The 111,692-nt window shown below is 66.1% G+C and carries 111 protein-coding genes, 2 pseudogenes and 1 riboswitch (2 of these 114 cut by a window edge); of the genes and pseudogenes, 60 read left to right on the forward strand and 53 right to left on the reverse strand.

The features are described from left to right. The 3 genes in view from ACZYZ9_RS15965 to ACZYZ9_RS15975 are tightly spaced (at most 12 nt apart) and all read left to right on the forward strand, a layout consistent with a single transcriptional unit that may run on beyond the window. Window positions 1–1,061, forward strand: the 3' portion of a protein-coding gene (locus ACZYZ9_RS15965; RefSeq protein ID WP_463827497.1) for a cytochrome P450. Its footprint begins 214 nt before the window's first position; 1,061 of the gene's 1,275 nt are visible here — the last part of the coding sequence; the start codon falls outside the window, past its left edge; the stop codon is at window positions 1,059–1,061. Beyond that, on the forward strand, window positions 1,058–1,246 hold the full coding sequence (locus tag ACZYZ9_RS15970) for a ferredoxin (RefSeq protein ID WP_463827243.1): 189 nt from the start codon (window positions 1,058–1,060) through the stop codon (window positions 1,244–1,246). Before ACZYZ9_RS15965 ends, ACZYZ9_RS15970 begins: the two co-directional genes overlap by 4 nt. A 12-nt stretch (window positions 1,247–1,258) precedes the next feature. Continuing rightward, window positions 1,259–1,552 carry a DUF1330 domain-containing protein gene (locus ACZYZ9_RS15975; protein WP_463827244.1) on the forward strand — a complete coding sequence of 98 codons (294 nt, stop codon included), beginning with the start codon at window positions 1,259–1,261 and terminating at the stop codon, window positions 1,550–1,552. A 34-nt stretch (window positions 1,553–1,586) separates the two neighbouring features. Here the strand turns inward: ACZYZ9_RS15975 and ACZYZ9_RS15980 are convergent, their stop codons facing one another. The 5 genes from ACZYZ9_RS15980 to ACZYZ9_RS16000 form a co-directional block, all read right to left on the reverse strand. Next, window positions 1,587–1,778 (reverse strand): ferredoxin, encoded by a 192-nt coding sequence (locus tag ACZYZ9_RS15980; RefSeq protein ID WP_463827245.1) that lies wholly within the window; start codon window positions 1,776–1,778, stop codon window positions 1,587–1,589. After that, window positions 1,775–2,980: a cytochrome P450 gene (locus ACZYZ9_RS15985; protein WP_463827246.1), complete on the reverse strand. Its 1,206-nt coding sequence runs from the start codon at window positions 2,978–2,980 to the stop codon at window positions 1,775–1,777. Before ACZYZ9_RS15985 ends, ACZYZ9_RS15980 begins: the two co-directional genes overlap by 4 nt. A 108-nt stretch (window positions 2,981–3,088) precedes the next feature. Continuing rightward, window positions 3,089–3,904 carry an NAD(P)-dependent oxidoreductase gene (locus ACZYZ9_RS15990; RefSeq protein ID WP_463827247.1) on the reverse strand — a complete coding sequence of 272 codons (816 nt, stop codon included), beginning with the start codon at window positions 3,902–3,904 and terminating at the stop codon, window positions 3,089–3,091. After that, window positions 3,904–4,773, reverse strand: a complete 870-nt coding sequence (locus ACZYZ9_RS15995) for an alpha/beta hydrolase (RefSeq protein ID WP_463827248.1) — start codon at window positions 4,771–4,773, stop codon at window positions 3,904–3,906. Before ACZYZ9_RS15995 ends, ACZYZ9_RS15990 begins: the two co-directional genes overlap by 1 nt. After that, a complete protein-coding gene (locus ACZYZ9_RS16000) occupies window positions 4,770–6,425 on the reverse strand; it encodes a thiolase C-terminal domain-containing protein (RefSeq protein ID WP_463827249.1) in 1,656 nt (551 codons plus the stop codon). Before ACZYZ9_RS16000 ends, ACZYZ9_RS15995 begins: the two co-directional genes overlap by 4 nt. A gap of 72 nt (window positions 6,426–6,497) precedes the next feature. Between ACZYZ9_RS16000 and ACZYZ9_RS16005 the strand changes: the two genes are divergently transcribed. Together ACZYZ9_RS16005 and ACZYZ9_RS16010 are read left to right on the forward strand one after the other, a co-directional pair. After that, the gene (locus ACZYZ9_RS16005; protein WP_463827250.1) at window positions 6,498–7,274 is read left to right on the forward strand and encodes an enoyl-CoA hydratase/isomerase family protein; all 777 of its coding nucleotides are present in this window, start codon (window positions 6,498–6,500) and stop codon (window positions 7,272–7,274) included. A gap of 96 nt (window positions 7,275–7,370) precedes the next feature. Then, window positions 7,371–8,669, forward strand: a complete 1,299-nt coding sequence (locus tag ACZYZ9_RS16010) for an acyl-CoA dehydrogenase family protein (RefSeq protein ID WP_463827251.1) — start codon at window positions 7,371–7,373, stop codon at window positions 8,667–8,669. Here the strand turns inward: ACZYZ9_RS16010 and ACZYZ9_RS16015 are convergent. The 4 genes from ACZYZ9_RS16015 to ACZYZ9_RS16030 are packed head-to-tail and all read right to left on the reverse strand — an operon-like array spanning window position 8,658 to window position 11,967. Continuing rightward, window positions 8,658–9,620, reverse strand: coding sequence for a phosphotransferase family protein (locus tag ACZYZ9_RS16015; protein WP_463827252.1), 963 nt, complete (start codon window positions 9,618–9,620; stop codon window positions 8,658–8,660). The two genes, ACZYZ9_RS16010 and ACZYZ9_RS16015, sit on opposite strands and share 12 nt — an antisense overlap. Further along, on the reverse strand, window positions 9,608–10,390 hold the full coding sequence (locus ACZYZ9_RS16020) for an SDR family NAD(P)-dependent oxidoreductase (RefSeq protein WP_463827253.1): 783 nt from the start codon (window positions 10,388–10,390) through the stop codon (window positions 9,608–9,610). Before ACZYZ9_RS16020 ends, ACZYZ9_RS16015 begins: the two co-directional genes overlap by 13 nt. After that, a complete protein-coding gene (locus ACZYZ9_RS16025) occupies window positions 10,387–10,683 on the reverse strand; it encodes a ferredoxin (RefSeq protein ID WP_463827254.1) in 297 nt (98 codons plus the stop codon). Before ACZYZ9_RS16025 ends, ACZYZ9_RS16020 begins: the two co-directional genes overlap by 4 nt. 3 nt (window positions 10,684–10,686) lie before the next feature. Further along, a complete protein-coding gene (locus tag ACZYZ9_RS16030; protein ID WP_463827255.1) occupies window positions 10,687–11,967 on the reverse strand; it encodes an NADH-ubiquinone oxidoreductase-F iron-sulfur binding region domain-containing protein in 1,281 nt (426 codons plus the stop codon). Between the two features lie 37 nt (window positions 11,968–12,004). Between ACZYZ9_RS16030 and ACZYZ9_RS16035 the strand changes: the two genes are divergently transcribed. Continuing rightward, on the forward strand, window positions 12,005–12,478 hold the full coding sequence (locus tag ACZYZ9_RS16035; protein WP_463827256.1) for a hypothetical protein: 474 nt from the start codon (window positions 12,005–12,007) through the stop codon (window positions 12,476–12,478). A gap of 2 nt (window positions 12,479–12,480) precedes the next feature. Here the strand turns inward: ACZYZ9_RS16035 and ACZYZ9_RS16040 are convergent, their stop codons facing one another. The 8 genes from ACZYZ9_RS16040 to ACZYZ9_RS16075 all read right to left on the reverse strand — a co-directional run bounded on the left by ACZYZ9_RS16040 (window position 12,481) and on the right by ACZYZ9_RS16075 (window position 19,330). Then, window positions 12,481–13,350: an alpha/beta fold hydrolase gene (locus ACZYZ9_RS16040; RefSeq protein ID WP_463827498.1), complete on the reverse strand. Its 870-nt coding sequence runs from the start codon at window positions 13,348–13,350 to the stop codon at window positions 12,481–12,483. A gap of 17 nt (window positions 13,351–13,367) precedes the next feature. Continuing rightward, window positions 13,368–13,778: a Rieske (2Fe-2S) protein gene (locus tag ACZYZ9_RS16045; RefSeq protein ID WP_463827257.1), complete on the reverse strand. Its 411-nt coding sequence runs from the start codon at window positions 13,776–13,778 to the stop codon at window positions 13,368–13,370. A gap of 1 nt (window position 13,779) precedes the next feature. After that, window positions 13,780–14,925, reverse strand: a complete 1,146-nt coding sequence (locus ACZYZ9_RS16050) for an amidohydrolase family protein (RefSeq protein WP_463827258.1) — start codon at window positions 14,923–14,925, stop codon at window positions 13,780–13,782. Window positions 14,926–14,951: 26 nt separating this feature from the next. Continuing rightward, on the reverse strand, window positions 14,952–16,049 hold the full coding sequence (locus ACZYZ9_RS16055) for an amidohydrolase family protein (RefSeq protein WP_463827499.1): 1,098 nt from the start codon (window positions 16,047–16,049) through the stop codon (window positions 14,952–14,954). Between the two features lie 219 nt (window positions 16,050–16,268). Next, window positions 16,269–17,165 (reverse strand): NAD(P)-dependent oxidoreductase, encoded by an 897-nt coding sequence (locus tag ACZYZ9_RS16060; RefSeq protein WP_463827259.1) that lies wholly within the window; start codon window positions 17,163–17,165, stop codon window positions 16,269–16,271. Continuing rightward, window positions 17,162–17,542: a carboxymuconolactone decarboxylase family protein gene (locus ACZYZ9_RS16065; protein WP_463827260.1), complete on the reverse strand. Its 381-nt coding sequence runs from the start codon at window positions 17,540–17,542 to the stop codon at window positions 17,162–17,164. The genes ACZYZ9_RS16060 and ACZYZ9_RS16065 overlap by 4 nt, the downstream gene beginning before the upstream one ends. A 98-nt stretch (window positions 17,543–17,640) precedes the next feature. After that, window positions 17,641–18,042, reverse strand: coding sequence for a DUF4189 domain-containing protein (locus ACZYZ9_RS16070; RefSeq protein ID WP_463827261.1), 402 nt, complete (start codon window positions 18,040–18,042; stop codon window positions 17,641–17,643). A gap of 151 nt (window positions 18,043–18,193) precedes the next feature. Then, window positions 18,194–19,330, reverse strand: coding sequence for a phosphotransferase (locus ACZYZ9_RS16075; protein WP_463827262.1), 1,137 nt, complete (start codon window positions 19,328–19,330; stop codon window positions 18,194–18,196). Window positions 19,331–19,538: 208 nt separating this feature from the next. Between ACZYZ9_RS16075 and ACZYZ9_RS16080 the strand changes: the two genes are divergently transcribed. The 4 genes and pseudogenes from ACZYZ9_RS16080 (at window position 19,539) to ACZYZ9_RS16095 (ending at window position 22,468) form a co-directional block, all read left to right on the forward strand. Beyond that, on the forward strand, window positions 19,539–19,673 hold the full coding sequence (locus ACZYZ9_RS16080; protein ID WP_463827263.1) for a hypothetical protein: 135 nt from the start codon (window positions 19,539–19,541) through the stop codon (window positions 19,671–19,673). Then, window positions 19,670–20,532 (forward strand): annotated as a pseudogene (locus ACZYZ9_RS16085) (SDR family oxidoreductase). The gene ACZYZ9_RS16080 and the pseudogene ACZYZ9_RS16085 overlap by 4 nt, the downstream one beginning before the upstream one ends. A gap of 29 nt (window positions 20,533–20,561) precedes the next feature. Further along, window positions 20,562–21,173 (forward strand): nitroreductase family protein, encoded by a 612-nt coding sequence (locus ACZYZ9_RS16090; protein ID WP_463827500.1) that lies wholly within the window; start codon window positions 20,562–20,564, stop codon window positions 21,171–21,173. 26 nt (window positions 21,174–21,199) lie between these two features. After that, window positions 21,200–22,468 carry an amidohydrolase family protein gene (locus ACZYZ9_RS16095; RefSeq protein ID WP_463827264.1) on the forward strand — a complete coding sequence of 423 codons (1,269 nt, stop codon included), beginning with the start codon at window positions 21,200–21,202 and terminating at the stop codon, window positions 22,466–22,468. Here the strand turns inward: ACZYZ9_RS16095 and ACZYZ9_RS16100 are convergent. Genes ACZYZ9_RS16100 through ACZYZ9_RS16110 form a run of 3 tightly spaced genes read right to left on the reverse strand, consistent with a single transcriptional unit; the run spans window position 22,462 to window position 25,057 of the window. Continuing rightward, window positions 22,462–23,469 carry an NAD-dependent epimerase/dehydratase family protein gene (locus ACZYZ9_RS16100; protein ID WP_463827265.1) on the reverse strand — a complete coding sequence of 336 codons (1,008 nt, stop codon included), beginning with the start codon at window positions 23,467–23,469 and terminating at the stop codon, window positions 22,462–22,464. The two genes, ACZYZ9_RS16095 and ACZYZ9_RS16100, sit on opposite strands and share 7 nt — an antisense overlap. Next, a complete protein-coding gene (locus ACZYZ9_RS16105; RefSeq protein ID WP_463827266.1) occupies window positions 23,466–24,566 on the reverse strand; it encodes an NAD-dependent epimerase/dehydratase family protein in 1,101 nt (366 codons plus the stop codon). Before ACZYZ9_RS16105 ends, ACZYZ9_RS16100 begins: the two co-directional genes overlap by 4 nt. After that, the gene (locus ACZYZ9_RS16110; RefSeq protein WP_463827267.1) at window positions 24,563–25,057 is read right to left on the reverse strand and encodes a nuclear transport factor 2 family protein; all 495 of its coding nucleotides are present in this window, start codon (window positions 25,055–25,057) and stop codon (window positions 24,563–24,565) included. Before ACZYZ9_RS16110 ends, ACZYZ9_RS16105 begins: the two co-directional genes overlap by 4 nt. A gap of 97 nt (window positions 25,058–25,154) precedes the next feature. On the opposite strand from ACZYZ9_RS16110, the gene ACZYZ9_RS16115 reads away from it, so the two are divergent. Next, the gene (locus tag ACZYZ9_RS16115) at window positions 25,155–26,153 is read left to right on the forward strand and encodes an acyl-CoA dehydrogenase family protein (protein WP_463827268.1); all 999 of its coding nucleotides are present in this window, start codon (window positions 25,155–25,157) and stop codon (window positions 26,151–26,153) included. Further along, window positions 26,137–27,312: an acyl-CoA dehydrogenase family protein gene (locus ACZYZ9_RS16120; protein WP_463827269.1), complete on the forward strand. Its 1,176-nt coding sequence runs from the start codon at window positions 26,137–26,139 to the stop codon at window positions 27,310–27,312. Before ACZYZ9_RS16115 ends, ACZYZ9_RS16120 begins: the two co-directional genes overlap by 17 nt. A 65-nt stretch (window positions 27,313–27,377) precedes the next feature. Here ACZYZ9_RS16120 and ACZYZ9_RS16125 read toward each other — a convergent pair whose 3' ends face one another. The 3 genes from ACZYZ9_RS16125 to ACZYZ9_RS16135 are packed head-to-tail and all read right to left on the reverse strand — an operon-like array spanning window position 27,378 to window position 29,692. After that, window positions 27,378–28,745 (reverse strand): cytochrome P450, encoded by a 1,368-nt coding sequence (locus ACZYZ9_RS16125; protein WP_463827270.1) that lies wholly within the window; start codon window positions 28,743–28,745, stop codon window positions 27,378–27,380. Window positions 28,746–28,761: 16 nt separating this feature from the next. After that, a complete protein-coding gene (locus ACZYZ9_RS16130) occupies window positions 28,762–28,956 on the reverse strand; it encodes a ferredoxin (protein WP_463827271.1) in 195 nt (64 codons plus the stop codon). 34 nt (window positions 28,957–28,990) lie between these two features. Next, window positions 28,991–29,692 (reverse strand): SDR family NAD(P)-dependent oxidoreductase, encoded by a 702-nt coding sequence (locus ACZYZ9_RS16135; protein WP_463827272.1) that lies wholly within the window; start codon window positions 29,690–29,692, stop codon window positions 28,991–28,993. A gap of 394 nt (window positions 29,693–30,086) precedes the next feature. On the opposite strand from ACZYZ9_RS16135, the gene ACZYZ9_RS16140 reads away from it, so the two are divergent. The 9 genes from ACZYZ9_RS16140 to ACZYZ9_RS16180 all read left to right on the forward strand — a co-directional run bounded on the left by ACZYZ9_RS16140 (window position 30,087) and on the right by ACZYZ9_RS16180 (window position 40,950). Beyond that, window positions 30,087–31,292 carry a CaiB/BaiF CoA transferase family protein gene (locus ACZYZ9_RS16140; RefSeq protein ID WP_463827273.1) on the forward strand — a complete coding sequence of 402 codons (1,206 nt, stop codon included), beginning with the start codon at window positions 30,087–30,089 and terminating at the stop codon, window positions 31,290–31,292. Between the two features lie 282 nt (window positions 31,293–31,574). Further along, window positions 31,575–32,381 carry an MlaE family ABC transporter permease gene (locus tag ACZYZ9_RS16145; RefSeq protein WP_463827274.1) on the forward strand — a complete coding sequence of 269 codons (807 nt, stop codon included), beginning with the start codon at window positions 31,575–31,577 and terminating at the stop codon, window positions 32,379–32,381. Between the two features lie 22 nt (window positions 32,382–32,403). Continuing rightward, window positions 32,404–33,249 (forward strand): ABC transporter permease, encoded by an 846-nt coding sequence (locus ACZYZ9_RS16150; protein ID WP_463827275.1) that lies wholly within the window; start codon window positions 32,404–32,406, stop codon window positions 33,247–33,249. Between the two features lie 8 nt (window positions 33,250–33,257). Continuing rightward, entirely contained in the window at window positions 33,258–34,451 is a 1,194-nt protein-coding gene (locus ACZYZ9_RS16155; RefSeq protein ID WP_463827276.1) for an MCE family protein, read from the forward strand. Further along, window positions 34,448–35,479, forward strand: coding sequence for an MCE family protein (locus ACZYZ9_RS16160; RefSeq protein ID WP_463827277.1), 1,032 nt, complete (start codon window positions 34,448–34,450; stop codon window positions 35,477–35,479). The genes ACZYZ9_RS16155 and ACZYZ9_RS16160 overlap by 4 nt, the downstream gene beginning before the upstream one ends. Then, a complete protein-coding gene (locus tag ACZYZ9_RS16165; protein WP_463827278.1) occupies window positions 35,472–36,554 on the forward strand; it encodes an MCE family protein in 1,083 nt (360 codons plus the stop codon). The genes ACZYZ9_RS16160 and ACZYZ9_RS16165 overlap by 8 nt, the downstream gene beginning before the upstream one ends. Beyond that, the gene (locus ACZYZ9_RS16170) at window positions 36,554–37,960 is read left to right on the forward strand and encodes an MCE family protein (protein ID WP_463827279.1); all 1,407 of its coding nucleotides are present in this window, start codon (window positions 36,554–36,556) and stop codon (window positions 37,958–37,960) included. The genes ACZYZ9_RS16165 and ACZYZ9_RS16170 overlap by 1 nt, the downstream gene beginning before the upstream one ends. Further along, window positions 37,957–39,294, forward strand: a complete 1,338-nt coding sequence (locus ACZYZ9_RS16175; protein WP_463827280.1) for an MCE family protein — start codon at window positions 37,957–37,959, stop codon at window positions 39,292–39,294. Before ACZYZ9_RS16170 ends, ACZYZ9_RS16175 begins: the two co-directional genes overlap by 4 nt. Next, window positions 39,295–40,950, forward strand: coding sequence for an MCE family protein (locus ACZYZ9_RS16180; protein ID WP_463827281.1), 1,656 nt, complete (start codon window positions 39,295–39,297; stop codon window positions 40,948–40,950). It begins immediately after the preceding gene. A 12-nt stretch (window positions 40,951–40,962) separates the two neighbouring features. Here ACZYZ9_RS16180 and ACZYZ9_RS16185 read toward each other — a convergent pair whose 3' ends face one another. The 3 genes from ACZYZ9_RS16185 to ACZYZ9_RS16195 all read right to left on the reverse strand — a co-directional run bounded on the left by ACZYZ9_RS16185 (window position 40,963) and on the right by ACZYZ9_RS16195 (window position 42,821). Next, a complete protein-coding gene (locus ACZYZ9_RS16185) occupies window positions 40,963–41,487 on the reverse strand; it encodes an Rv2253/PknI dimerization domain-containing protein (protein ID WP_463827282.1) in 525 nt (174 codons plus the stop codon). 69 nt (window positions 41,488–41,556) lie between these two features. Continuing rightward, window positions 41,557–42,120: a twin-arginine translocation pathway signal gene (locus ACZYZ9_RS16190; RefSeq protein ID WP_463827283.1), complete on the reverse strand. Its 564-nt coding sequence runs from the start codon at window positions 42,118–42,120 to the stop codon at window positions 41,557–41,559. Further along, entirely contained in the window at window positions 42,117–42,821 is a 705-nt protein-coding gene (locus ACZYZ9_RS16195) for a hypothetical protein (RefSeq protein ID WP_463827284.1), read from the reverse strand. The genes ACZYZ9_RS16190 and ACZYZ9_RS16195 overlap by 4 nt, the downstream gene beginning before the upstream one ends. A 164-nt stretch (window positions 42,822–42,985) precedes the next feature. Between ACZYZ9_RS16195 and ACZYZ9_RS16200 the strand changes: the two genes are divergently transcribed. Beyond that, a complete protein-coding gene (locus ACZYZ9_RS16200) occupies window positions 42,986–43,399 on the forward strand; it encodes a hypothetical protein (RefSeq protein ID WP_463827285.1) in 414 nt (137 codons plus the stop codon). A 13-nt stretch (window positions 43,400–43,412) separates the two neighbouring features. Here ACZYZ9_RS16200 and ACZYZ9_RS16205 read toward each other — a convergent pair whose 3' ends face one another. Both ACZYZ9_RS16205 and ACZYZ9_RS16210 read right to left on the reverse strand, forming a co-directional pair. After that, window positions 43,413–43,697: a hypothetical protein gene (locus ACZYZ9_RS16205; RefSeq protein ID WP_463827286.1), complete on the reverse strand. Its 285-nt coding sequence runs from the start codon at window positions 43,695–43,697 to the stop codon at window positions 43,413–43,415. 45 nt (window positions 43,698–43,742) lie between these two features. Next, entirely contained in the window at window positions 43,743–44,321 is a 579-nt protein-coding gene (locus tag ACZYZ9_RS16210; RefSeq protein ID WP_463827287.1) for a TetR/AcrR family transcriptional regulator, read from the reverse strand. Between the two features lie 80 nt (window positions 44,322–44,401). Here ACZYZ9_RS16210 and ACZYZ9_RS16215 point away from each other — a divergent pair, with 80 nt between their 5' ends. Genes ACZYZ9_RS16215 through ACZYZ9_RS16230 form a run of 4 tightly spaced genes read left to right on the forward strand, consistent with a single transcriptional unit; the run spans window position 44,402 to window position 46,860 of the window. Then, window positions 44,402–45,178 (forward strand): hypothetical protein, encoded by a 777-nt coding sequence (locus tag ACZYZ9_RS16215; RefSeq protein ID WP_463827288.1) that lies wholly within the window; start codon window positions 44,402–44,404, stop codon window positions 45,176–45,178. Beyond that, window positions 45,175–45,999 (forward strand): hypothetical protein, encoded by an 825-nt coding sequence (locus ACZYZ9_RS16220; protein ID WP_463827289.1) that lies wholly within the window; start codon window positions 45,175–45,177, stop codon window positions 45,997–45,999. Before ACZYZ9_RS16215 ends, ACZYZ9_RS16220 begins: the two co-directional genes overlap by 4 nt. Then, window positions 45,996–46,583, forward strand: a complete 588-nt coding sequence (locus ACZYZ9_RS16225) for a cytochrome c oxidase subunit 3 family protein (RefSeq protein ID WP_463827290.1) — start codon at window positions 45,996–45,998, stop codon at window positions 46,581–46,583. The genes ACZYZ9_RS16220 and ACZYZ9_RS16225 overlap by 4 nt, the downstream gene beginning before the upstream one ends. Before the next feature lie 4 nt (window positions 46,584–46,587). Then, window positions 46,588–46,860 (forward strand): cytochrome C oxidase subunit IV family protein, encoded by a 273-nt coding sequence (locus ACZYZ9_RS16230; RefSeq protein WP_463827291.1) that lies wholly within the window; start codon window positions 46,588–46,590, stop codon window positions 46,858–46,860. Here the strand turns inward: ACZYZ9_RS16230 and ACZYZ9_RS16235 are convergent. Beyond that, window positions 46,853–48,151 carry a cytochrome P450 gene (locus ACZYZ9_RS16235; protein WP_463827292.1) on the reverse strand — a complete coding sequence of 433 codons (1,299 nt, stop codon included), beginning with the start codon at window positions 48,149–48,151 and terminating at the stop codon, window positions 46,853–46,855. The genes ACZYZ9_RS16230 and ACZYZ9_RS16235 overlap by 8 nt on opposite strands. A gap of 209 nt (window positions 48,152–48,360) precedes the next feature. On the opposite strand from ACZYZ9_RS16235, the gene ACZYZ9_RS16240 reads away from it, so the two are divergent. Beyond that, window positions 48,361–49,074, forward strand: a complete 714-nt coding sequence (locus tag ACZYZ9_RS16240) for a TetR/AcrR family transcriptional regulator (RefSeq protein ID WP_463827293.1) — start codon at window positions 48,361–48,363, stop codon at window positions 49,072–49,074. Here ACZYZ9_RS16240 and ACZYZ9_RS16245 read toward each other — a convergent pair. Both ACZYZ9_RS16245 and ACZYZ9_RS16250 read right to left on the reverse strand, forming a co-directional pair. Further along, complete coding sequence (locus ACZYZ9_RS16245; RefSeq protein ID WP_463827294.1) at window positions 48,990–49,436, reverse strand: hypothetical protein; 447 nt, start codon at window positions 49,434–49,436, stop codon at window positions 48,990–48,992. The two genes, ACZYZ9_RS16240 and ACZYZ9_RS16245, sit on opposite strands and share 85 nt — an antisense overlap. Further along, entirely contained in the window at window positions 49,433–50,197 is a 765-nt protein-coding gene (locus ACZYZ9_RS16250) for an enoyl-CoA hydratase/isomerase family protein (protein ID WP_463827295.1), read from the reverse strand. The genes ACZYZ9_RS16245 and ACZYZ9_RS16250 overlap by 4 nt, the downstream gene beginning before the upstream one ends. Window positions 50,198–50,322: 125 nt before the next feature. On the opposite strand from ACZYZ9_RS16250, the gene ACZYZ9_RS16255 reads away from it, so the two are divergent. The 7 genes from ACZYZ9_RS16255 (at window position 50,323) to ACZYZ9_RS16285 (ending at window position 56,345) form a co-directional block, all read left to right on the forward strand. Next, complete coding sequence (locus tag ACZYZ9_RS16255) at window positions 50,323–50,745, forward strand: lipoprotein LpqH (protein ID WP_463827296.1); 423 nt, start codon at window positions 50,323–50,325, stop codon at window positions 50,743–50,745. Between the two features lie 92 nt (window positions 50,746–50,837). After that, entirely contained in the window at window positions 50,838–52,028 is a 1,191-nt protein-coding gene (locus tag ACZYZ9_RS16260; protein ID WP_463827297.1) for an amidohydrolase family protein, read from the forward strand. Next, window positions 52,025–53,467, forward strand: a complete 1,443-nt coding sequence (locus tag ACZYZ9_RS16265; protein ID WP_463827298.1) for a FadD3 family acyl-CoA ligase — start codon at window positions 52,025–52,027, stop codon at window positions 53,465–53,467. The genes ACZYZ9_RS16260 and ACZYZ9_RS16265 overlap by 4 nt, the downstream gene beginning before the upstream one ends. Before the next feature lie 422 nt (window positions 53,468–53,889). Further along, window positions 53,890–54,858, forward strand: a complete 969-nt coding sequence (locus ACZYZ9_RS16270; protein WP_463827299.1) for a hypothetical protein — start codon at window positions 53,890–53,892, stop codon at window positions 54,856–54,858. After that, window positions 54,855–55,511, forward strand: coding sequence for a twin-arginine translocation pathway signal (locus ACZYZ9_RS16275; protein ID WP_463827300.1), 657 nt, complete (start codon window positions 54,855–54,857; stop codon window positions 55,509–55,511). Before ACZYZ9_RS16270 ends, ACZYZ9_RS16275 begins: the two co-directional genes overlap by 4 nt. A 7-nt stretch (window positions 55,512–55,518) precedes the next feature. Then, window positions 55,519–56,148, forward strand: coding sequence for a fatty-acid--CoA ligase (locus ACZYZ9_RS16280; RefSeq protein WP_463827301.1), 630 nt, complete (start codon window positions 55,519–55,521; stop codon window positions 56,146–56,148). A gap of 8 nt (window positions 56,149–56,156) precedes the next feature. Beyond that, window positions 56,157–56,345 carry a (2Fe-2S)-binding protein gene (locus ACZYZ9_RS16285; RefSeq protein WP_463827302.1) on the forward strand — a complete coding sequence of 63 codons (189 nt, stop codon included), beginning with the start codon at window positions 56,157–56,159 and terminating at the stop codon, window positions 56,343–56,345. Between the two features lie 6 nt (window positions 56,346–56,351). On the opposite strand, the gene ACZYZ9_RS16290 is transcribed toward ACZYZ9_RS16285, so the two are convergent. After that, complete coding sequence (locus tag ACZYZ9_RS16290; RefSeq protein ID WP_463827303.1) at window positions 56,352–58,016, reverse strand: alpha-keto acid decarboxylase family protein; 1,665 nt, start codon at window positions 58,014–58,016, stop codon at window positions 56,352–56,354. A gap of 81 nt (window positions 58,017–58,097) precedes the next feature. Between ACZYZ9_RS16290 and ACZYZ9_RS16295 the strand changes: the two genes are divergently transcribed. The 3 genes from ACZYZ9_RS16295 (at window position 58,098) to ACZYZ9_RS16305 (ending at window position 59,560) form a co-directional block, all read left to right on the forward strand. Continuing rightward, on the forward strand, window positions 58,098–58,538 hold the full coding sequence (locus ACZYZ9_RS16295) for an SRPBCC family protein (RefSeq protein WP_463827304.1): 441 nt from the start codon (window positions 58,098–58,100) through the stop codon (window positions 58,536–58,538). A 90-nt stretch (window positions 58,539–58,628) separates the two neighbouring features. After that, the gene (locus tag ACZYZ9_RS16300) at window positions 58,629–59,081 is read left to right on the forward strand and encodes an SRPBCC family protein (RefSeq protein WP_463827305.1); all 453 of its coding nucleotides are present in this window, start codon (window positions 58,629–58,631) and stop codon (window positions 59,079–59,081) included. A 44-nt stretch (window positions 59,082–59,125) separates the two neighbouring features. After that, window positions 59,126–59,560, forward strand: coding sequence for an SRPBCC family protein (locus ACZYZ9_RS16305; RefSeq protein WP_463827306.1), 435 nt, complete (start codon window positions 59,126–59,128; stop codon window positions 59,558–59,560). Here the strand turns inward: ACZYZ9_RS16305 and ACZYZ9_RS16310 are convergent. Continuing rightward, window positions 59,557–60,735, reverse strand: a complete 1,179-nt coding sequence (locus ACZYZ9_RS16310) for a pyridoxal phosphate-dependent aminotransferase (protein WP_463827307.1) — start codon at window positions 60,733–60,735, stop codon at window positions 59,557–59,559. The two genes, ACZYZ9_RS16305 and ACZYZ9_RS16310, sit on opposite strands and share 4 nt — an antisense overlap. A gap of 221 nt (window positions 60,736–60,956) precedes the next feature. Between ACZYZ9_RS16310 and ACZYZ9_RS16315 the strand changes: the two genes are divergently transcribed. Beyond that, complete coding sequence (locus tag ACZYZ9_RS16315; protein ID WP_463827308.1) at window positions 60,957–62,168, forward strand: acetyl-CoA C-acetyltransferase; 1,212 nt, start codon at window positions 60,957–60,959, stop codon at window positions 62,166–62,168. A 4-nt stretch (window positions 62,169–62,172) separates the two neighbouring features. Then, window positions 62,173–64,317 carry a 3-hydroxyacyl-CoA dehydrogenase NAD-binding domain-containing protein gene (locus tag ACZYZ9_RS16320; protein ID WP_463827309.1) on the forward strand — a complete coding sequence of 715 codons (2,145 nt, stop codon included), beginning with the start codon at window positions 62,173–62,175 and terminating at the stop codon, window positions 64,315–64,317. Window positions 64,318–64,375: 58 nt separating this feature from the next. On the opposite strand, the gene ACZYZ9_RS16325 is transcribed toward ACZYZ9_RS16320, so the two are convergent. Both ACZYZ9_RS16325 and ACZYZ9_RS16330 read right to left on the reverse strand, forming a co-directional pair. Continuing rightward, window positions 64,376–65,014, reverse strand: coding sequence for a class I SAM-dependent methyltransferase (locus tag ACZYZ9_RS16325; protein WP_463827310.1), 639 nt, complete (start codon window positions 65,012–65,014; stop codon window positions 64,376–64,378). Continuing rightward, window positions 64,978–65,844 (reverse strand): LLM class F420-dependent oxidoreductase, encoded by an 867-nt coding sequence (locus ACZYZ9_RS16330; RefSeq protein WP_463827501.1) that lies wholly within the window; start codon window positions 65,842–65,844, stop codon window positions 64,978–64,980. Before ACZYZ9_RS16330 ends, ACZYZ9_RS16325 begins: the two co-directional genes overlap by 37 nt. Window positions 65,845–65,977: 133 nt before the next feature. On the opposite strand from ACZYZ9_RS16330, the gene ACZYZ9_RS16335 reads away from it, so the two are divergent. The 3 genes from ACZYZ9_RS16335 to ACZYZ9_RS16345 all read left to right on the forward strand — a co-directional run bounded on the left by ACZYZ9_RS16335 (window position 65,978) and on the right by ACZYZ9_RS16345 (window position 68,658). After that, window positions 65,978–66,961: an LLM class F420-dependent oxidoreductase gene (locus ACZYZ9_RS16335; protein WP_463827311.1), complete on the forward strand. Its 984-nt coding sequence runs from the start codon at window positions 65,978–65,980 to the stop codon at window positions 66,959–66,961. 127 nt (window positions 66,962–67,088) lie between these two features. Then, the gene (locus tag ACZYZ9_RS16340) at window positions 67,089–67,520 is read left to right on the forward strand and encodes a Zn-ribbon domain-containing OB-fold protein (protein WP_463827312.1); all 432 of its coding nucleotides are present in this window, start codon (window positions 67,089–67,091) and stop codon (window positions 67,518–67,520) included. Further along, entirely contained in the window at window positions 67,513–68,658 is a 1,146-nt protein-coding gene (locus ACZYZ9_RS16345) for a thiolase family protein (protein WP_463827313.1), read from the forward strand. Before ACZYZ9_RS16340 ends, ACZYZ9_RS16345 begins: the two co-directional genes overlap by 8 nt. Window positions 68,659–68,727: 69 nt before the next feature. Here ACZYZ9_RS16345 and ACZYZ9_RS16350 read toward each other — a convergent pair whose 3' ends face one another. Together ACZYZ9_RS16350 and ACZYZ9_RS16355 are read right to left on the reverse strand one after the other, a co-directional pair. Continuing rightward, window positions 68,728–70,377, reverse strand: a complete 1,650-nt coding sequence (locus tag ACZYZ9_RS16350) for a DNA repair helicase XPB (protein ID WP_463827314.1) — start codon at window positions 70,375–70,377, stop codon at window positions 68,728–68,730. Between the two features lie 77 nt (window positions 70,378–70,454). Next, window positions 70,455–72,713, reverse strand: a complete 2,259-nt coding sequence (locus ACZYZ9_RS16355) for a helicase-associated domain-containing protein (RefSeq protein ID WP_463827315.1) — start codon at window positions 72,711–72,713, stop codon at window positions 70,455–70,457. A 63-nt stretch (window positions 72,714–72,776) separates the two neighbouring features. Here ACZYZ9_RS16355 and ACZYZ9_RS16360 point away from each other — a divergent pair, with 63 nt between their 5' ends. From ACZYZ9_RS16360 to ACZYZ9_RS16375, 4 genes are read left to right on the forward strand one after another with little or no spacing between them, the layout of a single operon-like run. Further along, a complete protein-coding gene (locus tag ACZYZ9_RS16360; RefSeq protein ID WP_463827316.1) occupies window positions 72,777–72,971 on the forward strand; it encodes a hypothetical protein in 195 nt (64 codons plus the stop codon). An 8-nt stretch (window positions 72,972–72,979) separates the two neighbouring features. Then, a complete protein-coding gene (moaC, locus tag ACZYZ9_RS16365; RefSeq protein WP_463827317.1) occupies window positions 72,980–73,498 on the forward strand; it encodes a cyclic pyranopterin monophosphate synthase MoaC in 519 nt (172 codons plus the stop codon). Continuing rightward, window positions 73,495–73,974 (forward strand): MogA/MoaB family molybdenum cofactor biosynthesis protein, encoded by a 480-nt coding sequence (locus ACZYZ9_RS16370; RefSeq protein WP_463827318.1) that lies wholly within the window; start codon window positions 73,495–73,497, stop codon window positions 73,972–73,974. Before moaC ends, ACZYZ9_RS16370 begins: the two co-directional genes overlap by 4 nt. Further along, a complete protein-coding gene (locus ACZYZ9_RS16375) occupies window positions 73,971–74,396 on the forward strand; it encodes a molybdenum cofactor biosynthesis protein MoaE (RefSeq protein ID WP_463827319.1) in 426 nt (141 codons plus the stop codon). The genes ACZYZ9_RS16370 and ACZYZ9_RS16375 overlap by 4 nt, the downstream gene beginning before the upstream one ends. A gap of 6 nt (window positions 74,397–74,402) precedes the next feature. Here the strand turns inward: ACZYZ9_RS16375 and ACZYZ9_RS16380 are convergent, their stop codons facing one another. The 4 genes from ACZYZ9_RS16380 to ACZYZ9_RS16395 all read right to left on the reverse strand — a co-directional run bounded on the left by ACZYZ9_RS16380 (window position 74,403) and on the right by ACZYZ9_RS16395 (window position 77,443). After that, the gene (locus ACZYZ9_RS16380; RefSeq protein WP_463827320.1) at window positions 74,403–75,275 is read right to left on the reverse strand and encodes a transglycosylase family protein; all 873 of its coding nucleotides are present in this window, start codon (window positions 75,273–75,275) and stop codon (window positions 74,403–74,405) included. A 9-nt stretch (window positions 75,276–75,284) separates the two neighbouring features. Beyond that, a riboswitch (cyclic di-AMP (ydaO/yuaA leader) is annotated at window positions 75,285–75,471 on the reverse strand. Window positions 75,472–75,709: 238 nt separating this feature from the next. Further along, on the reverse strand, window positions 75,710–75,988 hold the full coding sequence (locus ACZYZ9_RS16385; RefSeq protein ID WP_463827321.1) for a MoaD/ThiS family protein: 279 nt from the start codon (window positions 75,986–75,988) through the stop codon (window positions 75,710–75,712). After that, entirely contained in the window at window positions 75,981–77,051 is a 1,071-nt protein-coding gene (moaA, locus tag ACZYZ9_RS16390) for a GTP 3',8-cyclase MoaA (protein ID WP_463827322.1), read from the reverse strand. Before moaA ends, ACZYZ9_RS16385 begins: the two co-directional genes overlap by 8 nt. Continuing rightward, window positions 77,048–77,443 (reverse strand): YccF domain-containing protein, encoded by a 396-nt coding sequence (locus ACZYZ9_RS16395; RefSeq protein WP_463827323.1) that lies wholly within the window; start codon window positions 77,441–77,443, stop codon window positions 77,048–77,050. Before ACZYZ9_RS16395 ends, moaA begins: the two co-directional genes overlap by 4 nt. Window positions 77,444–77,623: 180 nt before the next feature. On the opposite strand from ACZYZ9_RS16395, the gene ACZYZ9_RS16400 reads away from it, so the two are divergent. From ACZYZ9_RS16400 to ACZYZ9_RS16410, 3 genes are all read left to right on the forward strand, one after another. Then, on the forward strand, window positions 77,624–78,046 hold the full coding sequence (locus tag ACZYZ9_RS16400; protein WP_463827324.1) for a cold-shock protein: 423 nt from the start codon (window positions 77,624–77,626) through the stop codon (window positions 78,044–78,046). Window positions 78,047–78,124: 78 nt separating this feature from the next. After that, a complete protein-coding gene (locus ACZYZ9_RS16405; RefSeq protein WP_463827325.1) occupies window positions 78,125–80,071 on the forward strand; it encodes an acyl-CoA dehydrogenase family protein in 1,947 nt (648 codons plus the stop codon). 9 nt (window positions 80,072–80,080) lie between these two features. Continuing rightward, complete coding sequence (locus ACZYZ9_RS16410; protein ID WP_463827326.1) at window positions 80,081–81,103, forward strand: glutathione S-transferase family protein; 1,023 nt, start codon at window positions 80,081–80,083, stop codon at window positions 81,101–81,103. Here the strand turns inward: ACZYZ9_RS16410 and ACZYZ9_RS16415 are convergent. The 3 genes from ACZYZ9_RS16415 to ACZYZ9_RS16425 are packed head-to-tail and all read right to left on the reverse strand — an operon-like array spanning window position 81,085 to window position 84,457. Further along, on the reverse strand, window positions 81,085–82,281 hold the full coding sequence (locus tag ACZYZ9_RS16415; RefSeq protein ID WP_463827327.1) for a GGDEF domain-containing protein: 1,197 nt from the start codon (window positions 82,279–82,281) through the stop codon (window positions 81,085–81,087). The two genes, ACZYZ9_RS16410 and ACZYZ9_RS16415, sit on opposite strands and share 19 nt — an antisense overlap. Window positions 82,282–82,319: 38 nt before the next feature. Further along, on the reverse strand, window positions 82,320–82,763 hold the full coding sequence (locus tag ACZYZ9_RS16420; protein ID WP_463827502.1) for a DUF2771 domain-containing protein: 444 nt from the start codon (window positions 82,761–82,763) through the stop codon (window positions 82,320–82,322). A gap of 35 nt (window positions 82,764–82,798) precedes the next feature. Further along, window positions 82,799–84,457: an MFS transporter gene (locus ACZYZ9_RS16425; RefSeq protein ID WP_463827503.1), complete on the reverse strand. Its 1,659-nt coding sequence runs from the start codon at window positions 84,455–84,457 to the stop codon at window positions 82,799–82,801. A 136-nt stretch (window positions 84,458–84,593) separates the two neighbouring features. On the opposite strand from ACZYZ9_RS16425, the pseudogene ACZYZ9_RS16430 reads away from it, so the two are divergent. Next, a pseudogene (locus ACZYZ9_RS16430) lies at window positions 84,594–85,382 on the forward strand (DUF3027 domain-containing protein); the annotation flags it as partial. A 176-nt stretch (window positions 85,383–85,558) separates the two neighbouring features. Here the strand turns inward: ACZYZ9_RS16430 and ACZYZ9_RS16435 are convergent. Further along, the gene (locus tag ACZYZ9_RS16435) at window positions 85,559–86,014 is read right to left on the reverse strand and encodes an SRPBCC family protein (protein WP_463827328.1); all 456 of its coding nucleotides are present in this window, start codon (window positions 86,012–86,014) and stop codon (window positions 85,559–85,561) included. 20 nt (window positions 86,015–86,034) lie between these two features. After that, window positions 86,035–86,304 carry a DUF2530 domain-containing protein gene (locus tag ACZYZ9_RS16440; protein ID WP_463827329.1) on the reverse strand — a complete coding sequence of 90 codons (270 nt, stop codon included), beginning with the start codon at window positions 86,302–86,304 and terminating at the stop codon, window positions 86,035–86,037. A 116-nt stretch (window positions 86,305–86,420) separates the two neighbouring features. Here ACZYZ9_RS16440 and ACZYZ9_RS16445 point away from each other — a divergent pair, with 116 nt between their 5' ends. Genes ACZYZ9_RS16445 through ACZYZ9_RS16455 form a run of 3 tightly spaced genes read left to right on the forward strand, consistent with a single transcriptional unit; the run spans window position 86,421 to window position 87,976 of the window. Further along, entirely contained in the window at window positions 86,421–86,852 is a 432-nt protein-coding gene (locus ACZYZ9_RS16445; protein ID WP_463827330.1) for an Rv0880 family HTH-type transcriptional regulator, read from the forward strand. Continuing rightward, window positions 86,849–87,685 carry a TrmH family RNA methyltransferase gene (locus ACZYZ9_RS16450; RefSeq protein WP_463827331.1) on the forward strand — a complete coding sequence of 279 codons (837 nt, stop codon included), beginning with the start codon at window positions 86,849–86,851 and terminating at the stop codon, window positions 87,683–87,685. The genes ACZYZ9_RS16445 and ACZYZ9_RS16450 overlap by 4 nt, the downstream gene beginning before the upstream one ends. 9 nt (window positions 87,686–87,694) lie before the next feature. Next, window positions 87,695–87,976, forward strand: coding sequence for a DUF2537 domain-containing protein (locus ACZYZ9_RS16455; protein WP_463827332.1), 282 nt, complete (start codon window positions 87,695–87,697; stop codon window positions 87,974–87,976). Here the strand turns inward: ACZYZ9_RS16455 and sepH are convergent. Together sepH and serC are read right to left on the reverse strand one after the other, a co-directional pair. Continuing rightward, window positions 87,973–88,758, reverse strand: a complete 786-nt coding sequence (gene sepH / locus ACZYZ9_RS16460) for a septation protein SepH (protein ID WP_463827333.1) — start codon at window positions 88,756–88,758, stop codon at window positions 87,973–87,975. The genes ACZYZ9_RS16455 and sepH overlap by 4 nt on opposite strands. Before the next feature lie 100 nt (window positions 88,759–88,858). Then, complete coding sequence (serC, locus tag ACZYZ9_RS16465; RefSeq protein WP_463827334.1) at window positions 88,859–89,983, reverse strand: phosphoserine transaminase; 1,125 nt, start codon at window positions 89,981–89,983, stop codon at window positions 88,859–88,861. A 204-nt stretch (window positions 89,984–90,187) separates the two neighbouring features. Here serC and ACZYZ9_RS16470 point away from each other — a divergent pair, with 204 nt between their 5' ends. Continuing rightward, window positions 90,188–91,222 carry an AurF N-oxygenase family protein gene (locus ACZYZ9_RS16470; RefSeq protein ID WP_463827335.1) on the forward strand — a complete coding sequence of 345 codons (1,035 nt, stop codon included), beginning with the start codon at window positions 90,188–90,190 and terminating at the stop codon, window positions 91,220–91,222. An 18-nt stretch (window positions 91,223–91,240) separates the two neighbouring features. Continuing rightward, window positions 91,241–92,938: a 4Fe-4S binding protein gene (locus ACZYZ9_RS16475; protein ID WP_463827336.1), complete on the forward strand. Its 1,698-nt coding sequence runs from the start codon at window positions 91,241–91,243 to the stop codon at window positions 92,936–92,938. On the opposite strand, the gene ACZYZ9_RS16480 is transcribed toward ACZYZ9_RS16475, so the two are convergent. Together ACZYZ9_RS16480 and ACZYZ9_RS16485 are read right to left on the reverse strand one after the other, a co-directional pair. Further along, window positions 92,935–93,390, reverse strand: a complete 456-nt coding sequence (locus ACZYZ9_RS16480; RefSeq protein WP_463827337.1) for a VOC family protein — start codon at window positions 93,388–93,390, stop codon at window positions 92,935–92,937. The genes ACZYZ9_RS16475 and ACZYZ9_RS16480 overlap by 4 nt on opposite strands. A 140-nt stretch (window positions 93,391–93,530) precedes the next feature. Then, on the reverse strand, window positions 93,531–94,652 hold the full coding sequence (locus ACZYZ9_RS16485; protein ID WP_463827338.1) for a citrate synthase 2: 1,122 nt from the start codon (window positions 94,650–94,652) through the stop codon (window positions 93,531–93,533). 105 nt (window positions 94,653–94,757) lie between these two features. On the opposite strand from ACZYZ9_RS16485, the gene pdxH reads away from it, so the two are divergent. Then, a complete protein-coding gene (pdxH, locus tag ACZYZ9_RS16490; RefSeq protein WP_463827504.1) occupies window positions 94,758–95,384 on the forward strand; it encodes a pyridoxamine 5'-phosphate oxidase in 627 nt (208 codons plus the stop codon). A 27-nt stretch (window positions 95,385–95,411) separates the two neighbouring features. Here the strand turns inward: pdxH and ACZYZ9_RS16495 are convergent, their stop codons facing one another. Continuing rightward, complete coding sequence (locus ACZYZ9_RS16495; protein WP_463827505.1) at window positions 95,412–104,387, reverse strand: BTAD domain-containing putative transcriptional regulator; 8,976 nt, start codon at window positions 104,385–104,387, stop codon at window positions 95,412–95,414. A 79-nt stretch (window positions 104,388–104,466) separates the two neighbouring features. Beyond that, on the reverse strand, window positions 104,467–105,951 hold the full coding sequence (locus ACZYZ9_RS16500) for a PE domain-containing protein (RefSeq protein WP_463827339.1): 1,485 nt from the start codon (window positions 105,949–105,951) through the stop codon (window positions 104,467–104,469). Between the two features lie 117 nt (window positions 105,952–106,068). Here ACZYZ9_RS16500 and ACZYZ9_RS16505 point away from each other — a divergent pair, with 117 nt between their 5' ends. After that, window positions 106,069–107,352 (forward strand): MFS transporter, encoded by a 1,284-nt coding sequence (locus tag ACZYZ9_RS16505; protein WP_463827340.1) that lies wholly within the window; start codon window positions 106,069–106,071, stop codon window positions 107,350–107,352. A 214-nt stretch (window positions 107,353–107,566) separates the two neighbouring features. Beyond that, window positions 107,567–108,859 (forward strand): citrate synthase, encoded by a 1,293-nt coding sequence (locus tag ACZYZ9_RS16510; RefSeq protein WP_463827341.1) that lies wholly within the window; start codon window positions 107,567–107,569, stop codon window positions 108,857–108,859. On the opposite strand, the gene ACZYZ9_RS16515 is transcribed toward ACZYZ9_RS16510, so the two are convergent. Further along, complete coding sequence (locus ACZYZ9_RS16515) at window positions 108,856–110,406, reverse strand: phytoene desaturase family protein (protein WP_463827342.1); 1,551 nt, start codon at window positions 110,404–110,406, stop codon at window positions 108,856–108,858. The two genes, ACZYZ9_RS16510 and ACZYZ9_RS16515, sit on opposite strands and share 4 nt — an antisense overlap. Window positions 110,407–110,562: 156 nt before the next feature. On the opposite strand from ACZYZ9_RS16515, the gene arfA reads away from it, so the two are divergent. Together arfA and arfB are read left to right on the forward strand one after the other, a co-directional pair. Continuing rightward, the gene (gene arfA / locus ACZYZ9_RS16520) at window positions 110,563–111,594 is read left to right on the forward strand and encodes a channel-forming protein ArfA/OmpATb (protein WP_463827343.1); all 1,032 of its coding nucleotides are present in this window, start codon (window positions 110,563–110,565) and stop codon (window positions 111,592–111,594) included. Window positions 111,595–111,606: 12 nt separating this feature from the next. Continuing rightward, window positions 111,607–111,692, forward strand: the beginning of a protein-coding gene (gene arfB, locus ACZYZ9_RS16525; protein ID WP_463827344.1) for a channel accessory protein ArfB. The gene runs 118 nt beyond the window's last position; only the first 86 of its 204 coding nucleotides appear in the window; the start codon lies at window positions 111,607–111,609; its stop codon lies off the right edge, out of view.

The raw sequence follows: 111,692 nt of genomic DNA on the forward strand, positions 1-111,692 counted from the left end.
GCTTCCCGGTCCCCATCGAAGGCGACGACATCACCGATCTGATCGTGCAGCACCGCGACAAGCTGCCGTTCAGCGATCAGCTGCCGACGCTGGATCCCCCCACGCACACCAACCACCGCTCGCTGCTGATGCGGCTGATCACCCCGAAGCGCCTCAAGGAGAACGAGGACGCGATGTGGTCGCTCGCCGACCAGGTTCTCGACGACTTCCTGGCGCCCGGCGAAGGGGACTGGATCAAGGGTTTCGCGGGGCCGTTCACCCTGCTGGTGATCGCCGACCTGCTGGGTGTGCCGATGGAGGACCGCGACAAGTTCATCAAAGGCATCCGGCAGAACTCCGGCGGCGGCATCGGCGGAACGGGCAAAGAAGCGTTGGCCCACAGCCCGCTGGAATTCCTGTACGGTCTGTTCTCCGACTACGTCCGAGACCGCCGGCAGAATCCCCGCGACGACGTATTGACCGGTCTGGCCACCGCCACCTATCCCGACGGGACGACTCCCGAGGTCGAAGACGTGGCGCGCGTCGCCAGCAACGTCTTCTCGGCCGGACAGGAGACCACCGTACGGCTGCTCGGCGCGTCCCTGCAGACGCTCGCCGAGCGCCCCGACATCCAGACACAACTGCGCAAGGACCGGAGTCTGATTCCCAACTTCATCGAGGAATCGTTGCGGCACGAGAGTCCGGTCAAAGGCGACTTCCGGCTGAATCGGGTGCCCGCCAGTGTGGGTGGAGTCGACCTGCCCGCCGGTACCACCGTGATGGTGGTGCAGGCCGCCGCGAACCGTGATCCGCGCCGGTTCGACGAGCCTGCCACCTTTGATCCGAGCCGCAAGAACGCCCGTCAGCACATCGCGTTCGGGCGGGGCATCCACAGCTGTCCCGGCGCACCGCTGGCGCGAGCCGAAACCCGGGTGGCGATCGAACGACTCCTCGATCGGACGTCGGAGGTCAGAGTCAGCGAGCGGGTGCACGGCCCGGCCGAGGACCGTCGCTACCAATATGTTCCGACTTTCATTCTGCGCGGGTTGACCGAGCTGCATCTGGAGTTCACGCCGGCATGAAAGTCTGGGTCGACGACGAGTGGTGCCGTGGTCACGGCATGTGTCTGACGCTGTGCTCGGAGGTTTTCAGCATCACCGAAGACGGTTACGCGGTGGCAATAGATTCCGACGTACCAACGGAATTCGAGGCCGCCACCAGGGAAGCCATCGAATGTTGTCCCGAACAGGCGATCAAAGAGCGCTAAGGAGATTCGCGAATGTCCAACGGCCGCAAAGGGTATGTGATCCTCACCGAGGCCATCAAGGATCCCGAAGGCATGAAGGCCTACGGCAAGGCCGCCGGTGCGGCCATGGGTGGTGTGCGGGTTCTTGCGGTGGACACCTCGCCCACCGTCCTCGAGGGTGACTGGCACGGGGACCAGACCGTGGTGCTGGAATTCGAATCGGTGGACGCCGCCCGCGCCTGGTACGAATCCGAGGCATACCAGAACGCTGCCAAGCTGCGCCAGGCTGCGGCCGACTGCAACGCGGTCATCCTCGCCGGCTTCTAACGCCCGGCCCGCGATTGCGTTCCAGCTTGGGAGTTCACTCCTCGAGCGAGATCGCCTGTCTCGGGCACTGCCGGACGGCGTCGCGGACCTGCTCTTCGATATCTGGCGTGACCTCGGTCCGGTGCACCGTCAGCATGTCGTCATCGCCGAGTTCGAATACCTCGGGGATGATGCCCATACACACGCCGTTGCTTTCGCACAGATCCCAGTCCACTTCGATTCTCATCGCAACACCCGCACCGGAACGTTCTTCCAACCTGCGACATTCTGCATCTGGACCCGGTTGCAGTTGTCCCAGTCCACCTCGTAGCGGGGCATGAAATCCAGCAGCTTGTCCAGCGCGATCGCGCTTTCCATCCGGGCCAGGGCGGCGCCCAGACAACTGTGGATGCCGTAGCCGAAGGACAGGTTCAGTGCCTCGTGTCGGTCCCGGTCGATGTTGAAGGTGTCCGGGTCGGTCCAGACGTCGGGGTCGCGATTGGCCGCACCGTTGATCAGGAACACCGGTTTCATCGCCGGGATCGTGACCCCGTGCAGCTCAACATCTTTGACCGAGCAACGGACCTGATACTGCGACGGCGCCTCGTAGCGCAACAGTTCCTCGACCGCCGCCGGGATCTTGCTGCGGTCGTCGAGCAGCTTCTGCCACTCGCCCGGGAACCGCGCGAACACCACCGGCGCGTTGCCGATCAGCTTGGTGACGGTCTCAGCACCGGCACCACCCAATAATGTTGCGAATCCCGCGATTTCGATGTCGTCCAGTTTGGTCTTCTGACCGTCTTCGCGTTCGATCTCGGCCTCGATGAGCTTGGTGAACAGGTCGTCCTGCGGCTTCACCCGGCGTTCCTGCAGGAGTCCGTAGTACAGGGTCCCGGTTTCGATGTTGGCTTGGATGCCTTTCTCGCCGGCCTCGACCTGTCCGGGCTCGCGGTGCAGGGACTCGTCGATCAGAAAACGGATCCGTTGAGCGTGCTCTTCGGGCACCCCGAGCATCGTGGTGATCACCTCGACCGGGAACGGGCCGGACAATTCCTGCACCACGTCGAAGTTGTCCGGATCTACCTTGGACAGGTACTTGTCGATCTTCGCGCCGACCATCTCACGCTGCGATTGGATGGCGCGCGGCGTGAACACCTTGTTGAGCAGGCTGCGCATGTGCCGGTGGTCCGGCGGGTCCATGAAAATGATCGACTTCTGCTCCGGCGGCTTGCCGGTACGCACCATCGACAGGTCGATGCCGAAGGCCGAGGAGTAAGTCTCGAAGTTCTTCAGCCCGGCCGCCACATCCGCATGCCGGGTCAGCGCGTAGAAGTCGTATTCCTCGCTGTAGTAGACCGGCGCTTCCTGTTGCATCCGTTTGTAGGTGTCCCAGGCGCCGTTGAAGAAGTCCTGCGAGAACGGATCGAAAACGACCGTCGATGTCGTCAATGGAGGCTCCTTGCTGCTGAGCTGCGGACTGAAACCATTACAGCTGAACGCCCGACTGTAACGTCAACGGTAGCGGCTTCCGGGCTGGTCGGGAAGGGAAATCTGGTTTCATCTCGGGGCATCCATCAGGCTCAGTGCGGCGTCGGCCGCCGCCAGTGCGGCGCCACCGGGCGCCGAGGCGCGCTCGGCGAGGTCCACCAGCAGTCGCACATCCTTCTGCAGTAGCGGGCCGGCGAGACCGGCCAGTCGCGCCACGCCGCCCGCCTTGGCAATCGAGCTGAGCGCGAAGCTGTTCCCGCTGCTGCGCGCGACGACGTCTGCCAGCCGTGCCGGGGAGACGCCGAGCGCTTCGGCCAGGGTGAGAGCGGTGGCCGCGGTCCCGACGTTGGCGGTGAACAGCAAGTTGTTGAGCAGCTTGGTGGTCTGCCCCGACCCCAGCTCGCCGAGGTGGATGACGGCGTCGGAGTAGCTTTCGAAGACCGCACGGCAGCGCTCGACGACCTCGGTTTCACCGCCGACCATGACCAGCAACCGGCCCTCGCCGGCCGCTGGTCCGCCACCGCTGACCGGCGCATCGATAATCGAGACACCCTGTGCGGCAGCTTTTTCCGCGATGGCGCGGCAGGTGTTGGGGTGCACGGTGCTGTGCACTGCGATCACCCCGCCCGACTGCAACCCGGCCAGCACGCCGAGCTCGCCGAAGGTCAGTTCCTCGACGTCGGAGTCGCCGACCACGCACAGGCAGACCAGGTCACTGGCGGCGGCGAGTTCGGCCGGCGACCCGGCCACCCGCGCCGGGGTGTCCGCGAAGGACTCGAGGGTCGCTGCCCGGCGGGCCCACAGCGTCGTCGGGAAGCCGCTGTCGACGATCCGGCGCGCCATCGGAGCGCCCTGGCTGCCCAACCCGATGAACCCGACACGCATCAGCCCACCGCCCGGTCGGCGCTGCCCGCAATGCAATGGTCGACGAATGCGAACACCTTGCGGTGGTACTGGGCGGCGGTCAGTCCCAGGCTCAGATTATGCCCTGCTTCAGCGTGCAGTTCGGCCTCGAAAGATGCCGCGGCGCTGAACATCTCAGCGATCTCGGCCAGCGCTTCCGGATCGGAGCGGTACACGTTGTCGTACTCACCCAGGCTGAACCTGACCGGCACCCGCACCGCGGGCGCCAGCGCCGGGAAGTAGCGGTGCGGCCAGTTCAGCGCCACGTCCCGCTCGTAGGGCGGAGCGACCGAAGAATTCGTGATGCCGCGCAGAATGTCTGCCGGATACAGCCGCGTCGGTTCCCACAACAGTTCACGGGTGCCTGGCGGACGTTCCTTGACCTCCGCGGCTTTCATGATCTCCTTGGCGGCGGCGTGGTAGCGCCGGCCGGTGCCGCCGAGTTCGAGGCCGAGCAGTCCGGCGCCACGGTCGTGCGCCGCCATGCGGGTCGCGAGTTCGCAGCCGCCCGAGTGACCCAGCACGAACAACCCCGCCCCGCGGGGTCGCTGACCCAGGATGCGGTCGACGGCACCGTAGGCGAGGTCGACCCGTTGCTCGGGGGTCCGCACGGCGTCCGGATATGCCGCCGAGCTGCCATGCCCCGGCCGGTCGAGCGCAATGACGGTGAATCCCTGCGCTTCTCCTAGTCGCAGTAACGACAAGTCCGGATGCCCGGGACAGTCGAAGTAGACCGCGCTGGTGCCGCCGCCGTGGATGGCCAGGATCACGGCCTTGGGACTGTCCGCTTCGGCGACGACCGCCGACATGGGTACGCCGTCGACGATCACCACCCGGGGGCGGGGACTCATCCGTCGCTCCGCAACAGGATCACACCGCTGGGGGTCAACCCGCCGCTGCTGACCACGCCGACGCGGGCGTCGGCAACCTGGCGCTCCCCGGCCTCACCGCGCAATTGGCTGACCGCCTCGTGCAGCAGCCCCATGCCGTGCGTGCGGCCGTGGGACAACTGGCCGCCGTGCGTGTTCAGCGGGATCTGGCCGTCACGGGCGATGTTCTTGCCGCCGTCCAGGAATTCGCGGGCCTCACCGATCCCGCAGAACCCCAGCGCCTCGATCCAGGACAGGCAGTTCATCGTGAAGCCGTCGTAGAGTTCGGCGACGTCGACGTCGGCCGGCCGTAACGAGGTACGCGTCCACAGGTGCGCCGACTGGCCCAGCACCTGCGGTTCGTGGGTCAGGGTGCTCTGGTCCCAGTCGATGCGCTCGATGATCTGGGTGCCGACGGCCTCCACCAGCACGGGCGGTTTGGCCAGATCGCGGGCGGCGTCGACGGCAGACACGATGACGGCGATGGCGCCGTCGCACGGCACGTCGCAGTCGTAGAGGCCGAACGGCGTGGTGATGGGCCGCGCGTTCAGGTAGTCGTCCATCGTCATCGGCGACCGGTAGACCGCGGTCGGATTGAGTTCGGCGTTGGCGCGCTGATTCAGCGCGATCCAGCCCAGGGTTTCCTTCGTGGTGCCGTACCGGTGGAAGTGCCGCTGGGCGTTGAGCGCCAGCGTGTGAGCGGCCGAGGTGGCGCCGAACGGCCACTGCCAACTGGCGGTGCGGCCGCCGGACGGGACGATCTTGCCCTGCTTCATCTGTTCGTTGAAGGTGGCTTCCCACAGCGTCCGGAAGCACAGCACGTGCCGGGCCAAGCCGCCGGCGACCGCCAGCATGGCCGCGATCACCGATCCGCCGGGTCCGAATGTCTCGATACCGCCGTTGTGCCAGGTCGGCCGAATGCCCAGGGCCGCTTCCAGATTGGTCACTCCGCCTTCGCCGAACCCGCCCAGGTTGCCGCCGCCGGGATAGGTCGACAGGCCGTCGATGTCGTCGAAGCTGAGTCCGGCGTCGGCGATGGCCGCCTCGCACGCCTGCACGGTCAGCGACAGTGCAGGCACCATCAAGCGCCGTCCGATCGGCGACATCCCGATCCCGGTGAGCGCGACCTTGTCCTCGAACTTCTCCGTCGTCAGCATCGGACGGACATACTCGCCAAAACGCTCCGGTGCGATCTCGTCGTCCGGCAGCGCGCCCGGTGCGGCATCGGGGACCGGACGGAACAGCGGCAGCCACACGTCTTCGATCTGCTCGAACACGACCTCGACTACCTGACCCAGTTCGAGTTGCTCGGGATCGGATTCGACGATGTTGGTGGTCAACCGGACCCGCGGGTCCTCGTCGATCGTGACCTGGGCCACCACGTACGGCGCCGGCATCCCCGGCAGGCTGAAGCGGTGGTTGATGGTGAAACCGGCCAGGGTCGCCCTGCCCGAGACTTTGCGTACGCCCATGTCACGGGAGCGGCAGTAGCGGCAGACCGGTGCGGGCGGATGGATCAGCGCCGCGCAGGCACGGCACTCCTGGATCCGCAACGTGTCGTCGGCGCCGGCGGTCCAGAAGAATTCGTTCTCATCAGTGATCTGGGGCAGCGGGCGTCCCGGGGCTGTTGACACGTCACCTCCGCAGGCTGAACGTACCGGTAGGCACGTTATGCGAATTCGAGAATTACGTTATCATCTCCGAGTGTGACGGAGACGCTGGTCCGGGAGACACCGCGGTCCGGCGTCACCATCCTGCGATTCAACCGTCCCGCACGGCTGAACGCGATCAACGCGGCAATGCTGGCCGAGCTCACCGAATCGCTGGGCGACCTGGCCGGCGACACCTCGGTGCACGCCGTCGTGCTCACCGGCGCGGGCCGCGGCTTCTGTTCGGGCATCGATGTGCGCGACTTCGGCACCGGCATTCCCGAACCCGACGATCCGGCCCTCGACCGGCTGAGATTTCAAGAGGCCATGGCCGCGATACCGCAGGCCATCCGTGATCTGCCGCAGCCGGTGATCGCGGCCGTCAACGGGCCCTGCGTCGGTGCCGGATTGGCCATCACATTGGCCGCGGACATCCGAATCTGTTCGACGGCAGCGTCATTCGGAAACGCGGCGATTCTGCTGGGCCTGTCGGGTGCGGAGATGGGCATGAGTTACCACCTGCCGCGGGTGGTCGGTGCCAGCGTCGCCGCGGACTGGATGCTGACCGGCCGGACGGTGTCCGCGGCCGAGGCGGATCGCCGCGGATTGGTGAGTCAACTGCTGGAGCCGCAGGCGCTAGTGGACCGCGCGGTGGAGCTGGCCGGGCATATCGCCGATCTGCCGGCTCTGGCGACCCAGCTCACCAAACGGACACTGCACGTGAACACCGACGCCGCGGGCCTGGCGCCGGCAATCGAACTGGAGAACCGCAACCAGGTGCTGACGCACGCCACCGACGAAGCCGCCGCGTTGCGTCAGAAGTGGTCGCGATGAGCGCGTCTCACAGTGACTCTGCAGCCGCGGCGCGAATTTTGCCGCCGATATTGCGCCCTGAGCGCAGACTCAACGTCGAGGGAGAGGAATCGGCAAATGGCGTGGGACTTCTCGACTGATCCGCAGTGGGCGGAGCAACTCGACTGGGTGGCGCATTTCGTCCGCTCGGAGTGTGAGCCGGTCGATCTGTTGGTCAAGGAGTCGCACGACCTCAACGACCCGGTGCGTCAGGCGCTGATTCCGCCGCTGCAGCGCATCGTCAAGGAACGCGGGCTGTGGGCCACCCACCTCGGGCCGCATCTGGGCGGACCGGGCTACGGACAGCTGAAACTGGCCCTGCTCAACGAGATCCTCGGCCGCTCCGAATGCGCGCCGATCGTATTCGGTTCCCAGGCACCCGATTCGGGCAACAGCGAGATCCTGGCCCACTACGGCACACCCGAGCTGAAGAAGCGCTATCTCGAGCCGTTGCTGGACAACCGGATCGTGTCCTGCTTCTCCATGACCGAACCGCAGGGCGGCGCGGACCCGAAGGTCTTTACCACCTCGGCCGTCCAGGACGGCGACAGCTGGATCATCAACGGGGAGAAATGGTTCTCGTCCTTCGCATCGATGGCGTCGTTCCTGATCGTGATGGCCGTGACGGACCCCGAAGCCGCTCCCTACCAACAGCACTCGATGTTCGTGGTACCGGCCGAGACGCCGGGGATCAACGTCCTGCGCGACGTGGGTCTGGGCTATCAGCCCCTCGGCGGTGGCCGGGAAGGCTATGTGCGCTACGACAACGTGCGGGTTCCTGCCGACCACATGCTCGGTCCGCGGGGCGGCGCCTTCGTGGTCGCCCAAACCAGGCTGGGCGGTGGACGCATCCACCACGCGATGCGCACGGTCGGTCTGGTGCGCCGCATCTTCGACATGCTCTGTGAGCGTGCGGTTTCCCGCTACACACAAGGGGACATGCTGGGCAACAAGCAGTTGGTGCAGGAGATGATCGCCGACTCGTGGATGGAGATCGAGGCGTTCCGGCTACTCACCCTGCAGACGGCGTGGAAGATCGACCAGCACAACGACTACAAGGCTGTCCGGGCCGATATCTCGGCGGTCAAGGCGATGATGCAGAAGGTCCTGCACGACGTGTCGGCCCGCGCGCTGCAGGTGCACGGCTCGCTCGGTACGACGCACGAGATGCCCTTCGTGCAACACCTGGTGGAGTCGTTCGTACTCGGCCTGGCCGACGGACCGACCGAGGTGCACAAGACGGTGTTGGCCCGTCTGCTACTCAAGGACTACCAGCCCGCCCCGGACCTGTTCCCGTCCGAGCACCTGCTGCGGCTGCGCGCGGCCGCCGAGCGGAAATTCGCCACCCAGTTGGCGGGTATCGCCCTAACCCAGTAGCTCCCCAGCGCGAATCAACAAGTGCGGCAGCAGCTTTGCCATTGCCGCTACGTCGGCGGCAGGCACTGGTCGTCGCCGGTTGTGTTTGACGATCAACGACCAGGTCGCCACGGACTTGAAACAGGCCAGCGCCTGGAACCAGTCGAGGCCGGGCACCGGAACTCCCAGTGCCGTTCGGTAGGTGGAGGCCAGTTCCGTCGGATTCGGTGTCATGCCCAGGTAGCGGGTGGCACGCCGATAGGTCCGCGGGTCGCTGTTGATCAGGAACCACCCGACATCGACGCGTGGATCGCCCACCGACCAGATCTCCCAGTCGATCACGGCGGTGATGTCCGCGCCGACGGCGAGCAGGTTGCCGAGCCGAAAGTCGCCGTGCACCAACGCGGGACCCAGCGGCGCGGGCACCGATTCTGCCAGCGCGTCGGCGACATCGCGCCATCCCGGCGCCAGTGCGGGTTCCACCGTCTGCAGGGCGCGACACCAGCGTTCGACTTCGGCGCCGGCGCTGCTGACCGGCTCGTCGCCCAATCCGACGGCAGAGTGGTCAACCCGGTGCAGCTGCGCCAGCATTTCGGCAGCACTCCGATAGCGTTGTGGCACAGCGCTGTCGACTGCAGCCCCCACGTCGTACAACGGCTCGACGGAACTGCCGTCGACCCACGACATCACAAACAGCGGCGGCACCAGCGGTGGGTCACCCGGATCCTCGAACAATACGTCGGGGACGGGAAGCGGGGTGGAGTGCAGCGCTTTGATGACGCGCGCCTGACGAAGCACGTCGCGATGTCGGGTGGGTGCCAGACCGGCGGGGGCGACCTTGACCACCACCGGGCGATCCGCCGTCTGCCCGACGTAGGTCAGGCTGGAGGCGCCCCCCGACAACGGGCGCAGCCCCTCGACGTCGGGCAGTCGACTGCGCACCGTATCGAGCGGATCGGTCAGCTCAGCCACCCGATTTCGCGGAGGAAGGTCTGGGTGTGCGCGATGCGGCCGGTCATCGACGCGGGGTCGCCTGTGCACAGTTCGAGCGCGGTCTGGGTGATCAGGCCAATGTCCTCGGTGTCGGCCTTGGCCAGGTCCAGGATGCCCGCACCGGGGGTGGCCACCGGCCGGGACGGCGCAGCGGCGTTGACTGCGATACCGTCGTCGTACAATTCTGCGGCAAGGCTTTTCGTGAGCCGGTTGAGCGCGGCCTTGACGGTGCCGTAGATCCCGAAGCCCGCTCCGCTGTCGAACGCGTCGAAGGGTGGGCCGGGCGGCAGGTCGCCACCGACCGAGGTCACGTTCAACACCCAGCCCCGTCGACGTTGCCGCATCGCCGGTATCGCCAGCTGCGTGAGATGAAGCGGCGCCAGCACATGCATCTCCAGCATGAGTCGCACCCGCCGCTCCGGGAATTCGTCGAGTGGCCGCAGGAAGGTGACCGCCGCGTTGTTCACCAGGATGTCCGGCGCGCCGATACGGTCCACGACTTCGCCGAATAAACGCTCGCGCTCTTCGATTTTGGACAGATCGGCCGGGACCGCAACCGCAGCGCCACCCGCAGCGGTGATCTCGGCGAGGGTTTCTCGCAGCGAGCCTTGGTATTTGGGGTCGGGATCAAGGGTCCGCGCAGTCAGCGCCACGGTGGCCCCTTCGGCGGCCAACCGCAGTGCGATCGCCTTGCCCAGGCCTCTGCTGGTCCCGGTCACCAGGGCGGTCTGCCCGGCGCACCGTGTCAACGGATGAATCCCCACTCGGCTTCGTTGGACTCGGTCTTGATGCGCGAGGCGGGGTCGTCCTCCTCGTGCAACTCCGGGTGCGGGGTACTCGGCCGGGGGTCCCCGACTTCGGTGATGGCGTGCACCGGGCAGTCCAGCAGCGCCCGCATCACCGCGTCCCGGTCCTGCTGCGGCACAGTGCCGTCGCCGATCAGGCACGCGTATCCCCAGTCATCGAGGGAGAAGTATTCGGGTGCGTGCTTGGCGCACAGACCGAATCCGTCGCAGATGGTGCGGTCCAACCGGATCTTCATCCCTCACACCCCTTCGACCAGGTAGGGACGCTCGGCGCGAAACGCACCGTGCCGGCAGTCCGGGCAGCTGCCGTCGAGGTGACGGGCGACGTCGTCGGGAAACTGGTCGAGGAGGGAGGCCGCGATGTTGCAGGCGGCGTCCAGCGTCCCGCAGGCACCGCGCGCCCGCAGCACCACCGACCACCGCCGCAACCGGTCCAGGTCCTCGGTGGCCGCCACCCCGTCGCGCAGAGCGCCTGCGGCAGCGGCCATCGCCGCCGTGCCGTTGAAACAGGAACCGCATTGGCCGGCGTTCTCGCGGTCGAAGTACGCAAGCACCGCGGCCGCGACTGCGACCGGACATTCGTCGGTGATCACCGAGATCGCACCGCAGCCCAGTCCACTGCCGATCCCGCGGATGGTCTCATGGTCCAGAGTGGCCTCCAGCACGCGGTGGTTCAACAGCCCGGCGAAGTAACCACCCATCAGCACCCCACGCAGCTGATCCGGTGAAACCCCGTGTACGGCAAGGAGTTCGGTAAAGGGCAGGCCGTGTGGAAGTTCGTAGAGGCCAGCCGGCCGACCACCCCCGGTGATGGTGGCCAGGAAGGTGCCCGGAGACTGAGCTGTGCCCTGGGAACGGAACTCCGCCGCGCCGTGGGCCTGCAGGTAGGCCAGATTGGCCAGTGTCTCGACATTGCTCACCAGGGTGGGCCGGCCGCCGACGCCGACTTCGAATGGGCGCGGTGGCTTGTCGGTCGGTTTGACGGGTCCCCCGTTGACGGCGTTGACTGCGGCGGTCTCTTCCCCGGCCACGTAACCCGGTGGCACGGACCACACCTCGACGCTGGGCGCGCTGGCATCCAATTCGCTGAGCGCCTCCTCGACGCTGCGCGCTGACTCGGCGTCGGACACATAGACGTAGGCACGCTCGGCCGCGACGATCGCCGCGGCCAGCCGCAGCCCGTCCAGCACGAGGTGCGGCCGGTTACGCAGCAGCCAACGGTCCTTGATCGAAGCCGGTTCCCCTTCTTCGCCATTCGCGATCACTATCGCGCCGCCGGCGATCACCCCGTTGGTGCGTACCGTGCGCAACTTCACCGCCAGGGGGAAGGCCGCGCCACCGCGGCCCAGCAGACCGCTGGCTTCGACCTCGGCCAGCAACTTCTCGGCGTCGCCCAGCGGACGGTAGCCGCCCCGCTCGCGATAGGCCGCCAGGTTCTCCGGGCCGGATCCGGTCAACAGACGCGGCGGGCAACCGGGCCAGACGGCGGTGACGAAGGAGGCGGTCGTCTGAGTCTCCATCAGCTAGCCTCCCACCCGGCCGGATAGGCTTGGCCGCATGCGGACTGCGGTGGTGCGCGTCAATGTCGATCCAACCGGTGTGCTCTCGCCGGCGCGGCTAGCTGAGGGCATGGCGACGCTCCTCGGTCTGGCTCGTGAACTCGGTGCCGATGTGGTGGCCAACGACCTGGCGGCCCGGCCGCCGAGTCGGCGCGAGGTCGAGGTCCTCATCGCCGGCGACGATGGCGAAGGGACCAAAAAAACCGCTATGAACTTGTGCGACAGGGCTTTCGGTGTCACACCGGTGGCGGGCGTGGTCACCTTCGTCAGCCGCGGCACCGACGACGATGCGCACGGGGTGCTGTCCGGGTTCGGGCTGCGTGGCACGGTGCTGCGTGAGCCCGGCGACGAGGGTTACGACATCGTCTATGTGACGTTGCGCGCAACAGACCTCGATCGGGTTCCGGAAAGCCGCATCCACACCGCACTCGAGGCGTCGCTCAACTGTGAGGTCCACATCCGCACCGAGTGAACTCATGTGCTGCCCAGGAATTCGAGGATGGGCGGCGCAGCCAGCACCCAGGTGTCGAACATGTTGAAATGCGTAACCCGGCCTGCCGCACGGTCTTCGGAGGCGCGCTCCCAGGCGTCCTCCGGCCACGGCGGGTCGATCAGTTTGGATCCCTTGATCAGGCAGCTGACTTCCAGCGACGTGCGCTTGGGATGATCCAGGTCGTTCTCGCCACCGCGGATGATCAGGGTGGGGACCTTGATCCGGTCGAACATTTCGTCCTCGACACCGGGAATCGTCTGCCCCGGCTTGGAGACGAAAGCATTGAGCCAGCGCAGCTGGATCTTGAGGAACTCGTCTTTGTCGAAGTCGAGGAACCGCTGTTTGTTGGCCGGGTTCTCCGCGATCCGGTCGCGCCACTCCTGAACTCTCACGACGCCGTCCATGCCGGTGCCGCGCACTGCCAGGATGCTCGGCACGATGTAGAAAGACCCCAGCACGAAGGTGCCGTACACGCCGCCGACGATGTTCCACACCACGAGCTTGGTCACCATCTCCGGATAGAGCATGGTGGTGAGCATGGAATCCCTTGCGCCGCCGGACCCCCCGGCCAGGATGCACTGCTCGAAACCCAGCCCGGTCACCAGCTTGTGCAGGGTTTCGGCGCGCATGTGCGATTCGCTCTGCCCGTAGAACTGCACATCGGAGGCGCCGCAATTCGGTCGGTCCCACAGCAGCACGCGGTAACCGCCGTCGGCCAGTGCGTCGGCCAGCGGACGCAGGCCCTCGATCTCCTTGCTGAACCGCCCCCCCGGGGTCAGCGCGATGAGATCGCCGGTGTCACCGAGGATTTCGTAGACTACGTTTCCGCCGTTGACCTCGATCGTCGACACCTGGTTCTCCCGCGTCGTCACGCCATCACCAACACGTCGTTGCCGATCACGCGGACCGGGTAAGTGCGGATACTCCATTCCGGTTTGACCGCGGTGGTACCCGTCGCGAGTTCGAAACCCCACTGGTGCCAAGGGCAGTAGATGTACTCCAGATCCCGCACCATGACTGCGTCACCGGGCGCGGTCTCGTCGACGACGGTGCGTCCCCGCGCCCGCCCCGAGCACAGCGGACCACCTTGGTGCGGACAGTAGTTCGCAATGGCGTAAAAGGTGCCGTTGACGTTGTAGACACCCACGCCGTGACGCCCGATCGGCACCAGTTTGTGGGTGCCGGGCGGGATCTCGTCGACGGTGGCCACCACGTGTTCACGGCCCTGGGCGAGGCGGGGCGGGGGCAAGGTGTGCGCCCCCCTTTCGTCCGGTGTCAATTCAGAGCACCCGGATTTGACCCTCGAGCACCGGAACGGTCTCGGGGAGGTGGTATGTCGCGATGCCGTTCTTGTACATCACCGCGTCGCGAGCCGCCTTGGGCAGGTGCTTGACCAACCAGCGTGGGTCATCGAACGTCCAATGCGGGTAGTCCGAGGAGAACAGCAGAATTTTCTCGCACTCCATCCACTCCAGTGCACGGGTCAGCTCCGTCTTGTCCTCCGGGTAGTCCAGCGGCTGAGTGGTGAATTTGATGTGTTCCTTGACGTATTCGGACGGCTTGCGCTTGATGTCCAGCCACGACTTGCGCGCTTCGTAGATGGAGTCCATCCGCCACATCAGGGGCAGGATCCAGCTGAACGCGTGCTCGACGAAGACGATCCGCAGGGTCGGGAACCGGTCGAAGACCCCGTCGAAGATCAGGCTCATCACCTGGTTGGCGGCCAGCAGCGAATAGGTGACCATGAAGTCGTGGTTGTAGCTGGGGTAGCCCACCGGCGGCGTCGGCAGCTCCTCGTAGTGGCTGCGGGACAGGTGACAGCTCACCGTGATGTCGTGCTTGGTGGCGGCGGCCCAGATCGGGTCGTATTTCGGATGGCCCCACGACGGGCGCGGCTCGGCCTTGATCAGGATCTGGGCCATGTAGGGGTGCCCGGCCCAGCGTTCGATTTCACGCACTGAGGCGTCCGGGTCTTCGATGGCGGCGCAGATGGAGCCGCGCCACCGCTGGTGCCAGTTATTGTGGCTGTCCAGCCAGTGGTTGGCCTGCCAGTCGTTCAACGCCACCGACATCGCGTGCTGCGCTTCGTGAATGCGGGCCGGATACGCGGCTGGCTCCAGGATCGCGATGTCGGAACCGGCCTCCATGATCAGCTGCCGGAACGCCAGATCCGGGTCGCTGCAGGGGAACTCGCCGTTGGTGGGGAAGGAGTCCACGCGCATCGCATAGCTGTGTGCGTAGTCCGGGGCGTCGTAGTAGATCTGCTCGCCGACGTTGCGCGTCAGGAAGTACTTGCTGCGCCAGGGCTCCGGGATGTAGGGGACCAGCTCACCCCGTTTGGGTGCCGGGTGGACATCGGAGTCGACGCATCGGACGGCTATGCGCTCGGCGGGCGGCACCCGCTGCTGCGAATGGGTCAGGGTCATCTGAATCTCCTCGGTCTCCCTGGCATCTACTGTGCGCCCACCCCGGCCGGGATGTCTATGCCGTACAGCTGTGCCGCGTTGCGCCAACACACTTTGTCGCGCTGTTCGGCGGATAGTGCCCGGGGCAGTGTGCGAATGTCGCCGCATTGCCAGTGCGGATAGCTGGAGCCGAACATCACCATGTCGTCCTTGCCGGTGAAGCCGAACCATTCACCGGCGAATTCGACGTCGCCGGGTCCGTCCAACGCGCCCTGAACGAAGAACACATGGCCGGGCAGGTAGTCGCTCGGCATCCGCGGCGCCCAGGGCGTCTGCTCCAGGTGCGGGCGGCCGAAGGTGTCCATCCGCCACATGAACGGCGTGACGAAGTCGGCGGCCCCGTCGGCGAAGACGAATTTGAGCGTCGGGTACCGCTCGAAAACGCCCTCGGCGATCATGTTCATCAGGTGGTAGAGGTAGTTCAGCGCCATGAAGCTGACGTACTGCTCGTAGGTGCGGGTGTTGCCCGACGGGGTCGGGGCGAAGCCGATGCCCGAGCCGGACTCGATGTGCACCGCGACCGGAAGGTCGGCTTCGACGGCGGCCTCCCACAGCGGCCAGAACTGTGGTTTGCCATAGACCTCGCGAGACTGCAGCGGCACACCGAGCTGCACCACCCGAGGGTGGTCGCGGTACTTCTCGACCTCGCGCAGCGCGCCGGCGACGTCGTCCGGATTGATCCGGAGGGTGCCCCGGAACCGATCGCCGTACTCGTCATGGTCCAGCCAGCGCGATACCATCATTTCGTTGTGCGCGGCGTGGAGCGCGCTGCCCAGGTGCCGGTCCGGCATGATCCCACGGCCCATCGGATGCAGGATCGCCACATCCACTCCGCGCTTGGCGAACAACTCCTCGGCGACGAATTCCGGATCCGAGCCCGGGTAGCTGCGACCCCGCTCCGGTCCCTTGGTGTCGGGCGCATACTCCCCGCCCGGTGCGCCGTACCAGTCGTTCTCGTAGTCGGGAAAGCCGCGGCTCTTGAACGGTTCGCGCAAGAAGTTGCGCAGGTCGGTGTTCGAGGGGAAGAAGATGTGGACGCTGGCGTCGATGAGCGGCGTGCGCACCCCGTCGTTGTGTTCGATCACATCAGCCACCCTCCGGCTCCGGCGGTCTGGGCGGTCGTGGCCGGGCCATCTGATAGACAACCTAACATTTTGCCTCGCTATCCCTCAACGGATTGCCGGTAAGCAGCTCGGTTACTCATCCGACCAGGTAGCAGTATCTTTTTCTAGCTTGTTGCAAGTGCAGTTCTTAGATGTGGATAATAACATTCTCCGCGTTGAATGTAACTTCTGCTGCGGTGTTCACCTCGCGTCGGCAGGTCCGACGGTGACGCCGGCCTGGGCTTCGAACGGCTTGATCACCTCGGTGAAGTCGGAGTTGGGTCCCTGATGCTGCGCGACCACCTCCCAGAGTCGTCCGACGGTGTCGGCGAGTTCGGTCGGCACCCCCAGGGCGTGGGCCTCCTCGAGGTAGAGTCGCACGTCCTTGACCATCAGTCCGGTGGCGAAGCCGTAGTCGAAGGTGCGGGGCAGGATGGCTCGCGGAAACTTGTCCCGGCTGGCACTGGTGGCCCCCGAGCCGGCGTTGAGCACCTCGAGCAGGACGGCCGGATCCAGACCTGCCTTGACGCCCATCACCGCGACCTCAGCCGTGGCGACGAGCACGTTGGCCGCCAGGATGTTGTTCGCCAGCTTCATGGTCTGCCCGGAACCGGGCCGGTCGCCCACGTAAAAGGGACGGCCGAACGTCTCCAGGATTGCGTGGACGGCGTCGTACTCGGCACGGGGGCCGGCGACCATCAAGGCCAGTGCGCCGCGTTCGGCGCCGCCGACGCCACCGCTGACCGGGCTGTCCATCGCGACGATGCCGCGCCGGGCCAGCAGTGTGTGGATCTGCCCGGCGGTCCGGCTGCCGACGGTGGACAGGTCGACGTAGCGCCGAACCCGCGAGCCGTCGATCACGCCGTCCGGCTCGGTTGCCACCGCGAGCGAGACGGCCGGCGTCGGCAGGCTGGCCAGCACGGTCTCGGCACCGTCGGCGACTGCCCGCGGTGACGACGCCGGGTGGGCGCCCAGGGCGGTGACGCGGTCCAGGGCCGCCGTGCTTTTGTCGTAGGCGATGACATGATGACCCGCTGCGATGAGCCGGCGTGCCATGGGGAAACCCATGTGCCCCAACCCGATAAAGCCGATGTTCACGCGTTGTCCAGCTCGTCGAAGATCTCGGCGGCGGCCCGGAAGCTGTCGACCGCGGCGGGCATCCCGGCGTAGACAGCGACCTGCAGGAACACCTCGCGGATCTCCTCGCGCGTGACGCCGTTGGTCAGTGCGGCCCGGATGTGGGTGCGAAGTTCGTGGGGCCGGTTGAGCACCGACGTCATGGCCAGGTTGAGCATGCTGCGGGTTTTGCGGGTCAGGCCGTCCCGACCCCATACCGCGCCCCAGCAGTATTCGGTGACGAGATCCTGCAGCGGCCCGGTGAACTCGTCGGCCCCGGCGATTGCCTGATCGACGTAGGCCTTGCCCAGTACCTCCGAGCGGATCTGCCGCCCCCGCTGATATGTTTCGCTGTCCAACGCCCGGCTCCTCTGCGACTAGGGTCAGTCAGGAGTGTAGGGCCACGGTCGATGGCTGCTCGATTCGCTTGCCGGACGGCCGAATTGGACCGGCTGGGTCAGTTACAGGCCCAGTCGACGGGCCACCCGCCGGCGAGGTTGCTCATGGCGTGCAACTCGGCAGCCCGGCGCGTATGTCCGAACCCGCCGTGGTAGCTGGCACCGTCGTGCACGACCGCACCGCAGTGGGTGAAGGTGCTGACCACGGCACACCCGGGGGCACCGCAGCGCGACAGCGCGAGTTGCTCGGCTCCCAGCTTGCTGACATGGCGGCGTGCCTTGCCGGAGGTCCCGTCGGGCGCGTAGGCGATGGCGCCATAACGGGTCAGAAGTGGCGGCAGGTTCTCGGGCATCGCGTTGTCGGATGCGCGTGCGTGAGCCGGCTGGACCAGTGAAAACAGCATTGCGGCGGCGGCTACCAGGCTTGCGAGCGCGACGCGACGCCGTTGTCGTGTCGTCATTGTGCTTTTCCTTCCTCGATTCGTGGTGAGCAGACGTCGGTTCGGCGAACGCTACCGCTCGCCGTGTGAGCACATGTTCACATGCCGGAAACATGCAACCTCTACTATACCCACTTTTGCCGCCCCCGAAGCAGGCCCGGTGCACCGGCTGCTACATCGAATCTTTCAGCGCAGCAACGGTTTCCAGGTCGTCCAGCGCGGTGACACCGCGCCGCAGTCCCGCCATGGCGATGTCCTCGACCTGCATGCCGCCCATCCCGGCGGTGATGAGGGCAGCCACATAGGCATACGACGCGCTCTGGCGGAAGCGCAGCCAGAGGTCGTCGCGGTCCAGCTCGGGCCCACCCGCAGCAGCCAAAGCGCGGCGGTAATCGTCGAGCAGTTCGCGCTGGGCGGCGATTCGATCCGTCAGCGTCAGGCTGGTGACCAGCGTGTAGGCCAACTCTCGGGACGGATGGCCGCGACGCACCGCCTGCCAGTCCAGCAGCCCGGCCGCACCGTCGCGGAAGTACACATTGCCCGGGTGCGCATCGCCGTGCATGACGGTGTGCGGAGCAGCGTCGATGATCGCCGCGACGGCACGGTAGTTGTCGGCGATGAAGCGGCCGTTCTGCACCGCAATGTTGGTGCGCTCGGCGAGCCGCTTGATCGAGGTGTGCATCAGTGGGCCGGTCAGCAGGGATGTGACGTCTCCCGACGGCGTGTAGAGCCATCCCAGCGGTCCGCGGTCGTCACCCGGCAGTCGGCCCCAGAATGTCGCGTGCAGCGTGGCCAGGAGTTCGACGAGCAGGCTCGCCTGATCGACGGACAGGGGATTCAGCGTGTCGGGGAACTCGCAGGATCCGGCCGGCAGATCCTCCAACACCAGCAGGTACCGGCCGGTCCAGGGGTCGAACGCGGTGCCGTAACACTGCGGGACGCCGGTGAGCTCCGGGGCGAGCCGGCGGTAGAAGCGCACCTCAGTGTGCCCGAGGCGGCCCAGTTCGCCCATCAACCGGGTCGCGGCGCTCTGTGCCGTCAGCTTGACGAACACCGATTCCGGGACGGCGTCCCCGGTCAGGGCCAGTCGCGCCCGCGACGATGTGCCGGCGTGACCGTCGAGCAGGCTGACCGTGCCGATGCTGGTGCCCATAACGGACGAGAGGACACCCGCGTCGATCTGATCGGCCGCCCGCGGTAGGCCGGCGCGGCGGCCGACGAGCGCATCCGCGGCGACCCGACCGACTCCGCGGCCCAGGTGGCCGACCAAGCCGGCCATCAACACCGCCTGTGGCACAGGGTTTTTCATGTCAATCCGTTCTGATGTGACCTGGGCGGGCTGCGACCGTCCCGGCATAGCGAAAATAGCCGACCGCCCGGTACTGCCACGCGAGGATCGCATCCCACAGATCCGAACGGCCGACCGCTGACTTTACAGATTTGCCCGAAACTGTCACGCTGTAGCCGCCGGGTTCCACCCTGCGGGGGATCACAGAGAAGGCGCGAAGGATGATGCGGTGACCACGTCTCAAGTGTTGTTCGACGAGGCTCCGGCGTATTACAGCGAGCACTACGACTGCGATGCGCTGAGCCGGCACGAGGACGTCGCCGCGGCGTTCACCGCGCAGGAAGGCGAGGGGGTGCATCGATGAGCGCACCCGACCGCCCGCTGGCGGGTCGTACCGCGGTCATCTCCGGCGCAAGCCGTGGCATCGGCTTGGCCATCGGCCTCGGGCTGGGCCGGCTCGGGGCCAACGTGGCGTTGCTGGCCAAGACGGCCGAACCGCACCCCAAGTTGCCGGGCACCGTTTACTCCGCGGCGTCGGAGATCGAAGCGGTCGGCGGTAAGGCGATAGCCGTGGTGGGAGATGTCCGCAGCGAAACGGATGTCCAGCACGCCGTCGACACGGCCGTCGAGACCTTCGGTGGCATCGACATCTGCGTCAACAACGCCAGCGCAATCGCCACCGAGGCCACCGAACTGCTGTCGGTGAAGAAGTTCGACCTGATGCAGGACATCAACATCCGCGGCACATTCCTGTTGACCAAGGCCGGCCTGCCCCAGCTGCGGCGGTCACCGAACCCGCACGTGCTCACCATCGCTCCGCCGCTGAACCTGAGCCCACGCTGGTTGGGTGCGCACCCGTCCTACACGTTGTCCAAGTACGGCATGACCTTGCTGTCGCTGGGCTGGGCCGCCGAATATGCCGCTGACGGAATAGCTTTCAACTGCCTGTGGCCCGAGACCTACATTGCGACCGCCGCGGTGGCCAATTCGCCCGACGCGAGTCGCAACTCGCCCGGTCACGTGACCCGGCGATCATGGCTGACGCGGCGGTCGAGATCGTGCAACGTCCGGCCAGGACCTACACCGGTGGGTGTCTGATCGATGCTGACGTGCTGCGGGCGTCGGGCAGATCCGACCTGCGCCGGTACGGTGGCGGCCCAGACCTGATCCTCGACCTGTTCCTCGACGAGCCCGCGGGCGACGCCGGCGAAGGCACGTCGTGACAGGAGCATGTGACGACATCTGGACGGTGATGTCGACCGCTCGCACCATCCGCCGGTTCACTGACCGGCCTGTCGACGATGCCACGTTGAAGCGGTGTCTGGAAGCCGCCCAGTGGGCACCCTCGGGTGCCAACGCGCAGGGCTGGCGCTTCGTCGTACTGCGCTCACCGGAGTTACGTGCAGTCGTGGCTGAGGCTGCGGCACAAGCACTTCGGGTGATCGAGCCGGTCTACGGCATGAGCCGGCCGGCCGGCGACGACCACACCCCGAAGGCTCGCACCAATCGGGCCACCTACGAGTTGCACGACCGGGCAGGCGAATTCACCTCCGTCCTGTTCACGCAGGTCCACTATCCGACGGCATCGGAACTCCTGCTCGGTGGTTCGATCTTCCCGGCCATGCAGAACTTTCTGCTGGCCGCCCGTGCCCAGGGACTCGGCGCCTGCATGACCAGCTGGGCGTCTTACGGTGGTGAGCGGTTGCTGCGCGACGCCGTCGGGGTACCCGATGACTGGATGCTGGCCGGGCACATCGTCATCGGCTGGCCGCTAGGCAGACACGGGCCGGTGCGGCGCCGGCCGTTGTCCGAAGCGGTCAACCTCGACCACTGGGACGGTCCGGCCGGCCAACTACTGGACTGACCGGTCTACATGAAGGAGACCTCCGCATGAATATCGACGACATGATTCTGGTGAGCATCGACGATCACGTCGTCGAACCACCTGACATGTTCCTGCGCCATGTGCCGGCCAAGTACAAGCCGGAGGCGCCGATCGTGGTCACCGACGACAAGGGTGTCGATCAGTGGATGTACCAGGGCAGGCCGCAGGGCGTGAGCGGACTCAATGCGGTGGTGTCCTGGCCTGCCGAAGAGTGGGGTCGCGACCCGGCGGGATTCGCCGAGATGCGGCCGGGCGTGTACGACGTGCACGAGCGGGTGCGCGACATGGATCGCAACGGAATCCTTGCCTCGATGTGCTTTCCGACCTTCACCGGCTTCTCGGCACGCCACCTCAACATGCACCGCGAGGAAGCCACCCTGGTGATGGTGTCGGCCTACAACGACTGGCACATCGACGAGTGGGCCGGGTCCTATCCGGATCGGTTCATTCCGATCGCCATTCTGCCCACCTGGAATGTCGAAGCGATGTGCGCCGAAATCCGTCGGGTGGCCGCCAAGGGTTGCCGCGCGGTCACGATGCCGGAATTGCCACACCTGGAAGGACTGCCCAGCTACCACGACGAGCAGTACTGGGGCCCGGTCTTCACGACGCTGTCCGAGGAGAACGTGGTGATGTGCCTGCACATCGGTACCGGCTTCGGGGCGATCAGCATGGCGCCCAACGCACCGATTGACAACCTCATCATCCTGGCCACCCAGATTTCGGCGATGTGCGCCCAGGACCTGCTGTGGGGACCGGCGATGCGCAACTACCCCGACTTGAAGTTCGCCTTCTCCGAAGGTGGAATCGGTTGGATCCCCTTCTATCTGGACCGCAGCGACCGCCATTACACCAATCAGAAATGGCTACGCCGCGATTTCGGTGACAAGCTGCCCAGCGACGTGTTCCGCGAGCACTCGCTGGCCTGTTACGTCACCGACAAGACGTCGCTGAAGCTGCGCCACGAGATCGGAATCGACATCATCGCCTGGGAGTGCGACTACCCGCATTCGGACTGCTTTTGGCCCGATGCCCCGGAGCAGGTGCTGGCCGAGCTCGAGGCCGCCGGTGCCGACGATGCCGACATCGACAAGATCACCTGGCAGAACTCCTGCCGGTTCTTCGGCTGGGATCCGTTCGCCCGCCGGCCGAAGGCTCAGGCCACGGTGGGTGCACTGCGTGCCGGTGCCGCCGATGTGGACGTGGCGATCCGGCCGCGGGCCGAGTGGGCGCGACGCTACGAGGAAAAACTCGCGCAGTCCGCGCTTCAGTGAGGCGAAGTGCCCGCACCTGCTGACTGTGCAACGAACCATCGCGCGGCTTCGGCGATCGAGTCTTCGACCGGCTGTGGCTGCCAACCCAACTCACGCTCGGCCTTGCTGTGGTCCAGCGGCGACATCAGCTCCGCCATCCGGGCACCGACGTAGGCGAACGGCAGGTCGCGGTTCAGCAGCCGGGCGGCCAGGTCGTTGATGCGGGAGGTGACGCGCAGGACCGGCATCGGTATCGGAATGCGCGGTGGGCGCCGACCCACCGCGCGGGCCGCGATCGCGTGCAGCTCCCTGGTGCTGATATAGCGGTCGGAGATGATGTAGCGCTCCCCGTTTCGGCCCTTGTCGGCGGCGAGAAGCATTGCGCGAGCGGCATCTTCGATGCCGACGACCTCCAGTGAGAAGCCCATGTAGAACGGGAGCTGTCCGGCGGCCACCCGGGCGATAGCCCCACCGTGCGGGGTGGGTGCCCAGTCGCGCGGTCCGTAGGTGGTCGAGATGCACATGGCGACGGCCGGCAATCCGCGCTCGCGGGCGTACTTCAAGACCAGATCCTCGGCGGCGATCCGGGATTCGATGTACGCGCCACCGTCAGTCCAGTTGTGCGGGTCCGCCTCGGTGACCAGGCGGTGATCGTTGATCGCCAGTGTCCCGGTGCTGCTGGTGAAGACGAACTTTCGCAGATCGGCGGCCACGGCGGCGTCGAGCACGTGCTGCAGGCCCTCGACATTGGTGCGGAACAACGGCGCGGTGTCACGCAGCCACATGCGCGCGTCGACCACGCAGTAATACACCACATCGCACCCGGCCATGGCCGTCCGCAGCGCGTCGTCGTCGAAGACGTCACCGTAGCAGCGTTCCACCGGGAGATCGTCGATACCCTTGGTAGAACTGGTTTTCCGCAGCATGACCCGCACATCCTCGCCGGCCTGCACGAGCTGACGGGTGACATGCGAGCCCAAAAAGCCACTGGCGCCGATGACCAGTTTCTTGGTCCCGGTCATGATGCGCCCGCCAGTGCGCCGGGTCCGTACTTGGCGCCGATCATCGTCCATGGGTCGGCGTACGGCCCGCGGTGCTCACGCCTGTCCAGCACTGCGAAAAACACGCGCAAGGCAGGGCGCACCACCGGGCCGATCAATTTCAGCAGCACTCGGCGCCGACCCATCGATTCGGCGACATAGGCCACGGTCTGCGACCAGTCGTGTTCCTGAAACTCGAGCAGCCCTTGAGATTCCGTGGTATCGAACCACCCGGTGAAGCCCCAACCACGATCGTCGTCCGGATCGCCGGGCAGGCCGGTGGATTGGCCCAGCCGGCCGATGCCGACCGCGGCCATGATGTCGTCCTGCAGCTCGCTCATCAGCTGGACGCAGCTTTCGTTGCCGGCGATCAGCAGTACCTTGCCGTCGACGGCCTCGCGTCGGTCCACGGCATTGGCGAAGGCCAGTGCGACGTCGCGAGCATCGGTGGCGTGCATGCGGTTATCGACGGGTGTGGAACGGACCAACACCAGGTAGTCACCGTCGAAGCTGGCGGCGCCGTCCGGTGAGACGATTGCCGCCAGCCGCAGGATCGTATAGGGCAGAACGCTTTCGGTGATGACGGCTTCGGCCAGAACTTTGTCTTCGCCGTACTGGTCGATCGGATTGACCGGGGTGTCGGCGGTGATCCGCTCGGGCTGCCGATTCGGGTTGCGGGAGCCGTACACCGCTGCGCTGGAGGCGAATACGAACAGCGGTGGGTCGTCCAGGGCCTGTGCGGCGGTCACCAGGTTGCGGGTGCCGCCCACGTTGACCTTGCGGGCCAGTGCGGGATTCCGGTACGAGGGCGGCGCGACGACGGCCGCGAGGTGCACGATCGCGCCAGGTTGATGGCGGCCCAGCACGGCGGCCACGGCGGCGGCGTCGGTGAGATCGGTGTGTTCGGTGATCAACGTTCCGGGATGTCCGGCCGCACCGAGAGACGCAGCGATCGCCGTCGAATTGTCATTGGCCAGATCGACTGCGATCACCGTGCGACCACGGCGTAGCAGGATCTCACAACAGCGTCGACCGACCTGGCCGAAAGCGCCTGTGACAAGCACTGTTTGACTGCTCATCGCTCGAACCTCCGGGCCAGGGCTGCCGCGCTGTCCCGCAGTCGGGGCGAGATCCGCACGGAGAACAGGGGATTGAACACATCCTCACGCAACCGGGTGAGTGTCGAGGTCTTGATCAGCCAGCCGTGATCGGACTTCTCGTACGTTTCGTGGTAGTGACCGAAACCGTTGAGGTTGACACTCGGGCGGAGCCGGACCACATCCTGCAGGGCCCACACGCCGGTGGCCGACGTCGCCGTCCGCAGTTCGACTTCGGGGGCATGAACTTGGTGCACGGTGGGATTGGTGCCCAACATGGCACGGACGTAGGAGACGAACTCGTCGGCTCCGGTAATCAGCTTTCCACCCGACGGCGAGGTGTCGCTGACGAAGTCGTCGGCGAATAACGTGCGCCAGTCGTCCCAGCGCTTGGTGTCCAGATAACGGCAGTATCGGGCCTTGAGCTGCTTGATCGCCTCGATCTCCAGCAGCACGGCGGCGGTGTCCAGCATCCGGGCCCTTCCGTAAGTCGTAACCGATTTTGAGATTACTACTTCCATCAAAGAGAATGTTATTCTCGCTAGATAATCCAGACGGGAGGCGGCCCGGATGCTGTTGGAGTTCGATGCTGATCAGCGGCTTTGGCAGGACACGGTGCGCGACGTCGTGGCCAAGCAATGTCCGCCGTCACTGGTGCGCAGTGTGGCCGAAGACGGCGCCGACACCGAACCGTTGTGGAAGCTGTACCGCGAACTCGGCTGGACCGAACTCAACGACCCGGCCAGCGCCGTCGAGCTGGCCATCGTGCTCGAAGCGCTCGGCCACGCCGCCGACCCCACCCCGTTCCTGGCGACGCTGAGTCAATTCGCGCCGCTGGCCGGCGACCGGTTCGACCCGGGCCAGTCCGGCACCGCGGTCTACAGCGGAGTCACCGCCCGGCGCGACGCCGAGGGGTGGGTGCTCGACGGCACCGCTCGTCACGTCCTCGACGGCGACCGGGTCGACCAGGTGGCGGTGGTGACCGAAGCCGGAGTGTTCCTCGTAGCCGCCGACCAGCTGTCGGCGCGACGGGAATCGGTCTTCGATCCGGTGCTGCACGTCGCCGACCTCTCGTTCCGCGAGGTGCGGGTGCCCGACGGCGACCGACTCAACACCGACCGCGAGCGAGCGCGACACACCGCGCTGACGGGCATGGCCATCACCATGGTCGGAGCCTGCCAGCGCATCCTGGACATGGTCCTCGAACATGTGCGCAGCCGGCACCAATTCGGCGTTCCGATCGGCTCATTCCAGGCCGTGCAACACAAAGCTGCCGACATGCATGTGGCTGTTCAGCGGGCCCGGTCGCTGTCTTACTTTGCGGCACTGACGATTTCCGCGGACGACCCGCGCCGCAGGCTGGCCGCCGCGATGGCCAAGGCGTCAGCCGGCGAGTGTCAGTCGCTGGTGTTCCGGCACGGCCTGCAACTGCACGGCGCAATGGGATTCACTTGGGAGAACGATGTGCAGTTTGCGCTCAAACGGGCCAAGGCCGGTGAGCTGATGCTCGGGGGTGCCGCGGAGCATCGAGCCCAGATCGCCGAGGAGTACCGTGCAGCTGACTTTTGATACCGAGGTCGAGCAGTTCCGGGCGGAATTCTCGGCGTTCCTCGACGACAATCTGCCGGACGCCAGGGAATGCACCGAGCGACCCCGATCGGTGTCTCACATGCCGGCCTGGGCGCGGCGCTGGCAGCGGCTGCTGTTCGACAACGGCTGGCTACTGCCGACCCAGCCGCCCGAGTACGGGGGCCGCAATGCGACCGTGCTGCAGCAGTACGTCTACCTCGAGGAGCTGTGCCGCCGCCGGATCTACCACAGCCTCAACCCGCAGGGCGTCAATATCGTTGCGGCGTCGCTGATTTCGTTCGGTAACGACGAGCAGAAGCGGCGCTGGGCGGTACCGATCCTGCGAGCCGAGCTCACCGCGTCACTGGGTATGAGTGAGCCCAGTGCAGGTTCCGACCTGGCGTCGTTGCGCACCCGGGCGGTGCGGGACGGCGACCACTTCGTGGTCAACGGGCAGAAGGTGTGGACGTCGGGCGCCCACGATGCCGACGTCCTGCTGACGTTTGTCCGGACCGACCCGGACGCGCCGAAACACAAGGGCATCAGCGCATTGGTCATCCCCACCGACACCGAGGGCGTGGTCTGTCGGCCCTTCGCGTCGGTCTGCGCCGCCGACGACCTGGATTTCAACGAGGTCTTCTTCACCGATGTCAAGGTGCCGGCCGAGAACCTGGTCGGTGAGCTCAACGGCGGCTGGCGGGTGGCCAACGGCTCGCTGGGGCACGAACGCACCATGATGTGGCTGGGGTTCGCCGACCGGATGGACAATATGCTCGCCGACTTCGTGCCCAGCTCCGCATTGGACCGCGACCAGTACGCCACCACGATCATGGACAAGCAGGCACTGCGCCTGTTGGGGTCGGTGGCGCTGGCTCGTGCGTCGCGCGGCGAGGACGACACGTCGGCCATCTCGGTACTGAAACTTCTTGGCTCCGAAGCGGAATTGCGGATTTCCGAGTACGCGTTGGCCGCGGCGGGTGGGGACGGTCTGGTGCATCCGGCGTTGACCGGGCCGTACGCGCCGATGAATCTCGACCACTATTTCGCGAGTTGGTTCGAGCGGTACGCCCGCAGCTTCTCCGGCACGATCGCCGGCGGTACGTCGGAGATTCAGCGCAACATCATCGCCCAGCGGGTGCTGGGTTTACCTCGCGGGTAGCCGTCCACTTCGGCCCCGAGGGTGACCAGCGTTGCACGCTCGGCGACACCGCGGGCATGGTCCGCTCAGTCGATGACGGCGGCCTCTTTGCGCTCGGTCACCGGACGCGCCAATTCCTGCTCCTCGCAGATGCGTTGCAACTTCTCCAACGTCTCGTCCAGGCCGGCGCCGAGTCGCGGCCCGGGCGTGAAACTGGCCGGTAGCTTGCGCATCCCCTGAATCACGCCGATGGTCTCGTAGTGGACCGCGCCACCGGGGTCGCACCGGTAATCGGGCATCCGGTCCAGCACCGCATTGAGCATCGACTTGAACACCGTGCGCGCCACATTGGATCCGACGCAGCGGTGCACGCCGATGCCGAAACTGAAGTGCCGGTTGCCTTTACGGTCCAGCACCACCTCGTCCGGGTCATGGAACACCGCGGGGTCGCGGTTGGCCATCGCCCATGAGATCCACAGCCGTTCACCCTCTTTGAATCGAGTGCCGTCGAGTTCGGTGTCCTCCGAGAAGGTTCGGCCGTCGCCGGGTGCCGGCGTGAAGTAACGCAGAAATTCTTCGGTGGCGGGGTCGAGTAGCGTCTCGCGCTCGCGCCGCAGGCGTTCTCGTTCGTCGGGATGCTCCGAGAGCCATTCCAGGGAATGGGCGGTCAACGCCGTGGTGGTGTCGAATCCGCCGCCGATCACCAGCCCGAGGTTGCCCAGTATCTCCAGGTCGGGAGCGGGCTCGCCGTCGATTCGCATCTGCAGCAACGCATTCACGATGCCGGGACGCGGATTCTCGCGGATTTCGATCATGTTGTTGACCATGTCCAGGCCCATGTTGCGGTGCATCTCGGTGACGCGCTCGATGTCGGGGGAGTGCTCCGGGGTGTACACCGCGGCATGGACCGGCTCGCTGTACATATTCCACTTCTTGAGCGGAATGCCCAGCATCGCCAGGGTCAGTACGGCGGGCACGATGTTGGCCAGGTCGTCGACGAAATCGATGTGGCCACTTTCGATTTTCTCGTCGACGCACGCGCGGGTGACGTCATCGATGAAGGGTGCCCAGCGCTTGACCGCGGCCGGTGACAGATACGGATTGAGCACCGTCCGGTAGGTGCGGTGCTCGGGGTCGTCCATCTCCAGGATGCCCCCGCGCACCACGCTGACCCGTCTGGCCGTCGGGATCGAAATCCCTTTGTAGCCACGACGTTCGCCGTGGATGTCATGATCGTTGGAGACCGCGGGACAGCGGGCCAGTTCGAACACCTCATGGCTGCCGGCCGCGACCCAGTGCCCGCCGTAGGTCTCCGTCCACGCCATCGGGCACTTGGCGTGCATCTCCTCGGTGATGCTCTTGAACTTCGATCGGTACTCCGCGGAGTGCCGATCGAAGTGGTAGCTGTTCTTCTTGCGATCGCTGTCGCTGTCTATCGCATCGTCCACACTCAAAGCGCTGTCTCCCAGTTCAGTCGGTGAGCATGATGGCTTGCTCGGGGCAGGACTGCGCGGCCTCCCGCACTTGCTCGAGCTGGTCTTCGGGAACCACCTCGTTGACCGCCGAGGAGCTCCCGTCGATGTCGCTGAGCTCGAACGAATCCGGTGCGATCATCGCGCACAGCGTGTGTCCCTGGCAGCGTTCGGCATCCACCCAGACCTTCACCCGTCCTCCTTCGAAATGTCTGTCGGCTGTGTGTTCAGGTGTTTCGGCCGCCGTTGACACCCAGGATCTGACCCGTGATGTAGCTGGCTTCGTCCGACGTGAGGAAGGCACACGCGGCGGCGATATCCTCGGGCTGGCCGATCCGGCGCACCGGGGTCCTGGCGATATTCTCCTCGACATCACCCAGGAACCCCTGGGTTTCGGCGTTGCGCAGCATCGGGGTGTCGATGAAGCCGGGCGGCACGGCGTTGACCGTGATGCCCTTCGGCCCGTATTCGAGCGCCAACGACTTGGTGAGTCCGTTGACCGCGGACTTGGCGGACACGTAGTGCGCCATGAAGGGCTGACCCGAGTGGGCGCTGGACGACGAGATGTTGACGATCCGCCCCCACCCCGCCTCCACCATGTCGGGCAGCACCGCCTGGGTCATGTGGAAGACACCGTTGAGGTTGACGTCGATGACCTTGCGCCATTCGTCGAAGGTGATCTTGTTGAAGCGCTTGAAGCCGTCCAGGCCGGCTGCGTTGACCAGGATGGCGACCGGTCCCAGCTGGTCGCGGATCGCCGACAGCGCAGCGTCCACCTGCGACCGATCGGTCACGTCCGCGGTGAACGAGAGGTCGTCCTCGGCTTCCTTGAGGTCGATGACGGCGACGTTACGACCGTCGGCGCGCAGTCGCCGCGCGATGGCCAGACCGATGCCGGATCCGCCGCCGGTGACCACCGCTGTCTTCATGTCGCAACGCTGCCAATCTCACTCACAAAGAATCTGCCTTACAATTATGAGAATCGTACTCTCCGGCGGAAGTTGCTGGCAAGTTATCCGGCAAACCGCGTGCAGCCTGCACCAAAGGGTGCGTGCGGCGCGACGCTGAGCGACCGCTTAGCCGATCGACAGGGTAATACGCTTCGGCTCATTTCTTGAGTTCTCGCTTCTCGAATGTAAGATTCGCCGGGGATGAGAATGAAGTTATCGTGACTGTCGCCACACCACACAGCCGGGGCAGGGGGTCATCCATGTCGGTGCAGGACGCGTCGGTGGTGCTCGCGCGCCGGGTGCTGGTCACCGGCCGGTCGGTGAGTTCGTGGACCGCAAGTCTCTTGCGGTCTCAGTGATAGGAGCGCCCGCGTTGAAACCCCTCGAAGGAATCCGCGTCCTGGAAGTCGCCATGTACGGCTTCGTCCCGTCGGCGGGCGCAGTGCTTGCCGAGTGGGGCGCGGACGTGGTCAAGGTCGAGCACGCTGTCACCGGCGACCCGCAGCGAGGCCTGCGTCAGACCGGCATGCTGCGCGTCGAGGGCGACCCCAACCCGAACATCGAACACGCCAACCGCGGCAAGCGCAGCATCGGCCTGGACATGTCGGTGCCGCAAGGAAAAGAGGTGCTGTATGACCTTGCGCGCCGATCCGACGTGTTCCTGACCAGCTTCCTGCCCGACCACCGGCGGAAATTCGGCATCGACGTCGACGACATCCGGGCGGTGAATCCGAACATCGTCTACGCTCGCGGAAGCGCGCTCGGGCCACGCGGTGACGAAGCGACCAAGGGTGGGTATGACATGACCGCCTTCTGGTGCCGGGCCGGTACGGCCGCCACCATCACGCCGATGGGTTACGACGGGATGATCAATCCGCCCGGACCCGCCTACGGCGACACCATCTCCGGCACCAACCTGGCGGGCGGTATCGCTGCGGCGTTGTTGAAGCGGGAGCGCACCGGGGAAGCGTCGGTGGTCGACGTGTCGTTGCTCGGCAGCGGGTTGTGGTCACTGGGACACACGGTGGCGTTGACGAATCATCTGGGCCAGCTGATGATGTCGCCGCCGCCGGGCATCCACGGTTCACCGGTCAACCCGTTGGTGGGCGTGTATCCGACTGCGGACAACCGCTATATCTCCCTGGTGATGATGCAGCCCACCAAGTTCTGGGCCGACGTGTGCCGGCACATCGATCGCCCAGAACTGGCAGACGACCCGCGTTTCAGCGATGCGGAGAAAATCGCTGCGAACACAGCAGAAGCCGTGGAGATCTTGACCAAAGTCATTGCAACACGCACCCTTGCCGAGTGGAGCGAACGTTTCGCGACGCTGGCGGGTCCATGGGCGCCCGTGCAGGACACCCTGCAAGCTGCCGATGATGCGCAGATTCGATCCAACGAATACATTGTGCGCGCAGGCGAACTCGAGCTCGTCGCCAATCCGGTGCAGTTCGATGTCACCGCGCCGCAGACGGGCCCGGCACCCGGGTTCGCCGAGCAGACCGACGAAATCCTGTTGGAACTCGGCCTCGACTGGGACCGCATCATCGAACTCAAGACCGCCGGCGCGGTCACGTAGGACGTCCGATGCCCGATAACGGTTATGCGTTTTCCATTCCCACCGGACGCGGTATGAGCAATAATCGCCAAACGCGTCAAGGCGTGGGGTTTCGTGCGGCGGCTACGTCTCGGCAGCAGCTACTCACGCGACAGAGCGGAGGGACCGTCGGCAGGATGGTAGAAGTCGTTGACGGTGTCGCATCTGCTAAGCCCCCGCTGTCACTGACACCCGCGGCCCGGATCGGCATGTCGCGCAGTTCAGTTGCCGCCGCTGCGCTCACCGGGAAGGGATCTCGGACCTATGGCGAGTAAGGGCGCGGAACGCTGGACCCCGGGTATTTCACTGGGGCGCGGTTCCAAGCCCATGGAGGCCGTCGGCGCGCTGTTTGCGATGTCGGCCGACGCCATCAAATATCTCTTCCGCCGGCCGTTCCAGTGGCGCGAATTCCTGGAGCAGTCGTGGTTTGTGGCGCGGGTCGCGATCTTGCCAACGTTGTTGGTGGCCATACCTTTCACCGTTCTGGTGAGCTTCACCCTCAATATCCTGTTGCGCGAACTGGGCGCTGCTGACCTCTCCGGTGCCGGGGCCGCCTTCGGTGCGGTCACTCAGGTCGGTCCGCTGGTGACCGTGTTGATCGTCGCGGGGGCCGGTGCCACCGCGATGTGCGCGGACCTGGGTTCCCGAACCATCCGCGAAGAGATCGACGCGATGGAGGTGCTGGGCATCAACCCGGTTCAGCGTTTGGTGACGCCCCGAATGCTGGCCTCGGGTCTGGTGGCACTGCTACTGAACAGCCTGGTCGTCATCATCGGAATTCTGGGCGGTTATGTCTTCTCGGTGTTCGTCCAGGACGTGAACCCCGGCGCGTTCGCCGCCGGAATCACCCTGTTGACCGGTGTCCCCGAGGTGATCATCTCCTGTGTCAAGGCAGCGCTTTTCGGCCTGATCGCCGGGTTGGTCGCCTGCTACCGCGGGCTGACCGTCTCCGGCGGCGGCGCGAAGGCTGTCGGCAACGCCGTCAACGAGACGGTGGTGTACGCGTTCATGTCGCTGTTCGTGGTGAATGTGGTCGTCACCGCGATCGGTATCAAGATGTCGAGCAAGTAGCGGAAAGGGGGTAACGACTCACGTGACGCTGCGAGCTACCTATCCGCGGGTGGCGCGGACGCTGGAGAAGCCGGTCGGTGCCCTGGGCCGATTCGGCGATCACACGTTGTTCTACGGCAAGTCCCTCGGCGCGATCCCCTTCGCCGCCACCCATTACCGCCGTGAGATCATCCGGCTGATCGCCGAAATCAGCATGGGGGCCGGCACTCTGGCGATGATCGGCGGGACACTGGTCATCGTCGGATTCCTGACCCTGGCCACCGGCGGGACGCTGGCCGTGCAGGGTTACAGCTCGCTGGGCAACATCGGCATCGAGGCACTCACCGGATTCCTGTCCGCCTTCATCAACGTGCGGATCGCGGCGCCGATCGTCGCGGGCATCGGCTTGGCGGCAACGTTCGGTGCCGGAGTGACGGCACAGCTCGGGGCGATGCGGATCAACGAGGAGATCGACGCGCTGGAATCGATGGCGATCCGCCCGGTCGCCTACCTGGTGAGCACCCGGATAGTGGCCGGAATGCTGGCGATCACGCCGCTCTACAGCATCGCGGTGACGCTGTCGTTTCTGGCCAGCCAGTTCACGACGGTGTTCCTGTTCGGCCAGTCAGGTGGTCTGTACCAGCATTACTTCAACACCTTCCTGAACCCCATCGACCTGCTGTGGTCGTTCCTGCAAGCCATCCTGATGGCGATCACCATCCTGCTGATCCATACCTATTACGGCTTCTTCGCCTCCGGCGGCCCGGCCGGTGTGGGTGTCGCGACCGGCAACGCGGTCCGCACCTCGCTGATCGTCGTCGTGTCGGTGACCCTGCTCATCTCGTTGTCCATCTACGGCTCCAACGGCAACTTCAACCTGTCGGGCTAGGAGGGGTGGTGAACGAGAGGCGCGCGTATGTCAGTCCGTTGGTGGGCTTGGCGACCATCGGCGTGATCCTGGCCATCGTCGCCGTCGCCATCGGGTTGTTCAGCAGCAGCTTCACCGAGAGCATCCCCGTCACCGTCGTGTCGCCGCGGGCGGGACTGGTGATGAACCCGGAAGCCAAAGTGAAGATGCGTGGCGTTCAGGTGGGCAAGGTCGAAAGGATCGAAGAGCGGCCCAACGGTCAAGCCGTGTTGCACCTGGCGATGTACCCGTCAGCAATGCAGTTCATTCCGCGCAATGTGCTGGTCGACATCGCGTCGACGACAGTCTTCGGTGCCAAGTTCGTCGAGTTGCTGCCCCCCGAAAACCCCTCGCAGCAGAGTCTGCAACCGCATCAGGTGCTCGAGGGCAAAGGCGTCACGGTGGAGATCAACACCGTCTTTCAGCAATTGACGTCGTTGCTGGGTTCGATCGATCCCGCCAAACTCAACGAGACCCTCGGCGCGATCGCGGCGGCGGTGAACGGCCGCGGCCACAAGATCGGCCAAGCGCTGGCCGACCTGGACGCGTTCCTGGCCACCCAGGATCCCGCGCTGCCCGCGCTGAACCACGACCTGAGCGTGCTGCCCGCGGTGAGCAACGCCTACGGCGATGCCGCACCGGATCTGATGAGGGCGGCTGAGAATGCCACGCAGCTCAGCAAATCCATCGTCGAGGAACAGCAGAATCTGGACGCGTTCCTGATCAGCTCGATCGGACTGGCCGACATCGGCAACGAAGTGGTGGGCGGAAACCGGCAGGGCCTGACCGATGTGCTGCATCTGCTGCTGCCGACGACCAACCTGACCAACGAGTACAGCCCGGCGCTGACGTGCGCCCTGGGGGGCATGGCGGTGAACCTGCATGCGGCGGCGTTGCCCGAACCGATGATCAACGTGCTGGTCTATCTCGGTTTCGGCGCTGAGCGCTACCGCTACCCGGCGAACCTGCCCAAGGTGGCTGCGACCGGCGGTCCGCAGTGCCACGATCTGCCGCGGGTGCCCTTCGAGCACGCCCCGCCGTTCGTGATCGCAGATATCGGCGCCAACCCGCAGGAGTACGGAAACCCGCAACTGCTGCTGAACTCCGACGGTCTCAAGCAGCTGCTCTACGGACCGATCGACGGACCGCCGCGCAACAGTTTCCAGGTCGGAGATCCCGGATGAGCAACTCACGCGGAATGATCTTCAAATTCGGCGCCTTCGCGGTGATCATGGTGCTGCTGACCATCTCGTTGTTCTTCATCTTCGGGCAGTACCAAACCGGTTCCACGAATGAGTATTCGGCGCTCTTCACCGACGTGTCACGACTCAAGGAGGGTCAGACGGTGCGGGTGGCCGGGGTCCGGGTGGGCACCGTCAACAGCATCGAATTGCGTGCGGACAAGAAGGTTTTGGTCAAATTCGACGCCAACCGCAGCGTCGTGCTCACCGGCGGCACCAAAGCGGTCGTGCGCTACCTGAATCTGGTCGGCGACCGGTACCTGGAACTCCTCGACGGACCCGGGAACACGAGGGTGCTGCCGGCCGGCAGCGAGATCCCGATCGATCGCACCGCGCCGGCCCTCGACCTCGACCTGCTGCTGGGCGGACTGAAGCCGGTCACCAAGGGACTCAAGGCCGAAGACGTGAATGCGCTCAGCGCGTCGCTGATCCAGGTCTTCCAGGGCGAGGGTTCGACCCTGCAGTCGCTGCTGTCCAAGACATCTTCGTTCTCGAATACATTGGCCGACAACAGCGAATCGGTCCAGGCGCTGATCGACAACCTCAACACGGTGGTCGGCACCGTCAATTCCGAGGGCACGAAATTCTCCGGCGCCATCGACCGTCTCGAGCGCCTGATCAGCGGATTGGCCGGCGACCGCGACACGATCGGCACCGCCATCACCGCCCTGGACAACGGCACCGCCTCCATCGCCGATCTGCTCACCCGCGCCCGACCGCCATTGGCCGGCACCGTCGATCAACTGAATCGGCTTGCGCCGCTGTTGGATAACGACAAGAACGTCATCGACATCTCGTTGCGCAAGTTGCCGAACAACTACCGCAAGTTGACCCGGTTGGGGTCTTACGGCGCCTGGTTCCCCTATTACCTCTGCGGACTGTCGCTGCGCGTCTCGGACCTGCAGTACCGGACGGTGGAAGTGGGCATCAAGCACCAAGTCACGGGAAGGTGCGCCGAACCCGATGCTTAAGTACCGCGGAGCACAGCTCATTCGCGCCGGATTCCTCGGCGTCGTCTCGATCATGCTGGTGATCGCCGTCGGGCTGTCCCCGGATGCGTTGATTCAACGGGCTACCGCCGTCCGCTACCAAGCCGTGTTCGGCGATGCCGGCGGTCTGGTAACCGGCAACGACGTGACGGTCTCGGGGATCAAGGTCGGCAGCGTGTCCGGGATGAAGTTGCAGAACGGCGATGTCCTGGTGACGTTCACCGTCAAAGGCGCTGTGCTACTCGGCTCGTCGAGTACCGCTCACATCCGGACCGGGTCGTTGCTGGGCCAGCGGGTGCTCACCGTGGAGTCCACCGGCAACGGCAAAATGCGCCCGATGGACGTCATCCCGCTGTCGCGCACCTCGTCGCCGTATTCGCTGTCCGAGGCTGTCGGTGATCTGGCGACCGACATCCAGGGAACCAATACCGACTCCCTCAACCAATCCCTTGACACCCTGGCGACCACCCTGAATCAGATTGCGCCGCAACTAGGTCCGACGTTCGACGGCGTTACCCGGCTGTCCGCGACCATCAACGGCCGCGACCAGCAGCTCAGTCAACTACTCAAGGGCGCGGCCGACGTCACGCACATTCTTTCCGAACGCAGCCAGCAACTGAACACGCTGATCCTCAACGCCGACGACCTGCTGTCGATGCTGGTGGAGCGACGCCAGGCGATCGTGCGGCTGCTGGCCAGCACGTCCGCGGTGGCCAAACAACTGACCGGTCTGGTCCACGACAATGAGGCCGAGTTGGCGCCCACGCTGACGAAGCTGAACTCGGTGACCGCGATGCTGGAGAGCAATCGAGACAACCTCGGCAAAGCGATACCCGGCTTGGCCAAGTTCGAACTGACCCAAGGTGAAACGGTGTCCAGCGGGTTCTACTACAACCCGTTCATCCCGAACCTGTTCCAGTTCGAGTTCTTCCAGTGGTTGTTCGACTACGCATTCGGCTTCCGCGCCTACGGCGCGCCCGGTCAGCCACCGGACAATGCCGGGCCGCGGTCACTCCTGCCTTTCCCGTTCAATATGAATCCGGGCGGGTCGCGGTGATGCGCCGCCGAGGCTTCAAGATCGCACTGGCGGTCCTGTTGGTCGTGCTCGTCGTCGTCGGCGCCGGGGTCATGATCCGCAATACGTTCTTCCGGCCTACCACGATCACCGCGTACTTCCGCACCGCCACCGCGATCTATCCGGGCGACGACGTGCGGGTATCGGGCATGAAAGTGGGCACGATCGAGTCGATCGAGCCGGGGGGCACCCAGGCCAGAATGGTGATGCACATCGATCACGGCATCTCCATCCCGTCGGACGCCAGAGCCGTCATCGTCGCCCAGAACCTGGTGGCTGCGCGCTATGTCCAGCTCACCCCGGCCTACCGCAACGCCGGCGCCACGATGAAGGACGGCGCGGTGATCCCGGTCGACCGGACGGCCACCCCCGTCGAATGGGACGAGATCAAAGACCAATTGATGAAGTTGGCAACGGATTTCGGACCCAACAGCAGAGCATCGACACCGGCGGTGTCGCGGTTCATCGACGCGGCCGCCGACGCGCTGGGCGGCAACGGCGACAAACTTCGCCAGACACTGGCGCAACTGTCGGCGCTGGGACGAACCTTCGCCAACGGCAGCGGCAACTTCATCGACATCATCAAGAACCTGCAGACCTTCATCGGAGCCTTGCGCGACAGCAACATTCAATTGGTGCAGTTCAACAATCGGCTCGCCACCCTGACCAGTGTGCTCGACGACAACAAGCCCACCCTGGACGCGGCATTGACCGACCTGTCGACCGCCGTCGTGGAAGTACAGCGGTTCATCGCAGGCACCCGGGACCAGACCGCCGAGCAGATCACCCGGCTGGCCGACCTGACCCAGATCCTCGTCGACAACAAGATGGCACTGCAGAATGTGCTGCACGTGGCGCCGAACGCAATCGCCAACGGCTACAACGACTATGACCCGGACGTCGGCAATGTCCGCGGTGGGGTGGGCTTGCAGAACTTCAGCAATCCGACCTTCGCCTACTGCTCACAGATCGGGGCCATCGAAAACGTCACCGCGGTCGAGACCGGAAAGCTGTGCGGTCTCTATCTGAGTCCGGCTCTGAAAGTGTTCAACCCGTTGATGCTGTTCAACTTCAACTACCTGCCGATTCCGGTCAACCCGATTCTGGCTCCGGCGTTCGACCCGCAGAATGTCGTGTACACCGAGGATCGGTTGAAGCCGGGCGGGATAGGCCCGAGGCCAGCGCCCCCCGAATTGCCGCCCGCGGTGTCGGCATTCAGCGGGCTGCCGGGCGACACTCCGGAGTATCCGCCACCGCCCGGTCCGCCGGCGCGGATACCGGGGGCGGCGATGCCGGAGCCGCCACCACCGAGCCTGCCCGTCCAACCACCACCCGTACCAAACAGCCCCGCGGACCTGCTCCTGCCCGCAGAGAGGCATTCCCCATGACCCCCCGGCGACAAGGCCGGCCGCCCGCGCCCGCCGCGCGGACCGTTCGCCGGGTTCTGGGCATTGCCGTCACCGTCATACTCACTGTGAGCGGGTGTGCGTTCAGCGGACTGAACTCGCTGCCGCTACCCGGTGCGGTGGGACGCGGGCCGGATGCCACCACCTACTACGTCGAGATCGCCAATGTCGGGACGCTGGAAGCGAATTCGCCGGTGATGGTCAACGACGTGATCGTCGGCAGCGTCAGCAAGCTGACCGTCCGCAACTGGCATGCCGACGTCGAACTCTCGGTGCAGCGCGGTGTGGTCATTCCCGAGAATGTGGTGGCCAGCGTCGGACAGACCAGCCTGCTGGGATCCATGCACCTGGCCCTGAACACGCCGCTGGGTCAGCAAGCGCACGGCAAGTTGCCACCCGGCGCCAAGATTCCAATCGATCGCGCCTCGACCTATCCCTCCACCGAGCAGACGCTCTCCTCGTTGTCGGTGGTCCTCAACGCCGGCGGATTGGGACAGATCGGCGACATCATCAACAACTTCAACGCCGCGCTCTCCGGGCACCCTGCGGAGATACGCGATCTGCTGCACCGGTTGGACACCTTCATCGGCACCTTCGACGCGCAGCGCGAGAATCTGGTTGCGTCGATCCAATCGCTGAACCGGCTCACCGGAACGTTGGCAGGCCAGCGTGACGTGATTACGCGGGCGCTGAACAAGATTCCGCCGGCACTGGACGTGCTGATCAGGGAGCGGCCCCGGCTCACCACGGCACTGAACAAACTGGGGACGTTCGGTGACACGGCAACGAGACTGGTCAACGACGCCGGGTCGGATCTGGTGAACAACCTGCGGAATCTCGAGCCGACGATCCGGGGGTTGGCTGATGTCGGGCCGGAACTCGATCAGGCCATCGCCTATGCGCCGACATTCCCGTTCACCCAGGGTTTCATCGATCGCTATGTCCGTGGCGACTACGTCAACGGCAACTTCATCCTGGACCTGACCAACTCTGGACTGCGCAAGAGCATCCTGCGCGGCACCCACTGGGAGCGGTTGGGCGCAGAACCGGTGCCGGCGCCGGGAGACCCGCAGTATCTGCAGTTCCGGTACGGTGCACCCCCCGGATCGCCGGGCTCGTTCCTGCCGGGTCCACCGCCGGCTGCGGCACCGGGAGCACCCGGCCCGCTGCCGGGTCCGGCGCCCGCGGCGCCCGGCCCGCCCCCGGCGGGTGTGCCGAGCCTATTGGGGCCTGCGCCGGCGCCGGCAGAACAGGGTCCGCTGCCGCCGCCTACCGGGTTGCCACCCGTGGTCGCTCCGGTGCAGGGGGGTGGATAGATGCTGACTCGCTTCATCCGCATCCAACTCGCGATTTTCGCGATCGTCGGGATCCTCGGCATGGTCGTCATGGTCGTCCTCTACATCCAGGCGCCGACGCTGCTGGGCATCGGCAAGATCACCGTGACGCTGGAACTTCCCGAGAGCGGCAACCTGTACCGCTTCAGCAACGTGACCTATCGCGGGGTGCAGATCGGGAAGGTGACGGGCGTCGAGCTCACTGCGCGGGGCGCGAAAGCAACTATGCGGCTTGACAGTTCTCCGAAAATACCGGCGAACCTGGATGCGGAGGTGCGCAGCCTTTCCGCGGTGGGCGAGCAGTACGTCGACCTGCGGCCGCGCACCAGTTCGGGTCCCTATCTGCGCGAGGGCTCGGTCATCGCCGCGAGCAATACCCGCACCCCGCAGCCGATCGGGCCGGTGCTGGACCAGACCAGCGCCCTGCTCAACAGCATTCCGCAGGGCAAGCTCACCAAGCTGCTCGACGAATCGTTCCGGGCGTTCAACGGGGCCAGTTACGACTTTCAGTCGCTGTTCGACTCGACCTCGCGGATAGCCGGCGACCTCAACGGCGTCGCAGACCGCACGCGACGCCTCACCGAGGACACCGCGCCGCTGCTCGACTCGCAGGCGCAGACCACCGACAGTATCCGGCGGTGGGCTCACAGCCTGGCGGGTGTCACCGGCCAACTGGCGACCAACGATCCGCAGATTCGTAGCGTCCTGCACAACGGACCGGGGGCGTTCAACGAGGCGTCCCGGCTGCTCGACCAGATCAAGCCGACCTTGCCGGTGCTGCTGGCGAACCTGACCACGATCGGTCAGATCGGGGTGACCTACCACGCGTCCCTCGAGCAGGTGCTGGTGCTGTTCCCACCGTTCGTCGCGGCGATCCAATCGTTCGTCGGCAGCAACAGCCCTACCGGTTTGGCGACCGGTGCCTTCAACCTCATCATCAGTGACCCGCCCGCATGCACCGTCGGATTCCTGCCGCCGAGTCAATGGCGGTCCCCGGCCGACACCACGACCATGGACACACCGGACGGGCTGTACTGCAAGCTGCCCCAGGATTCGCCCATCGGGGTCCGCGGCGCCCGCAACTACCCGTGCATGGGCCATCCCGGCAAGCGGGCGCCGACGGTCGAAATATGCGACAGCGACCAGCCTTTCATGCCGCTTGCGATGCGGCAGCACGTCTTCGGCACCTACCCGCTGGATCCGAATCTGCTGTCCCAGGGGATCCCGCCGGACGACCGGGTCAACTTCAACCGGGAAAGAATCTTCGGTCCGATCGACGGAACGCCGATGCCGCCCGGGCTGGGCCCGGCGCGGGGATCGGCGATCCCGCCCAACGCCCCACCGCCGGCACAACTTTCACCGATGGGTGCGGTCGACCCCATCGCGCCGCTCGACACGCCTGCCGGCGCGCCCAGCCCGGCACCGGCGGCCGCGCCCGGTCCGCCGCCGGACCCGGCACCCGCAGCCGCACCAAGTGCGTTCGGGCGCAACGGATTACCCTCCGGGCCGGCCGTCGTCTTCGCCCAGTACAGCCCGGAGACCGGCAGCTATATGACTCCGGACGGTCAGGTCTACCGCCAGTCGGACCTGGTCGCGTCGAAGGCGCCGAAGACGTGGAAGGACATGTTCGCCATCTGAGGCGTTGTCTGCTCAGCCGATCCGGTCCAGCCGGAACGGCTGCTCGATGTACAGCGGAAGGTTCACGCCGCAGGCGCCACTTGCGGCACTGGTGCGCTCCCGCCCGGCGAACACCGTCGATTCGGGGTTGAGCGTATTGGCGCCGGTCACCGGGTCGGCGGGATAGAAGTAGATATTCGAGTGGCCGATGTACGAAGTGCCGTCCTCGCAGACCTCCCAGTTCGGGATGTCGCGTTTGACGAACCAGGTCGTTCCGTCGTGCATGTACAGTTGCGCGGTCCAGCCCTGGTCGCTGACCACCCGGCCGGCGCAGTCTTGAGCGGTCGAGCAGGACGAGGAGATGGTCCACGTGCTTCGGACCACGTCCTCATCGTGATACACCTGCCTGGTCTTGGCCCAGTCGCCGATCTGGGTGGCGGTGTAGGTCCCATTGATGGCGGGGTCGTAGGCCCATGCCGGCGGGGCTGTTCCTAGGCCGGCGACCAGGGTGGCCGCCGAGAGTGTCACAGCAGCCGCTGCACTGATCGGACGCATCATGAGTTGCTCCTCGACGCGCTTACTACCATTGAAATGGAGTCCGGACTTCACGATATATAAGAAGCGTGCTCACAAGCCTTCAAATTTTTCAATTAGCCACGAACTTTTGACTTTTTTCAACGTTACCCGAAGGCTGCTCGATGTCACTACTGGCTCCGGCTTTTCTTTGCTTGCCGTTTTTTGCCGGACGAAGACGAGCACCACCGCCGAATCGGGATGCAGTTCGGTCACTGCGGCTTTGACGACGGTCGCGGTGCTCGTCACTTGCGCGCGCTGCGTCGAGGGACTGACGATCTGGTCGGCGAACTGCTGGTAATAGAGCAGATAGTCGTCGGTGACCCGGGATTTGGCGTTCGTGAGGTCATGGCTCAGCGTGTCCGGTGAGTAGGAAAGCAGCGCCACCGCGCCGTCGCTGGCCGCTCCGATGACCTGGTGCGTGACGTTGCGGTCGGTCTGCCAATCCGACCGATAGGTTGCCAAGAAGTACCAGGTGGCGAAACCCGTACTGGTCAGCAGCAGCAGGGTCAGCACCATCGCGGGCCACTTAGCCAGCCAACGACGCGTCGGGTGCCCGTCCCGGCCGGTCGTCACCGGGCGGACCGACTTCTGCATCGCCTCGGCGTCGGCGGTCATGGGACGAACTCGACCTTGGCGATCTTGAGTCGTCCGGCGTCGGTCGCGACGTTGACGACCAGCCGCCAGGTCCGGATCTCCGGCTTGGACTGATCAGGCTTGGTGATCTCCGATCTGGCCGCGACCAGCACAACCGCGGAGTCACTGGTCATCGACTGCACCGCCACGGACTGCACGGATGCCTTGGTGACGACCTTTGATTCCTCGAGGGACCTGACCATGTCTTCGGCGCCCATCAGGACGCCGGCTTTGAACTGTCCGGTGGTCTCATCGGCGAAACGCTGCATGTCCGCTCTGGCTTTTGTCGAGTCGACCGACATCATTATCTGCACGGCGTTGCGGGCGACCGCAGCGAATTCGGCCGTCCTTTGAGTTTGCTGAACCACCCTTTGGTGATGCCAGATCAAATAGCCGCTGCCCGCCAGTGCGCCGCAGCTGACCAGAATCGCGGCGATGGCGGCAAGAGTCCTGCGACCCGGGCGACGCGGCCGGAGCCGGCGTGCCCACGACCGCCGTTCCTCATCCGGCGGATTGCCGGACCCGGTTGCGGCCCGCTCGGCCTGTTCGCGCAACGCGACTGCACGGGCTCGGGCAATCTCGGCGCGCGCTTCTGCTTCGGCGAGATCGTCGTCGCCGTCGAGGAGGGCCTCGATCGGAATGTCGGCGTCGAGCGCCTCGGTTGATAGCTCACCCGGCGGCATCGAGCACCTCCTCGCCCGGAATCACGGCGAGAGTCACATTAGCACTCGTACGGCAGATGCCCGCTCGGCCGGCGCACAATGCGCTCCTCTCGAACCAGGAGAATTTTCTTACCATCTGTCACCAAGGTAATGAATTTTCAGACCTACTGTGGCAAATTAAGTTGGTGCGATTCATTATCGGCGCGATCGCTGCATCGCTGGGCCTGGCGATGTCCGCGGGCCTGCCTGCGCCGCCCGCCGCCGCCGATCCCGCCAGTTGCGATTACGCGGACTGCACGCCGGGCATCGCCGGACACCAGGTGCTGGGTGCGCCGTGCGACAACACCACGTATTTCGTGTTCGGCACCGCGGACTACTACGTATCGTTCGCCACCGAGCCGGGACGGTTGATGTTCTGCGGCTCCCCGCGGCGGTATGAACCGCGCTGGTTCCGGTCACCGCCGATGGTCGGCGTCAAGCAGGAGAACGCCTCGTGCTCCGAATGGCCGACTTTCTATGTCGCACAGGCTCCGGACGGTCTGTTCCTGGTCTGCAACGCCCATGACGGTTTCCAACGTTGGGAGCGCGGCGACACCTGATCGTGCCGCCGACTCATGGTCGCGTGTTCGGGATGTTCGGCTGATCCTGGAACGGGCTCGGCCCGAAGTAGTCGTCGGTATGGATCGTGCCGTCGCGGTCGCGATGATGGGCATCGTGACACGTGGACGGATCGAAGTTATAGCCCCAAGCCGCCTCGTCATAGGGTTGGCCGGGGCACCAGTGATACCCCACCCACGGCCACTGCGGGTCGTCGGCCTGAGCGGTGGCGGCGCTCGCAATCATGAAGCCGGTGGTAATCATGATCGCTGCGGCAGCCAGACGACGAACAGTCTCCATAGAGGAACGGTATCTGAGTAACCGCGTCGTGAAAATGCGATCGGGCTATTCAGCGGCGGCGTCGAACAGACGCCGGGTGATCCGCAGCAGTTGGGTGCGTAGGGTCTGGTCGTCGATGTCGGCGACCAGCGGATGCACCACCCCCACCGCGATCGCACCCGAGAGCATGGCAGCCGAGACGCGCGCGTCCTCGGCAACGCCGTCGACGAGAACACCGTAGAGGCGCTCGATGAACTGCTGGAACGGCTGGTGATCGGCCAGCAGGCGGACGATGACGGGGTCGAACTGCAAGGTGCTTGCCGCACCGCGCCGCTGGACGGCAACCTCGATGACCCGGTCCAGCAGTACGTCGCGCGCCCGGGTCCGGTGATCGTGTGCTTCGGCGGCTTCCAGTGCCTCCTCCAGACCGCCGAGTTCACGCTCGGTGAGAGCGATGACGATCTGCTCCTTGGTCTTGAATTGGTGGTAAACAGCGGCTTTCGTGACGCCGACGGCGTCGGCGATCATCTGCAGTGAGGTTCCGCCGACACCGTTCTCACCGATCAGCTGCAGGGCGGCATCCAGGATGCGCAGCTGCGCGGGGCTGCGGGTGATGAACCGGAATCGGCTCGGTGCTGAGACCACGCAGTCAGAGTAGCCGATCGGCTATTGACGATGGGGTAGCCGTTCGGCTAGCTTCGCTGACGAGCCCGAAGGAGTCATCGATGTCCGATATCGGCGCTGCAGCCACCCCGCCACGATCACCCGCCGCGCGGCGAATCGATGGCGAGGTGATCCTGCTCTGGACGCTGCCGGTCCTGCTGCTCATCTGGATCGCGGCCTTCCTGTTGTTCCCGGGATTTCACCCGCCGATGTCTCCGTCGATGACGGCCGAGCAGGTGGCCGCGTTCTATCGCGATCCGGCTCATCTGCCCGAGATCCGGTACAGCATGATCGTCTTCAACTGGTTCGGCGTGTGCCTGGTGCCGATCCTGGTGCTGGTTGCGATGCAGATTCGCCGGATGGCTCATCGCACCCCGATCTTCTCCTACGCGATGCTGGGCTGCGTCGCCGGCGGCCCCACCTTGTTCCTGATCGCCAACGTGTGCTGGTTGCTGGCCGCATTCCGACCGGAACGGCGACCGGAATTGACCCAGTTGCTCAACGATTTCGCCTGGATCACCTTCACCATCCTGGTTCCCTACCTGATCGGGCAGAGCGTAATCTTGTCTCTGGCAATCTATTTCGACGATCAGCCGCGACCGGTGTTCCAGCGCTGGGTGGGTCACTTCAATCTCGTCGTAGCCGCGGCGCTGGTCCCGGCGGCGTTCGTGGGCCTGTCGTTGTCGGGTCCGCTCGCATGGGACGGCGTGCTGTCCTTCTGGTTGAAGAACGTCGCCATCACCGTCTGGATCGTGGTGACCGGCGTGGTCCTGGCCCAGGCCATATATCGGGAACGATCTGAAAACCAAAGCCAGGCAATGACATTGGAACCCGCTTGAGCGCGGTGGTGGCGCTACCGGAGCGCTCGGCCGCACCGCGGGGCCCCTGGCGGCACCGGTTTGCCTGGCACCTGCGGCACAACCCCAAGCGCGAGCTGTGGTTGGCCTGGTGGACACTCGTCGTCTTCTACAACATCTTCTTCCCGGTGTTCTTCATCGTGGCTCAAGTCCAGCCGCCGCCCCAGCCCACCTGGGACCTGGCCACACAGGTGCACTGGTTCAATGAACGCCGCCTCGGCATCCCCATCGGGCTCGGCGTCATCTTCGTCATCTGTGGGATGAACGCGATCAACAACGCCCTGATCGCCTATTCCATGCGGCGCATGTCGGTGAGCCGCGCGTTCGGATACTCCTACCTGCTGATCTATGCGCTCAGCGCGGTGCCGGGCCTGCTCCTGCTCTGTATCGCGTTGATCGTCGGGACACTACGCCCGCACCGAGATCCCGAGGCGATCGGTTGGCTCTACGACTTCGCCTTCTTGTCGTTCGACGGGACCATGGGGGTTTTCCTGATCGGGTCGCTGCTGTGGATGGTCGCGATACTGATCGATAAGAATCGGGTGTTTCCCAAGTGGTTCGGCTATCTCAATCTGTGCAACGCGCTGACCGAGGTCGTCGTGGCGCCGTGTTGGATCTTCGGGCGTGGCGTGCTGGCCTGGAACGGGCAGATCGCGTGGTGGTTGGACATGGTGGTGTTCGGCATCTATCAGGTGACCTTTGTCGTCATGCTCTTCCGGATGATCCGGCGTGAAGACTTCGGTACCGGACCGCTACCCGAGCTGCCCAGTAAGCGCGCGGCGGGACAGGCGGGCGCGTCATGACCGAGCTGGCCGGAGAAGACAAGCGCGCGACGTTCGTGCCGGGCCAGCCGGACATGTGGGCCTTCGTCCTGTTCGAAAGTCTGATATTCACCGGATATTTCGGCTTCTACCTGTTCTACCGGACCAGGAGCCCGGGGCTCTTCTTGAGCTCCCAGGAGCACCTGGATCTGCGCATCGGCGTGCTGAACACACTCGTGTTGCTGCTGAGTTCCTGGTCAGTGGCGCGATGCGTGCAGTCGGCGCGCTCCGGCGCGTATCGGGCAGCGCTGCGCGACGTTCTGGCGACGGCCGCGTTCGCCGCAGTCTTTCTGTCTCTGAAAGTTTTCGAATGGTCCCGGCTGGTGCATGCCGGAAACGGCCTGGACAGCAACGACTTTTTCGGCTACTACTTCTTCCTCACCGGCATTCATTTCGTGCACCTGCTCATCGGATTCGTCGTCCTCGGTGTCATCGGTTACCGCCTCCTGGGTGCCCGGCGTGGCACCGCCGACTCTCAAACACTGATTGAAACGTGCGCAACCTATTGGCACACAGTCGATTTCCTCTGGGTGCTGATCTTCGCGTTGTTGTACGTGGTGCGGTGACGCGGTGAAGCCCAACGCGAGGCTGCTGGTGGTGTGGGCGGTACTGGCCATGCTCACGTTGGGTTACCTGTGGATCGACCACTCCGTCCACGGCACCAGTGTGGTGCTCACGACCAGCGTCATCGTCATCGCACTCATCAAGGTGCGCATCATCTTTCGCGAGTTCATGGAAGTCCGGGAGGCGCCCGCACGACTGCGCCGGCTCACCGATGCCTGGGTATTGCTGATCGCGGCCGGATTGTTCGGCAGCTATTTCATCGGCCTGGCGATCAACTGACCGGTCGCCCGGCCGGTGGCTCCTGGGGTGTGAAGGTGAGGTGGAGCTGGTTGAGTCCGCGCAGGATGTAGGTGGGCTCGTAGGTGAATCGGCGGTCGTCGGCGGTGCCGTGGTGGGCTTCGTCGAGGTTGATGTCGGCCATCCGGTCCAGTATCCGTTCGATGGACACCCGGCCTTCGACCCGGGCGAGTGGGCCGCCGGGGCAGGAGTGCACGCCGCGCGCGAACGCCATGTGTTCGCGGACGTTCTTGCGGTCCAGCCGGAACTCGTGCGGGTCGTCGAAGCGGCGCGGGTCACGGTTGGCCGCACCGGGCAACACCATCACCACGGTGCCGGCCGGAATGTCCACTCCGCCAACCTGGGTCGACCTGCGCGCCAATCGCGAATCACTCTTGACCGGGCTCTCCATGCGCAGGGATTCCTCGATGAACCCCGGAATCAGGCTGCGGTTGTCGCGGAGTTGCTGCTGGATGTCCGGACGGTTGCCGATCACCTGCAGTGCGGCGCTGAGCAGCTTTGCTGTGGTCTCCTGGCCGGCGGCGAACAGGAAGGTGGCTGACCGGACGACGTCGATGACCTCCGGCGTCGTCCCGTCCGGATACTTGGCGGTGGCCAGCGCGGTCAGGACGTCTTCGCGCGGGTGCGCGCGGCGGTCCTCGATGTAGGCCGAGAATTTGTCGTCGAGCCACTCCAGCGGATTGACGCCCACCGATTCGTGGTCCAGGGCCCCGACGCGGCCGGGACGGTCGGCGCCCAGTACCACCCGGAATTCTTTGTGGTCCTCCTCCGGGACGCCGAGCAGATCGGCGATCACCAACGTGGCAAACGGTTTTGAGTATTCACCGATGAATTCGCAGTTGCCGTTGACCAGGAACTCGTCGAGTTGGCGGTCGGCGAGGCGCCACATGAATTCCTCGTTCTGCTTGAGTCGGCTCGGCGTCAGCAGCCTGCTCAAAATCGACCGCGCCCGGCTGTGGTCCGGCGGGTCCATGGTGACCATGTGCTCGAACATCGGGAAACAGTGCCGGTGCTCGTCGATCTGATGGTTGATGTCGTCGCCGTCGGGCTGGAACGGCAGCGGCGGGAACGGCCCGCCGAGCGCGACGCAGTTGGAGAACGAGTCGGTGTCCTTGTAGACCGCCGTCGCCTCTTCGTAGCCGGTGACGGCGACGACCCCATAGTGCGGCAGACGCAGCACCGGGTTCTGGGCGCGCAGGTAATCGAAGTAGGTGTACGGGTCGGGTACCAGCGACGGATCGGTGAAGAAATCAATGGTGTCGTAATCGCTCATCGTGCATTCCTCCCGAAGCCGGCCCGCAGCACCGTGTCGCCAATTGGTCAGTCGGCGACGAGAGCTGGCGTCGCCCGATTAGAACGTCTGCTGAGCACCTGCTTAGCATGGCGGTATTGTCGTGGTCAAGATCACTGCGCCGGTACCGAACCGTGTCGCGGATACGATCGGCGTGATCGTCGGGCGAGCGCAGAGAGGACGGGTACGGCATGACATCGGCCCGCAGGATCGGGGCGCCGGACGCGAAGAATCGCGGCCTGCTGCTCGACGCGGCCGAACAGTTGATGATCGAGGAGGGCTACGCGGCGGTGACGTCGCGGCGGCTCGCCAACAAGGCCGGACTCAAACCGCAGCTGGTGCACTACTACTTCCGCACCATGGAGGACCTGTTTCTGGCCGTCTTCCGGCGCCGCGCTGAGGAAGGGCTGCAAGCCCAGGCGCAGTTGCTGCAGTTGCCGCAACCGCTGTGGGCGCTGTGGCGATTCGGCACCGATCCCGGGTTCACGCGTATCTCGATGGAATTCATGGCGCTGGCCAACCACCGCAAAGAGATGCGCGCCGAAATCGCCTACTACGCCGACCGTTTTCGCGACGAACAACGCCAGGTGGTGTCGGCTGCCATGCAGCGGTACGAGGCGCAGGGCAAGCTGAATACCGATTTCGTGCCGCCGGTGGTTTTCACCGTGCTGATGACCAGCCTGTCGCGGTTCCTGGTGCTCGAGCAGGCGATGGGTGTGTCGGTGGGTCACCCGGAGACGCTGAAGTTCGTCGAACATCACCTGCGCAGGTTGGAAGGCGAGCCGCAGCCGATCGCGGACATCCCGCCGACCTGGGTGGTTCACCAGGTGCGCAGCGAACAGAGCACCCCACGTTCTCCATCCTTGGACACCACCACCGCGCCGTCGACCGACAAGGTGCAGTGAAAGCCCGGAAAGCCGGGTTGACGCTGCATGCTGACGCTGACCATCGCCCAGTGCGCGGGATCCACCAGCATTACCGTCTGGCTCCACGGCCGTCCCGGGGCGATATCGGCCTGCACATTCGGCGTGAACGGGTAGGGGTTGTGGCTGTAGTCCGAAAACTTCGCCGGATCCTGGTCCTGGTAGTAGATGTCGGCGTAGGCCGGGTTGTTGGCGGTGATGGTGTAGACGACCCGGTGCGCGGGCGGCGGGTCGTCGTCAGCCCGTGCCGTGCCGGTGCCGGCCGCTATACCGGAGCCGGCCAGCAGAACCGCTGACAGCAGCGCTGCTCCGATGCCCAGTTGCGGCGTTGCCCTGGTCGTCATATCGCTCCTCCGGCTGCTGGGCGCGGATTGGCTTTGCGGTTCATGACTAGTGCTGCGGCCTGCCAGTGCGGGTCGGCCACCCACAGCCGTGCAAACGATGCTATCGCCTCATCAGGGGAAACTCCGCTGATTACCCGTTTTATCTCGGCGGCCGGACGGCGGGCGAGGGATCTGGCGACCGAGCGCCAGCCCTGGTCGGCCGAGTCGAAGGATGCCCGCGGTAAGACCACATCCACCAGTCCGAGGCGTTCGGCCTCGACGGCATCGACTGCGGTCCCGCTACCGGCCAACAGCAGGGCCCTGCTTTTGCCGACCAGCGCGGCCAGACGTTCGGCGCCGCCCCATGCCGGCATGATTTCGAGTTGCACCTGATTGAAGGCGATCTTGATGTCGTCGGCGGCCACCCGGATGTCGGCGGCCACCGCGACCTCGGCGCCGCCGCCGAAGGCGTGCCCGTTCATCGCCGCGACCACTGGCGCCGGGAACCCGGCGATCCGGTCGCACAGCGTGCGCATCCGGCGGGCCATCGCCGCGGCTTCGTCCTCGGTCCGTAGCGCGCTGAGCTCCTTGAGATCTCCGCCGGAGACGAAAGCCCGGTCGCCGGCACCCGTGATCACCAGTGCCAACGCCCCGCTCGCGCCGTCGAGCGCATGGTCGAGCTGGTCCATGGTTTCCAGCGAGATGGCATTGCGTGCGTGCGGCCGATCGATGGTCAGCACTGCCACCCCGGTCTCGGCGTCGTCGAAATCCAGGTCCACCATGCGTGTTCAGCTCCTCGGTACAACCCGGACTTGCGACGCCGATATTGGCATTCTCGTCTAGGGAGAATAGCATCATCGCTGCAGGTCCAGAAGTTGTCCGGACGCCTGCGGATTGGGGTGGCCAGGTGCGGAACCGAATCGCCGCGGCAGCGGCCGTAGCGCTGGCGGCACCCGTCTTCGGGGCGTGCAGCGCCCCCTCGCAAGGCCAGCTGGCCAGCACCGCGGTGGCGACCGTCAACGGGAACGAGGTGCGGCCCCGAGTTGTGCGCTGCTTCCAGCAGGAATGGTTTCGCACCATCGAACTTGGTGACGACGCCTCGGGCGCCAAGATCGTCGTCGACCAGCGGGCAAATCCGGCGTCCACGGTGTCCGTCCGCTTCCACAACTTCGGTGGTTTCACCGGCACCTACTCCCACGGCGGCGGAGCCGACGCCGCCACCCGCTTCGATGGCCAGTCGTTCATCATCACCGGCACGGCCAACGGGTCCACCACGGCCAAACCGGGCGAGGCGGCCAGCGCCGATTTCAAGATCAACGCGAAGTGCTGACCCGCACCGTGCCGCCCGCGCGGGGGGTGGGTGCACGTTGCGCACGGCGATATAGGAGAATATGATTCTCACTAATTGCGAAGGAGGATTTCATGGGTCAGTTGTCGCACCGGGTTGACGTCCCGTTTCCGATCTTTGACGCGGATAACCATCTTTACGAGCCGCCGGAGGCGCTGACCAAGTTCCTGCCGAAGGAATACCAGAACCACGTCCAGTACGTGCAGGTCAACGGGCGCACCAAGATCGCGATCCGCGGCCAGATCAGTAACTACATTCCCAACCCGACCTTCGAGGTCGTCGCCAAACCCGGAGCCTGGGAAGAGTATTTCAAGTACGGCAACCCGGAAGGCAAGAGCAAGCGCGAGCTGTTCGGTGAGCCGATGCGTGCCATCCCGGCGTTCTTCGAGCCGGGCCCGCGCCTGGAAGTGATGAACGAGCTGGGGCTGGACAAGACGCTGATGTTCCCGACGCTGGCCAGCCTCCTCGAGGAACGGTTGTCGGACGACCCTGTTGCCATCCATGTGCTGGTCCATGCGCTGAACCAGTGGCTCGACGAGGTCTGGGGCTTCAACTACCAGAACCGTATCTTCACCACCCCGGTGATCACCCTGCCGATCGTTGAAAAGGCGATCGAAGAGCTGGAATGGGCGGTCAAGCGCGGTGCCCGCTGCATCCTGGTCCGCCCGGCACCGGTCCCCGGCTTCCGTGGTCCGCGGTCGTTCGCGCTGCCCGAGTTCGACCCGTTCTGGGAGCGGGTCGTGGAGTACGACGTGCTGGTCGGCATGCACTCCAGCGACAGTGGCTACTCCCGGTACACCTCCGAATGGGACGGTGCCAGCGCCGAGATGCTGCCGTTCCAGACCAACGCAATGGGCATCCTCAACGAGTGGCGGCCGATCCAGGACTCGGTGGGCTCGTGGGTCATTCACGGCGCGCTCTATCGCCACCCCAAGCTGAAGGTCGCGATCGTCGAGGCCGGGTCGAAGTGGATGACCCCGCTGCTGGACGGCCTGGCGGAGGTATTCCGCAAGGCTCCGGAGGCATTCCCGAGCGACCCGGTCGAGATGGTCAAGAACCGGATCTACGTCAGCCCGTTCTTCGAGGACGGTATCGACGACCTGGTCAACCTCGTGGGCGTGGACCAGGTGCTGTACGGGTCGGACTGGCCCCATCCCGAAGGGCTGGCGGAGCCGACCTATTACATCGAGGCGCTGTCGCACTTGTCGGCCGACGACCAGGCGAAGATCATGGGTGGCAATCTCGGTCGACTCGTCACGGTGTGACCGACCGGGTCAGCTGGCAGACCATCCCCGAGATGGTCTTGAGCGCGGCGGATCGCTTCGGCGATGCGGAAGCGGTCGTGGACGGTCCGCTGCGCTACACCTTCGCTGAGCTCGTCCACCGAATACGTTGTGCGGCAGGTGCTTTTGCCGATCTCGGTATCGCCAGGGGTGACCGGGTGGCCGTCTGGGCGCCCAACTGTGCCGAGTGGATCGTTGCCGCCTTCGGCCTGCTGACCGCCGGGGGAGTCCTGGTGCCGGTCAACACCCGGTTCAAGGTGGCGGAGGCCGCTGACGTCATCGGCCGCAGCGGGGCCAAGGCGGTATTGGTCCAGCAGGGCTTCCTGGGGCAGGACTTCGTGGCGCCGCCGGCCGGGATACCGGTCATCGACCTGAAATCCGGCTTCCTCGACGCCGGATCACCGTTCGAGTGCCCGGTCAGCGGCACCGATGTCTCCGACATCATTTTCACCTCCGGCACCACCGGGCGGCCCAAGGGCGCGATGATGAATCACGCTCAGACGTTGCGCATGTACGAGGAGTGGGCGACCCTCGCGGATCTGCGCGAGGGTGACCGCTACCTGATGATCAATCCGTATTTCCACACCTTCGGTCTCAAAGCGGGCCTTGTCGCGTCCTTTCTGCGTGGTGCCGCGATGCTGCCGGTAGCGGTTTTCGACATCGCCACCGCGGTGGATCTTATTGAGCGCGAGCGCATTACGATGTTGCCCGGCCCGCCGACGCTGTATCACTCGTTGTTGACGGTGCCGGACAAGTCCAAGCTGGCCACGTTGCGGGCCGGCGTCACCGGTGCCGCCGACATCCCCGTCGAACTCGTCCGTCGCATCCACGGTGAGCTGCCGTTCCAGACGTTGATGACCGGGTACGGGCTCACCGAGGCGGGCAACGTCACCTTGTCCCGGCCCGGCGACTCCTTTGCAGAGGTCGCCTCCACCGCGGGTCTGCCGTGCGACGGGGTCGAGGTGCGCATCGCCGGGGACGGCGAGGTGCTGGTTCGCGGGTACGGGGTCATGCAGGGCTACCTCAACGATCCGGTCGCCACCGCTGAGGCGATCGACGGCGACGGCTGGCTACACACCGGGGACCTGGGCAGCATCGACGAGTCGGGTCGGTTGCGCATCGTCGGCCGCAAGAAGGACATGTTCATCGTGGGCGGATTCAACGCCTACCCGGCCGAGATCGAAGGCTTCCTGCTCAAGCACCCCGCCATTGCCCAGGTGGCGGTGATCGGCGCTCCCGACGAACGGCTCGGGCAGGTGGGCAAGGCATTCGTCGTCCGTAAGAGTCCGGTGGACGCGCCGGAACTGATCGACTGGTGCCGGGAGCGTATGGCTGGATTCAAGGTGCCGCGAGTGGTGGAATTCGTCGACGCGCTGCCGATGAACGCCACCGGCAAGGTCGTCAAGGATCTCCTCCGCTGAGTGGCGCTCGGCATCCTCCGGCAGTTGCATATGCCGAAAGCAAGAACGGTATTTCCACAGTTTGACGCGGTTTTGCGCGGTTTGTGTCGGCCCGGACGGTAATATTGCCGACGGAAAGTGATAATCTCGTTCTCCGACGGCCGACGACGTGCCGGAGTGGCCGCCGCCAGTCCGGCCCATCATGGGTGCGGTGGCGAGTAGGGTGTGGCCACGGCTGGCGTACGGCGGATCCCGGACGGAATGGGGATCGGGCGACAAGTTAACGCATTTTCCCGACACCGTCGGCGGCTACCAGGCACCTTGTCACCGACGGACAAGCGGTAGAGGAGTTCGGAGTTGAGCGGCGAGCGATCTCGTTCCCGAGCCGGTGAGCGGAGGGCGGCGGCACCCGCCGTAATGCAGACGACGCGAAATCGGCGCCGGTGAAGAAGGACGACACACCGCAGAGTGTCGCGGAAATGCGGTCCCTGGCCGAGGAGGCCGAGGCGGAGGCCGCCGAGGCCGAAGCCCTCGCCGCCGCTGCCCGCGCGCGTGCCCGCGCCATCCGGCTGCGCCGCGAAGCCGAAATCGTCGCAAGCACCGAGGTCGGATCCGGCACGAACGGACTCAAAGTCGACGACGCAACAATCGAGCCGGCCGAACCGACGGTCACGCTCGCCAAGCCCGACGCCGCGAAGATCAAACTGGCCAAGGGCCCGGTGAAAAAGGCCGGCGGCGCCAAAGCCACTGCAGCAGCGGAGCAACCGGAGCCGGTGAAACCAGCCCGCATCGAGGAGCGCGACACCGAGGTTGCGGACGATCGCACCACCGAGACGCTTTCCGACGAAACGGACGCGGACGCAGCGGACGACGAAAACGCCGAGGAAACGGCTGCCAGATCCGCGCGGCGCAGCCTGCGCCGACCGACACTGAAGTCGGTGGCAGCGGTACTGGCCGTCGCTATCACGCTCTTCGCGGTGGGGGCCAGCGTGGAGATGTCCGTGCTGCATCGCAACGCCACCCGGGAACGCCAGCAGGTTGCCGAGTTCGCCGCGGGCGCACGGCAGGGAGTCGTGACGCTGACTTCGCTCGACTACGAACACGCCAAAGAAGGCGTGCAACACATCCTGGAAGTGTCCACCGGGACGTTCAAGGACGACTTTCTGAAGATGGCCGAAGATTTCACCAAAGTCGTCGAAGAGTCGAAAGTGATCTCGCAGGGAAGCGTTCAAGCTGCCGCTGTCGAACTCGACACCATGACCGAGAATTCGGCGGTGGTGCTCGTGGCCAGTACCTCCGAGGTCACGAATGCCGCTGGTGCCAAACAGGATCCACGTAAGTACCGGCTGATCGTGACGATGACTCGGGAAGGTGGTCGGCTCAAGATGTCGAAAGTGGAGTTCGTGCCGTGACCGAACGGGACTCGTCGGTGGTCGACGACAGCGCAGAGCAGACCTCGGTCGTCGAGGACACGGTGGATGCCGAAGACGCCGATTCGTCAGCCGACGGCCGGGATTCGGGCCGCAATCGCTTGACCGCCCGATTGAAGAACCCGACCGCCGGCAGGACGAAAAGTCGTTGGGCCGGGAAGCTCGGCATCGCCGCGCTGGCCCTGCTGGTGGTCAGTTCGCTGTCGGTGCTGGCCGCCCTGTACTGGTTCTCCTACCGGCCGGACCAGCAGGTCGACGCAGCCGAAGCCAAGGCGGCAATTGCAGCTGCCAGTGACGGCACCGTCGCCATCCTGTCCTACTCGCCGGACACGCTCGACCACGACTTCTCCACCGCGAGATCACATCTGACCGGTGACTTCCTGTCTTACTACGACCAGTTCACCTCGCAGATCGTCGCTCCGGCCGCAAAGCAGAAGGCAGTCAAGACGACCGCAGTGGTGCTTCGCGGCGCGTTGTCCGAATTCCGTCCGGACTCGGCCATCGTGTTGTTGTTCATCAACCAGAGCACTCAGAGCAGGGACCGTCCGGAACCGGCGATGACGAACAGCAGCGTGCTGGTCACCTTGACCAAGGCCGACGGGAAATGGCTTATCTCACAGTTCAATCCGGCATAGGCCTGTGATGAGCAACGGCGACATTCACTCGATGGTGATCGCGTCGGACTACCGGATTCCGGACCCGACCAAGGTGTGGCCGCTGCTGGAGCGTCGCAAAGCCGCGCTCGCCGACATCGGCGCCCATCACGTGCTGGTCTATATCTCCACCCACGACTACGGCCGGGTGCTGGTGATGATCGGGGTGCACAGCCGCGAGCCGATCGTAGAGCTGTTGCAGTCGCGGGTGTTCTTCGACTGGTTCGATGCCGTCGGCGTCGACGACATCCCGGCCGTCTTCGCCGGCGAGATCGTGGACAGGTTCATTGCCGAACCTCCGGCAGCGACGGGCCGGGCACCCGGCGTGGTGGTGGCCGCCTTCGCGTCCGTGGACAGTGTGACGACGCTGCACACCGAAGTCGGTCTCGCGATGGACCGGTTCACCGCCGCCGGGATCCGAAAGACCTGGGTCTTTCAGGCTTTCGACGACTCACACGAGGTGCTGATCCTGCAGGAATTCGCCGACGAGGACAGCGCGCGGGAATGGATCGAGCACCCGGACGCGGCGGCGCAATGGCTCAGCGGGGTGGGAATCGGCGCCTACCCGCCGCTGTTCGTCGGCCGGTATTTCGACATGATGCGCATCGGGACGGACTGACCGGCGCGATGTACGTGTGCCTGTGTAATGGCATCACCAGCCAGATGGTCACCGAAGCTGTCTGCGCGGGCGCGTCGACGAGCAACCAGGTTGCCGCGGCGTGCGGCGCGGGTGCCGACTGTGGACGCTGCCGTCGCACCGTGCGTGCGATCATCGCGTCGGTCAGCGAGACGAGGAGTCCGCGCCATTCGGCGTAGCCGCGTTCAGTGGTCCTTCGGCTGCATCGGTCCGACGAGTTGGGCGAGCAGGGGCGGGATCTCGTGTCGCGGCAACACCACCTCGACGAACACCATGCGGTCGCGATGGGCGGCGGCGGCGGTGAGCGCGTCGTCGAGTTCGCCGTAGGTTTCGGCGCGCAACGCGAGGTGATTTTCCACCCCGAGCGTGCCGGGGAGATCGGTCCAGCGCCAGCCGACGATGTCGTTGTAGGGCGCCGTTGCTCCGTGGATGGCGCGTTCGACGGTGTAGCCGTCGTTGTTGACCACCACGATGACCGGGGAAAGCCCCTCCCGGGAGAAGCTGCCCAGTTCCTGCGCGGTCAGCTGAGCGGCGCCGTCGCCGATCAGCAGCACCGTTCTGCGGTCCGGATGGGCCACCGCCGCCCCGAAGGCGGCGGGCAACGTGTAACCGATCGAACCCCATAATGGTTGGCCGATGAAGGTGACCCCCTGGGGCAGTACGTGGTCGGCCATGCCGAAGAACGAGGTCCCCTGATCTGCCAACACCACGTTGCCCGGGGTCAGTGCCGAACACAGCCGGTCCCACAGCATCCGTTGGGTGAGAGCCTCGTCGCGGCCCGGGGCGGGGGCCGGTGCTTGCACCGGTGGCGGTGCCACGTCCGGTGAACGGATACCGCGCTCGGTCAGTATCGCTGTCAGAGCCTGCAGCGCCGCACCCATCTCCAGCGGCGCGAACACCTCGTCGGCCACGCTGCTCTGGTACTGGCCGATATCGATGGTCCGGGCCGGGTCGATGCGTTGACTGAAGAACCCACTGACCATGTCGGTGAACACCACCCCGGCGGTCACCAGGACCGGTGCCTGCTCGATGGCGGTGCGTACCCGTTCGGTGCTGGCCGCGCCGGCGTAGATGCCGAGGAAATTCGGCGAGCTCTCGTCGAGCAGGCTCTTACCCCACACCAACGTCGCGTGCGGCACCACGTCGGCTGCCAGTAGCGCCTGCAGTTCCCGGACCGCCTGCAGGCGGTGCACCAACAGGTCGGCCAGCACGGTCAACTGGCGGTTGCCGATCAACTTCGCCGCCGCCCCGGTGAACATGGCCAGCGCCCGCGGACTGGTGCCGCCGGCATAGCGTGGCAGCGGCGCGTCCGGCGGTTCGGTGGGGAAGCGCGCCACGTCGGTGGACATCAGCAGGTACCCGGGCCGCTTCTGTTCGCGCACCTCGCACAGCACCCGGTCGATCTCACGGCACGCGGTGGCTGGCATGAGATTGGCTTGCGCGCAGGTGATTTCGCGACTGATCCGGAAGAAGTGCTCGAAGTCGCCGTCGCCGAGCGAATGATGCAACGCCCGGCGGGTGGCCTGGGCGTCCTTCGAGGGCCCGCCCACGATGTGCACGACGGGCACGTGCTCGGCGTAGCTGCCCGCGATGGCGTTGGTCGCCGAAAGCTCACCGACGCCGAATGTCGTTACCACGGCTGACATTCCGCGCAGCCGCCCATATCCGTCGGCGGCGTAACCGGCGTTGAGTTCGTTGGCGTTGCCGACCCAGCGCAGCTTGGGGTGGGCCACGATGTGGTCGAGGAAAGCCAGGTTGTAATCGCCGGGCACGCCGAAGATCTCTGTGACGCCGAGTTCGGCGAGGCGGTCGAGCAGATAGTCGCCGACGGTATAGGCAGAATCGGTCACGGAAACGACGGTACGCCCGTGGCGACGATACCGGCGAAACGACTATTCCCGCCGGGGCACGGTCGCGATATGGTGCGGGCCATGGCAATCAAAGAATCCCGCGACATCGTCATCGAAGCCAGTCCCGAGGAGATCCTGGATGTCATCGCTGATTTCGAGGCGATGCCCGAATGGTCCGAACCGCACCAGACCGCCGAGATCCTGGAGACCGGAGACGATGGGCGTCCGAGCAGAGTGAAGATGAAGGTGAAGACCGCGGGCATCACCGACGAGCAGGTGGTGGCCTACACCTGGAGTGGCAACGAGGTGACCTGGACGCTGGTCAGTTCCGGTCAGCAGAAGTCGCAGGACGGGAAGTACACCCTGGTGCCCAAAGGGGACGAGACGCTGGTGAAGATGGAGATCAGCGTCGACCCGAACGTGCCGTTGCCCGGGTTCGTGCTCAAGCGGGCCGTCAAGGGCACCATCGACTCGGCGACCAAAGAGCTGCGCAACCGCGTGTTGAAGGTGAAGAAGGGCTGATACCGCGGCGCTCGGTGAAATCGGCTGGTATCCGACAATTTCCGACAACCGCTCCCCAGGTCGTGCCGAGCGTTGCTAGCTTGGGAACCAGTGGCCGTAAAAGCATCGCGAGAATTCGTCATTGATGCGCCCCAGGAAGTGGTCATGGCGGCGCTGTCAGATGTCGGCGCGCTGTCCTCCTGGTCACCACTGCACAAGAGTGTCGAGGTGCTCGACTACTACCCGGACGGCCGGCCCCACCACGTGAAGGCCACCATCAAGATCCTGGGCCTGGTCGACAAGGAGATCCTGGAATACCACTGGGGTCCGGACTGGGTGGTGTACGACGCCGGCAAGACCGCCCAGCAGCACGGCCAACATATCGAGTACAACCTCAAACCCGAGGGACTGGACAAAACCCGGGTGCGTTTCGACATCACCGTCGAACCGGCCGGACCGATACCCGGATTCATCGTGCGGCGGGCCAGCGAACACGTATTGGATGCCGCGGCCCGGGGATTGCGCGAGCAGGTGCTGGGCGCGGAGCCCGGCCCGGACGCATAGTTGGCCGCGGAGTCCGCGCCGCCAGGTTGCTAGTTTGAGCAGTAGTGGCCATACAAGCATCGGGTGAAGTGCTGATCGACGCGTCGCCGGACGTGATCATCGACGCGCTCGCCGACATGGACGCGGTGCCGTCCTGGTCGTCGGTGCACAAGCGGGCCGAAGTCATCGACACCTGGCCCGACGGCCGCCCCCGGCACGTCAAGGTCACCATCAAGGTGGTCGGCATCGTCGACAAGGAGTTGCTGGAATATCACTGGGGGCCGGACTGGATGGTGTGGGACGCCACCAAAACGCTTCAGCAGCATGCCCAGCACGGCGAGTACAACCTGACCCGCGAAGGCGCCGACAAGACCCGGGTGCGGTTCACCATCACCGTCGAACCCTCTGCGCCGCTGCCCGAGTTCCTGGTCAACCGGGCCCGCAAGAAGATCCTCTATTCCGCCTTGGAGGGACTGCGCAAGCGGGTGATGGGCGGTTAGTGCCGTCGATCGCCCAGCGCCGCCAGTCGCCGGATCGCTTCGTCGAGCGTGTCGTCTCGTTTGCAGAACGTGAAGCGCACCAGGTGTTTCCATAGCCCGGCGTGCCGGGCGGCCGGGTCGCAGAAGGCCGACATCGGTATCGCGGCCACCCCGACGCGCTCCGGCAGCGTGGCGCAGAAGGCGGTGCTGTCGTCGTGTCCGAGCGGGCGCGGGTCCGCGCACAGGAAGTAGGTGCCGAAGCTGTCGTGTACCGCGAACCCGATGTCGGTCAGTCCGGCCGCCAGCCGGTCGCGCCGGCGCTGCAGCGTCTGGCGCAGAGTGGCCACCCACTCGTCCTGGGTGTTCAGCGCCAGAGCCACCGCGGGCTGGAACGGTGCTCCGCCGACGTAGCTCAGATACTGTTTGGCGGCGCGTAACCCGGCAATGAGATGTGCTGGGCCGCAAGCCCAGCCGATCTTCCACCCGGTGCAGTTGAACATCTTGGCCGCGCTGGAGATGGTGATCGTGCGCTCGGCCATGCCGTCGAGGCCGGCCAGCGGCAGGTGCCGGTGGTCGTCGTAGACGAGATGCTCGTAGACCTCGTCAGTGATCACCAAAAGGTCTGCGGCCGTTGCGATCTCGGCCATGGCTGCCAGCTCTGGCGCGCTCAGCACCGCGCCGGTGGGATTGTGCGGCGAATTGACGATCAGAGCCTTGGTGCGCGGGGTGACGGCGCGTCGCAGCGCGTCGGCGTCCAACGCGAAACCGCGCCCGTCGGCAACCAGCGGGACCGGCACCCGGGTCGCGCCGGCCATCGCGACCACCGGTGAGTAGGAATCGTAAAACGGCTCGATCAGCAGCACCTCGGAGCCGGGTTCGACGAGGCCGAGCACCGCTGCGACAATGGCCTCGGTGGCCCCGACCGTGACCAGGATCTCGGTATCGGGGTCGTACTCGATGCCATAGCGTCGTCGGCGTTGCGCGACGATGGCCTGTCGCAGAGCGGCGATGCCGGGGCCGGGCGGGTACTGGTTCATACCGTCGGCGATGGCGTCCTGGGCGGCCCGCAGCATCTCCGCGGGACCGTCCTCGTCGGGAAAGCCCTGGCCGAGGTTGACCGCGCCGATCCGCGTGGCCAGCGCCGACATCTCGGCGAACACCGTGGTCGCGTAGGGCTGTAGCCGCGAGACGGTCATGGAGAACGAGCTTATTGGGTTGTTGGTCGCGTCGAGCGTCACGCTGGCGTGACGCTCGGCGTCGGGCGCCACGCCAGCGTGACGCCCGCGCCGCGACCGCGACCGTGTCCAGCCAGCGGCGGACCGGCCCAACCAACAGGTTGGCCGGGGCAACTGTTAGGGTTCCTGTGCTGGACCTACTCTTAAGACGGATCCACACCCTCTCCGAACAGGAAGTTCACATGTCCGAAGAAGCCTTCATCTACGAGGCCATCCGTACACCGCGCGGCAAGCAACGCAACGGTTCGCTGAACGAAGTCAAGCCATTGAGCCTGGTCGTCGGCCTGATCGAGGAGCTGCGCAAGCGCCACCCCGACCTCGACGAAAACCTGATCAGCGACGTCATCCTGGGCTGCGTCTCCCCGGTCGGCGACCAGGGTGGCGACATCGCCCGCACCGCCGTGCTGGCCGCCGGCATGCCCGACACCGTCGGTGGCTTCCAGCTGAACCGGTTCTGCGCGTCCGGCCTGGAGGCCGTCAACACCGCGGCGCAGAAGGTCCGTTCCGGCTGGGACGATCTGGTGCTCGCCGGCGGCGTCGAATCGATGAGCCGCGTTCCGATGGGGTCGGACGGCGGCGCGATGATGGCCGACCCGGCCACCAGCTACGACGCCTACATCGTCCCCCAGGGCATCGGTGCCGACCTGATCGCCACCATCGAGGGTTTCTCGCGTGACGACGTCGACGCCTACGCGTTGCGCAGCCAGAAGCTGGCCGCCGAGGCGTGGTCGGGTGGGTACTTCGCCAAGTCGATCGTGCCGGTCGTCGACATGAACGGCCTGCTCATCCTCGATCATGACGAGCACATGCGCCCCGACACCACCGCCGAGGGCCTGGGCAAGCTGAAGCCCGCCTTCGAGGGCCTGGCCGCAATGGCCGGATTCGACGACGTGGCGCGTCAGCGTTACCACTGGGTCGAGAAGATCAACCACGTGCACACCGGCGGTAACTCGTCCGGAATCGTCGACGGCGCCGCGCTGGTGATGGTCGGTTCCGAGGCGGCCGGCAAGTCGCAGGGCCTGACCCCGCGGGCGCGCATCGTCGCTACCGCCACCACCGGTGCGGACGCGACGATCATGCTCACCGGACCCACCCCGGCCACCCAGAAGGTGCTGGACCGGGCCGGGCTGACCGTCGACGACATCGACCTGTTCGAGCTGAACGAGGCGTTCGCCTCCGTGGTGCTGAAGTTCCAGAAGGACCTGAACATCCCGGACGAGAAGCTCAACGTCAACGGTGGCGCCATCGCCATGGGACACCCGCTGGGAGCAACCGGCGCGATGATCACCGGCACCATGGTCGACGAACTGGAGCGGCGCAACGCCCGACGCGCGTTGATAACGCTGTGTATTGGCGGCGGCATGGGTGTCGCGACGATCATCGAGAGGGTTTAAGTACATGGCCGACAACGCAATTCAGTGGGATAAGGACGCCGACGGCATCGTCACACTGACGCTGGACGACCCGTCGGGTTCGGCCAACGTGATGAACGAGAACTACATCGAGTCGATGGGCAAGACGGTGGATCGTCTTGTCGCCGAGAAAGACTCGATCACCGGCGTGGTGATCACCAGCGCGAAGAAGACCTTCTTCGCCGGTGGTGACGTCAAGAGCATGATCCAGATCGGCCCGGAAAACGCCGGCGAGGCATTCGATCTCGTCGAGAACGTGAAGAAGCAGCTGCGCACCCTCGAGACGCTGGGCAAGCCCGTCGTCGCCGCCCTCAACGGCGCGGCGCTCGGCGGCGGGCTGGAGATCGCCTTGGCGTGCCACCACCGCATCGCGGCCGACGTCAAGGGGTCGCAGTTCGGCTTCCCCGAGGCGACGCTGGGCCTGCTGCCCGGTGCCGGCGGCGTCACCCGCTCGGTACGGATGTTCGGGATCCAGAACGCTTTCATGAACATCCTGTCGCAGGGCACCCGGTTCAAGCCGGCCAAGGCCAAGGAAATCGGACTGGTCGACGAGCTGGTCGGTTCGGTCGACGAGGTGGTGCCGGCCGCCAAGGCCTGGATCAAGGCCAACCCCGAATCGCACACCCAGCCGTGGGACGTCAAGGGTTACAAGATCCCCGGCGGTACCCCGTCATCGCCGTCGCTGGCCGCCATCCTGCCGTCCTTCCCTTCCCTGCTGCGCTCGCAGCTCAAGGGTGCGAATATGCCTGCGCCGCGGGCGATCCTGGCAGCGGCCGTGGAGGGCACGCAGGTCGACTTCGACACCGCCAGCCGCATCGAGAGCCGCTATTTCACCTCGCTGGTCACCGGCCAGGTCGCCAAGAACATGATCCAGGCGTTCTTCTTCGACCTGCAGACGATCAACAACGGCGGGTCGCGGCCAGACGGCATCGAGCCGGTCAAGATCAACAAGATCGGCGTGCTCGGCGCCGGCATGATGGGCGCGGGCATCGCTTACGTCTCGGCCAAGGCCGGTTACGACGTGGTGCTCAAGGACGTCAGCATCGAGGCCGCCCAGAAGGGCAAGGGTTACTCGGAGAAACTCGAAGCCAAGGCGCTCGAGCGGGGCAGGACAACGGAGGAGAAGTCCAGTGCGCTCCTCGGGCGCATCACCCCGACCGCCGACCCGGCCGACCTCAAGGGCGTGGACTTCGTCATCGAAGCCGTCTTCGAGAACCAGGACCTCAAGCACCAGGTGTTCCAGGAGATCGAAGACATCGTCGAGCCGAACGCGCTGCTCGGGTCGAACACCTCGACGCTGCCGATCACCGGTCTGGCGACGGGGGTGAAGCGGCAGGAGGACTTCGTCGGGATCCACTTCTTCTCACCGGTCGACAAGATGCCGTTGGTGGAAATCATCAAGGGCGAGAAGACTTCTGACGAAGCGCTGGCCCGGGTCTTCGACTACACCCTGGCCATCGGCAAGACCCCGATCGTGGTCAACGACAGCCGCGGCTTCTTCACCTCCCGGGTGATCGGCACCTTCGTCAACGAGGCGCTGGCAATGCTCGGCGAAGGCGTGGAGCCGGCCAGCATCGAGCAGGCGGGTTCGCAGGCGGGTTACCCCGCGCCGCCGCTGCAGCTGTCCGACGAGCTCAACCTGGAGCTGATGCACAAGATCGCCGCGGCTACCCGCAAGGGTGTCGAGGACAGTGGCGGCCAGTACGAACCGCACCCCGCAGAAGCGGTGGTGGAGAAGATGATCGAGCTGGGCCGCTCCGGCCGACTCAAAGGCGCCGGCTTCTACGAATACCCCGACGGCAAGCGCTCCGGATTGTGGCCGGGCCTGCGGGAGACCTTCAAGTCGGGGGCTTCGACGCCGCCGCTGCAGGACATGATCGACCGGATGCTGTTCGCCGAGGCGCTGGAAACCCAGAAGTGCCTCGACGAGAACGTGCTGACCTCCACGGCCGACGCCAACATCGGGTCGATCATGGGCATCGGGTTCCCGCCGTGGACCGGTGGTAGCGCGCAGTACATCGTCGGCTACGAAGGTCCGCACGGCCGGGGCAAGGAGGCCTTCGTGGCCCGGGCCCGCGAACTGGCCGAGAAGTACGGCGACCGCTTCTTGCCGCCGGACTCGCTGACCTGACGACCAGCCGCAAAGCCCCCGAAACAGCGTTGTTTCGGGGGCTCTTGCGTCGTCGCGGCTAAGCGGCGCGCTGCAGAACGTAGTAGCGGCCCGGGTTCTTGCCGTTGTGGTCCAGCGACGGCTCGTCGCCCGAGTCCACCAGCGTCCAGGCCGGGGTGAATCGCCGCTGGATCTCGGGCAGGTCGATGCCGCGCACCCCGGGTGAACCACCGGGGATCATCGCCATGATGAGCAGGCGCCCGTCGGTCGCCGCAACGCGCGTGACCTCACGAACGTAGGCGTCGCGGTCGTCGTCGTTCATGCCGTGCAGGCACCCGTTGTCGACGATCAACGAGAAATCCCGGCCCACGTTCGCCGAACTGAGCCGGGTGACGTCAGCAATCCGGAACTCGACGCTTTCGGTGCGGACCTTGGCCCGTGCCTTCTGCAGCGCCCGGGCGACGTAGTCCACTCCGGTCACCCGCCAGCCGTGCTCAGCCAGATAGCTACAGTTGTCGCCGGTGCCGCAGCCGATGTCGAGTGCCGCACCGGGCGCAATTGCACTGTCTTCGACCAACTCTCGTAGCTTGACCCCGATCGGGTGGCCGTCCCACGGAACGAAACCCAGCCGGTAGAGCGTACGGTACTGCAGACGTTTGAGCCGATGGCCGAGTGCCACAGCTACGTAGCGGCAACAGCCGCGGCCAGGCGGCGCCATTGCTCGCGGGGGAATGCCCGCGGGTCGGCGGTGAGTATCTGGACGCAGACGTGGTCGGCGCCGGCCGACTGATGTTCGGCGACTCGGCGCAGGATTGCTTCTTCGTCGCCCCACACGATGAGTGCATCGAAGAGGCGATCGCTGATCTGCGTGACATCGTCTTCGGAGAACCCGCTGCGCAGCATGTTGTTGGCGTAGTTCGGCATCGCCAAATAGCCACGCAGCCAATCGGTTCCAATCCTGCGCGCCTCGTCCGCATCGTCGGTCAGGATCGCGGACTGCTCGGGCAGCAGCCACGGGCCCTGCCCCAGCGTCGCACGGGCCGAAGCGGTGTGCTCGGGGGTGACGAGGTAGGGGTGGGCGCCGCGGGCGCGGGTCGCCGACAGCTCCAGCATCCTGGGGCCGAGCGCGGCCAGCACCCGCCCGTCGACGGGCACCGGCGGCGACGCCGCATCCAGACCGTCCAGGAACGATGCCGTCGCTGCGAGCGGTTTGCGGTACCGGCCGGGGTTTCCCGCGTCGATCAGCGGCGCGTGGCTGACTCCGATCCCGAGCAGGAAACGGTCGGGATGCTTGCTGCTCAACGCGGCGTAGGACTCGGCGACGTCGGCGGGGGAGTGCATCCACAGATTGAGGATGCCGGTGGCTATCACCGTCCGCGCGGTCGCCGCCAGCAGACGAGCGACCGCGTCGAGCACCGGTCCGCCGACGTCGGGAATCCACAATGCGGTGAACCCGAGCTCGTCCAATTCCGCTGCAGCGTCGGCGGCTTCGGATTCGTCACCGTAGCGCAGTTGACTGCTCCATACTCCTACCCCGGCCAGGTCCATTCCGCTCATTCCTCTCGTCCGCGTCCTGGCTTCCATGTTGCCAAACGGGCCATCCGGGTGGTGCGGGGCATCGAAAGGTCGCACCCGACGCGCTGGGTGTCGAGCCCTGTGGTGCCGGGGTTAGAGTCCGGTTATGCGCTTCGGTCTCTTCATCCCGCAAGGCTGGCGGATGGACCTCGTCGGCATCGAACCGGAGCGGCACTGGGCGGTGATGCGTGATCTGGCCACCTACGCCGACGGTGGTGCCTGGGACTCGCTGTGGGTGTACGACCACTTCCACACCGTCCCGTTGCCGACCGACGAGGCCACCCACGAGGCCTGGTCGCTGATTGCGGCTTATGCCGCGGTCACTTCGCGGATCAAGCTGGGTCAGATGTGCACCGCGATGAGTTACCGCAATCCCGTCTACCTGGCGAAGGTGGCGGCCACCACCGACATCATCTCCGGTGGACGCGTCCAGATGGGTATCGGCGGTGGCTGGTACGAACACGAATGGCGCGCTTACGGTTACGGTTTTCCGTCGGCGGGGGTGCGGTTGGCCAGGCTGGACGAGGGCGTGCAGATCATGCGGGATGCCTGGCGGGACGGAAAAGTCAGCTTCGACGGCAGGCACTATCAGGTCGACGGTGCGATCGTTGCCCCGAAGCCGTTGCAGGACAATGGTATTCCGCTGTGGATCGCCGGCGGTGGTGAGAAGAAGACGCTGCGGATCGCCGCGCAGTACGCGCAGTACACCAATTTCACCCCGGAACTGGAAGCCTTTGCGCACAAATCGGAGGTGCTGGCCGAGCACTGCCGGAACCTGGGTACCGATTTCGACGCCATCGTCCGCTCGGCCAACTTCACCGCGGTGCTCGGCTCGTCCGAGTCCGAGGTCAACGAGCGGCAGCAGCGGATTCGCGACCGGCTGGCCGCGTATGTGCCGGACGCTCTGGCGGATTCGATGTCCTCCGGGATTCCGGACTCGGCCACCGGCACGCCGGAACAGGTCATTGAGCGATTGACGAGGGTTCGCGACCTGGGATGCGAATACGCCATCTGCTACTTCCCCGAGGCGGCCTACGACCGGTCCGGCATCGAGCTGTTCGAACGGGAAGTCATCCCCGCGCTGAGCTGATCGCCGCTGTGGGGGAACGGTGGCTCCGCAACCTTTTCAATTGCGAGAACCAGATTTCCATTTTCGCGGAACGCTGTTGTACGGTCTGGGTTAGTCGCGTTTTTTTCGTGTCCACGGAGGACTGACGATGCAGAAGGCATTGGCCCCTGAAATCTCGACCTGGCCCGACGAGAACCCCCAGCTGATCGGCAGTCGCTGCGGAGATTGTGGTGCCACCACCTTCCCCGTCCAGGAACGCTGCCCCCGCTGCAGTCTCGGACAGATGAACGAGGTGTTGTTGCCGCGCCGCGGCAGCCTGATCGCCTGGACCACCCAGGGCTTCCCGCCCGGCGCGCCGTATGCCGGCCCGACCGGCAAGGAATTCGTGCCGTTCGGGGTGGGTCTGGTGCAACTCGGTGACGTGATCCGCGTCGAAGGACGGCTGACCGAGAACGATCCGGCCAAGCTGCAGTTCGGCCAACAGGTCGAGCTGACGTTTGTGCCGTTGACCACCGACGACGACGGCGACGAGGTTCTCACCTTCGCGTTCGAGCCGGTGTCGGGAGGCCGCAATGACTAACGACGTCGCGATCATCGGCGTGGGTCTGCACCCGTTCGGCAGGTTCGACAAGACCGCGATGCAGATGGGTGCCGAGGCCATTCAGTCAGCGCTGTCCGACGCCGGTGTGAGCTGGAAAGACATCCAGTTCGGGTTCGGCGGCAGCCACGAGGTGTCCAATCCCGACGCGGTGACCCGACTGGTCGGGCTGACCGGCATCACGTTCACCAACGTGTTCAACGCGTGCGCGACCGCCGCCAGCGCCATTCAGCAGACCGCCGACACCATCCGGCTGGGCAAGTACGACATCGGCATCGCCATCGGCCTGGACAAGCATCCGCGCGGTGCTTTCACCGACGACCCCGCCAAGCTGGCGCTACCCCAGTGGTACGCGCAGAACGGGCAGTTCGTCACGACCAAGTTCTTCGGGATGAAGGCCAACAAGTATCTGCACGACCACAACATCTCTCAGGCCACCCTGGCCAAGGTGGCCAACAAGAACTTCCGCAACGGGGCGCTGAACCCGAACGCGTTCCGTCGCAAGCCGATCTCGGAGGAGGAGATCCTTAACTCCGCGGTCCTGAACTATCCCCTCACGCAATACATGTTCTGTGCGCCCGACGAGGGCGCCGCCGCGGTGGTGATGTGCCGCGCCGACATCGCGCACAAGTACACGGACAAACCGGTATATGTGCGCGCCTGCGAGATTCGCACCCGCACGTACGGCGCCTATGAGGTGCATGCCACCTTCGCGCCGCTCGACGAGGACGTCTCGCCGACGGTGTACGCGTCCCGAGCGGCCTACGAGGCTGCCGGGATCGGGCCGGAGGACGTCGATGTGGCCCAACTGCAGGACACCGACGCCGGCAACGAAGTCATCCATATGGCCGAGACGGGTCTGTGCGCGGACGGCGAGCAGGAGAAGTTGCTGGCCGACGGCGCTACCGAGATCCACGGGTCGATGCCGGTCAACACCGACGGCGGGCTGATCGCCAACGGCGAGCCGATCGGAGCCTCGGGGCTGCGCCAAATGCACGAACTGGTTCGGCAGCTGCGCGGCGAGGCCGGCGAACGGCAGGTGCCAGGGAATCCGCGGGTGGGGCTGGCGCAGGTGTACGGGGCACCGGGAACCGCGTCGGCGACGATCCTGTCGCTCTAGTTACTGCGAACAGACACAGAATCGCGTCCAGCACACGCGATGCATGCGAGTCTGCGTCTGCTCGCGGAGTCAGATGGCCGGGCCGAGCAGGTCGTCGGCGTCGCGGATGATGTAGCCGTAGCCCTGTTCGGCCAGGAAACGCTGCCGGTGTGCGGCGTACTCGGCGTCCAGACTGTCGCGCGCCACCACCGAATAGAAGACGGCCCCACCGCCGCCGGACTTGGGTCGCAGCAGCCGGCCCAGCCGCTGGGCCTCTTCCTGGCGCGACCCGAACGTCCCCGAAACCTGAACGGCCACTGAGGCTTCGGGCAGGTCGATGGAGAAGTTCGCGACCTTGGAGACCACCAGCGTGGCGATCTCACCGGTGCGGAACTTGTCGAACAATTCCTCGCGTTCGCGTGTTTTCGTCGATCCCTGGATCACCGGGGCGTCCAGCTCCGCACCGAGTTCGTCGAGCTGGTCGAGGTAGGCGCCGATCACCAGGGTCTGCTCACCGGGGTGATTCTTCAGAATCGACTTGACCACAGCGATCTTGGTGTGCACCGTCGAGCACAGCTTGTAACGTTCCTCGGGTTCGGCGGTGGCGTACATCATCCGTTCGTTGTCGGTCATCGTGACCCGCACTTCCACGCATTCCGCCGGCGCGATCCAGCCCTGGGCCTCGATGTCCTTCCACGGCGCGTCGTAGCGTTTCGGGCCGATCAGCGAGAACACATCCCCCTCGCGGCCGTCCTCGCGAATCAGCGTGGCGGTCAGGCCCAGCCGGCGCCGGGACTGCAGATCGGCGGTCATCCGGAACACCGGCGCCGGCAGCAGGTGCACTTCGTCGTAGATGATCAGGCCCCAGTCACGGCTGTCGAAGAGCTCCAGATGCCGGTATTCGCCTTTGCTGCGGCGGGTGACCATCTGATACGTGGAGATGGTGACGGGCCGAATTTCCTTGCGCTCGCCGGAGTATTCGCCGATCTCCTCCTCGGTGAGCGAGGTGCGTGCGACCAGCTCACGCTTCCACTGCCGGGCCGCGACGATGTTGGTGACCAGGATCAGCGTGGTGGCCTGGGCTTTGGCCATGGCCGCGGCGCCGACCAATGTCTTGCCGGCGCCGCACGGCAACACCACCACGCCGGACCCGCCCGCCCAGAACGAATCGGTGGCCAGCTGCTGATAATCGCGCAACTCCCACCCGTGCGGCTCCAGGCTGATCGGATGCGCCTCGCCGTCCACGTAACCGGCGAAATCTTCGGCGGGCCAACCGATTTTGAGCAGCATCTGCTTGACCCGGCCACGCTCGCTGGGATGCACTATCACGGTGTCGTCATCAATGCGCGCACCCAGCATCGGGGCGATCTTCTTGTTGCGCAGCACCTCCTCGAGCACCGCACGATCCAGGCTCACCAGGGTCAGGCCGTGTGCGGGGTGTTTGACCAGTTGCAACCGGCCGTAACGGGCCATGGTGTCGACGATGTCGACCAACAGGGGCTGTGGCACCGCGTAACGGGAGAAGCTGACCAGCGCGTCGACCACCTGTTCGGCATCGTGGCCGGCGGCGCGCGCGTTCCACAGCGCCAGCGGGGTGACGCGATAGGTGTGCACGTGCTCGGGAGCGCGTTCCAGCTCGGCGAAGGGCGCGATGGCGGCGCGCGCGGCCCCGGCCAGCTCGTGGTCCACTTCGAGTAGCACCGTCTTGTCGGACTGGACGATCAGGGGTCCGTCAGTCATTTAGCGCCACTCCTCCTTCACTCCGTGCTGCATCGTCGTCGGCGCGCATCAGTCCATTATCGTCGGCGCACCGACAGCTATCGTTCATCGGACGACAGCACCGAGGTGATGCGGTGGATGGCGAAGTCGCGCAGCCGTCCGGACGCGGAATCGAACGCCACCAGTTGCCCACCCTTGACCACGATCGGCGCCACCACCCGTTGGGTGGCGACCCCCGCCGCGTCGAGGTAGCCGATCAGTACCTTCTCCTGGTCCTGGGCGGCTCGTTGCAGCAGTGACATCGCGACGGCAGGGTCGACGCGCAGGTTGCCGAACGGCGCGGCTGTCACCGTGCGCAGCACCGCAACGATCGCGTGCAGGGTGTCGCCGCTGGGCCGGGGGGGCGGCCGGTACGGTCGGCGCTGCTGCGGGCTGGGCACCCGGGCACCGCGGGCACGCACATCGACGATGGCACCGGTGGAGTCCTCGGCTGCCGGGGCAAACCCTGCCGCACGCAGCGCAGCCAGCACGTCGGCGATCGAAGCTGATGACACCGCGACCGTCGGCGCCAGCGCCCGCAGCTGCAGGTCTTCGGCGGCCGGCGCGGCGATGGCCTGAGCCAGCAGCGCGGGATCTTCGCAGCGCACGAATGACGCCGCCATGCCGATGCGAAGTTGCCCGTGCCGGCGCGCGACGTCATCGATGAGATACGTGAGCCCTTGCGGCACCGTCGTTTTCGAATGCCGGGCGAAAAAGGAGTGCATCCAGTCGCGGGTCTTGCCGATATCCAAGGCATGCCGGATGGACTGCTCGCTGACCCGGTAAACCATTGCCGCACCGGCGGATTCGACGGTGGCGACCGTAGCGAGCTCGTCCGCCAGGTCGCGCTCCAACGGACCCGGCACCACGACCGTCAGGTCTGCCTGAACCAGGAAGTGGTCGATTGGTTTGGGCAGCGCGCGTGACATCGCACCGAGCACCGCACCCGGGTCGTCGTCCTGCTCCAGCAGGATCCGGCCGGGCGTGCTGATGGCACCGCGACCCACCAGGCCCAGCGCGTGACCCTCGGAGAGCAGATCGGCGACCGGTCCCGGTTGCAGCCGGCGGGCCCAGCGCGGCCGGCGCCAGATCAACGCGGCCGACCCGGTCTTCGCGTCGACCCCGGCGCCGGGCGGCAACTCGGCAAGCATGTCCAGCAGCAGCCGTCGATCCAGTGGGGCAGCCGTCGAGAACAGCGAGTCAGACAGGGCGCCATAGGTTTTGCCGTCCGGGCCGCGATTTCCGATCAGCGCCGGTCGGGCCGGCAGGTGCAGCCAGGTGTCGGCCAGCAGGAACCACCGGTCGGCGGCACTGAGCGTGCCGTACCGGTCGGCCGCGGTGGTGGGTGCCCAATAGGGTGCCTCGCCGTAGGCCGGTTCGGGGTCGGGGGTGCCGTTGCCGATCAGCCCGGCCGCCGCCGACAGCTCGAGTATCAAACCCAGGCGCGGCTCCTCGATCCCGGTGGTCTTGGCCAGTCGTTTGATGTCGCGAATCCCCAGCCCCCCGCTGCGCAGCTCGGCGACCGGAGCGGCGCTGAGGTTTTCCAGCAAGACATCCACGTGACGCAGCAGGTCGATGACGGCCCCGGCGGCCGCGGCGTCGGCCGCGGCGGGATCGACGGTCGAGACCACCGGGTCGGGCGCGGCCAGCTGGGTCGGGCCGGGGTTCTCCCCGCGCAACACCTGACCCACGTGCCGGGGCAGGATCACGGTCTCGGCATCGACGCGGCGCAATAGACCCACGGCGAGCAGCTGCGGCACCGGCCGGTCCAGCGCAGCGCCGGGCGCCGCATCGCGGGTGCGCCCCATCGGGGACCCGTCGAGCAACCTGTCCAGGACGTCGCGCTGCGGCGCGTCGAGCCCGTCGATCAGGGCGGCGATCTGATCCCCGGAAAGGGAGCGGTCCTCCAGGGTGACCTGACCCGGTAGCCACGGCAACGCGGAGGCGGCGTCGGCGGCCACCCGCACCGCCGTGTCACCCCACGCCAGGGCGCGCTGCCGCAGGTCGTCCAGGGCCGTCAGCACCTCGTCCCGGGGGGCGCCGTCCCCGATCAGAGCCGTCAATTCGGCGACCGGCACCGGTTCGATGTCGGCGTGCAGCACCAGCAGCGCGTCGAGCACCGCGAGCCGCAGAAAGTCCAGGTCGTCGGTGGCGGCCTTGACCGACTGGCGCGCCTGGGCGCGGGCGGCCAGCGCGGCGATGCTGCCGGGCGGGGGCTGGGCAAGGTCGGGGCGCAACGCCAACAGCAGGATCAACCGCTCGTCGGGTAGGTCGGCCAGCCAGGACCCCAGCGGGATATCCGGGGTGTGTTCGGTCATCGAAGATCAAGCCTAGGCCCGACCTGCGGGCTACCGTCGCGGACTGCTTACGGACCTGTCAGAATGGAGCGCGTGGCTGATGCACGCAAGGCAAAGTACGTGGACAACGGCTGGCCCACTACGGACCCGGATGACCACGCGGTGAGCGAACTCGTGACCGACCGCACCGGCGCACTCTCGCCTTTCGGCGAAGTGGTGTTCCCGGTGCCTGCCGACGAGTTGCCCTACGTCCACCCGGTGACAGTCGCCACCTGGTAATCGCCACCATGACCGGGGCCGGGGCCGCACCGAGGGCCGCTGCACGGGCCGCCGAGGTGCCCGCCCTGTCGCATCTGGACGAGCGGGGCGCCGCGCACATGGTCGACGTCACCGAGAAGGGGGCCACGCGACGCACTGCCGTCGCCGCCGGTGTCCTGCGCACCTCCGCGGACGTGGTGGGGTTGGTCTCCCGCGGCGGGCTGCCCAAGGGTGACGCGCTGGCGACCGCGCGGGTGGCCGGCATCCTGGCCGCCAAACGCACCAGCGACCTGATCCCGTTGTGCCATCAGCTGGCGCTCACCGGTGTCGATGTCGACTTCACTGTCGGCGAGTCCGAGATCGAGATCCATGCGACGGTGCGCAGCACCGACCGAACGGGGGTGGAGATGGAGGCGTTGACCGCCGTCAGTGTGGCGGCGCTGACCCTGTACGACATGATCAAGGCGGTCGACCCGGCCGCGCGCATCGACGCTATCCGGGTGCTCAGCAAAGAGGGCGGCCGTAGCGGAAGTTGGGTGAGGCAGTGAATCGATCCGCGCGCGTGGTCGTCGCATCCACCCGGGCAGCCTCCGGTTCCTATGCCGACGAGTGTGGGCCGATTATCTCTGAATGGCTTGAGCAGCAGGGTTTTTCGCCTGCTGAGGTGCGAGTGGTCGCCGATGGAAATCCGGTGGGCGAGGCGCTCAACGATGCGCTCGACGACGAGGTCGACGTCATCATCACATCCGGCGGCACCGGGATCTCGCCTACCGACAGCACGCCCGAGCAAACGGTCGCGGTGCTGGACTTCATCATCCCCGGGTTGGCCGACGCGATCCGGCAGGCCGGCTTGCCGAAGGTGCCGACGTCGGTGCTCTCGCGCGGCGTGTGCGGGGTGGCCGGCAAGACGCTGATCGTCAACCTGCCCGGCTCACCGGGCGGGGTACGAGACGGCCTCGGGGTGCTGGCCGGGGTGCTCGACCACGCGCTGGCGCAACTCGCCGGCGAAGATCACCAACGATGACGTTGGTCGTACGCGCTGTAGTGACCGACCAGTCGATCTGTCTCGCCGAGCACGAGGCGTTGGTGAGCCATCAGTCGGCCGGTGCCGTCGTCGGGTTCGTCGGGATGATCCGCGACCACGACAACGGACGCCGAGTGGTGCGCCTGGAATACTCCGCGCACCCGTCGGCTTCGCAGGTCTTTGCTGACGTGGTGGCAGAGGTGGCCGGGCAGGCCGCCGGGGTACGGGCCGTCGCAGCCAGTCACCGCATCGGCGCATTGCACATCGGTGAGGCCGCTCTGGTGGCCGCCGTAGCGGCCGACCACCGTCAAGCGGCCTTTGCTACCTGTGGTCAGCTGGTAGACGCCATCAAGGCGCGGCTACCAGTGTGGAAGCACCAGTTCTTCGACGACGGTTCCGAAGAATGGGTGGGTTCGGCCTGAGCCCGGTCAGCTGACCGGGCCCGCCGCGAGCGCGTCGAGCGCGTCGTTGCCGGCGATGTCGTGGCCGACAATCGACTGCCACAGCTGCTGGGTGTAGCCCACCGTGGACACCTGGTGGACCCCCGCGGGGGTGCCGGCGTCGACCGGAGGCGCCGCCTCACCGGGCTGGAAGCCGGCGTCGATGGTCGGCGGAGCCGGGGGCAGGTCCGCCGGCGCGGGAGGCAGGTCGGCGGGAGCCGGCGGCAGGTCGCCCGGGGCGGGAGCCAGGTCGGCGGGAGCCGGGGGCAGGTCGGCCGGTGCCGGGGGCAGGTCGGCCGGTGCCGGGGGCAGGTCGGCGGGAGCCGGAGCAAGCTCGGCCGGAGCCGGCGCGAGCTCGTTTCCGACGAGCTGGGCCGGGGCCTCCTCGACCGGAGCCGGCAGCTCTGCTGGTGGGGGAAGTTCGGTATTCGGCGCGGGTGCCTCGGCGGGCTGGTCCCACGGGAAACCGGCCGGCTGGGGCACGACATTGCGTGGCGACGGTCCGGACAACGCGGTGCCACACACCGGCCAGGCGCCCCGGCCCTGCGTCGCCAACACGCGCTCGGCGACGGCGATCTGCTGGTCCTTGCTGGCCATTTGGGCGGACGGCGCGAACTCGCCGCCACCGTGCGACGACCAGGTGCCGGCGGCGAACTGCACGCCACCGTAGAAGCCGTTGCCGGTGTTGATCGCCCAGTTGCCGCCGGATTCGCAGCGGGCTACCTGGTCCCACTCGGCGTCAGTGGCCGCAGCCGCCTGGCCGGCCATGGCGATGGCACCGCCACCGAGGACCGTGCCGGTGAAGGCGATCTTGGCGACGCTCACGCTCGAGTTAGTGGGCTTACGATGCCGTCCACTCATACGCTCAGAAATTCCTCTCGTATACACGCCTGCGAGGTCAGCTGTCGGGTTCGGGTGGAAGAGGTCACCCGGCCGTCGTCGTTCACCGTTGATACGACGTCGGCTTCACCCCAAGGAGCCGCGATTGGCCCCGGTCCGAAACTCGGCGGACCTGGTGGGTCCCCCGCCTCCATCCGCGGGTCGGAATCCCTCACCTAACGGATGGAGCTGGGCGCGATCTAGGTGAGGGAGGGTTCGTCGCTCGGGTTGGGTGACGAACCACCCGGAACGGTAGCGGTTCGCGGCGTTCCCGTCACGTTAAGGAAATGTCGGCGTTTTGGTCACACGCGGGCCGCAAAACGCCAGGAACGGTTCGCGTTTGTGCAGGTCAGAGCGGCCGAAATCGGAGCGTGGCCGGGCCGTTATCGTTCCGTTACGTGATGTATTTCACAGTTTCAACCGCCGGCGAAGGGCGGAAGTACGTCAACCGTGTCGCCGGTGGATAACGCCGTGGCCTCATCTCGGACGGCAATTCCGTCCCGCAGATAAGAGCATCGGCTCAATATTGTCGCCAGGTGGGTACCCCGATCGGCGAGCAGCTCAACCAAGCCGGCCACCGTCGCTCCGGCCGGCAACGCGACGGTCTCGGACTCCGCGCCGGAAGCTGCCCGGGCGGCGGCGAAGTAGCGGACCGTGACCTGAATGTCGGCACGATCAGGCGCGGTGTCAGCCACCGATGGCGCTCATCGGCCGTGCTGGCTGAGTGAAGCCCGGGTCGTTGATGCCGTGGCCGGCGGGTTTGGTCCACATCGCGGCGCGCCAAGCGGCCTCGACGGCGTGGTCGTCGGCACCCCCGCGCAGCAGTGCACGCAGATCGGTTTCCGTGGTGGAGAACAGGCAGCTGCGGATCTGGCCGTCGGCGGTCAGCCGGGTGCGGTCACACGTGGCGCAGAAGGCCTGCGACACCGACGCGATGATCCCGAATTTTCCGGCCGGCGTATCGGAGCCGGAGTCGACGAGCCAGAGTTGAGCCGGCGCCGAACCGCGGGGCGACGGGTCGGGTTCCAGGCGGAAGTGCGGCCGCAGCGCCGCCAGCACGTCATCGGCGCTGAGCGCGGCGTGCCGACGCCACTGATGGCCCGCGTCCAGCGGCATCTGCTCGATGACTCGCAGCTGGTACCCGCGCTCCAGGCAATACCGCACCAGATCCACGACGTCGCGCGCGCCGGTCTCGGGGTCGAGCACGGCGTTCACCTTGATCGGGTCGAGCCCGGCGCGCCGTGCGGCGGACAGGCCGGCCAGCACGTCCTTGAGGCGATCCCGCCGGGTGATCGCGGCGAAGTGCGCGGGATCCACACTGTCCAGGGACACGTTGACGCGGTCCAGCCCGGCGTCGGCCAGCGCGTCGACCCGCCGCGCGAGACCGACGCCATTGGTCGTCAGAGATATCTCCGGGCGCGGCGTGAGCCCGGCAGCCGCGGCGACAACCTCTTCGAGGTGGCGCGCCAGCAGCGGCTCGCCCCCGGTGAACCGCACCCCGGTGACGCCCAGGCGGGTGACCGCGATGCGCATCAGCCTGGCCAGTTCGTCGGGACGCAACAGCGTCTCGCCCGGCAGCCAGTTGAGACCTGCGGCCGGCATGCAGTAGGTGCATCGCAGATTGCAGCGATCGGTGAGCGAGATCCGCAGATCGGTGGCGGCGCGGCCATAGGTGTCGAGTAGCGGGCCGGTGCGCGGTGCCTGGCCTTGTTTGCTGGCGCCGGGGACCGTCGGCACTCCCAGGGTGGTCAGCGTCATGCCGGCATGCGCGCGGGCCGGTCGACGGGGACGATCTCCTTGCCCAACGGAACCAGCGAGACCGGGATCAGCTTCAGGTTTGCCAGCGCCAGCGGGATCCCGACGATGGTGGCCGCCATCGCGATGGCGGTGGTCAGGTGGCCGAGCGCCAGCCACAGCCCGAACAGCAGCACCCAGATGACATTGCCGACCACGGAGCCGGCCCCGGCCCCCGGCTTCTCCACGATGGTCCGGCCGAACGGCCACAGCGCATAGGACGCGATGCGCAGCGCAGCAAAACCGAACGGGATGGTGACGATCAGCAGGAAACAGACCAACGCGGCCAGCAGGTATCCCAGTGCGAGCACGAGCCCACCGAAAACCAGCCAGATGACATTCAGGATCAGGCGCATATCTCCTCCAGCGGTATCGCCAGCCTACCGAGTGCCGGGTAAACCGGATGCTGAGCGGATGATCAGCCGAGTAGGATCTGTGATCGTCAGCGCGTCCTGCGCATGCGGGACGCGTCTTTATGTTGTGTAGCCAATGATCCATCAGACAAGCAGGATCCATCAGACAAGCAGGTGAGTGCAGTGCCGACCGGCAAAGTGAAGTGGTACGACTCCGAGAAGGGGTTCGGCTTCCTGTCGCAGGAGGACGGCGAGGACGTCTACGTCCGCTCGTCGGCGTTGCCCGCGGGTGTCGAGGGGCTCAAAGCGGGCCAGAAGGTGGAGTTCGGCATCGCTTCGGGGCGGCGCGGTCCGCAGGCGCTCAGTCTGAAGCTGCTCGATCCGCCGCCCAGCCTGTCCAGGACGCGCCGGGAAGCCTCGCGCCGGGATGCGCCGGCCGAGCACAAGCACAGCCCCGACGAGTTGCACGGCATGGTCGAGGACATGATCACGCTGCTGGAAAGCACCGTGCAACCGGAACTGCGTAAAGGCCGCTACCCGGACCGCAAGACGGCACGTCAGATCTCCGAGGTGGTCAAGGCGGTGGCGCGCGAGTTCGAGGCCTAGGGGGCTCTCGACCCGGCGTAGCCACGCCCGAAGCGGGTATCCACCTCTCGTCGTGATGGCGTCAACGAGGAGGCGGCGATGGCACAGCAAGCGCAGGTCAGCGAAGAACAAGCCCGGGCTGTCGCCGAAGAATCCCGCGAAAGCGGATGGGAAAAGCCGTCTTTCGCCAAGGAGCTGTTCCTGGGCCGGTTTCCGCTGGAGCTCATCCACCCTTTCCCCAAGCCGGCGGAGGCGGACGAGGCGCGCGCCGAGGAGTTCCTGGCGAAGCTACGCGGATTCCTGGTCGACGTGGACGGCAGCGTCATCGAGCGAGACGCCCGGATTCCCGACGAATACATCACCGGCCTAGCCGAATTGGGCTGCTTCGGGATGAAGATTCCGACGGAGTACGGCGGTCTGGGTATGTCCCAAGTGGCGTACAACCGCGCGCTGATGCTGGTCACCACCGTGCACCCCAGCCTCGGCGCGTTGCTGTCCGCACACCAGTCGATCGGGGTGCCCGAGCCACTCAAGCTCGCCGGCTCCGCGGAGCAGAAACAGAAGTTCCTGCCGAGGTGTGCCGCGGGCGCCATCTCGGCCTTCCTGCTCACCGAGCCCGACGTCGGGTCCGATCCGGCACGGTTGGGTGCCACGGCAACACCGGTCGACGACGGCGCGGCCTACGAACTCGAAGGCGTGAAGCTGTGGACCACCAACGGGGTGATCGCCGAGCTGCTGGTGGTGATGGCCCGCGTGCCCAAGTGCGAGGGGCACCGCGGCGGCATCAGTGCCTTCGTGGTGGAGGCGGATTCGCCCGGAATCACCGTGGAGCGGCGCAACCAGTTCATGGGGCTGCGCGGCATCGAGAACGGCCTGACCCGGATGCACCGCGTGCGAGTACCCGCGGAGAACTTGATCGGCCGGGAAGGCGACGGTCTGCGGATCGCGCTGACCACCCTCAACGTCGGGCGCCTGGCGCTGCCCGCGATGGTGACCGGCTCGGCGAAATGGTCGTTGAAGATCGCGCGGGAATGGTCGCGCGAGCGGGTGCAGTGGGGCAAGCCGATCGGCAAACACGAAGCAGTCGCCCGTCAGATCTCGTTCATGGCCGCGACCGTGTACGCCCTCGATGCAGTGGTCGAGTTGTCGGGTCAGATGGCAGACGAAGACCGCAACGACATCCGGATCGAAGCCGCGCTGGCCAAGCTGTGGTGCAGTGAGATGGCGTGCGTCATCGCCGACGATCTGATGCAGATCCGGGGCGGCCGGGGTTACGAGACGGCCGAGTCGCTGGCCGCGCGCGGGGAGCGGGCCGCGCCGGTGGAGCAGTCGTTGCGGGATCTGCGGATCAACCGCATCTTCGAGGGATCCAGCGAGATCATGCGGCTGCTCATCGCGCGGGAAGCCGTCGACGCGCACCTCAGTGCTGCCGGTGATCTCGCCAAGGCCGATTCCGACCTGCGACAGAAGGCGGCGGCCGCGGTCGGGGCGAGCGGCTTCTACGCAAAGTGGTTGCCCAAACTGGTCTTTGGCGAGGGACAACGACCGACCGCCTACCACGAATTCGGTCAGCTGGCCGCTCACCTACGCTTCGTCGAACGGTCCAGCCGCAAGCTGGCCCGCAACACCTTCTACGGGATGGCGCGCTGGCAGGCGAAACTGGAGCAGAAGCAAGGATTCCTGGGCCGGATCGTGGACATCGGCGCGGAGCTTTTCGCGATGGCTGCGGTGTGCGTGCGAGCCGAAGCCCAGCGCGGGTCCGACCCGGCACTCGGGAAGCAAGCTCATGAACTTGCCGAAATATTCTGTCAGCAAGCAACTTTGCGGGTGGAGGCACTGTTCGACGCACTGTGGACCAACACCGACAGCAGCGACGTGCGGGTGACCAACGATGTGTTGGACGGGCGTTACACCTGGCTGGAGAACGGCATTCTGGACCAGTCCGAAGGCACCGGCCCGTGGATTGCGCCCTGGGAGCCAGGCCCGTCCAGTGCCGAGAATCTGGCTCGCAAAGTCGTGCCCCACCCGACCGAAGCAAAGGTCTAGGGTGCGACGATGGCCGAGTATGTCGCCGGAACAGGCGAATTCAACCGGGACACCACGTACCTCACCACGCGCATCACCGCGGACGGACGCGACGGTTATTCGGTCGAGCCGGGCAGATACCGGTTAGTGGTCGCCCGGGCCTGTCCCTGGGCCAACCGCACGATCATCGTTCGGCGACTGCTCGGCCTGGAACCGGTTCTGTCCATTGGATTTTGCGGTCCCACCCATGACGAGCGCAGCTGGACCTTCGATCTCGATCCGGGCGGGGTGGACCCGGTGCTGAAGATCCCGCGGCTGCAGGATGCCTACTTCAAGCGCGACCCGGACTACGCCAAAGGGATCACCGTCCCCGCCATCGTCGATATCCCCACCGGCGCGGTGGTCACCAATGACTTCGCGCAGATCACGCTCGACTTCTCCACGGAATGGACGGCATACCACCGTGAGGGGGCGCCCCAGCTCTACCCTGAACGGTTGCGCGATGAGATCGACGAGGTGAGCACGCGGATCTACACCGAGATCAACAACGGCGTGTACCGATGCGGGTTCGCCGGGTCGCAGGACGCCTACGAAGCCGCCTACGACCGGTTGTTCACCGCCCTGGACTGGGTGAGCGATCGGCTCGAGAACCAGCGATACCTGGTGGGAGACATTATCACCGAAGCCGACGTGCGACTCTTCACCACGCTGGCCCGCTTCGACCCGGTCTACCACGGTCACTTCAAGTGCAACCGCGGCAAAGTGTCCGAGATGCCGGTGCTGTGGGCCTATGCCCGAGATCTGTTCCAGACGCCGGGTTTCGGTGACACCACCGATTTCGTCCAGATCAAGCAGCACTACTACATCGTGCACTCAGACATCAACCCCACCGGCGTCGTGCCCAAGGGCCCCGACCTCACCAACTGGCTTTCCCCACACGGACGTGAAGCGTTGGGCGGCAGGCCATTCGGGGACGGTGCCCCGCCCGGCCCGGTGGCCGACGGCGAGCGGGTACCGACCGGCCACGGTGCGGATCAGGCTGAGCCGTCCTGATCGACCGGTGCCGGGTCTTGGTCACCGGTTCGGCGGTGATGTCCGGCTTGGTTGCCGCCCTTGCCCTTTGCGCTGTACATCGCCGCGTCGGCCAGCGACACCAGATCGGCCAACACAGTATCGATATCGGCCTGGGGCGTAGCGCCTTCCACCCGGAAGGTGGTCGTGCCGATGCTGGCGGTGATCCCGAACGGCAATTCGGCTATCGCGGTGCACAATCGCTGCGCCCGTTCGGCTACTTCGCCGGGCGGCCACTCGTCGGCGAAGGCGAACTCCTCGCCGCCGAGTCGACCGATCACCGCCTTCTCGCCGGTACCGTCCCGCAACGTCTGCGCCACGGACACCAGTGCCGCGTCCCCGGTTGCGTGGCCGTACCTGTCGTTGAGTTGCTTGAACCGGTCGAGGTCGATGACCGCGATCACCAGATCGGTGGCACGGCCGGCACACTCTTGCAAAATGCGTTGCGAATGCAGATAGAAAGCTCGCCGGTTGAACAGACCGGTCAGCGAATCACGATCGGCCCGATACGCGTCCGGCCCGAGGATCTGACCCGCAACATAGAGCGCGAGTGGCGCGGAGATATTGAGCAACACCACCAACCAGAACGCGACAAGAGCACCGGCCAGGCCGAATTGGGCGACCAGCCCAACCGTCTTCACCGACGCCACGACCAGGGCGCAGCAGAAGTTGTACGCAATGACGCGAGCGGAGTGGAACAGCGACTGATGGATGGCCAGGCCCGTGAACGTCGTGCAGCCCAACATGGCCGCGGCGGGATTGCTCTGCGCCAGCACCACCAGCGCGATCCCGGTGCTCGATGCGATGGCGAACCCGGTCGCCTGGCGGCGGGTCGGCCACCGAAGTGCCCACAACAGGGCGTTGGCAGCGGCGCAGACGCCGGCGATCAGCGCCAGCGCGATCGGCACGGTCCCGTGCGGCCCGACCGGACTCCAAATCGATCCGATCGCCACCAGGCTCAGCGATCCCGCTATGAACGAGACGCGGGCGCGAATCGCGCGGGTCATTCCGCGCGCCTCGAGGTGCGAACTCAGCTGGTCGAAATGATCACCCTCGCGCCACCACTGGAGCAGCAACCCGCTCATCTGCCGCACGGCGACCGCACCGTCGTACCGACGCAACTGTGCTCGAACATGCGCGCGCGACGGCGCAAAAGGCATGCAGCGCAACGTGTTGGAGACATCGATCCCAAACTGCCTCAGGAGACCAGGCGGATGGACCATTCCGCATGCGGGGCCTCCCGCAGTTCCCCGTTGTCCACTACCAGCGTCAGCAGCTGCACGACCACCCCGGTCAGTTTGCCGCGCTGCGGGTCGACGGTGGGGATGGTCAGCGCCAGTCGGGTGTCGGGGCGGAACAGTGTGGTGGTGGTGTTCGTGGGGTCCTCATAGATGCGCAGCAGGCGCCAGGGTGCGCGGGAAATGGCTTCGGGCACCGACAGCTGCACCGGAAGTCGCTCGCTCACCCGCAGTTCGCCCTGGGTCTGCGGCGACTGGCAGTCGTCCAGGTTGAGCACATTGCAATACATATACGGCCCGACCCGAGTCAGGTGTCCGTTCGAATAGGCGCTGACGGTGGGGAAGTGGGGGCCCTGACGGCGCATCAGCAGAAACGTTCCGACACCTGCCCCGGCGGCCAGCATGGCCACGATTGCCAGCACTGCGACGACCCGGGGCTTCACTGCGGCATCCCTGCCGCGCCGTGACGCGTCCCTTCCTGCATCACCATCACCGGCCGGTTACCCCCGAGGCCGGGGATCAGCGAACGTCCCCGGAAACTGACGATGGTTTGCGCCAGCCCCGGAATCAGCAGGGCGCTGACCGCGGTGAACCCTACCCAGAGCTCGGTGTACACCAGCACCCCGACCGCCCCGCCCAGCACCCAGGCCAGCTGCAGGGTGGACTCCGAGCGCCCGAATCCCGATGCGCGCGACTCCTCGGGTAGATCGTGCTGCAGCGACGCGTCCAACGATGCCTTCGCGATGGCGCTCGACCCGGAGGTGACCAGGGTGGCGACGGCGGCCAGGACCAGGTTCCCGGCCACCGCGGCCACCAGCGCGAACGCGGTGACCACCACAGTGCAGCGGACCACCAGCACGGCCGGGCGGCCCAGTTCCAATCGTGCGCTGGCGAAGTTGCCGGCGAAGTTGCCCAGGGCGGCCGCAGCGCCGATCAGCCCCAGCATTCCCAGCTGCACCCATCCGTCGGCGTCGTGCGCCTTGGCGACGAACGCTGGATACAGGAACAGGAAACCGACCATCACCTTGATGGTGCAATTGCCCCACAGCGAAGTGATGATGTTGCGGCCCAACGGTTGTCGGAGTGTTCCGCCGGGCTTCTTCGCGGCTTCGGGCCAGCTGCGCCGCGCGGTGTCGCTGTCGCGGTGATAACTCAGCGTGGCGGGGACCTCACCGGCGGTCACCTCGACCCAGCTGGGGATCCGCATCGAGAGCAGCGCGCCGGCGATCGTGATCCCGACGACCACGAACAGCGCGCCGGGCAGCTTCAACAGGTGCGTACCCGCGAACTCGACGCCGGCGGCGATGGCACCGCCGGCAATGGTGCCGCCCAGCAGGCCGAATACGGTCAGGCGGGAATTGACCCGCACCAGGTCGATCGTCGGCGGCATCACCCGGGGTGTCACTGCACTGCGCAGCACGCTGAATGATTTGGAGAACACCATCATGGCCAGTGCGCAGGGGTAGAGCACCCAGGACGGGAAGCTGCCGGTGGCGCCGTCGTAGTTCATGATCAGCACCAGCGCCAGAGCGGTCCGCAGCGCGAACGACATCGCCAGCGCGACGCGCCGGCCGTGCTGCAGCTTGTCCAACGCCGGTCCGATCAGTGGTGCGATGACGGCGAACGGCGCGATGGTGATCAACAGGTACAGCGCGACTTTCGACTTGCTTTCGCCGGTGGCTGCCGCGAAGAACAGGGTGTTGGCCAGCGCTACCGCCATGGCGGAGTCGACGGCGAAGTTCGCCATCACCGGCCAGGTGAGCGCGGTCAGACCGGATTTGTCGGCGCCGTCCGCGGTGGCCGCCCGCTGCACCATCCAGTACATCCGGGACCCCATTTCGCGGCTGCGCATCGCCGCGGCACGGGTGACGGTGATGCGCTCACCGTTGGCGAAACCGCGCGACGGTTCGGGCGGGATGTCGCGTCCGGGTGGTGGTTCGGCGCCCAGCGGCGGCAGATAACGGTTGGAGCTGGGCATCGGTGGTGGGCGGCGGGGGCGGCGGGGGTCGACATCGCCCGCCGGGTAGTTCGCCATGCCGGGATGTTGCCCAGCGCCGCCCGGGTCGCTGTGGGTCCGGCGGCCCGGAGGTGGGGCCACCCGGCCCGGATGATCACGCCGCCGTCCAGACACGGTTCAATTCTGTCCTATGCGGACTGCTGGTGTAGCCAACCGGTGTGGCTGGCCGGACGTGTCTTCCGGCAGTATTAGGGCTGTGTCGCAGAGAGGGGAGAGTGTGACCGGACCCATTGAGGAGACCGGGCAAGGTGCCGGTGCCGTGACCGTGGCGGCATGGCCGGAGGACCTTGCCGGGGTGCTCACGGGTGCCGTCGATCAGGCGCGCGCCGCCGTTGCCGAGTTCAGTGGGTCAACGGCTGTCGGCGAGTACCTGGGTGTCAGCTACGAGGATCCGAACACCGCAACGCACAGCTTCCTGGCCCATCTGCCCGGCTACCAGGGCTGGCAGTGGGCTGTCGTCGTCGCCAGCTATCCCGGAGCCGACCATGCCACGATCAGCGAGGTGGTGCTGATCCCGGGACCGTCGGCGCTGCTGGCGCCGGAGTGGGTGCCGTGGGAACAACGGGTGCGACCCGGCGATCTGGGTCCGGGTGACCTGCTTGCGCCGGTCAACGACGACCCGCGACTGGTGCCCGGCTACACCGCCACCGGTGACCCGCAGTTGGACGAGGTTGCCGTCGAGCTCGGGCTGGGCAGACGCTGGTTGATGAGCCCGTGGGGTCGCGCGGATGCCGCTGAACGCTGGCATGAGGGTGACTACGGACCCGACTCGGCGATGTCGCGGTCCACCAAGCGGGTGTGCCGTGACTGCGGTTTCTTCCTGCCGTTGGCCGGGTCGCTGGGCTCGATGTTCGGCGTGTGCGGCAACGAACTGTCCGCTGACGGGCACGTCGTGGACAAGCTCTACGGGTGTGGCGCCCACTCGGACACGCCGACCCCGGCGGGCACCGGTTCGCCGCTGTACGAGCCGTTCGACGACGGCGTCCTCGAGGTATCGGAGCAGCCGGTGACCGAGCCCGCCAGCGTTGCGGCCGAGCCGGTCGTCGCCGAAGAGCCCGCCGACGCCGAGGAGCCCGTCGTGCCGCAGGAGTCAGTGCCGGACGAGCCGGTCGTACCGGAGGAGCCTGCCGGCGCTGCTGAGCCCGGTGCTGACCCGCCTGCCGCTACCGGCGACCAATCCGACTAACTTTTCTCGGCGGCGGCCTTGATCTTGGCCAGCGAGGTGTTCATACCCTCGACCAATTCCCGTTCGAAGCTGGTGTTGCCGCCGAGCAGGGCTTTGACGGTCATGCTCGAGAACGCAGATACGCCGTTCTCGGCGTGCCGACTCTCGGTGAGGCGGGTGCCCTGGCCCTGCGGCTCGAGTTCGTAGCTCCAGATGGTCCGGTTGGCATCGACCCGGAATGCCAGCCGCTGCTCCGGGACGACGTCGACGACCGTGCTGGTGGTGGGCCAGAACAACCGGTTGCGGCGATTGATGTTCAGGGTGCGGGTGCCGACGCGCAGCGGTCCGAACGGCCGCATCCACCGGCACTGGGGGCTCCACTCCGGCATCCGCCGGAAATCTGAGATCAGCTCCCATACCTTCGCCGGCGGCGCGTCGATGTCGATCTGTGCCTGCAAGAGCGGGCTGGCCATTTGTCCTCCGAGGGTGTGTCTTATTTCGGCTCGAGATACTTCTCGAGCCCGGTCTGGGCGCCGCGAGCGCCGCGTCGGGCAGCTGCCAGCTGCCACACGAAGATGCTGGTGCCCAGTACTCCCACTGCCAGGCCGGCCACGGTGATCGGTCGCCAACTCGCTACGCCGGGCACCGCGAAAGCCACACCCGCGGCAATGGCCCAGGCCAGAGCACCGGCCAGGATGACCGGCCAGACCTCGAGCAGTGCCGGTGGCAACGGCGGCGGCTGCGGATCGGTCTCGGTGCTCATCGCGTCTCAACATAACGCGTCGGGCAATCCGGACCCTGTCGAGGGTGTGGGGTCCGTCAGCGCCGGGTTCGTCGTTTCTCGTTCACGTTTCCCGGGTTCCGTTGTAACCTCGCGCTGTGCCTGACAGGGATGCGCGGTTGGCTGCCGACTTGTCGTTGGCAGTCATGCGGTTGTCACGCCAACTTCGTTTCCGGAATCCGTCGTCGCCGGTGTCGCTGTCCCAGTTGTCGGCGCTGACGACGCTGGCCAACGAGGGTGCGATGACCCCCGGTGCGCTGGCGATTCGCGAACGCGTGCGGCCCCCGTCGATGACCCGGGTTATCGCTTCGCTGGCCGACGAGGGGCTGGTGGATCGGGCCCCGCACCCGGTCGACGGTCGCCAGGTGCTGGTTTCGGTGTCCGAGTCGGGTGCCGAGCTGGTCAAAGCGGCGCGGCGGGCCCGTCAGGAGTGGCTGGCCGATCGGCTCAGCACCCTCAACGATGGCCAGAAGGACGTCCTGCGCAATGCCGCCGACCTGATGTCGGCGCTGGTCGACGAAAGTCCGTGACGGCCCCGGACGTCGACGTCCGCGACATCACCGATCCCGACGACCCACGCCTCGACGATTTCCGCGACCTGAACAGCGTTGATCGTCGTCCCGACCTGCCGACCGGTAAAGGCCTGGTGATCGCCGAAGGCGTGCTGGTGGTGCAACGGATGCTGGCCTCGCGATTCACTCCGCGCGGGTTGCTGGGCACCGATCGCCGGCTGGTCGAACTGGAAAACGATCTGGCCGGCACCGCGGCGCCCTACTACCGGGTTACCCCGGACGTCATGGCCCAGGTCGTCGGATTCCACCTCAACCGCGGCGTCCTTGCCGCTGCGGGTCGCGTCGCGGAGGCCAGCGTCGGTGACGTCGTCGAGGGCGCCCGCACGGTCGCCGTGCTCGAAGGTGTCAACGATCACGAGAATCTGGGTTCGATCTTCCGCAATGCGGCGGGCCTGGACGTCGACGCGGTGATCTTCGGCAGCGGCTGTGCCGATCCGCTCTATCGCCGCGCGGTCCGGGTCTCCATGGGGCACGCGCTGCTGGTGCCCTATGCCCGCACCGCGCAGTGGCCCGCCGACCTCGTCGGGCTGCAGGAACGCGGCTTCCGGGTGTTGGCGCTGACGCCGCACCGCGATGCTCGTCCGCTGGCCGAGGCCATGGCTGCGGTCGCCAACCAGCCGGTCGCGCTGCTGGTCGGTGCCGAGGGGCCGGGGCTGACGTCGGCAGCGCTGCGCATCGCCGACGCGCGGGTGCGCATCCCGATGTCGCGCGGCACCGACTCCTTGAACGTCGCGACCGCGGCGGCACTGGCGTTCTACGAGCGGATCCGGTTGGCGCCGAGCGGGGGTTAGGCTGCCTGCATGACCGACGAATCCGTCCCGTGGGGCACGGGTTTAGGGGTGGCCGCATTTGTCGCCGCGGTCACCGGCGCCGCGATCGTGGTGCTCAGCCTCGGGTTGCTGCGGGTGCATCCGCTGCTGGCGGTGGGGCTGAACATCGTGGCGGTCGGCGGGCTGGCGCCCACGTTCTGGGGATGGCGGCGGACTCTGGTGCTGAGATGGTTCGTGCTGGGCGCGGGAACCGGTGTGGTCGGCGCCTGGTTGGCCCTGATCGCGGTGACGCTGCTGGGCGGCCTGGGCTAGCGGTGCCCGCTTGATCGCACCCCGAGCAGCACATCCTCCCAGGCCGGGATGGCCGGCTTGCCCCGGCGGCTACCGGTCGGTTGGTCGGCGGGTGTCTCCGGTGCGACCGGTGCACTGGGTGCGGCCGCTTCCGGTTGCGCGGCCTCGGGGGTGGGCTCGAAGGCCAGATGCGCCACCGGCGCCAGCTGCCGCGGCTTGAAGTCGGGGTCGATGAGCTCGCTGGCCGCGTCGTCGATCGCGCTGACCACACCGCCGTGCGCCCCGGGGGTGAAGCGGAAATGGGCACGGTTGTCCGACCGTCCGGCGTGCCAGCCCAGCTGCACCGTCCAGCGGCTGTCCTCGTTGCGCCAGGCGTCCCAGCTGAGCCGGTCGGCGTTGAGGCCGCGCGCCACCAGCGCGGCGGTCACGGTCTCTAGCAGCGTCAGCACGGCGGGTCCGTCGGCCAGGATCGGGTGGGCGGCAGTTGCCAGTTCGGCAGCGCGGAAACGTTCCAGCAACACCGGGTTGGCGAATCGCTGGATCCGCGCGATGTCGGATCCCGATGCGGCAGCGACCTGTTCGACTGAGGCGCCGGCGCGGATTCGGGCCTGAATCTCCTTGGGGCTCAACATGTTCGTCACGTCGATGTCGAGCGCGGGCTGCTCGACCGGCAGCTCTTCCCCGTTCAATGCGGCCCGTAGGCGGTCGTCGGCCGGAAGTCTGAACTTCTCGGCGGAGCTGGCCCCCTCGCAGAGGACGTATTTGCCGTCGGGATCGAGCCCAACCACTTTGAGTTCCCGCATGGCTTCTCCTCGCAGGCTCCGTGCAGGTCAGCGACGGACCCGTCAGCTGCGCACTCTAGTGCGCCAGACGTCGTTAACCTCGTTGACACGCGGGCGCGGGTCAGAGCCGCTCCACAACCCAGTCGATGCAGGCGATCAGCGCACTGATGTCGTCGGGGTCGACCGCCGGAAACATCGCAATGCGCAACTGGTTGCGGCCGAGCTTGCGGTACGGCTCGGTGTCGACGATCCCGTTCGCCCGCAGCGTCTTGGCCACTGTGGTCGCGTCGATGTCGTCGACGAAGTCGATCGTGCCCACCACTTGCGACCGCAACGCCGGGTCGGCGACGAACGGAGTGGTGAACGATCGCTCCTCGGCCCAGGAGTACAACCGTTGCGAGGAGTCAGCGGTGCGCTTGACCGCCCAGTCCAGGCCGCCGTTGCCGAGCAACCAGTCGAGTTGCTCAGCCATCAAGGCGAGCGTGGCGATCGCCGGGGTGTTGTAGGTCTGGTTCTTCACGCTGTTCTCGACCGCGATCGGCAGCGACAGGAAGTCGGGCACCCAGCGACCCGAAGAGGCGATGGCTTCGACGCGGGCCAGCGCAGCCGGGCTCATGACGGCCAGCCACAGGCCGCCGTCGCTGGCGAAGTTCTTCTGCGGCGCGAAGTAGTAGGCGTCGACGTCGGTGATGTCGACCGGCAGTCCGCCCGCGCCCGAGGTGGCGTCGATGACCACCAGCGCATCTCCGGAGTCGGCGGGTCGGCGCACCGGTACCGCGACGCCCGTCGACGTCTCGTTGTGCGCCCAGGCGATCACGTCGACCGACGGGTCGGACTGAGGTTCAGGCGCGCTGCCCGGGTCCGCTTTGACGATGATCGGATCGCCGACGAACGGGTTCTTGGCGACGCCAGCGGCGAACTTCGCGCTGAACTCGCCGAAGGTGAGGTGCAGCGAGCGTTTGTCGATCAATCCGAACGCCGCGGCGTCCCAGAATGCGGTGGCGCCGCCGTTGCCCAGGATGACCTCGTACCCGTCGGGCGTGGTGAACAGTTCGGCCAGCCCGCTGCGGACCCGGCCCACCAGGTTCTTGACCGGCGCCTGGCGGTGCGAGGTGCCGAATAGGGCTGCTGCGCTGCCGGTGAGCGCTTGAAGTTGCTCGGGCCGCACCTTGGAGGGCCCGCAGCCGAACCGTCCGTCGCGTGGCTTGAGGTCGTCGGGAATCTCGAGAGAAGTCTGGTCGGCCATGGAGATCAGGGTAGTGAGCAGGGTCTGGCTCCCGACGACGCGGGGGACATAACGCCTGGTGACGGCGCTGATGTGAGCTAGCACACAGTCGGTGGGTGCAAGCGGGCTGGGCCACAGCAGGCGGATGAAGTCTGGATAATTCCCAGTACCGGCGGTACCGTATTAATTACACGTCCGAATGCAACCTCGTTGGGGAGGCTTTTCATGGCTTTGAAGGCTAGGACGCGCATGGTTCGACGTTGGCGCCGCAATATGGAGGTGCGCGACGACACGGAGTACGTGGACATGCTCGCCACACTGTCCGAGGGGTCGGTGCGGCGGAACTTCAACCCGTACACCGACATCGATTGGGAGTCACCGGAGTTCGCGGTCACCGACAACGATCCCCGGTGGATCCTCCCGGCGACGGACCCGCTGGGCCGCCACCCGTGGTACCGGGCCCAGTCCGACGAGACCAAGATCAAGATCGGCATGTGGCGTCAGGCCAACGTGGCCAAGGTGGGCCTGCACTTCGAGTCCATCCTGATCCGCGGTCTGATGACCTACACCTTCTGGGTGCCCAACGGGTCCCCGGAGTACCGGTACTGCCTGCACGAATCGGTCGAAGAGTGCAACCACACCATGATGTTCCAGGAGATGGTGAACCGGGTCGGCGCCGATGTCCCCGGCATGCCGCGCCGGCTGAAGTGGCTCTCGCCGTTCGTCCCGCTGGTGGCCGGCCCACTGCCGGTTGCCTTCTTCATCGGGGTGCTCGCCGGTGAGGAGCCCATCGACCACACCCAGAAGCAGGTGCTGCGCGAAGGCAAGGCGTTGCACCCGATCATGGAGCGGGTGATGGCCATTCACGTCGCCGAGGAAGCGCGACACATCTCGTTCGCACACGAGTTCCTGCGCCGACGGCTGCCGCACCTGACCCGCTGGCAGAAGTTCTGGGTGTCGCTGTACTTCCCGCTGACCATGCGGATTCTGTGCAACGCCATTCTTATCCCGCCCAAAGCCTTCTGGCAGGAGTTCGACATTCCGCGTTCGGTTAAGAAGGAACTGTTCTTCCGGTCGCCGGAATCGCGGAAGTGGCTGCGCGACATGTTCTCCGACGTCCGCATGCTGGCATACGACACCGGGTTGATGGAGAACCGTTCGGCCCGGCTGATGTGGCGGATCTGCAAGATCAACGGCAAGCCGTCGCGCTATCGCAGTGAGCCGCAGCGTCAGCACCTGGCCGCTGTGCCCGCTGCCTAACTGTCTGCGAGTTTGCTTATGCCGCACGTGATTACCCAGTCGTGCTGCAATGACGGGTCCTGCGTGTTCGCGTGTCCGGTCAATTGCATTCACCCGTCCCCGGACGAACCGGGCTACGCGACGTCGGAGATGCTCTACATCGACCCGGTGGCGTGCGTCGACTGTGGCGCCTGCGTCAGTGCCTGCCCGGTCGGCGCGATCGTCCCGGACAGCAAGCTCGATGTGCGGCAACTGCCGTTCGTGGCGATCAACGCGTCGTTCTATCCGGAACGCCCTGCGCATGAGAAGTTGCCGCCGACCTCGAAGCTGGCACCGGTGATCCCGGCCGCTGAGGTGCGCGCGCAGGGCAAGCCGTTGACGGTGGCCATTGTCGGGTCCGGGCCGGCGGCGATGTACGCTGCCGACGAGTTGCTGATCCAGCCGGACGTCCGGGTCAATGTGTTCGAAAAGCTGCCCACGCCTTATGGTTTGGTGCGTGCCGGGGTCGCGCCCGACCACCAGCACACCAAGAAGGTCACCAGGCTGTTCGACCGGGTGGCCGGCGATCGCCGCTTCCGGTTCTTCCTCAACGTCGAGGTCGGCACGCACGTGAGTCACGCCGAGCTGTTGGCGCACCATCACGCCGTGTTGTATGCGGTCGGTGCGCCCGACGACCGGCGGCTCGATGTAGACGGGATGGGTCTGCCGGGCACCGGCACCGCGACCGAGTTGGTCGCGTGGATCAATGGGCACCCCGAATACACCGATCTGCCAGTCGATCTCAGCCATGAGCGGGTGTTGATCGTCGGCAACGGCAACGTCGCTCTGGATGTCGCACGGGTGCTGACCGCCGATCCGGACGATCTGGCCCACACCGATATCGCCGATCACGCGCTGAAGCGGTTCCGCAAGTCCGCGGTCCGCGAGGTGGTGATCGCGGCGCGCCGCGGACCCGCCGAATCGGCGTTCACGCTGCCGGAGCTGGTCGGGCTCACCGAGTCCTGCGATGTGGTCCTCGAGCCCGACGATCATCGACGGGTGCTCGCGGACCTGGCCACGGTGTCCGACCCGTTGACCAAGGCCAAGCTGGAGATCCTCCGCACACGGGGTAACGGCTCAGCGCCGGCGTCGCGACCGCGGGTGCGGCTGGCCTATGGGCTGACGCCGCAGCGTGTGCTCGGCGAGCAGCGCGCCACCGGGATGGAGTTCCGGGTGACCGGCACCGACGAGGTCCGTCGGCTCGACGCCGGCTTGGTGCTAACGTCGATCGGCTACCGCGGCAAGCTCATTCGCGATCTGCCGTTCGACCAGGATGCCGCCGTGGTGCCCAACGACGGCGGCCGCGTCATCGACCCCGGCACCGGCCAGCCCGTTCCGGGCGCCTACGTCGCGGGCTGGATCAAGCGCGGACCGACCGGGTTCATCGGTACCAACAAATCGTGCTCATTCCAGACCGTGCAGGCACTGGTGGCCGATTTCAATGCCGGCAAGCTGACCGACCCCGTCGCTGGACCGTCGGCACTGGACCGGCTGGTCGCTGACCGCCAACCCGACGTCGTCGACTCCGCGGGCTGGCGCGCCATCGACGCCGCCGAGGTCGCCCGCGGCGGCGAGGATGGACGTCCGCGCGCCAAGTTCACCGATGTCGCCGAGATGCTCGCCGTGGCTGCCACCGCACCGCGGGCGCGGCGGTCACGGGTGTCCGGCCTGCTGCGGCGACTGCGCGAACGCGGCTAGCCGGCCTCCGCGGTCATCGCCTGCTGGATTTCGTCGTAGCTGACCTCCCGCACCGGCTGACCCAACGACCAGTTGTGCCCGAAGGGATCGGCGACCACGCCATAGCGGTCACCCCAGAACTGGTCGCTGAGCGGCATCACGATCGTGGCCCCGGCGTCCAGTGCCTGCTGGAACCTCGCGTCGACGTCGTTGACCGTGAGGTGGATGGTGACCGGCGTACCGCCCAGCGACTTCGGGGTCACCGACGTGCCACTGCACATCTCCGGGAAGTCGTCGTTGAGCATCACCGTGGCGCCGTTGATCTGCACTGCGGCATGCACGAGCCGGCCGTCCGGGCCGGGCACCCGGCCGAGCTCGACGGCGTCGAAAGCCTTGACGTAGAAGTCGATCGCGGCCGCGGCGTCGTCGACGACGAGATGGGGGGACACTGCGGGTTCGACAGTGATGGCCATGTGGTCACTCCTCTGGTGGTGGGTACTGCCCGCTCGGGCTCACATGTACTGACCGGGCGGGCCGGCAGAACTCATCGCGCATCCGCGACGCTAATGCCGGGCACCGACAACTCGTCGGACTTACCAACCGCGGGCAGCGCTTATACGGTGGTGAGGACCTTGTCCCAGCCGTTCACGGAGTCGGCTCGGCGCGGCGCCGGCCCTACATAGATGGCCGACGGGCGGACCAGCTTGCCGAGTCGCTTCTGCTCGAGGATGTGGGCGCACCATCCTGCGGTGCGACCACAGGTGAACATCGCCGGCATCATGCTGGCCGGCACTTCGGCGAAGTCCAGGATGACCGCCGCCCAGAACTCGACGTTGGTCTCGATCGGGCGGTCCGGCCGACGCTCCCGCAACTCGGCCAGGGCCGCCTGCTCCAGCGCCACCGCGACGTCGTAGCGGGGTGCGTTCAGCCGCTTGGCGGTCGCCCGCAACACTCTGGCGCGCGGGTCCTCGGCGCGGTAGACCCGGTGTCCGAAACCCATCAGCTTCTCGCCGCGGTCCAGGATGCCCTTGACCAGACCGCGGGCATCATCGGTGCGCTCGACCTCTTCGATCATCGGCAGCACCCGGGCCGGCGCACCGCCGTGCAGGGGGCCGCTCATAGCGCCGATCGCACCGGACAACGCCGCTGCCACGTCGGCGCCGGTGGATGCGATCACCCGCGCGGTGAATGTCGAGGCGTTCATGCCGTGTTCGGCAGCAGACACCCAATAAGCGTCGATGGCCTCGATGTGTCGGGGATCCGGCTCGCCGCGCCACCGGGTCATGAAACGTGCTGTGACTGTTGAACACTCGTCGATGAGGCGCTGCGGGACCGCCGGCACGTAAATGCCGCGACCGGACTGCGCGACGTAGGACAGCGCCATCACCGATGCGCGGGCCAACTGGTCGCGAGCGGTCGGCTCGTTGGTGTCCAGCAGCGGCTTGTACCCCCAGATGGGCGCCAGCATGGCCAGGCCGGCCTGCACGTCGACCCGCACGTCACCGGTGTGGATCGGCAACGGGAACGGCTCGGCCGGGGGCAGTCCGTGGCCGAATTCACCGTCGACCAGCAACGCCCAGACGTCGCCGAAGTGGACCCCCTGGCCCACCAGATCCTCGATGTCGACGCCGCGGTAGCGCAGCGATCCTCCGTCTTTGTCCGGCTCGGCGATCTTGGTCGTGAAGGCCACGACGCCTTCCAGACCTGGGACGAAATCTTCTGGAACCACAGTCATGGGCAGATTCTTGCACTACTGGCCTGGGCGGTTCCTACCGGCCGGTAACAACGTCCGAGTAGCGTTGGGACGGTGACAGAATCAGACCGGCAGTCGCTGGCCGGGATGCGGGTGGAATACGGGTCCGCCGAGAAGGACGGCAGCCCTGACCTGGATGCGGACTGGCTTGCCGAGGGCTGGCTTGCCTTGTTCCGCAGGTGGATGGACGACGCGTGGCAGGCCGGGGTTGCCGAGGCCAATGCCATGGTGGTGGCCACCGTCGCCGAGGGCCGCCCGGTGACCCGGACGGTGCTGTGCAAGAACGCCGACGAGAGCGGGATCAGTTTCTACACCAACTACGACTCGGCGAAAGGGACCGAGCTGGCGACGACGCCCTACGCGTCGGCGACCTTCCCGTGGTATCTGCTGGGACGGCAGGTTCATATCCGCGGGCCGGTCAGCAAGGTCGCGCCGCAGACCACCGCCGATTACTGGTCCAAGCGGCCGCGCGGGTCACAGCTGGGCGCCTGGGCGTCGCACCAGTCGAAGCCCATCGCCTCGCGCGCCGCACTGCTCGACCAACTAGCGGAAGTGACAGCGCGATTTGCCGACACCGAGCACATCCCGGTGCCGCCGAACTGGGGCGGCTACCTGATCGCGCCCCAGGTGGTGGAGTTCTGGCAAGGGCGAGAAGACCGGGTGCACAACAGGATTCGGATCTCCGGCGGCGTCGTGGAGCGGTTGCAACCCTGACCCGGTGGACTGCGAACCGGATCGGTGTCATTCGCGCGGCGGATTTTCGCCGAGTGGTGTGCCCCGCGAGAGTTCATCGAACTTCGCCAGCGCTCGGTCCAGGTCTGCCTCGTCGAACATCTCACAGCGGCAGAGTAGGTCGCCTTCAACCATGAAGATGTCGCTAATGCGCCACTCGGCCTCGAAGCCCGCAGCCGAAGTCCCGCTCGCGACGTGAGTGACGACCGCGCCGTTCTCAGTCAACCGATGAACCGTCTCGACATAGATGCGGTTGTGCGCCGTTTCATTCAACGCAGCGCGAAGGTAAGCCTTGAGGTCACCAGGCCCGACCGGCGCCAGGTTGCGGTGGTCAATATCCACGAAATCGTCTGCTGTCGCCGGAATTTCGCGCCGATTGAGTGATTCGTACGCCCGAGTGAGGACTGACCACGCGTGAGCGTGTGCGGCGGCTTCGCCTGCCAGGTAGCGGGCATCCAGTTCGGCGACGGCGGCCTCGAGGTCGTCGACGTCGAAGGTGATCAACGCGGAAACCCGCTCGTCGATGGTGATCTCGATGACGCTGAGTGCCTCGGTGAGGTCAGCCTCGGGTCCTGGTTCGCGGTCGGTGAATCTGTTGCGTACGAGGAGCAGACGTTCGCCACGCGTCGCTATCGCTGTTGACGCCACGTTTGTGAGGGACAGGTCGGCTACGGCTTGCACGTCTGCCATCTGGGCATCCCGGCCCTGCCGTATTCCCGAACCCACCAACCGACGGCGATCGTCGCTCACGAAGTTGTCGGCAAGCATGTCCGCCATGGCGTTCCGGTCGCCAGCTGCGTGACTCGCGACGAAGCGCTCAGCCACTCGGTGTGCGGCGTTATGCGGTTCTTGCGCCTGTGCGTGCAATTCGTCGAACTTCGCGAGAGCGACCTCGAGGTCAGCCTCGTCGAACAGCTCACAACGGTGCACACGGTCGCCGCTGACCTGCAGAAGCTGAATCATTCGCCACTCAGCACTGAAACCGTCCGGCGATGTCCCGCAGGCGGTGTGGGTGACAACGGCTCCGAGGCTGCCGAGTCGATGCACCGACTCGACGTATATCTCCATGTTGGGCGTGAGGTCCCACCCGCTACGGATATACGCATTCAGATCATCCCCTTCGAACGTGCTGTGGACCCGGTGATCGATGGTCACGCAACGCGACAGCCCCGGAGAGATCTTGTGTTTGTTGAGCGCGGCATAACCTGTGGCGATCACCGACCAAGTGTGCGCGTGGGCAGCAGCTTCGCCGGCGATGAATCGCGCTTCGAGTTCCGCTGTTGCAGCGGCCATATCGTCACCATCGATGATGACGACGGCGGCAACTTGGCCGTCCGCGTTCAGCTCGACGACCTGCAGTGCGTCGAGCTGGATCTCAGCGCGCTCGGTCCCTGAGGCACGAATGCGGGTGAGGACAAGACGGTCTCCGCGGGTGGCGATGATCGGAGCCGCGATGTCAGTCAGTAATCCGACCTCGACGCCGACTCGAAGATCTTCGATTGCGGCGTCCTGACCGTGTCGAACATTGGCATTGACGACCTTGCGGCGGTCTTCGTTGCAATAGTCGTCAGCGAACATGTTCGCCGTGGCGTCCCAGTGGACCGCGATCTCAGCGATCGTCTTCATATCGCGCATTCCGGCATCCCGACCGCGCATGGTCCCGGCGCCCACCATTCGACGTCGATCGTCGTGGGCATAGTCAACGGATAGTGTCGCGGCCATCGCATCCCAGTTGCGAGCGGCACAGTACGCCCAGAGCTGTCCGTTCACCCGGCTGGCCGAGTTTTCGAGGCGCCGTGCGGGGCGGTGCAATTCCGCGAACCGAGCCAGCGCCGCCTTGAGGTCTGTTTCGTCGAAAAGCTCACAGCGATTCACCTTGTCGCCCTCGACCGTCGACAGGGCAACTTCTCGCCATTCTGCTTCAAAGCCCGCAGGTGAGTTTCCGTGTGCCACATAAGTCACGACCGCACCCAGTTCGTTGAGCTGATGTACAGCCACGATATGAGGCCGGATTGGTCGGTCGAGATCCCAACCCTTGCTGGTGTATTCACTCAACTCGCCGGCAGCGAACGCGGCCCCCCGGCGGTGGTCGACACTTGCGCAGTCGGCGGTCAGCGTGGGCAGCTCACCGCGTCTGACGGAGGCATAGGTACCGGAGATGGTCTGCCACACAAGTGCGTAAGAAGCTGCGTCCCCAGCGAGGTATCGCGAGTCGAGTTCGGCGATGGCAGCGTCGAGGGCATCAACGTCGAAGACGACGTGCGCCCGAATTCGATTATCGGCGTCGTTTTCCGCAAGACCGAGCACCTCGGCGACGAAGGGTTCGGGCGTGGCATCGAACGCGAAGCGGGTGCGCATGAGGGCAAGGTGCTCGCCGCGGGTTGCGATGACGGTCGTAGAGACATCCGCGACGCCTAGGTCGACAAGGGCTCGCATGTCGCGGATCTCGGTATTCAGTCCCTGTCGCAGTCCCGCACCAACCAGTCGACGGCGGTCGTCCAGTGAGAAGTCGTCGGCGAGGAGATCTGGCAGCGAGTTCCAGTCGGCTGCGGTGAGGATTTCTACGAAGCGCTGGGCCACTTGGCAGGTCGCGTTCTGCAGCGGCGCCGCCGGCCGGCGCAGTTGATCGAATTCGGCCAGCGCGGCGTCAAGGTCCACCTCGTCGAAAATCTCACAGCGGCTGATCAAGTCACCGTCGACGGTGAATAGGGTGACCTCTCGCCACTCGACGTCGAAGCCGGCCTGCGACGTCCCATACGTTGCCTGGGTGAGGACCGCGCCGAAGTCACCCAGGCGATGCACCGCATGGGCGTAGATCTTGGCTTGTGGCGTGAGTTCCCAGGTGGCGCGGACGTAGGGGAAGAGCTCACCGGGCGAGAATGCTCGTGCTCGGCGGTGATCGATATTCACCCAGTTCGGTGTCACCGAGGGGAGCTCGTGTCTATTGAACGCGGCGAAGTTGCGGGCGATCACCGACCACGTATTTGCGTGGGTGGCCGCTTCGCCGGCCAGATATCGTGCGTCGAGTTCGGCGACGGCGGCGTCGATGTCGTCGAGGTCGAAGAACACGGCGGCGATGATCCGGTCGTCGCCGTCGATCTCCAGAATGCCGAGCACCTCGGTGAGAAACCCCGGTGCCTCATCGTCGCGGCGCGAGAAGCAAAGGCGATCGAGGACGAGATGCTCGCCGCGAGTGGCAATGACGGTTGGTGTGACATTCGACGACCACAGCTCGGCGACCACCCGCATGCTCGCTAGCTGCGCCTCGCGGCCGACCTGAACTGCGTTGCCCACAACTCGGCGTCGATCATCGTTGGCGAAATCGTCAGCCAGCATCCGCTCTATTGCGTCCCAATCACCCGCGGCGAAGAGCGTCAGGAAGCGCTCACCCATTCGGCTCGCGGCATTTTCCAGGCGTCGGAGCGGCCGATGGACCAGTTGATCGAAGCGTGCCAGTGCGGCGTCGAGGTCGTCCGCGTCGAAGACCTCGCAGCGGTTGACCAGGTCACCGTCGAAGGTAATGACGCTGACAACCCGCCATTCGGCCTGGAATCCCCCTGGAGTGGTCTCACGCGAAATGTGCGTCACGACCGCACCGGCGTCGGTCAACCGATCTACCGTCGCGACGAAATAGCTAATGTCCGAGGCGAGGTTCCTGGTGACTTCGAGAAGGGCGGTCATGTCACCGGGCGCGATCGATGTTCCGCTCCGGTGGTCGATGTTGACCCAATCTTCAGTCGTCGCAAACAGTTCCCGTCGATTGAGTGCGGCGAAACCTCGCGTGACCGCCGACCAGACCTGCGCGTGGCGGGCCGCTTCACCCGCCAGGTAGCGCTTATCGAGCTCAGCGAGTGCGGAATCGAAGTCGTCGAGGTCGAACACGACCCGTGCCGAGAACTTGCCCTCGGCATTGACCTCCAGCACGTCGAGAACGTCGGTGTGGAACGCCGCCGGTGACCGGACGCGTCCCCACGTCTGCGCCCGGCTGAGCGCCAGGCGATTTCCACGCGTAGCAATGACATCCGAAGTCATCGCTCTCACACCGATTTCGGTGAGACTGACAATCTCGGTGACCAGGGCATCGCGGCCGGATCGGGTGCCGGAGTTCAACGCCCGTCTCCGATCGTCGGAAGAACAATCGTCGGCCATGAGATCGGACAGCGCGTCCCAATCGCGGTCGGCGAAGAGCACCTCGATGCGCTCATGCATTGCGCTGGCCGCGTTTTCGGATAGCCGAACTGGTCGGTCTAACTGTTTGAATCTTTCGTCTGCGGCGACAAGGTCGATCTCGTCGAAGACCTCGCAACGCCTGATCATCTCGCCATCCACGAGTAGCAGTGCAATGCCTCGCCATTCGGCATCGAGACCCTCTCGCGAGGTCTCCTGCGCCGCGTAGGTGATTACTGCACCGTCGTTGCTCAGCGAATGCACCTCCTGAACATAGGTATTGATGTCCTGCTCGAAGTCCTTACCGGCGCCGAAGTAGTCGATCAGGTCACCGGGTCCGAACGCCGCCTCAACTCGGTGGTCGACGTTGATCCAATCTGCTGTCGTCGGTGGTGCCTGGTGGCAGCTGAGTGCGTTGTATGCCGCCGCGATTACCGACCAGGTGTGCGCGTACGGTGCCGCTGCCCCGGCGAGATACCGTGCGTCGAGTTCGGCGATGGCGCCGCGGAAGTCGTCGAGGTCAAACACGGTGCGTGCCGACACCCGCTCGTCGGCGTCGATCTCGACGACGGCGAGGACGTCGATGCCGAACGCGTCCGGTTCGTCGTCGCGGAACGCGGATCGGACGCGATTGAGTACCAGGCGCTCACCCCGGGTGGCGATGGTGTCGGTCGTCATTCTCTTGACTGCCGGAGCGGTTATCACAATCTCGGCCATCACGGCGTCGCGGCCTTGACGGAGTCCGGAGCCGATGACCTTCCGGCGATCGTCCTGGGTGATGTCATCAGCCAACGAATCTGCAACCGATGGCAGGTCACCGGCTAGCAGATATGAGTTGATACAACGACATACGCGAGCAGCAGCGGGTTCCGGCCCTGGCTGCGGTTCTACGAGTTCAATGTGGGCGGGACGGCTCTCGACGACTACCTGGGGCGCAAACAGTTGGTCCGCGTCGTCCCAAGCTTCACGATCGACAGCGTCCGCGACTCGGCGTGCGACGCGTACGCATTCGTTGTCAGGCTCGCTGCCCGATGCTTCGGGTGCTCGCAAGGCCGACGAGGGGTCACGAATCCCGAGCGGTTGCCGAGCCGTCTCGACAAGTGCTACAGCGCCTTTCCGTTCGTACAGGCCGACCGCTCGTTCGGCGGCAGATCGCGCTCCTGCGACATCACCGGCGACGCTCAGAACCCTCGCCAACGTCAGGCATGCATCGCCGTGGTCGACCAGCGCGTCGGTGCGTTCGGCCAGCGTCACCGCGCTCTCAGCCATGCGCCGGGCCTCGTCGTGCTCACCGTCGCGTGACAATAGGTGCGCCCGCAACGTCCGCCACGCGATCGACGCCTTCAGCGCATGCCCGGCCAGGCGCTCACTCTCGCGGCACAATTCATCTGCTTCGGCCTCTCGGCCGAGTGTCAGGCAGGTGCGACCGAGCAGTGCGGCGGTTTCGGCGGTGTCAGCTTCCAAACGCATACGGCGAAAACCATTGTAAGCCTTACGAAAGAGTGGCTCGGCCGCGCCGGGTTCGTCGGCAACGAGTTCGATGATGCCGGCGAACTGTTCGACTTCACACAGGGCGTGACGCAAGCCGAGCTCGGTGACCGTGCGTCGGGCCGAGTCGATCATTCGCCGCGCGGCGGCAGCGCGGCCGCGGAACGCCTCCAACACGGCCTGACACTGTGTCGAGGTGGCCTCGACCGCAGGCGAGTCGGTGGTGATGCGCAGCAGCCGCACCACATCGAGGCACCGTCCGCCCGCCCGTGGAACCGGGTTGGGGCCCCACAACGCGGCCAGCGGCGCTCCCGCTAACACGGCATTCACCCGTCGGTGCTCACGGGCGCGCCGCGCGGCGTTCAGCGCGTTGTCCAAGGCGACTTCGCAGTCCGCGATGCGCCCGAGCCGGGCCAGACACCCGGCCCGCACGGTGTGGGCGTTGGCCTCACCGGCGGCGTCGTCCAGGCCGGCCAGCCTCTCGGCAGCAGCACCCAGCGCGGCTTCGACCTCATCCAGCCGCTCAGGGTGTATCAGCATCGACAATTGGCCGTCGAAACACGTCGCCCAGGCCGCTAGTCGAGCTGAATCTGTTGTCGCCGATTGCAATTGAGATACCGCACCCGCCGCCGATGTGACATCGCCGGCAGCCAGCAGGGCCTCACACCGCGCCACCAGCAGCGTGGCAACCTGGTCGTCTCGGTCGGGAAGTTCGTCGTCAATCTCCTCGAGCGCGTGTAGCGCATGGTCGTACAGGTCGGCCGCACCTTCGTAGGCCAGCCGGGTCATCGCCTGGTCCGCGGCCCGCCGGCAGTACTCGACCGCCTTGGCTGCGTTTCCCGCCCAGGCGCATTCGAAGTAGTGGTGCGCCAACTCCGCCAGCAGTTCATCGTCACCCCCGGCCTGGCTTTCCAAGGTCACCGCGATGCGCTGGTGCAGCCGCATGCGTCGTACCGACGCCAGCTCGGCCAGCAACGACTGTCGGACCAGGGCATGGTTGAACCGGTAGCGGCCGCCGGTTTCCTCGATGACGATGCCGGCCTTGGATGCTTCGTCGAACGCGTCGATGAGATCGTCGCCGACCACGTGTTCCACCAGATCCAACGCGAACCGGCTGCCGACGACCGCCGCCGCCGACAGCGCCTTATTCGTTTCCATCGAGAGCCGGGAAAGCCTCCGGCTCACAGCTTCTCGCACTCCCTGAGGCAGCGTGCTCTGATCCCACACGCCACCGCTCTCGTCGACGTGCCGCAGCGCCTCGATCAGAAAGAACGGGTTGCCGCCGGTGACGGAGGCCAGCGCATGGGCGAGTTCCTCGTCGTCGTAGCCGGCTTCCGCGACGTAGGCGGCCACGTCGTTCTCGTCGAGCCCGGCGAGATTCAGCCGGCTGGCGGTGCCATCGCGGTGCAGATCGGCCAGCATGGCCGCCAACGGATGCGAGCGGTCCAGGTCGGTGCTGCGGTAGGTTCCCACGATCTGGACGCGGGCGTGGTCGCCGAAGCGCAGCAGGTGCCGCAGCAGCAGCAATGTCGGTTTGGCCGCCCAATGCAGATCGTCGAGAATCAGGACGACCGGCGCTGCGGCGGAGGCGATTTCGAGTAGCGCGACAACGGCGTCGAACAGTGCGTAGCGTTCGGTGTCCGGGTCCGCCCGGGGCGGGGCAGCCAGATCGGCCATGACGTCGGGCAGTCCGGGTACCAACGGCAGCAGTGCCTCAACACCGCGCAAACCGCGCAAACGCTGCGCGCCGACGCACGGCACCAGTGCGCGCAGTGCTTCGGCGAACGGCTGGTAGGGCGCGCCGAGGTCCTCGTCGCACCGCCCGTAGAGCACGACCGCACCTTCTGCATATGCGCGTTGGGACCATTCGCCGGCCAGGCGGGTCTTGCCGACACCCGGTTCACCGGCGATCAACACCGCATGCGTGGCGTGGGTCGGCCACGCGGAGACGAGTTGCTCGAATTCCGGGCCACGGCCCACGAACGGTCCGGGCCCGATCAACACTGCAGGCAGAGCGGGACGCTGGAGCGGCGTCACCGCAGGTTCGGGAGTGCTGGTATCGGCGTCGAACCGCAACTCGAAAACATGCTCGGGACGCGCCAGGTTCTTCAGTTGCCGCATGCCCAGGTCAGCGAGCGACACGTCGTCGGCCAGTGTGTCTATGACGAGCTCGGCGACCGCACCCGAACACAGGATCTGCCCGCCCGCGGCCAACGACCGCAGTCGCGCTGCTCGGTTGACCGCCCTGCCGAAGTAGTCGCCGTCGCGAAGCTCGACCTCGCCGGTGTGCAGCGCGATCCGGATGCGCATCGGCTCAGCCAGCGCCCAGGGCTCCCGCGCGATCGCCTCTTGCATCTCGATGGCAGCGGCGGCGGCTGCTGACGGCCGGTCGAAGACCGAAAAGGTTGCGTCACCCTCGCCACGGGTCTTGATCAGCCGTCCACCGCGTGATGTGACGACCTGTTCGATCAACTCGTCGTGGCGGGCCAGCGCTGTCGCCATGGCGGCGGCATCTGCTTCCCAGGCTGCGGTCGATCCCTCGATGTCGGTGAGCAGAAAGGTCACAGCTCGCATCACCGACGAAACCTGTTGGGCGGCTGGAATATCCAGCGATGAGTCCTGAGCGACGATGGCCGCTTCGAGTCGGCGCAGCTCCGGGCCGGGGTCGACGCCCAGTTCGTCGGCCAGCAACGACCGGGCGCGCTGATACGCGCCCAGGGCCTCTCCCTGGCGGCCGGCACGGTAGAGGGCGAGCATCAGCTGGCACCATCGCTTTTCCCGCAGCGGTGCCTCGGCGACTGCCGCCTCCAGGTCGCCGACCACCTCCGCGGCGCGACCGGTCGCGAGCAGCGCGTCCGCCCGATCCTCCACCAGCGCGGAGTGACCCTCCAGCCACCGCGTCTTTTCCGACAACCCGCGCCGGCCGTCGGGCAGCTCGGGGACACCGCGCCACAGGCCCAGCGCTTCCTCGAACAGGACCACCGCTTGGCGGCTGTCGCCGGCGGCCGCGGCGTCGCGACCTCGTCGGGCGGCCGATGTGTAAGTCGCGGCGTCGACCGCCGCTTCGGCGAGCTTCCAGCCCGCCCCTTCGGTGAGCACGAAACCGTCGCCCAAGGCGCGGCGCAGGGCAGAGATGTGGGTCTGCAGAGCCTTGGCGGCGGTGCGGGGCGGAGCGGTGCCCCAAAGCAACTCGATCAGCGTGTCCGCAGGAACGACTGAGCCGTTGCGCAGGCCCAGCATGGTGAGCAGGGCGCGCGGCTTGGCGCCCGGGATCATGACGGCAGTACCGCCCTGCCGGACCTGCAGAGGCCCCAAAACCCCCAGTTCCACGCCTTGAAGGGTAGTCATGTTGACCATCGTCGGTAAGACGATTCAACGCGCGGTCAAGGTCGGGTAAAGGATCGCCAATCTAGAGGCGGGCCAGGTTGAACAGTCCCGCCAGCCCGGTGCCGAAGTTCAACAGGCCCGAGGTGAAGCCGCTGTAGTAGCCGGCGGGCTTGCCGGAAATTGCGGCAGTGAAGGCGGTGTTGAAGAATCCGGACATCCGGCCGTCGACGTCCGACCCGCCGGTGGCCAGGTTGGAGATGCCCGACACGCCGTTGTTCGCGGTGGCGCTGCCCCTGGCGGTGTTGAGCAGGCCCGACATCTGGTCGCCGGTGTTACCGATGCCCGAGACATTCGTGCCCGTGTTGTTGAAGCCCGAATTGATCAGGCCGGTATTGATCGCGGATCCGACGCCGGTGTTGACGTTTCCCGAATTCCAGAAGCCGGTATTAGTGTCACCCGAATTCCCGTTACCGGTGTTGTAGCTGCCCGCATTCCAGAAACCGGTGTCGGCGTAACCCGAGTTGCCGGCACCGGTGTTGTAGCCGCCGGAGTTTCCGATCCCGGTGTTGATGAGTCCCGACTGACCAATGCCTGTGTTGAGGGCACCCGAGTTGCCGATGCCGAAATTGCCCCCGCCGGAGTTCCCGATGCCGAAATTGCTGTGCGGACCCGGAAGTTCCCCCATGTTGGTACCGGAGTTGAAGATGCCGACGTTGCCGCTACCCGAATTGAAGAATCCGATGTTGTTGGTCCCGGAGTCTCCGAAACCTATATTGTCGCTGCCCGAGTTCAGCAGTCCGGCGAGGTTGATTCCGACCTGGTTGTCGCCCCGCAGCCCGATACCGATGTTGTTGTTGCCGGAGTTGCCGAAGCCGAGATTGTTGTTGCCCGTGTTCCCGCCGCCGATATTGAAATTCCCGGTATTGCCGCCGCCCCGGTTTCCGGTGCCGGTGTTGCCGATGCCGACGTTATCGTGGCCGGTGTTGCCCATCCCGACGTTGTGACTGCCCGGCCCATAGCTCGAGGACCCTATATTGCCGAAACCGAAATTGTCGTCACCGAGATTTCCCATGCCGACGTTTCGGCTGCCGAGGTTGCCGCTGCCGAAGTTGGTGTTGCCGTTGTTTCCGCTGCCGATGTTCTGGCTGCCCTTGTTCCCGATCCCGAAGTTGCCGTCGCCGGTGTTGCCGTTGCCGAGGTTGCCGGTGCCCTTGTTGCCCAGGCCTAGATTGGCCAGCAACTGTTGCAGGGTCTCCTGCACGCTCGCCGCCGGTAGCTGTTGGGCGGCCGCGGCTTCGGCCGCCGCGTACTGCCCCGCCCCCACGTTCATCAGTTGCACGAACTGGTCGTGAAAGGCTGCTGCGCGAGCGCTGATCGCCTGGTATTGCCGGCCGTGGGTGGAAAACAGCGCGGCGACGGCCGCTGACACCTCATCGGCGCCCGCGGACAGCAGCGCCGTCGTCTGGGCCGTCGCACCCGTGCTGGCGATGCGCAGCACGTCATTGATCCTGGCTAAATCCGTTGCAGCCGATGACATTAGCTCGGTTGACGTGATTACAAACGACATGTCGGTACCCCTGCGTCGAAGTGAGTGGATATCGCGTGGTCCCAGACTGGCTCGGCACAGCGGGGACTGCTTAGGTAGTCGACTACCTCAATTTGGGGCGGGATACCCTCGTCGGCGATGCCCCTCTTCGCGGACACCGCGCCGCTGCGCACCCGCGATTTCCGCCGGCTCTGGGTGGCGGGCATCCCCACCGTCATCGGGGCCAACCTGACGATCTTCGCGGTCCCGGTTCAGATCTACGCGCTGACGCAGAACTCCGCGTACGTGGGACTGGCCGGGCTGTTCTCGTTGGTACCGCTGGTGGTGTTCGGGCTGCTGGGGGGTGCCTGGGCCGATGCCATGGATCGCCGGGTGTTGTTGATCGTCGCCTCCTGCGGGCTGGCGGTGGCGTCGCTGCTGCTGTGGCTGCAGGCCGCGCTGGCAGTCAACGACGTCTGGGTGGTGTTGTGCCTGCTGGCGGTGCAGCAGGCGTTCTTCGCGGTGAACTCGCCGGCACGCTCGGCGGCGATTCCGCGGATGGTGGCAGGGGAGCAGCTGCCTGCCGCCAATGCACTGAACATGACGGTGAGCCAGTTCGGCGCGATCGCCGGTCCGATGCTGGCCGGGGTGCTGCTGAACTGGGTGGACCTGTCCGCGCTGTATCTGATCGATGCGATCACCTGTCTGTTGCCGATCTGGGCGACCGTCCGGTTGGCGCCCATGCCCGCGGTGGCGGTCGACGAGACCCGACGCTGGGGTCTCGGTGCGGTGCTGGACGGTTTTCGCTACCTGGCCGGCAACACCGTGGTGCTGATGTCCTTCGTCGTGGACCTGATCGCGATGATCTTCGGCATGCCACGGGCACTGTTCCCGCAGCTGGCCCACGAGAGCTTCGGCGGTCCCATCGAGGGGGGCTCGGCGATGGCGCTGCTGTCGGCGGCCATCGCCGTCGGCGCGGTGGCCGGTGGGGTGTTCTCCGGCTGGTTCCCCCGGGTCCGGCGCCAGGGCCTGACCATCGTCGTCGCGATCGTCGCCTGGGGTCTTGCCATGGTGGGTTTCGGCCTCACCAGTGGCATGGCGCACGGGCGGGCCGGCCCGATGCTGTGGATCGCGTTGGCGTTCCTGGCCTTTGGCGGTGCGGCTGACATGGTATCGGCCGCGTTCCGCTCGACGATGCTGCAACAGGCGGCCTCCGACGATGTGGTGGGCCGGCTGCAGGGGGTGTTCGCCGTGGTGGTCGGCGGTGGGCCCCGGTTGGCCGACACGCTGCACGGCGCCGCTGCGGCGGCCGTCGGCACCACCGCGGCCGCAGCCGGGGGTGGGGCACTGGTGGTGGTGGGGGTCGTCATCGCAGCCCTGATCGCGCCGGCGTTCATCAGGTACCGGACGCCGGGAGGCCAACCGGGCGCCACGCTGGGGTGACGCTCGACGCCGAGTGCCACGCTGGCGTGACGTTCGGCGTCAAAGGCGGGGACGGCGACGGCGGCATCCGGGCGCGGCCCGCCGCCAGACCTGCAGACCCGACCCCGGGCAGGCACGCCATCGCGAGAACGACTACCTTCACCTATACGCACCTAGTGCACCTGCACGCACCTAGGGCGGGCAGCCATATCAGCCTGAGCGCAAAGGGGTTCTCGTGGGCGACACCGACGACACCGCAACTCTGAAGTACCCGGGTGGCGATATCGACCTGAAGGTCGTCCACGCCACTGAAGGTGCCGACGGCATTGCGCTCGGTTCACTGCTCTCCAAGACCGGTCACACCACCTTCGACAACGGCTTTGTCAACACCGCCGCCTGCAAGAGTTCCATCACCTATATCGACGGGGACGCCGGGATCCTGCGCTACCGCGGTTACCCGATCGACCAGCTGGCGGAGAAGTCGACCTTTATCGAGGTCTCCTACCTGCTGATCTACGGTGAGCTGCCCACCAGCGACCAGCTTGCCGAGTTCACCCAGAAGATCCAGCTGCACACGATGCTGCACGAGGACCTCAAGCGGTTCTTCGATGGCTTCCCGCGCAACGCGCACCCCATGCCGGTGTTGTCCAGCACGGTCAACGCGCTCTCCGCGTACTACCCGGACTCGCTGGACCCCACGGACAACACCCAGGTCGAACTGTCGACGATCCGGTTGCTGGCCAAGCTGCCCACCATCGCCGCCTACGCGTACAAGAAGTCGGTGGGGCAGCCTTTCCTCTATCCGGACAACTCGCTCACGCTGGTGGAGAACTTCCTGCGGATGACGTTCGGGCTGCCCGCCGAACCCTACGAAGCAGACCCCGAAGTGGTGCGGGCGCTGGACATGCTGCTGATCCTGCACGCCGATCACGAGCAGAATTGCTCGACGTCGACGGTGCGCCTGGTGGGGTCGTCGCAGGCCAACCTGTTCACGTCGATCTCGGGCGGCATCAACGCCCTGTGGGGCCCGCTGCACGGCGGCGCCAACCAGGCCGTCCTGGAGATGCTCGAACAGATCAAGGAGAGCGGCGACGACGTCGGCGAGTTCGTCCGCAAGGTCAAGAACCGCGAGGCGGGCGTCAAGCTGATGGGCTTCGGCCACCGCGTGTACAAGAACTACGACCCGCGCGCCCGCATCGTTAAGGACCAGGCCGACAAGATCCTGGCCAAGCTCGGCGGGGACCCGTTGCTCGACATCGCCATCCAGCTGGAAGAGGCGGCGCTGACCGACGACTACTTCATCGAGCGCAAGCTGTACCCGAACGTGGACTTCTACACCGGCCTGATCTACCGGGCACTGGGCTTCCCGGTCCGCATGTTCACCGTGCTGTTCGCCCTGGGCCGGCTGCCCGGCTGGATCGCGCACTGGCGCGAGATGCACGACGAGGGCGACAGCAAGATCGGCCGTCCGCGCCAGATCTACACCGGTTACACCGAGCGCGACTACGCCGCCATCGACGGCCGCTAGCCGCCCGCCCACTCGGTGAGCACCGCCATCGCGGCGTTGTGCCCGCCGATGCCCGACACCGCCCCGCCGCGGCGCGCGCTGGACCCGCACCGCATGATCCGCGCGTGCCCGGTGGCGACCCCCCACCGGCGCGCCGGGGTGTCCAGCGGATCATCGTCGTCGGCGAACGGCCAGGACAATCCGCCGTGGAAGATGTTGCCCGCCGTCATTCCCAGTGTCCGCTCCAAGTCGCCGGTGGTCGTGGTCTCCAGGCACGGTCGGCCCTGCGCATCCGGCAGCAGAACATCCTGAATCGGTTCGGCCAGAACGGAATTCAGTGATGCCAGCACGGCTTCGGTGAGCGCGCCGGCATCGGCGGTCAGTGAATGCGGGGTGTGCACACCGAATACCGTCATGGTCTGCACCCCCGGGAGTGCCGGCGACACGATGCTCGGATCGGCCAGCGAATGGCAGTAGGCCTCGCACGGCAGCGGGTCGGGTAACTCGCCGCTCGACGCCCGCAGGTAGGCGGCGTCGAGTTGGGACCAGGTTTCGTTGACGTGGAACGTGCCGGCGAAAGCCTGCTGCGGGGTGACGCGCTCGTCGCGCAACCGCGGCATCCGGCGCAGCACCATGTTGACCTTGACCTGGGAACCGGGCGCCAGCATCGGTCGCGGTTCACCCAGCAGGTCGGCCAGCACCGCCGGACCCACCCCGCTGAGCACGAACCGGCCCCGAGCCACGCACTGGTCCCCGCGGCTCCGGTAGCGCACCTCGCCGTCCGGGTCGACAGCGAAAACATCTGCGCCGGTGAGTATTTCAGCTCCGTGACCGGTGGCGGCAGCAGCCAGCGCCGAGGACACCGCGCCCATGCCGCCGACCGGGACATCCCAGTCTCCGGTGCCGCCGCCCAGCACGTGATACAGCAAGCAGACGTTCTGTTGCAGTGAGGACTCGTCCAGGCGGGCGAAAGTGCCGATCAAAGCGTCGGTGGCTACCACTCCGCGGACGACGTCGTGGTCGACGGCGTCGGCGATCGCCCGCCCGATGGGCTCGTCGACCATGGCCCGCCACGCGGTCGCGGCGTCCCGATCACCCCCGTCCAGCACCAGCCGGCGCGCCTCGGCGCGGGTGCGCAGCGGTTCGAGCAACGACGGCCAGAGCCGCTGGGTCAGCAGTCGGCACTGCCGATAGAACGCGTCGAACCCCTGCTCGTCGCGCCCGGCGCCGATCGCGTCGAAGCCGCCGGGTGCCCCGACGAGCAGGCCGGTTCGACCGCCGCTGGCGGGGTCGGGGGTATAGGAGGAGTACGCGCGTCGAGTCAGCCGTACCCGTGCGCCCAAATCTTCGAGGATGCGCGGCGGCAGCAGGCTGACCAGATACGAGTAGCGCGACAGGTGGACGTCGACACCGTCGAAGGGCCGGGCCGATATGGCGGCGCCACCGACGTGTGCACGCTTTTCCAGGACCTGCACCCGTAAGCCTGCCCGGGCCAGGTATCCGGCGGCGACCAGGCCGTTGTGCCCGCCGCCGACGATGACGACATCGTGTTCGGTTGCCTCAGCCATCGGGCTACCGGTTGGCGCAACCCCGGTCACCGATGTGCGCGTTCGGCGGTGTGCTTCCGGTGGCCATTGCTACAGTCTGCCCGACGTTGCCTCGGGAACGGCCTCGGACTCGGTAGGCTGCATATCGCCTGGAAGAGCGCGAACGAGTGAGGAGCGATGGCCGGTTCAGAGGTGGGGGTCGACGAATCGCCCACGGCCGTCGAGCCCGAGCAGCAGGCCCAGCCGACCCGGCCGTTCAGCCGACAACAACTGCTGCGGCCCTGGCTGATCGCGCTGGCGCTGCTGCCGTTTCTGCTCGCCCTGATCAGCTACGGGGCATACGAGCGACCGATGGCCGTCAACGGCCCCGCCGGCGATCTGCCCACGATCACCAAGCCGTCGGGGAGCATCACGATGGCCCCGAGCCTGCAGTTGTCGCTGCTCACGATCAGTCGCAGCGGCAACAGCATCACGCTGATCGGCGATTGCCCCGACGACGCGTCCAAAGCTGCCCTGATGAGGGCACTCAAGGCATTGTTGACACCGGGAGTCAACGTGGTCGATCAGATCCGCATCGACCCGCTGACGCACGCACTCGACTTCGGCGGCGCAGAGCCGGTTTTCACCGCGGGGGCGCCCATCCCCGATCTCACCTTCAAGGTGGAAAGGGACACCGTCACGCTGACCGGTACGGCCGCATCGCCCGCGCAGAAGGAGGCGGTCGCGCGCGCGGCGGCCGGTACCTGGCCGGATGTCAACGTCGCCAACAGGATTGTGACCAGGGGACAGATCACGCCGACCGCCCCGGGTGCCGCCACACCTGCTCCCGCGCCCCCTCCGGCCGCGTCCTGCAACGACGTGCAGGCGGCCATCAACGCCATCACCGGGGGCCCGCTGGCCTTCGGTAACGACGGCGTGAGTCTGACACCGGAGGACAACGACATCCTGATCCGGGTGGCCGACAAGCTCAAAGCGTGTCCGGACGCCAAGGTGACCGTCAACGGCTACACCGACAACGCCGGCAGCGAGGCCATCAATATCCCGCTCAGCACGCAGCGCGCCACCGCCGTCGCTGAATACATCATCGCCAACGGCGTCGCCCGCGCCCGCGTCACCGTCAAGGGCCTGGGTTCGGCCAATCCGATCGCGGGCAATGACACTCCCGAGGGGCGGGCCAAGAACCGCCGCGCCGAGATCGTGGTCGGCTAGGGGGCATCAGGCATGGGTTTCGTGATCCAGTGGTTGGTCTGCCTGGTCGCCTTTGTGGCCGGTTCGGCCGTTGCCTATGGGATCGCGTTGCTGTTCAA

The sequence above is a fragment of the Mycobacterium sp. IDUB_28 genome, from assembly GCF_055419285.1.

Coding starts and splice junctions, on each gene's coding strand:
- ACZYZ9_RS15970 (WP_463827243.1), top strand. CDS start 1,058: ATGAAAGTCTGGGTCGACGACGAGTGGTGCCGTGGTCACGGCATGTGT.
- ACZYZ9_RS15975 (WP_463827244.1), top strand. CDS start 1,259: ATGTCCAACGGCCGCAAAGGGTATGTGATCCTCACCGAGGCCATCAAG.
- ACZYZ9_RS15980 (WP_463827245.1), bottom strand. CDS start 1,778: ATGAGAATCGAAGTGGACTGGGATCTGTGCGAAAGCAACGGCGTGTGT.
- ACZYZ9_RS15990 (WP_463827247.1), bottom strand. CDS start 3,904: ATGCGTGTCGGGTTCATCGGGTTGGGCAGCCAGGGCGCTCCGATGGCG.
- ACZYZ9_RS15995 (WP_463827248.1), bottom strand. CDS start 4,773: ATGAGTCCCCGCCCCCGGGTGGTGATCGTCGACGGCGTACCCATGTCG.
- ACZYZ9_RS16010 (WP_463827251.1), top strand. CDS start 7,371: ATGGCGTGGGACTTCTCGACTGATCCGCAGTGGGCGGAGCAACTCGAC.
- ACZYZ9_RS16025 (WP_463827254.1), bottom strand. CDS start 10,683: ATGAAGATCCGGTTGGACCGCACCATCTGCGACGGATTCGGTCTGTGC.
- ACZYZ9_RS16030 (WP_463827255.1), bottom strand. CDS start 11,967: ATGGAGACTCAGACGACCGCCTCCTTCGTCACCGCCGTCTGGCCCGGT.
- ACZYZ9_RS16035 (WP_463827256.1), top strand. CDS start 12,005: ATGCGGACTGCGGTGGTGCGCGTCAATGTCGATCCAACCGGTGTGCTC.
- ACZYZ9_RS16050 (WP_463827258.1), bottom strand. CDS start 14,925: ATGACCCTGACCCATTCGCAGCAGCGGGTGCCGCCCGCCGAGCGCATA.
- ACZYZ9_RS16070 (WP_463827261.1), bottom strand. CDS start 18,042: ATGACGACACGACAACGGCGTCGCGTCGCGCTCGCAAGCCTGGTAGCC.
- ACZYZ9_RS16075 (WP_463827262.1), bottom strand. CDS start 19,330: ATGAAAAACCCTGTGCCACAGGCGGTGTTGATGGCCGGCTTGGTCGGC.
- ACZYZ9_RS16090 (WP_463827500.1), top strand. CDS start 20,562: ATGTCGACCGCTCGCACCATCCGCCGGTTCACTGACCGGCCTGTCGAC.
- ACZYZ9_RS16095 (WP_463827264.1), top strand. CDS start 21,200: ATGAATATCGACGACATGATTCTGGTGAGCATCGACGATCACGTCGTC.
- ACZYZ9_RS16100 (WP_463827265.1), bottom strand. CDS start 23,469: ATGACCGGGACCAAGAAACTGGTCATCGGCGCCAGTGGCTTTTTGGGC.
- ACZYZ9_RS16105 (WP_463827266.1), bottom strand. CDS start 24,566: ATGAGCAGTCAAACAGTGCTTGTCACAGGCGCTTTCGGCCAGGTCGGT.
- ACZYZ9_RS16110 (WP_463827267.1), bottom strand. CDS start 25,057: ATGCTGGACACCGCCGCCGTGCTGCTGGAGATCGAGGCGATCAAGCAG.
- ACZYZ9_RS16115 (WP_463827268.1), top strand. CDS start 25,155: ATGCTGTTGGAGTTCGATGCTGATCAGCGGCTTTGGCAGGACACGGTG.
- ACZYZ9_RS16135 (WP_463827272.1), bottom strand. CDS start 29,692: ATGAAGACAGCGGTGGTCACCGGCGGCGGATCCGGCATCGGTCTGGCC.
- ACZYZ9_RS16145 (WP_463827274.1), top strand. CDS start 31,575: ATGGCGAGTAAGGGCGCGGAACGCTGGACCCCGGGTATTTCACTGGGG.
- ACZYZ9_RS16160 (WP_463827277.1), top strand. CDS start 34,448: ATGAGCAACTCACGCGGAATGATCTTCAAATTCGGCGCCTTCGCGGTG.
- ACZYZ9_RS16165 (WP_463827278.1), top strand. CDS start 35,472: ATGCTTAAGTACCGCGGAGCACAGCTCATTCGCGCCGGATTCCTCGGC.
- ACZYZ9_RS16170 (WP_463827279.1), top strand. CDS start 36,554: ATGCGCCGCCGAGGCTTCAAGATCGCACTGGCGGTCCTGTTGGTCGTG.
- ACZYZ9_RS16175 (WP_463827280.1), top strand. CDS start 37,957: ATGACCCCCCGGCGACAAGGCCGGCCGCCCGCGCCCGCCGCGCGGACC.
- ACZYZ9_RS16180 (WP_463827281.1), top strand. CDS start 39,295: ATGCTGACTCGCTTCATCCGCATCCAACTCGCGATTTTCGCGATCGTC.
- ACZYZ9_RS16185 (WP_463827282.1), bottom strand. CDS start 41,487: ATGATGCGTCCGATCAGTGCAGCGGCTGCTGTGACACTCTCGGCGGCC.
- ACZYZ9_RS16190 (WP_463827283.1), bottom strand. CDS start 42,120: ATGACCGCCGACGCCGAGGCGATGCAGAAGTCGGTCCGCCCGGTGACG.
- ACZYZ9_RS16195 (WP_463827284.1), bottom strand. CDS start 42,821: ATGCCGCCGGGTGAGCTATCAACCGAGGCGCTCGACGCCGACATTCCG.
- ACZYZ9_RS16205 (WP_463827286.1), bottom strand. CDS start 43,697: ATGGAGACTGTTCGTCGTCTGGCTGCCGCAGCGATCATGATTACCACC.
- ACZYZ9_RS16215 (WP_463827288.1), top strand. CDS start 44,402: ATGTCCGATATCGGCGCTGCAGCCACCCCGCCACGATCACCCGCCGCG.
- ACZYZ9_RS16225 (WP_463827290.1), top strand. CDS start 45,996: ATGACCGAGCTGGCCGGAGAAGACAAGCGCGCGACGTTCGTGCCGGGC.
- ACZYZ9_RS16235 (WP_463827292.1), bottom strand. CDS start 48,151: ATGAGCGATTACGACACCATTGATTTCTTCACCGATCCGTCGCTGGTA.
- ACZYZ9_RS16240 (WP_463827293.1), top strand. CDS start 48,361: ATGACATCGGCCCGCAGGATCGGGGCGCCGGACGCGAAGAATCGCGGC.
- ACZYZ9_RS16245 (WP_463827294.1), bottom strand. CDS start 49,436: ATGACGACCAGGGCAACGCCGCAACTGGGCATCGGAGCAGCGCTGCTG.
- ACZYZ9_RS16250 (WP_463827295.1), bottom strand. CDS start 50,197: ATGGTGGACCTGGATTTCGACGACGCCGAGACCGGGGTGGCAGTGCTG.
- ACZYZ9_RS16260 (WP_463827297.1), top strand. CDS start 50,838: ATGGGTCAGTTGTCGCACCGGGTTGACGTCCCGTTTCCGATCTTTGAC.
- ACZYZ9_RS16280 (WP_463827301.1), top strand. CDS start 55,519: ATGAGCAACGGCGACATTCACTCGATGGTGATCGCGTCGGACTACCGG.
- ACZYZ9_RS16285 (WP_463827302.1), top strand. CDS start 56,157: ATGTACGTGTGCCTGTGTAATGGCATCACCAGCCAGATGGTCACCGAA.
- ACZYZ9_RS16295 (WP_463827304.1), top strand. CDS start 58,098: ATGGCAATCAAAGAATCCCGCGACATCGTCATCGAAGCCAGTCCCGAG.
- ACZYZ9_RS16310 (WP_463827307.1), bottom strand. CDS start 60,735: ATGACCGTCTCGCGGCTACAGCCCTACGCGACCACGGTGTTCGCCGAG.
- ACZYZ9_RS16315 (WP_463827308.1), top strand. CDS start 60,957: ATGTCCGAAGAAGCCTTCATCTACGAGGCCATCCGTACACCGCGCGGC.
- ACZYZ9_RS16320 (WP_463827309.1), top strand. CDS start 62,173: ATGGCCGACAACGCAATTCAGTGGGATAAGGACGCCGACGGCATCGTC.
- ACZYZ9_RS16325 (WP_463827310.1), bottom strand. CDS start 65,014: ATGGCGCCGCCTGGCCGCGGCTGTTGCCGCTACGTAGCTGTGGCACTC.
- ACZYZ9_RS16330 (WP_463827501.1), bottom strand. CDS start 65,844: ATGGACCTGGCCGGGGTAGGAGTATGGAGCAGTCAACTGCGCTACGGT.
- ACZYZ9_RS16335 (WP_463827311.1), top strand. CDS start 65,978: ATGCGCTTCGGTCTCTTCATCCCGCAAGGCTGGCGGATGGACCTCGTC.
- ACZYZ9_RS16340 (WP_463827312.1), top strand. CDS start 67,089: ATGCAGAAGGCATTGGCCCCTGAAATCTCGACCTGGCCCGACGAGAAC.
- ACZYZ9_RS16345 (WP_463827313.1), top strand. CDS start 67,513: ATGACTAACGACGTCGCGATCATCGGCGTGGGTCTGCACCCGTTCGGC.
- ACZYZ9_RS16350 (WP_463827314.1), bottom strand. CDS start 70,377: ATGACTGACGGACCCCTGATCGTCCAGTCCGACAAGACGGTGCTACTC.
- ACZYZ9_RS16355 (WP_463827315.1), bottom strand. CDS start 72,713: ATGACCGAACACACCCCGGATATCCCGCTGGGGTCCTGGCTGGCCGAC.
- ACZYZ9_RS16360 (WP_463827316.1), top strand. CDS start 72,777: ATGGAGCGCGTGGCTGATGCACGCAAGGCAAAGTACGTGGACAACGGC.
- moaC (WP_463827317.1), top strand. CDS start 72,980: ATGACCGGGGCCGGGGCCGCACCGAGGGCCGCTGCACGGGCCGCCGAG.
- ACZYZ9_RS16375 (WP_463827319.1), top strand. CDS start 73,971: ATGACGTTGGTCGTACGCGCTGTAGTGACCGACCAGTCGATCTGTCTC.
- ACZYZ9_RS16380 (WP_463827320.1), bottom strand. CDS start 75,275: ATGAGTGGACGGCATCGTAAGCCCACTAACTCGAGCGTGAGCGTCGCC.
- moaA (WP_463827322.1), bottom strand. CDS start 77,051: ATGACGCTGACCACCCTGGGAGTGCCGACGGTCCCCGGCGCCAGCAAA.
- ACZYZ9_RS16395 (WP_463827323.1), bottom strand. CDS start 77,443: ATGCGCCTGATCCTGAATGTCATCTGGCTGGTTTTCGGTGGGCTCGTG.
- ACZYZ9_RS16405 (WP_463827325.1), top strand. CDS start 78,125: ATGGCACAGCAAGCGCAGGTCAGCGAAGAACAAGCCCGGGCTGTCGCC.
- ACZYZ9_RS16410 (WP_463827326.1), top strand. CDS start 80,081: ATGGCCGAGTATGTCGCCGGAACAGGCGAATTCAACCGGGACACCACG.
- ACZYZ9_RS16415 (WP_463827327.1), bottom strand. CDS start 82,281: ATGCCTTTTGCGCCGTCGCGCGCGCATGTTCGAGCACAGTTGCGTCGG.
- ACZYZ9_RS16420 (WP_463827502.1), bottom strand. CDS start 82,763: ATGCTGGCCGCCGGGGCAGGTGTCGGAACGTTTCTGCTGATGCGCCGT.
- ACZYZ9_RS16435 (WP_463827328.1), bottom strand. CDS start 86,014: ATGGCCAGCCCGCTCTTGCAGGCACAGATCGACATCGACGCGCCGCCG.
- ACZYZ9_RS16440 (WP_463827329.1), bottom strand. CDS start 86,304: ATGAGCACCGAGACCGATCCGCAGCCGCCGCCGTTGCCACCGGCACTG.
- ACZYZ9_RS16455 (WP_463827332.1), top strand. CDS start 87,695: ATGACCGACGAATCCGTCCCGTGGGGCACGGGTTTAGGGGTGGCCGCA.
- sepH (WP_463827333.1), bottom strand. CDS start 88,758: ATGCGGGAACTCAAAGTGGTTGGGCTCGATCCCGACGGCAAATACGTC.
- serC (WP_463827334.1), bottom strand. CDS start 89,983: ATGGCCGACCAGACTTCTCTCGAGATTCCCGACGACCTCAAGCCACGC.
- ACZYZ9_RS16470 (WP_463827335.1), top strand. CDS start 90,188: ATGGCTTTGAAGGCTAGGACGCGCATGGTTCGACGTTGGCGCCGCAAT.
- ACZYZ9_RS16475 (WP_463827336.1), top strand. CDS start 91,241: ATGCCGCACGTGATTACCCAGTCGTGCTGCAATGACGGGTCCTGCGTG.
- ACZYZ9_RS16480 (WP_463827337.1), bottom strand. CDS start 93,390: ATGGCCATCACTGTCGAACCCGCAGTGTCCCCCCATCTCGTCGTCGAC.
- ACZYZ9_RS16485 (WP_463827338.1), bottom strand. CDS start 94,652: ATGACTGTGGTTCCAGAAGATTTCGTCCCAGGTCTGGAAGGCGTCGTG.
- pdxH (WP_463827504.1), top strand. CDS start 94,758: ATGCGGGTGGAATACGGGTCCGCCGAGAAGGACGGCAGCCCTGACCTG.
- ACZYZ9_RS16500 (WP_463827339.1), bottom strand. CDS start 105,951: ATGTCGTTTGTAATCACGTCAACCGAGCTAATGTCATCGGCTGCAACG.
- ACZYZ9_RS16505 (WP_463827340.1), top strand. CDS start 106,069: ATGCCCCTCTTCGCGGACACCGCGCCGCTGCGCACCCGCGATTTCCGC.
- ACZYZ9_RS16515 (WP_463827342.1), bottom strand. CDS start 110,406: ATGGCTGAGGCAACCGAACACGATGTCGTCATCGTCGGCGGCGGGCAC.
- arfA (WP_463827343.1), top strand. CDS start 110,563: ATGGCCGGTTCAGAGGTGGGGGTCGACGAATCGCCCACGGCCGTCGAG.